At 67.2% G+C, this 110,338-nt stretch carries 109 protein-coding genes and 2 pseudogenes; 49 read left to right on the forward strand and 62 right to left on the reverse strand.

What is annotated here, in order from left to right; all coding sequences use genetic code 11:
* Positions 1-306: pseudogene (locus tag BLQ77_RS09965) on the forward strand (transposase); the annotation flags it as partial.
* Between the two features lie 460 nt (positions 307-766).
* On the opposite strand, the gene BLQ77_RS09970 reads toward BLQ77_RS09965, so the two are convergent.
* Positions 767-3,049 (reverse strand): adenosylcobalamin-dependent ribonucleoside-diphosphate reductase, encoded by a 2,283-nt coding sequence (locus BLQ77_RS09970; RefSeq protein ID WP_089958477.1) that lies wholly within the window; start codon positions 3,047-3,049, stop codon positions 767-769.
* A gap of 134 nt (positions 3,050-3,183) precedes the next feature.
* Between BLQ77_RS09970 and BLQ77_RS09975 the strand changes: the two genes are divergently transcribed.
* Positions 3,184-3,615: a DUF1489 family protein gene (locus BLQ77_RS09975; RefSeq protein WP_089958481.1), complete on the forward strand. Its 432-nt coding sequence runs from the start codon at positions 3,184-3,186 to the stop codon at positions 3,613-3,615.
* 6 nt (positions 3,616-3,621) lie between these two features.
* Here the strand turns inward: BLQ77_RS09975 and BLQ77_RS09980 are convergent, their stop codons facing one another.
* The 10 genes from BLQ77_RS09980 to BLQ77_RS10025 all read right to left on the reverse strand — a co-directional run bounded on the left by BLQ77_RS09980 (position 3,622) and on the right by BLQ77_RS10025 (position 15,661).
* The gene (locus BLQ77_RS09980) at positions 3,622-4,119 is read right to left on the reverse strand and encodes a YdcF family protein (RefSeq protein ID WP_089958483.1); all 498 of its coding nucleotides are present in this window, start codon (positions 4,117-4,119) and stop codon (positions 3,622-3,624) included.
* Between the two features lie 99 nt (positions 4,120-4,218).
* Positions 4,219-5,298: a BMP family ABC transporter substrate-binding protein gene (locus BLQ77_RS09985; RefSeq protein ID WP_008883310.1), complete on the reverse strand. Its 1,080-nt coding sequence runs from the start codon at positions 5,296-5,298 to the stop codon at positions 4,219-4,221.
* Positions 5,295-6,068, reverse strand: coding sequence for an ion transporter (locus BLQ77_RS09990; RefSeq protein WP_242661681.1), 774 nt, complete (start codon positions 6,066-6,068; stop codon positions 5,295-5,297). The genes BLQ77_RS09985 and BLQ77_RS09990 overlap by 4 nt, the downstream gene beginning before the upstream one ends.
* 24 nt (positions 6,069-6,092) lie before the next feature.
* Positions 6,093-7,001, reverse strand: a complete 909-nt coding sequence (locus tag BLQ77_RS09995) for an ABC transporter permease (RefSeq protein ID WP_089958487.1) — start codon at positions 6,999-7,001, stop codon at positions 6,093-6,095.
* Positions 7,001-8,086, reverse strand: a complete 1,086-nt coding sequence (locus BLQ77_RS10000; protein WP_008883426.1) for an ABC transporter permease — start codon at positions 8,084-8,086, stop codon at positions 7,001-7,003. The genes BLQ77_RS09995 and BLQ77_RS10000 overlap by 1 nt, the downstream gene beginning before the upstream one ends.
* A 150-nt stretch (positions 8,087-8,236) precedes the next feature.
* A complete protein-coding gene (locus BLQ77_RS10005; protein ID WP_089958490.1) occupies positions 8,237-9,760 on the reverse strand; it encodes an ABC transporter ATP-binding protein in 1,524 nt (507 codons plus the stop codon).
* Positions 9,727-10,677, reverse strand: a complete 951-nt coding sequence (xdhC, locus tag BLQ77_RS10010) for a xanthine dehydrogenase accessory protein XdhC (RefSeq protein WP_089958495.1) — start codon at positions 10,675-10,677, stop codon at positions 9,727-9,729. The genes BLQ77_RS10005 and xdhC overlap by 34 nt, the downstream gene beginning before the upstream one ends.
* Positions 10,667-13,126: a xanthine dehydrogenase molybdopterin binding subunit gene (locus BLQ77_RS10015; protein WP_089958497.1), complete on the reverse strand. Its 2,460-nt coding sequence runs from the start codon at positions 13,124-13,126 to the stop codon at positions 10,667-10,669. The genes xdhC and BLQ77_RS10015 overlap by 11 nt, the downstream gene beginning before the upstream one ends.
* Positions 13,123-14,505 (reverse strand): xanthine dehydrogenase small subunit, encoded by a 1,383-nt coding sequence (gene xdhA / locus BLQ77_RS10020; RefSeq protein WP_089958500.1) that lies wholly within the window; start codon positions 14,503-14,505, stop codon positions 13,123-13,125. The genes BLQ77_RS10015 and xdhA overlap by 4 nt, the downstream gene beginning before the upstream one ends.
* Before the next feature lie 202 nt (positions 14,506-14,707).
* A complete protein-coding gene (locus BLQ77_RS10025; RefSeq protein ID WP_131822006.1) occupies positions 14,708-15,661 on the reverse strand; it encodes an alpha/beta hydrolase in 954 nt (317 codons plus the stop codon).
* A gap of 264 nt (positions 15,662-15,925) precedes the next feature.
* On the opposite strand from BLQ77_RS10025, the gene dnaE reads away from it, so the two are divergent.
* Entirely contained in the window at positions 15,926-19,450 is a 3,525-nt protein-coding gene (gene dnaE / locus BLQ77_RS10030; RefSeq protein ID WP_089958507.1) for a DNA polymerase III subunit alpha, read from the forward strand.
* A gap of 33 nt (positions 19,451-19,483) precedes the next feature.
* On the opposite strand, the gene BLQ77_RS10035 is transcribed toward dnaE, so the two are convergent.
* Complete coding sequence (locus BLQ77_RS10035; protein WP_008883122.1) at positions 19,484-19,690, reverse strand: SlyX family protein; 207 nt, start codon at positions 19,688-19,690, stop codon at positions 19,484-19,486.
* Positions 19,691-19,980: 290 nt separating this feature from the next.
* On the opposite strand from BLQ77_RS10035, the gene hisS reads away from it, so the two are divergent.
* The 4 genes from hisS (at position 19,981) to BLQ77_RS10055 (ending at position 24,311) form a co-directional block, all read left to right on the forward strand.
* Positions 19,981-21,453, forward strand: coding sequence for a histidine--tRNA ligase (gene hisS / locus BLQ77_RS10040; RefSeq protein WP_089958509.1), 1,473 nt, complete (start codon positions 19,981-19,983; stop codon positions 21,451-21,453).
* Positions 21,444-22,532: an ATP phosphoribosyltransferase regulatory subunit gene (locus BLQ77_RS10045; protein WP_008883096.1), complete on the forward strand. Its 1,089-nt coding sequence runs from the start codon at positions 21,444-21,446 to the stop codon at positions 22,530-22,532. Before hisS ends, BLQ77_RS10045 begins: the two co-directional genes overlap by 10 nt.
* Complete coding sequence (gene hisG / locus BLQ77_RS10050; RefSeq protein ID WP_089958511.1) at positions 22,529-23,221, forward strand: ATP phosphoribosyltransferase; 693 nt, start codon at positions 22,529-22,531, stop codon at positions 23,219-23,221. The genes BLQ77_RS10045 and hisG overlap by 4 nt, the downstream gene beginning before the upstream one ends.
* 160 nt (positions 23,222-23,381) lie before the next feature.
* On the forward strand, positions 23,382-24,311 hold the full coding sequence (locus tag BLQ77_RS10055) for an L-lactate dehydrogenase (RefSeq protein WP_089958513.1): 930 nt from the start codon (positions 23,382-23,384) through the stop codon (positions 24,309-24,311).
* 48 nt (positions 24,312-24,359) lie between these two features.
* Here BLQ77_RS10055 and BLQ77_RS10060 read toward each other — a convergent pair whose 3' ends face one another.
* Entirely contained in the window at positions 24,360-24,584 is a 225-nt protein-coding gene (locus BLQ77_RS10060; RefSeq protein WP_008883050.1) for a YdcH family protein, read from the reverse strand.
* A 157-nt stretch (positions 24,585-24,741) separates the two neighbouring features.
* On the opposite strand from BLQ77_RS10060, the gene BLQ77_RS10065 reads away from it, so the two are divergent.
* Positions 24,742-25,152 carry an Hsp20 family protein gene (locus BLQ77_RS10065; RefSeq protein WP_040383615.1) on the forward strand — a complete coding sequence of 137 codons (411 nt, stop codon included), beginning with the start codon at positions 24,742-24,744 and terminating at the stop codon, positions 25,150-25,152.
* Between the two features lie 3 nt (positions 25,153-25,155).
* Positions 25,156-25,383, forward strand: a complete 228-nt coding sequence (locus tag BLQ77_RS10070) for a DUF1150 family protein (RefSeq protein WP_008883521.1) — start codon at positions 25,156-25,158, stop codon at positions 25,381-25,383.
* Between the two features lie 71 nt (positions 25,384-25,454).
* Here the strand turns inward: BLQ77_RS10070 and ribD are convergent, their stop codons facing one another.
* From ribD to BLQ77_RS10125, 11 genes are all read right to left on the reverse strand, one after another.
* Complete coding sequence (ribD, locus tag BLQ77_RS10075; RefSeq protein WP_311135899.1) at positions 25,455-26,546, reverse strand: bifunctional diaminohydroxyphosphoribosylaminopyrimidine deaminase/5-amino-6-(5-phosphoribosylamino)uracil reductase RibD; 1,092 nt, start codon at positions 26,544-26,546, stop codon at positions 25,455-25,457.
* A complete protein-coding gene (gene nrdR, locus BLQ77_RS10080) occupies positions 26,543-27,013 on the reverse strand; it encodes a transcriptional regulator NrdR (protein ID WP_008883217.1) in 471 nt (156 codons plus the stop codon). Before nrdR ends, ribD begins: the two co-directional genes overlap by 4 nt.
* Positions 27,014-27,178: 165 nt before the next feature.
* On the reverse strand, positions 27,179-27,598 hold the full coding sequence (locus BLQ77_RS10085; RefSeq protein ID WP_089958517.1) for a secondary thiamine-phosphate synthase enzyme YjbQ: 420 nt from the start codon (positions 27,596-27,598) through the stop codon (positions 27,179-27,181).
* Positions 27,599-27,654: 56 nt separating this feature from the next.
* Positions 27,655-27,906, reverse strand: a complete 252-nt coding sequence (locus tag BLQ77_RS10090; RefSeq protein ID WP_008883357.1) for a hypothetical protein — start codon at positions 27,904-27,906, stop codon at positions 27,655-27,657.
* A 102-nt stretch (positions 27,907-28,008) separates the two neighbouring features.
* Complete coding sequence (locus tag BLQ77_RS10095; RefSeq protein WP_089958520.1) at positions 28,009-28,509, reverse strand: hypothetical protein; 501 nt, start codon at positions 28,507-28,509, stop codon at positions 28,009-28,011.
* A gap of 24 nt (positions 28,510-28,533) precedes the next feature.
* The gene (locus BLQ77_RS10100) at positions 28,534-28,920 is read right to left on the reverse strand and encodes a hypothetical protein (RefSeq protein ID WP_089958521.1); all 387 of its coding nucleotides are present in this window, start codon (positions 28,918-28,920) and stop codon (positions 28,534-28,536) included.
* A gap of 164 nt (positions 28,921-29,084) precedes the next feature.
* On the reverse strand, positions 29,085-29,372 hold the full coding sequence (locus BLQ77_RS10105; RefSeq protein ID WP_008883408.1) for an HlyU family transcriptional regulator: 288 nt from the start codon (positions 29,370-29,372) through the stop codon (positions 29,085-29,087).
* 3 nt (positions 29,373-29,375) lie between these two features.
* Positions 29,376-31,385 (reverse strand): RNA polymerase sigma factor RpoD, encoded by a 2,010-nt coding sequence (gene rpoD / locus BLQ77_RS10110; protein ID WP_089958524.1) that lies wholly within the window; start codon positions 31,383-31,385, stop codon positions 29,376-29,378.
* A 142-nt stretch (positions 31,386-31,527) separates the two neighbouring features.
* Positions 31,528-33,480 (reverse strand): DNA primase, encoded by a 1,953-nt coding sequence (gene dnaG / locus BLQ77_RS10115; RefSeq protein ID WP_089958525.1) that lies wholly within the window; start codon positions 33,478-33,480, stop codon positions 31,528-31,530.
* Positions 33,481-33,606: 126 nt separating this feature from the next.
* The gene (locus tag BLQ77_RS10120; RefSeq protein ID WP_008883432.1) at positions 33,607-33,894 is read right to left on the reverse strand and encodes a hypothetical protein; all 288 of its coding nucleotides are present in this window, start codon (positions 33,892-33,894) and stop codon (positions 33,607-33,609) included.
* 87 nt (positions 33,895-33,981) lie between these two features.
* Positions 33,982-35,418 (reverse strand): Glu/Leu/Phe/Val family dehydrogenase, encoded by a 1,437-nt coding sequence (locus BLQ77_RS10125; RefSeq protein ID WP_008882992.1) that lies wholly within the window; start codon positions 35,416-35,418, stop codon positions 33,982-33,984.
* Between the two features lie 342 nt (positions 35,419-35,760).
* Between BLQ77_RS10125 and BLQ77_RS10130 the strand changes: the two genes are divergently transcribed.
* The 3 genes from BLQ77_RS10130 to BLQ77_RS10140 are packed head-to-tail and all read left to right on the forward strand — an operon-like array spanning position 35,761 to position 38,477.
* The gene (locus tag BLQ77_RS10130; protein ID WP_089958528.1) at positions 35,761-37,200 is read left to right on the forward strand and encodes a TadE/TadG family type IV pilus assembly protein; all 1,440 of its coding nucleotides are present in this window, start codon (positions 35,761-35,763) and stop codon (positions 37,198-37,200) included.
* A complete protein-coding gene (locus BLQ77_RS10135; protein WP_089958530.1) occupies positions 37,197-37,733 on the forward strand; it encodes a TadE/TadG family type IV pilus assembly protein in 537 nt (178 codons plus the stop codon). The genes BLQ77_RS10130 and BLQ77_RS10135 overlap by 4 nt, the downstream gene beginning before the upstream one ends.
* 15 nt (positions 37,734-37,748) lie before the next feature.
* Positions 37,749-38,477, forward strand: a complete 729-nt coding sequence (locus BLQ77_RS10140) for a TadE/TadG family type IV pilus assembly protein (RefSeq protein WP_089958533.1) — start codon at positions 37,749-37,751, stop codon at positions 38,475-38,477.
* Between the two features lie 83 nt (positions 38,478-38,560).
* Here BLQ77_RS10140 and BLQ77_RS10145 read toward each other — a convergent pair whose 3' ends face one another.
* Positions 38,561-39,055 carry a hypothetical protein gene (locus tag BLQ77_RS10145; RefSeq protein ID WP_089958534.1) on the reverse strand — a complete coding sequence of 165 codons (495 nt, stop codon included), beginning with the start codon at positions 39,053-39,055 and terminating at the stop codon, positions 38,561-38,563.
* A gap of 19 nt (positions 39,056-39,074) precedes the next feature.
* Positions 39,075-39,908: a prephenate dehydratase gene (locus BLQ77_RS10150; RefSeq protein ID WP_008883049.1), complete on the reverse strand. Its 834-nt coding sequence runs from the start codon at positions 39,906-39,908 to the stop codon at positions 39,075-39,077.
* Positions 39,909-40,046: 138 nt separating this feature from the next.
* Here BLQ77_RS10150 and BLQ77_RS10155 point away from each other — a divergent pair, with 138 nt between their 5' ends.
* From BLQ77_RS10155 to BLQ77_RS10175, 5 genes are all read left to right on the forward strand, one after another.
* Positions 40,047-40,559: a c-type cytochrome gene (locus tag BLQ77_RS10155; RefSeq protein WP_008882938.1), complete on the forward strand. Its 513-nt coding sequence runs from the start codon at positions 40,047-40,049 to the stop codon at positions 40,557-40,559.
* Positions 40,560-40,754: 195 nt separating this feature from the next.
* On the forward strand, positions 40,755-42,644 hold the full coding sequence (locus BLQ77_RS10160) for an extracellular solute-binding protein (RefSeq protein WP_089958538.1): 1,890 nt from the start codon (positions 40,755-40,757) through the stop codon (positions 42,642-42,644).
* 6 nt (positions 42,645-42,650) lie between these two features.
* Positions 42,651-43,736, forward strand: a complete 1,086-nt coding sequence (locus BLQ77_RS10165) for a microcin C ABC transporter permease YejB (RefSeq protein ID WP_089958540.1) — start codon at positions 42,651-42,653, stop codon at positions 43,734-43,736.
* A 3-nt stretch (positions 43,737-43,739) separates the two neighbouring features.
* Positions 43,740-44,960, forward strand: coding sequence for an ABC transporter permease (locus BLQ77_RS10170; RefSeq protein ID WP_242661682.1), 1,221 nt, complete (start codon positions 43,740-43,742; stop codon positions 44,958-44,960).
* Positions 44,957-46,549 (forward strand): ABC transporter ATP-binding protein, encoded by a 1,593-nt coding sequence (locus BLQ77_RS10175; RefSeq protein ID WP_089958542.1) that lies wholly within the window; start codon positions 44,957-44,959, stop codon positions 46,547-46,549. Before BLQ77_RS10170 ends, BLQ77_RS10175 begins: the two co-directional genes overlap by 4 nt.
* On the opposite strand, the gene BLQ77_RS10180 is transcribed toward BLQ77_RS10175, so the two are convergent.
* The gene (locus tag BLQ77_RS10180; protein ID WP_089958545.1) at positions 46,504-47,400 is read right to left on the reverse strand and encodes an EamA family transporter; all 897 of its coding nucleotides are present in this window, start codon (positions 47,398-47,400) and stop codon (positions 46,504-46,506) included. The genes BLQ77_RS10175 and BLQ77_RS10180 overlap by 46 nt on opposite strands.
* Positions 47,401-47,495: 95 nt before the next feature.
* On the opposite strand from BLQ77_RS10180, the gene BLQ77_RS10185 reads away from it, so the two are divergent.
* On the forward strand, positions 47,496-47,999 hold the full coding sequence (locus tag BLQ77_RS10185) for a MarR family winged helix-turn-helix transcriptional regulator (protein ID WP_089958547.1): 504 nt from the start codon (positions 47,496-47,498) through the stop codon (positions 47,997-47,999).
* Here BLQ77_RS10185 and hemN read toward each other — a convergent pair.
* The gene (hemN, locus tag BLQ77_RS10190; RefSeq protein WP_089958549.1) at positions 47,988-49,343 is read right to left on the reverse strand and encodes an oxygen-independent coproporphyrinogen III oxidase; all 1,356 of its coding nucleotides are present in this window, start codon (positions 49,341-49,343) and stop codon (positions 47,988-47,990) included. The genes BLQ77_RS10185 and hemN overlap by 12 nt on opposite strands.
* A gap of 104 nt (positions 49,344-49,447) precedes the next feature.
* Between hemN and fnrL the strand changes: the two genes are divergently transcribed.
* The gene (fnrL, locus tag BLQ77_RS10195; RefSeq protein ID WP_089958551.1) at positions 49,448-50,194 is read left to right on the forward strand and encodes a transcriptional regulator FnrL; all 747 of its coding nucleotides are present in this window, start codon (positions 49,448-49,450) and stop codon (positions 50,192-50,194) included.
* A gap of 54 nt (positions 50,195-50,248) precedes the next feature.
* Here fnrL and BLQ77_RS10200 read toward each other — a convergent pair whose 3' ends face one another.
* A complete protein-coding gene (locus tag BLQ77_RS10200; protein ID WP_089958554.1) occupies positions 50,249-50,596 on the reverse strand; it encodes a DUF1428 domain-containing protein in 348 nt (115 codons plus the stop codon).
* A gap of 59 nt (positions 50,597-50,655) precedes the next feature.
* Between BLQ77_RS10200 and BLQ77_RS10205 the strand changes: the two genes are divergently transcribed.
* The gene (locus BLQ77_RS10205; protein ID WP_040383618.1) at positions 50,656-51,114 is read left to right on the forward strand and encodes a MarR family winged helix-turn-helix transcriptional regulator; all 459 of its coding nucleotides are present in this window, start codon (positions 50,656-50,658) and stop codon (positions 51,112-51,114) included.
* A gap of 96 nt (positions 51,115-51,210) precedes the next feature.
* Here BLQ77_RS10205 and BLQ77_RS10210 read toward each other — a convergent pair whose 3' ends face one another.
* Entirely contained in the window at positions 51,211-52,050 is an 840-nt protein-coding gene (locus tag BLQ77_RS10210) for a universal stress protein (protein WP_089958555.1), read from the reverse strand.
* Between the two features lie 204 nt (positions 52,051-52,254).
* Between BLQ77_RS10210 and ccoN the strand changes: the two genes are divergently transcribed.
* From ccoN to ccoS, 9 genes are all read left to right on the forward strand, one after another.
* On the forward strand, positions 52,255-53,868 hold the full coding sequence (ccoN, locus tag BLQ77_RS10215) for a cytochrome-c oxidase, cbb3-type subunit I (RefSeq protein ID WP_008883133.1): 1,614 nt from the start codon (positions 52,255-52,257) through the stop codon (positions 53,866-53,868).
* 15 nt (positions 53,869-53,883) lie between these two features.
* Positions 53,884-54,612, forward strand: a complete 729-nt coding sequence (gene ccoO / locus BLQ77_RS10220) for a cytochrome-c oxidase, cbb3-type subunit II (protein ID WP_008883059.1) — start codon at positions 53,884-53,886, stop codon at positions 54,610-54,612.
* Between the two features lie 10 nt (positions 54,613-54,622).
* On the forward strand, positions 54,623-54,799 hold the full coding sequence (locus BLQ77_RS10225; protein WP_089958558.1) for a cbb3-type cytochrome c oxidase subunit 3: 177 nt from the start codon (positions 54,623-54,625) through the stop codon (positions 54,797-54,799).
* A gap of 11 nt (positions 54,800-54,810) precedes the next feature.
* A complete protein-coding gene (ccoP, locus tag BLQ77_RS10230; RefSeq protein ID WP_008883502.1) occupies positions 54,811-55,701 on the forward strand; it encodes a cytochrome-c oxidase, cbb3-type subunit III in 891 nt (296 codons plus the stop codon).
* Positions 55,702-56,184: 483 nt separating this feature from the next.
* Positions 56,185-57,072: a LysR family transcriptional regulator gene (locus BLQ77_RS10235; RefSeq protein WP_008882966.1), complete on the forward strand. Its 888-nt coding sequence runs from the start codon at positions 56,185-56,187 to the stop codon at positions 57,070-57,072.
* An 83-nt stretch (positions 57,073-57,155) separates the two neighbouring features.
* The gene (ccoG, locus tag BLQ77_RS10240; protein ID WP_089958561.1) at positions 57,156-58,589 is read left to right on the forward strand and encodes a cytochrome c oxidase accessory protein CcoG; all 1,434 of its coding nucleotides are present in this window, start codon (positions 57,156-57,158) and stop codon (positions 58,587-58,589) included.
* Positions 58,590-58,592: 3 nt separating this feature from the next.
* Entirely contained in the window at positions 58,593-59,054 is a 462-nt protein-coding gene (locus BLQ77_RS10245; protein WP_089958564.1) for a FixH family protein, read from the forward strand.
* Positions 59,055-59,058: 4 nt separating this feature from the next.
* A complete protein-coding gene (locus tag BLQ77_RS10250) occupies positions 59,059-61,245 on the forward strand; it encodes a heavy metal translocating P-type ATPase (RefSeq protein ID WP_089958566.1) in 2,187 nt (728 codons plus the stop codon).
* Between the two features lie 31 nt (positions 61,246-61,276).
* The gene (gene ccoS, locus BLQ77_RS10255; protein ID WP_008883140.1) at positions 61,277-61,438 is read left to right on the forward strand and encodes a cbb3-type cytochrome oxidase assembly protein CcoS; all 162 of its coding nucleotides are present in this window, start codon (positions 61,277-61,279) and stop codon (positions 61,436-61,438) included.
* A 93-nt stretch (positions 61,439-61,531) separates the two neighbouring features.
* Here the strand turns inward: ccoS and ald are convergent, their stop codons facing one another.
* Positions 61,532-62,680 (reverse strand): alanine dehydrogenase, encoded by a 1,149-nt coding sequence (gene ald, locus BLQ77_RS10260; RefSeq protein ID WP_089958569.1) that lies wholly within the window; start codon positions 62,678-62,680, stop codon positions 61,532-61,534.
* A 135-nt stretch (positions 62,681-62,815) separates the two neighbouring features.
* On the opposite strand from ald, the gene BLQ77_RS10265 reads away from it, so the two are divergent.
* Both BLQ77_RS10265 and BLQ77_RS29950 read left to right on the forward strand, forming a co-directional pair.
* Positions 62,816-63,274 (forward strand): Lrp/AsnC family transcriptional regulator, encoded by a 459-nt coding sequence (locus BLQ77_RS10265; protein ID WP_089958571.1) that lies wholly within the window; start codon positions 62,816-62,818, stop codon positions 63,272-63,274.
* Positions 63,275-63,398: 124 nt separating this feature from the next.
* Positions 63,399-63,659: pseudogene (locus BLQ77_RS29950) on the forward strand (choline dehydrogenase); the annotation flags it as partial.
* On the opposite strand, the gene BLQ77_RS10275 reads toward BLQ77_RS29950, so the two are convergent.
* Positions 63,660-64,547, reverse strand: coding sequence for a cation diffusion facilitator family transporter (locus BLQ77_RS10275; protein ID WP_008883301.1), 888 nt, complete (start codon positions 64,545-64,547; stop codon positions 63,660-63,662).
* A gap of 134 nt (positions 64,548-64,681) precedes the next feature.
* On the reverse strand, positions 64,682-65,104 hold the full coding sequence (gene mscL, locus BLQ77_RS10280; protein WP_008882941.1) for a large conductance mechanosensitive channel protein MscL: 423 nt from the start codon (positions 65,102-65,104) through the stop codon (positions 64,682-64,684).
* 150 nt (positions 65,105-65,254) lie between these two features.
* Between mscL and BLQ77_RS10285 the strand changes: the two genes are divergently transcribed.
* Entirely contained in the window at positions 65,255-65,953 is a 699-nt protein-coding gene (locus BLQ77_RS10285; protein ID WP_089958574.1) for a glutathione S-transferase family protein, read from the forward strand.
* Positions 65,954-66,013: 60 nt separating this feature from the next.
* On the opposite strand, the gene BLQ77_RS10290 is transcribed toward BLQ77_RS10285, so the two are convergent.
* The gene (locus BLQ77_RS10290; protein WP_008883190.1) at positions 66,014-66,463 is read right to left on the reverse strand and encodes a YtoQ family protein; all 450 of its coding nucleotides are present in this window, start codon (positions 66,461-66,463) and stop codon (positions 66,014-66,016) included.
* A 260-nt stretch (positions 66,464-66,723) separates the two neighbouring features.
* Here BLQ77_RS10290 and BLQ77_RS10295 point away from each other — a divergent pair, with 260 nt between their 5' ends.
* Genes BLQ77_RS10295 through BLQ77_RS10320 form a run of 6 tightly spaced genes read left to right on the forward strand, consistent with a single transcriptional unit; the run spans position 66,724 to position 73,254 of the window.
* Positions 66,724-67,770, forward strand: coding sequence for a rod shape-determining protein (locus tag BLQ77_RS10295; protein WP_008883291.1), 1,047 nt, complete (start codon positions 66,724-66,726; stop codon positions 67,768-67,770).
* Between the two features lie 45 nt (positions 67,771-67,815).
* Complete coding sequence (gene mreC, locus BLQ77_RS10300) at positions 67,816-68,730, forward strand: rod shape-determining protein MreC (protein WP_089958576.1); 915 nt, start codon at positions 67,816-67,818, stop codon at positions 68,728-68,730.
* The gene (locus tag BLQ77_RS10305; RefSeq protein WP_008883162.1) at positions 68,723-69,262 is read left to right on the forward strand and encodes a hypothetical protein; all 540 of its coding nucleotides are present in this window, start codon (positions 68,723-68,725) and stop codon (positions 69,260-69,262) included. The genes mreC and BLQ77_RS10305 overlap by 8 nt, the downstream gene beginning before the upstream one ends.
* Positions 69,259-71,184, forward strand: coding sequence for a penicillin-binding protein 2 (gene mrdA / locus BLQ77_RS10310; protein WP_089958579.1), 1,926 nt, complete (start codon positions 69,259-69,261; stop codon positions 71,182-71,184). The genes BLQ77_RS10305 and mrdA overlap by 4 nt, the downstream gene beginning before the upstream one ends.
* On the forward strand, positions 71,181-72,320 hold the full coding sequence (gene rodA, locus BLQ77_RS10315; RefSeq protein ID WP_089958581.1) for a rod shape-determining protein RodA: 1,140 nt from the start codon (positions 71,181-71,183) through the stop codon (positions 72,318-72,320). The genes mrdA and rodA overlap by 4 nt, the downstream gene beginning before the upstream one ends.
* 1 nt (position 72,321) lies before the next feature.
* Complete coding sequence (locus tag BLQ77_RS10320; protein WP_089958584.1) at positions 72,322-73,254, forward strand: 2-hydroxyacid dehydrogenase; 933 nt, start codon at positions 72,322-72,324, stop codon at positions 73,252-73,254.
* 21 nt (positions 73,255-73,275) lie between these two features.
* Here BLQ77_RS10320 and BLQ77_RS10325 read toward each other — a convergent pair whose 3' ends face one another.
* From BLQ77_RS10325 to ccrA, 6 genes are all read right to left on the reverse strand, one after another.
* Positions 73,276-73,671, reverse strand: coding sequence for a PaaI family thioesterase (locus BLQ77_RS10325; RefSeq protein ID WP_089958586.1), 396 nt, complete (start codon positions 73,669-73,671; stop codon positions 73,276-73,278).
* On the reverse strand, positions 73,668-75,209 hold the full coding sequence (locus tag BLQ77_RS10330; protein WP_089958589.1) for an ATP-dependent DNA helicase: 1,542 nt from the start codon (positions 75,207-75,209) through the stop codon (positions 73,668-73,670). Before BLQ77_RS10330 ends, BLQ77_RS10325 begins: the two co-directional genes overlap by 4 nt.
* A 301-nt stretch (positions 75,210-75,510) precedes the next feature.
* Positions 75,511-76,488, reverse strand: a complete 978-nt coding sequence (locus BLQ77_RS10335; protein ID WP_089958592.1) for a murein L,D-transpeptidase catalytic domain family protein — start codon at positions 76,486-76,488, stop codon at positions 75,511-75,513.
* A 206-nt stretch (positions 76,489-76,694) separates the two neighbouring features.
* Complete coding sequence (locus BLQ77_RS10340; RefSeq protein ID WP_089958594.1) at positions 76,695-77,330, reverse strand: acyl-homoserine-lactone synthase; 636 nt, start codon at positions 77,328-77,330, stop codon at positions 76,695-76,697.
* A 168-nt stretch (positions 77,331-77,498) separates the two neighbouring features.
* Positions 77,499-78,227 (reverse strand): helix-turn-helix transcriptional regulator, encoded by a 729-nt coding sequence (locus tag BLQ77_RS10345; protein ID WP_089958597.1) that lies wholly within the window; start codon positions 78,225-78,227, stop codon positions 77,499-77,501.
* A 364-nt stretch (positions 78,228-78,591) separates the two neighbouring features.
* On the reverse strand, positions 78,592-79,878 hold the full coding sequence (ccrA, locus tag BLQ77_RS10355; protein WP_089959089.1) for a crotonyl-CoA carboxylase/reductase: 1,287 nt from the start codon (positions 79,876-79,878) through the stop codon (positions 78,592-78,594).
* A gap of 439 nt (positions 79,879-80,317) precedes the next feature.
* Between ccrA and BLQ77_RS10360 the strand changes: the two genes are divergently transcribed.
* The 3 genes from BLQ77_RS10360 (at position 80,318) to deoD (ending at position 83,589) form a co-directional block, all read left to right on the forward strand.
* On the forward strand, positions 80,318-82,315 hold the full coding sequence (locus tag BLQ77_RS10360; RefSeq protein WP_089958602.1) for an ethylmalonyl-CoA mutase: 1,998 nt from the start codon (positions 80,318-80,320) through the stop codon (positions 82,313-82,315).
* Positions 82,316-82,570: 255 nt separating this feature from the next.
* Positions 82,571-82,882 carry an H-NS histone family protein gene (locus tag BLQ77_RS10365; protein ID WP_089958604.1) on the forward strand — a complete coding sequence of 104 codons (312 nt, stop codon included), beginning with the start codon at positions 82,571-82,573 and terminating at the stop codon, positions 82,880-82,882.
* Complete coding sequence (deoD, locus tag BLQ77_RS10370; RefSeq protein WP_008883455.1) at positions 82,882-83,589, forward strand: purine-nucleoside phosphorylase; 708 nt, start codon at positions 82,882-82,884, stop codon at positions 83,587-83,589. Before BLQ77_RS10365 ends, deoD begins: the two co-directional genes overlap by 1 nt.
* Positions 83,590-83,705: 116 nt before the next feature.
* Here deoD and BLQ77_RS10375 read toward each other — a convergent pair whose 3' ends face one another.
* The 21 genes from BLQ77_RS10375 to BLQ77_RS10470 form a co-directional block, all read right to left on the reverse strand.
* Entirely contained in the window at positions 83,706-84,551 is an 846-nt protein-coding gene (locus tag BLQ77_RS10375; protein ID WP_089958607.1) for an urea carboxylase-associated family protein, read from the reverse strand.
* Between the two features lie 72 nt (positions 84,552-84,623).
* Positions 84,624-85,310 (reverse strand): ABC transporter ATP-binding protein, encoded by a 687-nt coding sequence (locus BLQ77_RS10380; RefSeq protein WP_089958610.1) that lies wholly within the window; start codon positions 85,308-85,310, stop codon positions 84,624-84,626.
* Positions 85,307-86,056, reverse strand: coding sequence for an ABC transporter ATP-binding protein (locus BLQ77_RS10385; protein WP_089958613.1), 750 nt, complete (start codon positions 86,054-86,056; stop codon positions 85,307-85,309). The genes BLQ77_RS10380 and BLQ77_RS10385 overlap by 4 nt, the downstream gene beginning before the upstream one ends.
* Positions 86,049-87,029: a branched-chain amino acid ABC transporter permease gene (locus tag BLQ77_RS10390; RefSeq protein ID WP_089958615.1), complete on the reverse strand. Its 981-nt coding sequence runs from the start codon at positions 87,027-87,029 to the stop codon at positions 86,049-86,051. The genes BLQ77_RS10385 and BLQ77_RS10390 overlap by 8 nt, the downstream gene beginning before the upstream one ends.
* Complete coding sequence (locus BLQ77_RS10395) at positions 87,026-87,946, reverse strand: branched-chain amino acid ABC transporter permease (RefSeq protein WP_089958618.1); 921 nt, start codon at positions 87,944-87,946, stop codon at positions 87,026-87,028. The genes BLQ77_RS10390 and BLQ77_RS10395 overlap by 4 nt, the downstream gene beginning before the upstream one ends.
* Before the next feature lie 49 nt (positions 87,947-87,995).
* Entirely contained in the window at positions 87,996-89,132 is a 1,137-nt protein-coding gene (locus BLQ77_RS10400; protein WP_207545834.1) for an ABC transporter substrate-binding protein, read from the reverse strand.
* Between the two features lie 185 nt (positions 89,133-89,317).
* Positions 89,318-90,526: a type III PLP-dependent enzyme gene (locus BLQ77_RS10405; protein ID WP_089959096.1), complete on the reverse strand. Its 1,209-nt coding sequence runs from the start codon at positions 90,524-90,526 to the stop codon at positions 89,318-89,320.
* A gap of 212 nt (positions 90,527-90,738) precedes the next feature.
* Positions 90,739-90,936, reverse strand: a complete 198-nt coding sequence (locus tag BLQ77_RS10410; protein ID WP_089958621.1) for a hypothetical protein — start codon at positions 90,934-90,936, stop codon at positions 90,739-90,741.
* Between the two features lie 72 nt (positions 90,937-91,008).
* Positions 91,009-91,167: a hypothetical protein gene (locus tag BLQ77_RS28730; RefSeq protein WP_008883465.1), complete on the reverse strand. Its 159-nt coding sequence runs from the start codon at positions 91,165-91,167 to the stop codon at positions 91,009-91,011.
* A 219-nt stretch (positions 91,168-91,386) separates the two neighbouring features.
* Positions 91,387-92,166, reverse strand: a complete 780-nt coding sequence (locus BLQ77_RS10415; protein ID WP_008883535.1) for a succinate dehydrogenase iron-sulfur subunit — start codon at positions 92,164-92,166, stop codon at positions 91,387-91,389.
* A gap of 9 nt (positions 92,167-92,175) precedes the next feature.
* Positions 92,176-92,484, reverse strand: a complete 309-nt coding sequence (locus tag BLQ77_RS10420) for a hypothetical protein (protein ID WP_008883004.1) — start codon at positions 92,482-92,484, stop codon at positions 92,176-92,178.
* Positions 92,485-92,494: 10 nt separating this feature from the next.
* A complete protein-coding gene (locus BLQ77_RS10425) occupies positions 92,495-92,818 on the reverse strand; it encodes a hypothetical protein (RefSeq protein WP_089958624.1) in 324 nt (107 codons plus the stop codon).
* On the reverse strand, positions 92,806-93,363 hold the full coding sequence (locus BLQ77_RS10430; RefSeq protein ID WP_089958628.1) for a hypothetical protein: 558 nt from the start codon (positions 93,361-93,363) through the stop codon (positions 92,806-92,808). Before BLQ77_RS10430 ends, BLQ77_RS10425 begins: the two co-directional genes overlap by 13 nt.
* Positions 93,363-95,168, reverse strand: a complete 1,806-nt coding sequence (sdhA, locus tag BLQ77_RS10435; protein WP_008883099.1) for a succinate dehydrogenase flavoprotein subunit — start codon at positions 95,166-95,168, stop codon at positions 93,363-93,365. The genes BLQ77_RS10430 and sdhA overlap by 1 nt, the downstream gene beginning before the upstream one ends.
* 18 nt (positions 95,169-95,186) lie before the next feature.
* On the reverse strand, positions 95,187-95,558 hold the full coding sequence (locus tag BLQ77_RS10440; protein ID WP_008883512.1) for a succinate dehydrogenase, hydrophobic membrane anchor protein: 372 nt from the start codon (positions 95,556-95,558) through the stop codon (positions 95,187-95,189).
* 13 nt (positions 95,559-95,571) lie between these two features.
* Positions 95,572-95,967 carry a succinate dehydrogenase, cytochrome b556 subunit gene (gene sdhC / locus BLQ77_RS10445; RefSeq protein WP_008883312.1) on the reverse strand — a complete coding sequence of 132 codons (396 nt, stop codon included), beginning with the start codon at positions 95,965-95,967 and terminating at the stop codon, positions 95,572-95,574.
* A gap of 231 nt (positions 95,968-96,198) precedes the next feature.
* Complete coding sequence (locus tag BLQ77_RS10450; RefSeq protein ID WP_040383622.1) at positions 96,199-96,402, reverse strand: hypothetical protein; 204 nt, start codon at positions 96,400-96,402, stop codon at positions 96,199-96,201.
* A gap of 125 nt (positions 96,403-96,527) precedes the next feature.
* Positions 96,528-97,559, reverse strand: a complete 1,032-nt coding sequence (locus BLQ77_RS10455) for a MaoC family dehydratase (RefSeq protein ID WP_089958631.1) — start codon at positions 97,557-97,559, stop codon at positions 96,528-96,530.
* Positions 97,559-97,762, reverse strand: coding sequence for a DUF1737 domain-containing protein (locus BLQ77_RS10460; protein ID WP_089958635.1), 204 nt, complete (start codon positions 97,760-97,762; stop codon positions 97,559-97,561). The genes BLQ77_RS10455 and BLQ77_RS10460 overlap by 1 nt, the downstream gene beginning before the upstream one ends.
* A 16-nt stretch (positions 97,763-97,778) precedes the next feature.
* Positions 97,779-98,324 carry an NnrU family protein gene (locus tag BLQ77_RS10465; RefSeq protein ID WP_089958639.1) on the reverse strand — a complete coding sequence of 182 codons (546 nt, stop codon included), beginning with the start codon at positions 98,322-98,324 and terminating at the stop codon, positions 97,779-97,781.
* Between the two features lie 42 nt (positions 98,325-98,366).
* The gene (locus BLQ77_RS10470) at positions 98,367-99,218 is read right to left on the reverse strand and encodes an HpcH/HpaI aldolase/citrate lyase family protein (protein ID WP_089958643.1); all 852 of its coding nucleotides are present in this window, start codon (positions 99,216-99,218) and stop codon (positions 98,367-98,369) included.
* A 299-nt stretch (positions 99,219-99,517) separates the two neighbouring features.
* On the opposite strand from BLQ77_RS10470, the gene BLQ77_RS10475 reads away from it, so the two are divergent.
* On the forward strand, positions 99,518-99,835 hold the full coding sequence (locus BLQ77_RS10475; protein ID WP_089958647.1) for a hypothetical protein: 318 nt from the start codon (positions 99,518-99,520) through the stop codon (positions 99,833-99,835).
* A 272-nt stretch (positions 99,836-100,107) separates the two neighbouring features.
* The gene (mdh, locus tag BLQ77_RS10480) at positions 100,108-101,070 is read left to right on the forward strand and encodes a malate dehydrogenase (RefSeq protein ID WP_008883250.1); all 963 of its coding nucleotides are present in this window, start codon (positions 100,108-100,110) and stop codon (positions 101,068-101,070) included.
* Positions 101,071-101,090: 20 nt separating this feature from the next.
* On the opposite strand, the gene BLQ77_RS10485 is transcribed toward mdh, so the two are convergent.
* Positions 101,091-102,143 (reverse strand): glycosyltransferase family 2 protein, encoded by a 1,053-nt coding sequence (locus BLQ77_RS10485; RefSeq protein WP_089958650.1) that lies wholly within the window; start codon positions 102,141-102,143, stop codon positions 101,091-101,093.
* A gap of 276 nt (positions 102,144-102,419) precedes the next feature.
* Between BLQ77_RS10485 and sucC the strand changes: the two genes are divergently transcribed.
* The 6 genes from sucC (at position 102,420) to BLQ77_RS10515 (ending at position 110,333) form a co-directional block, all read left to right on the forward strand.
* The gene (gene sucC / locus BLQ77_RS10490; RefSeq protein ID WP_008883498.1) at positions 102,420-103,613 is read left to right on the forward strand and encodes an ADP-forming succinate--CoA ligase subunit beta; all 1,194 of its coding nucleotides are present in this window, start codon (positions 102,420-102,422) and stop codon (positions 103,611-103,613) included.
* 87 nt (positions 103,614-103,700) lie between these two features.
* Positions 103,701-104,051: a hypothetical protein gene (locus BLQ77_RS10495; protein ID WP_008883103.1), complete on the forward strand. Its 351-nt coding sequence runs from the start codon at positions 103,701-103,703 to the stop codon at positions 104,049-104,051.
* 145 nt (positions 104,052-104,196) lie between these two features.
* The gene (sucD, locus tag BLQ77_RS10500; RefSeq protein WP_089958654.1) at positions 104,197-105,081 is read left to right on the forward strand and encodes a succinate--CoA ligase subunit alpha; all 885 of its coding nucleotides are present in this window, start codon (positions 104,197-104,199) and stop codon (positions 105,079-105,081) included.
* A 170-nt stretch (positions 105,082-105,251) separates the two neighbouring features.
* Positions 105,252-108,224, forward strand: coding sequence for a 2-oxoglutarate dehydrogenase E1 component (locus BLQ77_RS10505; protein WP_089958657.1), 2,973 nt, complete (start codon positions 105,252-105,254; stop codon positions 108,222-108,224).
* A gap of 4 nt (positions 108,225-108,228) precedes the next feature.
* Positions 108,229-109,737, forward strand: a complete 1,509-nt coding sequence (gene odhB, locus BLQ77_RS10510) for a 2-oxoglutarate dehydrogenase complex dihydrolipoyllysine-residue succinyltransferase (RefSeq protein ID WP_089958660.1) — start codon at positions 108,229-108,231, stop codon at positions 109,735-109,737.
* Positions 109,737-110,333 (forward strand): hypothetical protein, encoded by a 597-nt coding sequence (locus BLQ77_RS10515; RefSeq protein ID WP_089958662.1) that lies wholly within the window; start codon positions 109,737-109,739, stop codon positions 110,331-110,333. Before odhB ends, BLQ77_RS10515 begins: the two co-directional genes overlap by 1 nt.
* Positions 110,334-110,338 lie beyond the last annotated feature (5 nt).

Genomic DNA, 110,338 nt, shown 5'->3' on the forward strand with positions numbered 1-110,338 from the left:
GCGGCGCTCACGCCGTTATTCCACCCCGCAGGAACGCCAAGCCGTGGAAGGTGATCAACAGCTGGCGCGGCCGCCCGAAACGAGGCCCTGCGCGCCGCGAAATACCTCGGCCGGGCCCTCTGGCGACGATGGAGCGGATACCACCGCAGGAGCCGCGTCGAGACCAAGATGCATTGTGTGAAACTGCTGGGCCAGCGGCTCATGGCACGGGACTTCGACCGACAGGTCGCCGAGCTCCAAGTCCGCATCGTCGTCCTGAACGGCTACACCGCGCTCGGCATACCCGTCACGGAAGCAGTAGGATAAGTCCGTCCGGGGAAAGGGGAACCTCGGCGTTCAGCCGATTTGTGCAACAGAGCCGACCAGCAGCATGCCGTTTGGCAAACGCAGCGAATGGCCGCTCGCCGCCCATTCCGTTGAAAAACTCTTTGCTGCATTTGCAAATTTCGGAAATGTGGGAAGCGATTCCTCGACGAGCTGATTGCACCCCGTGATGCTGCTAGAATCTGAATAATTCGGAATATTGTTCTACCAAATTTGACCTCAAAGCGCTGCATGAGAGTTTTTCAACACAATCCGGCCCTCGCGTCGATACTCTCCGGCCTCTCAAGTCGAGCCCTTTCGCCGTTCGCCACTCCCCACCACATACGCAAACGGCCTCGGATTGCTCCGAGGCCGTTTTTTTCATCTTCTCAGCCAAAATGACCCTTTGAGCCGTTTAGGTCATGTCGTGTGACACACCACAACAACTTCAGCCCAACGCTCCTCACCCGCACTTCGAATGGCCGCAGGAGGAGCAGGTCATGCAGCCTTCGACCATCATCATCGAGTACTGGCCGCAGGACGGGCAGGCCTTGCCGCGGGGGGCGTCGAGGCCGACGACCTTGGCCTGCGGGTCGGATTTCAGGCCCTTGCCCTCGCCCTCGAGGAAGCCGATCGAGACCATGTGGCGCTCGATCACGCCGCCGATGGCCGCGAGGATGGAGGGGATGTACTTGCCCTGAACCCAGGCGCCGCCGCGCGGATCGAACACCGCCTTCAGCTCCTCGACCACGAAACTCACGTCGCCGCCGCGTCGGAACACCGCCGAGATCATCCGGGTCAGCGCCACCGTCCAGGCGTAGTGCTCCATGTTCTTCGAGTTGATGAACACCTCGAACGGCCTCCGGTGGCCGCCAACGATGATGTCGTTGATCGTCAGGTAGATCGCGTGCTCGCTGTCCGGCCACTTCAGCTTGTAGGTCGCCCCCTCGAGCGCCTGTGGGCGGTCGAGCGGCTCGGACATGTAGATCACGTCGCCGCCCGCGGCCTCCTCGGCCAGTTCCGGGGTGTCGGCGGGCGTCTTCTCGGCGCTCTCCGAGACCGACAGGACCGAGCCCGTCACGTCGTTCGGGCGGTAGGTGGTGCAGCCCTTGCAGCCGGTCTCGTAGGCCTGCATGTAGACGTCCTTGAATGCTTCGAAGGAGATGTCCTCGGGGCAGTTGATCGTCTTCGAGATCGAGCTGTCGATCCACTTCTGCGCCGCCGCCTGCATGCGCACGTGGGCCTGAGGATCGAGGGTCTGTGCGTTGACGAAATACTCCGGCAGCTCGGCATCGCCCTTCAGGTCGCGCCACATCTGCACGGCGTAGTCCACGACCTCCTCCTCGGTACGGGTGCCGTCCTTCTGCAGCACCTTGCGGGTGTAGGCATAGGCGAAGACCGGCTCGATCCCCGAGGACACGTTGCCCGCGTAGAGCGAGATCGTCCCCGTGGGCGCGATAGAGGTCAGCAGCGCGTTGCGGATGCCATGCTCGCGGATGGCGTCACGGACGTCGTCATCCATGTTGAGCATGTTGCCCGTGGCGAGGTACTTCTCGGCGTCGAAGAGCGGGAAGGCGCCCTTCTCCTTCGCCAGCTCCACCGAAGCGAGATAGGAGGCGCGGGCGATGAGCCGCAGCCAGGCCTCGGTCTGTGCCGCCGCCTCCTTAGAGCCGTAGCGCAGCCCCTTCATCAGCAGCGCATCCGCAAGCCCGGTGACCCCGAGCCCGATGCGGCGCTTGTTCTGCGCCTCCTCGAGCTGTTGCGGCAGCGGGAAGCGCGAGGCGTCGACGACGTTGTCCATCATCCGCACCGCGGTGGCCACGAGCGCCTCGAGCTCGGCCTCGTCAAGATGCGCTTCCGCCTCGAAGGGCTGCTTCACCAGCCGCGCGAGGTTGATCGACCCCAGCAGGCAGGCCCCGTAGGGCGGCAGCGGCTGCTCGCCACAGGGGTTGGTGGCGGCGATCTGCTCGACGTAGGAGAGGTTGTTGGCCTTGTTGATGCGGTCGATGAAGATCACGCCCGGCTCGGCGTAATCGTAGGTCGCCCGCATGATCCGGTTCCACAGGTCCCCCGCCTTGACGGTCCGGTAGACCTTGTCGCCGTAGACCAGCTCCCACGACCCGTCCGCCTTGACCGCCTCCATGAAGGCGTCGGTCACCAGCACGCTGAGGTTGAACATGCGCAGCCGCGCCGAATCCGCCTTGGCGCCGATGAACTGCTCGATGTCCGGGTGGTCGCAACGCATGGTGGCCATCATCGCGCCGCGGCGCGAGCCCGCCGACATGATGGTGCGGCACATGGCATCCCAGACATCCATGAACGACAGCGGCCCCGAGGCATCGGCCGCGACACCCGCGACCGGCGCGCCCTTGGGCCGGATGGTCGAGAAATCGTAGCCGATCCCCCCGCCCTGCTGCATGGTCAGCGCGGCCTCCTTCAGCATGTCGAAGATCCCCGCCATGCTGTCGGGGATCGTGCCCATGACGAAGCAGTTGAACAGCGTCACCGACCGCGCCGTGCCGGCCCCGGCGGTGATCCGCCCGGCGGGCAGGTATTTGAAGTCCTCGAGCGCCTCGTAGAACCGCTGTTCCCAGCCCTCGGCGTCGGTCTCGACCGAGGCGAGCGAGCGCGCGATGCGGCGCCAGCTGTCCTCGACGGTGACGTCGATGGGGGACCCGTCCGCTTCCTTGAAGCGGTACTTCATGTCCCAGATCTGTTCGGCGATGGGGGCGGCGAAACGGCTCATGGCAGCGTGAATCCTCTTTGGCAGACGTGCCTGATAGCAGCCACCATCTTAGCACGTAAAGTCACGATTCCTACCAAAGCTTGAAACCGCTCCGTGACAGAATACAATATGGTGTGCACCTCCCGGAGGACTCTGTGGATAAATTCACCCATCTCATCAAGCTCAGCGTCGGAACCGACAGCGTCGAGAGCCTGAGCGCCTGGCAGGACAGCGGCGCCGCCCAGACCACGGACGGCCTGCCCTGCCACGTCACCCGGATGTGGCCGAAGCGCGAGGCCGAGATTCTCGCCGGCGGCAGCATCTACTGGGTCTTCCAGGGCCTGGTGCAATGCCGGCAGCCGATCCTGCGGCTCGACCGGGTGACCGGCTCGGACGGCATCGAACGCTGCGCCATCGTGCTGCAACCGGGGCTGATCCGCGTCGCCCCTGCCCCGCGCCGCCCGTTCCAAGGCTGGCGCTACCTCGCGCCGTCCGACGCGCCGCCGGATCTGTCGAAGACCCGCCAGCGCGAGCAGGAACTGCCGCCGGAACTGGCTGGCGCTCTGGCCGAGATCGGTGTGCTCTGAACCGCCTCAGCGGCCCCTGCCGCGCAGTGCGTACCAACCGTAGGCCACCACCTCGCGCGCCGCGGCGCGCAGCTGGCCCGCGGGATCGGCGCCCCTGAACGACGGCGCCGCCCCTCGCGCCACCAGCCCGGCCCGGCGCGCCACCAGCAGCGCCCGCGGCAGGTGATAGCGCTCGCTCACCACCACCACCTCGCGCACCGCAAGCCGCTCGAGGATGGGCAGTGCGAAGCGGATGTTCTCTTCGGTAGTGGTCGAGCGCGCCTCGCGGTACAGGTCGCGCGCCGGCACCCCGGCCTGCCCGCAGATCTCCACGATCAGCGCCGCCTCCGCCGGCGGATGCACGCCGACCCCGCCGCAGCCCACCACCGCGCGCACCGCGCCCGCGTGCCAGAGCCGCGCGCCCTCCAGCGCCCGGCGCCGCAGCGTCGGGGACGCCTCGCCTCCCGGCCAGACCGCCGCCCCCAGCACCAGCGCCACCGGCAGGTCCTCGCGTCCGCTCTTCATCTTGCCAGATAAACTCCCGCCGGAGGCATCCTGCCCCCTCCACATGAAAACACCGCCGGAGCATGGGCCCCGGCGGTGCAAGCCATCCGGCGATCCCGATCAGTTCGGGATGTCGCCGGTCACGCCCTCGACGTAGAAGTCCATGCCGGCGAGCGTGCCGTCATCCGCGACCTCGCCCTCGGCAAGCCAAGCCGAGCCGTCCTGCTTGTTGATCGGGCCGGTGAAGGGGTGATACGCGCCCGACGCGATGTCCTCCTTCATCTTGGTGACTGTCGCCAGCGCGTCCTCGGGGATCGGGCCGGTGAACTCGCCGATGCCGACCATGCCGTCACCGATGCCCTGCCAGGTGTTGTGGCTGGTCCAGGTACCGTCGATGACCGCCTGCACCCGGTCGATGTAATAGGGCGCCCATTCGTCGATGATCGACGAGAGCCGCGGTTCGGGCTTGTACTCGGCCATGTCGGCGGCCTGGCCGAAGCCGTAGGCACCTGCCTTCTCGAGCACCGCCAGCGGCGCGGTCGAGTCGGTGTGGGCAAGCACCACGTCCGCGCCCTGGTCGAGCAGCGCCTGCGTCGCGTCCGCTTCCTTGGCCGGGTCGAACCAGGTGTTGAGCCAGACCACCGCGATCTCGACGTCGGGGTTGGCCTTGGCGGCGTGCAGGTAGGACGAGTTGATGCCGCGGATCACTTCCGGGATCGGGAAGGAGCCGATGTAGCCGATCTTGTTGGTCTTGGTCATCGCTCCGGCGAGGTAGCCGGTGATGGCGCGGCCCTCGTAGAAGCGCGCGGAATAGGCCGAGACATTGTCGGCGGTCTTGTAGCCGGTGGCGTGCTCGAACTTCACGTCCGGGAACTTGGCCGCGACGTTGATGGTCGGATCCATGTAGCCGAAGGAGGTGGTGAAGATCAGGTCCGCGCCCGACAGCGCCATCTGGGTCAGCACGCGCTCGGCGTCGGCGCCCTCGGGCACGCTCTCCTGCTCGATCACCTCGACCGCGTCGCCGAAATGCTCCTTCATCTTCATCGCCGCCTCGTGGTGGTGCTGCGACCAGCCGCCGTCGTTCACCGGCCCGACGTAGACGAAGCCGACCTTCGGCGTGTCCTGGGCAAGGGCGGCGCCACCGGCCAGGGCGAGGCCCAGCGCGGCGGAAGTGGCGAGAAGCGTTCTGCGTTTGATCATTCCTGGTCTCCCATGGGTTTCTTGGTCATGTTGTCGGGCCCGTCGGCGCCGTCACCCTCCGGGTGCGCCTTGAGCCTGAGAAGTTGCGAGGTGATGATGCCCGCCGGAATGGCGACGATCCCCACCCCGATCAGGACGGTCAGACCGGTGAAGATCCGCCCGCCGGTGGTGATCGGATAGACGTCGCCGTACCCGACCGTGCTCAGCGTCGCGAGCGCCCACCACATGGACTGCGGCACCGAGCCGAACTTGTCCGGCTGCGCCACGTGTTCGAAGAAATGGATGCCCACCGAGGCGATGAACAGCACCAGAACCGCCACCGCGGTGAACAGGATCAGTTCGTCCCGCGAGGCCTCGAGCGCCAGCTCCAGCCGCCGCGACGCCCGTCGCAGCCGCAGGAGCTTCAGCAGCCGGAAGGCCCGCATCAGCCGCAGCACGCGCAGGCTCTGGGTGTGCGGCTGCAACAGCAGCAGCCCCGGCAGCACCGCCAGCAGGTCGACGATGCCCCAGAAGCTGATCGCGTAGCGCCAGCGCGACGGCGCCGCCCAGAGCCGCAGCAGGTACTCCGCCGCGAAGCCCCAGAGCAGCAGGAACTCGGCCACGGTCATCATGTGCCGCACCACCTGCGGCAGCCACTCCGCGCCCTCGAGCAGGATGATCAGCGCCGAGATGAAGATGAGCCCGTGGAAGGCCCATGCGATCCGCGCGCCGTAGCGCGGGTCCTGCCCGTCCAGCGCCGCGCGCATCCGCTCCCTGCTCACTCCGAACACCGTTCCTCCCCCACCGAGCGCTCATCAGGAGGCCGCGTGGAACGGCCTGCCCAGCGATCCGGGCGCCCCATGACTACCACGGGCGGAGATGATCACCAGCACGATGATGGTGATGAGGTAAGGCGACATCGACAGCAGCTCGACCGGCACCGTGGTGCCCGCCGCCTGCAGGTTGAGCTGGATCACCGTCACCCCGCCGAAGAGGTAGGCGCCGATCAGCACACCGAGCGGCCGCCAGCTTGCGAAGACCACGATGGCAAGCGCGATCCAGCCGGCGCCGGCGGTCATGCCCTCGGTCCATTGCGGCACCCGCACGAGGCTCACGTAGGCGCCGCCAAGGCCCGCGCAGGCGCCGCCGAAAGCGATCGCCGCCATCCGCACCCGTACCACCTTGTAGCCGAGCGCGTGGGCGCTCTCGTGGTCCTCGCCCACCGCGCGCAGGATCAGCCCGGCCCGGGTGAACTTGAGGAACGCCCAGACCGCGACCACGAGCGCGAGGCTCAGGTAGACGACGAAGTCATGCGAGAACAGCATCCGACCCGCCACCGGGATGTCGCCCAGCAGCGGAATGTCGAGCTTGGGCAGGCTCGGCGCCCGCTGGCCCTCGTAGTTCGAGCCGATCAGCGCCGACAGCCCCAGCCCCACCAGCGTGAGCCCGAGGCCCGTCGCCACCTGGTTCGACAGCAGGTACTGCGTCAGGATGCCGAAGCTCAGCGACAGCACCGCCGAGGCCACCGCCGCGCCGAGAAAGCCCAGCGTCGGCGACCCGGTGGTGACGGCGATGGCAAAACCCATGACCGCGCCGGTGATCATCATACCCTCGACGCCGAGGTTCAGCACCCCGGCCTTTTCGGTCACCAGCTCGCCGATGGCGGCCAGCAGGATCGGCGTGGCCGAGACCATGATCGAGACGACAAGCAGCACTGGATCCATCAGGCCACCTCCTTGCGCGCGAAACGGACGCGGTAGTTCGTGAAGACGTCGGTGGCCAGCAGGAAGAACAGCAGCATCCCCTGGAACAGCTGGATCGACGCGCCCGGCAACCCGAGCATGAGCTGCGCCAGCTCGCCGCCGATGTAGGTCAGCGCCATCAGCAGCCCCGCGGCAAGGATGCCAAAGGGGTTCAGCCGCCCGAGGAAGGCCACGATGATCGCCGTGAAGCCGTAGCCCGAGCCGAAGTCGATGCTGATCTGGCCCGCGGGCCCGGTGACCTCGAAAAGCCCCGCCATGCCGGCGAGCGCCCCCGAGATGCCGAGGCAGAGGAAGACGATGCGCGCGGGGCTCACGCCCGAGAACCGCGCCGCCCGCGGCGCCTCGCCGGTGAGCCGCACGTTGAAGCCCTGAATGTGCCGAGCCATCAGCACGTAGGCGCCGATCACCGCGACGAAGGCCACGAGCACGCCCCAGTGCATGCCGGTGTTGGCGACGAGCTCGTCGTTGAACACCGCAGGCCACTGCTTGAAGTTCCGCGAGCCGGGAAAGCCCTGCCCCTCGGGATTGCGCAGCCAGCCCGACGAGGCCGACGCGAGGATGTTCTCGGCCACGTAGACCAGCATCAGCGAGACGAGGATCTCGTTGGTGCCGAACTTCGTCTTGAGCACCGCCGGGATCATCCCCCAGAGCCAGCCGCCGAGCGCACCCGCCACCACCATGAGCGGGAACAGCAACACGCTGTCGGAAGGGTAGAAGGCCAGCCCCACCGCGGCACCGGTGACGGCGCCCATGATGTACTGCCCCTCGGCCCCGATGTTCCAGATCCCGGCCCGGAAGCCGATGGACAGCCCGATGGCAATCAGGATCAGGGGCCCCGCCTTCACCAGCAGCTGCGGGCGTGAGTAGCCGGCGAACTGAGGATGGAAAAGCGGGTCCCAGAAGATCGTGCGGATGGCCTCGAGCGGCGGCTTGCCGAGCGCCGCGAACATGATGCCGCCGACGATCATCGTCAGCACCACTGCGAGGATCGGCGTCAGCCCGGTCCAGAGCCGCGACGGCTGCGGGCGTCGTTCCAGTCGGATCATCGCGCGCCCCTCCCCGCCCCGAATGCACCGGCGGAACGGAAACCTTCCGGCGTTGCGCCGTCACGGACAGGGGACAGCCGGCCGGCCCCTTCGTCGCTCATCGTCCAGACAGCCCCCATGCCACCCTCTTCGCTCCGCACCGCGGCCATCTCAGCCATCGACATGCGCCACCTCCATGTCATGGGCGCCGCCCATCATCAGGCCGATCTTCTCGACGTCGAGCTCACTCACCGGCCGGGTCGGCGACAGCCGCCCCTCGTTCAGCGCGCCGAAGCGGTCCGAGATCTCCATCAGCTCGTCGAGATCCTGGCTGATGCAGATGATCGCCGCCCCCTGCCCCGCGAGGTCCAGCAGCGCCTGCCGGATGGCGGCGGCGGCGGCGGCATCGACGCCCCATGTGGGCTGGTTGACCACGAAGACCTCGGGCGCCTGCAGGATCTCGCGGCCCACCACGTATTTCTGCAGGTTGCCGCCCGAGAGCGCCCGCGCCGCCACGCCCGGCCCCGGCGTGCGCACGTCGAACCGCGCGATCACTTCCTCGGCGAAGCCCTTCGCCTTGCCCCAGTCGATGAATCCGTTGCGCACCAGCCCCTTGCGGCGGGCACCGGTCAGCACGGCGTTCTCGGTCAGGCTCATGTTGGGCGCAGCGGCATGGCCGAGCCGCTCTTCCGGCCCCGACAGCAGCCCGGCATCGCGGCGGCGGATCGGGCCCGCGCGGCTGATGTCCGCGCCGCGGAACCAGATCGAACCCTTCGGCGCCAGCCGCTCGCCCGAGAGCGCCGCCAGCAGCTCGTCCTGCCCGTTGCCCGCCACCCCGCCGATGCCCAGCACCTCGCCGCTGCGCACCTCGAGCGAGATCTCCCGCAGCGGCGTGCCAAAGGCCCCGGGCGCCGGCAGCGAGAGCTTGTCGCAGCGCAGCAGCACCTCGCCCTTCTCGGTCGCGCGGGCCTCGGGCGTGGCAAAGCTCGAGCCCACCATCATCTCGGCCATCTGCCGCGCGGTCACCTCGCGCGGGGTGCAGGTGCCGACGTTCTTGCCCAGCCGCAGGATCGTGGCCTCGTCGCAGAGCGTGCGGATCTCTTCCAGCTTGTGCGAGATGTAGAGGATCGAGGTGCCCTCGGCCTTCAGCTTCATCAGCGTCTGGAACAGGATCTCGACCTCCTGCGGCGTCAGCACCGAGGTCGGCTCGTCCATGATCAGCAGCCGCGGGTTCTGCAGCAGGCAACGGATGATCTCGACCCGCTGCCGTTCCCCCGCCGACAGCGTGCCCACGATGCGCGACGGATCGAGCGGCAGCCCGTAGGTCTCGGACACCTCGCGGATCTGGCGCGCGAGATCGCGCATCGGCGGCGGCGTCTCCATGCCCAGCGCCACGTTCTCGGCCACGTCGAGCGCGTCGAAGAGCGAGAAATGCTGGAACACCATCGCCACGCCCGAAAGCCGCGCGTCCGAAGGCTTGCCCGGCGCATAGGCCGCGCCGTCGAGCAGCATCTCGCCGCGGTCGGGCTTCACGAGGCCGAAGATCATCTTGACCAGCGTCGACTTGCCGGCGCCGTTCTCGCCCAGCAGCGCGTGAATCTCGCCCTTGCCGATGTCGAAGGAAACGTCGTCATTGGCCACGACGCCGGGATAGGCCTTGGTCAGGCCCCGGATGCTGAGAAGTGTGTCTGACACGCCTGCCTGTCCCCTGTCTTTTCCCCGAGTAGCTGCGCCGCGACCCCGATGGCAATGGCCTGCGGATCGCGGCCAAAGGCTTTGTGCCCGATCGGACAGCATATGCGCGCAATCTGTGCATCCGCATGCCCCAGCGCCGCCAGACGCGACCGGAAGCGCGCCCACTTGGTCTCGGACCCGATGAGCCCCGCGAAGCGGAAGCCATGGCCAAGCAGCGCATGGCAGAGCCCGAGATCGAGCTCGTGGCTGTAGGTGAGCACGAGGTGCCACGCCTCCTGCGGCGCATGCGGCACCAGCCGCACGGGCTCTGCCGCGGGCAGCACCGTGACACCCTCGGGCACCTCAGCCGGGAAGCGCGCGGGCCCGGTGTCGACCCAGGTCAACGCCAGCCCCGGCAGCGGCGCCAGCACCCTCACGAGCGCCCGGCCCACATGGCCCGCGCCCCAGATCCAGAGCTCGCGGTCGGGCGCCGCCACCGGCTCGACCATCCAGCCCTGCAGGAACTGCGCCTCCGGCCGCTCGCCCCGGGCCCGCGCCCGGTCGAGCAGCCGCTTCACCGCCAGCGGCATCTCTCCCGGCCCGCGCGCCACCACGTCCTGCCCGTCAAGCGCATCGACCGCCGCGGCATCGTAGATCTCGGTGAACAGGGTGACCGACCCGCCGCAGCACTGCCCCAGCGACGGCCCCAGCGGGTGGCGGCTCGGCCCCTCGCGCGTCAGCGCCGCCTCGGACGCGGTGAGCTCCAGCGCCCCGCCTCCGATGGTGCCCGACTGGCAGGTCCGGCCGTCCTCGGACCAGACCAGCATCGACGTGCCGACCTCTCGCGGGGCCGAGCCTGCGACCTCGGCCACGACGACGCGCGCCACCCGGCCGTGCCGGGCGACGGCCGCGCGCAGGGCAACGACGTCAAACCCCATCCTGCACCTTCCGGATCGCCATCAGCAGCCGCTCGGGCGTCGCCGGCGCATCGAGCTCGGGATAGGCCTCGCCGCAGGCGGCGACCGCGTCCGAGAGCGCGAGGAAGGCCGAGATCCCCAGCATGAACGGCGGCTCGCCCACCGCCTTGGAGCGGTAGATCGTCTCCTCGGCGTTGCGCCCGTCCCAGAGCGCCACGTTGAAGACCTCGGGCCGGTCGGAACAGGCGGGGATCTTGTAGGTCGAGGGCGCGTGGGTGCGCAGCCGCCCCTTGTCGTCCCAGACCAGCTCCTCGGTGGTCAGCCAGCCCGCGCCCTGCACGTAGCCGCCCTCGATCTGGCCGATGTCGAGCGCCGGGTTCAGCGAGGCGCCGCAATCGTGGAGGATGTCGGTGCGCAGGATGCGATATTCGCCGGTCAGCGTGTCGAGCACCACCTCGGTGCAGGCGGCCCCATAGGCGAAATAGAAGAAAGGCCGCCCCTGCCCGCGGATGCGGTCCCAGTCGACCTTGGGCGTCTTGTAGAACCCGGTGGCCGACAGGCTGACGCGCCCCTCGTAGCAGAGCTTGGCCGCGTCCTCGAAGCTGAGCCGCTCGTCGCCCACCTGCACGGCGCCGTCGGCAAAGACCACCTCCGAAGGTTTCGCCTGGTAGAGCCCGGCCAGGTGCTCGGCCATGCGCCCGCGCAGCGTGTCGCAGGCGGCCTGCACCGCCATGCCGTTGAGGTCCGACCCGGACGAGGCCGCGGTGGCCGAGGTGTTGGGCACCTTGGCGGTGTCGGTGGCGGTGATGCGCACCCGCTCGAGCGGGATGCCGAACCGCGCCGCCGCCACCTGCGCCACCTTCTGGAACAGCCCTTGCCCCATCTCGGTGCCGCCATGGTTCAGCGCCACCGAACCGTCCTGGTAGACATGTACCAGCGCCCCCGCCTGGTTGAGATGGGTGAGCGTGAAGGAGATCCCGAACTTCACCGGCGTCAGCGCGAGGCCGCGCTTCAGCAGAGGCGTCTCGGCGTTCCACGCCGCCACCGCCTCGCGCCGCGCCGCGTAATCGCAGCTCTCTGCCAGCCGGTCGGTCAGCGCCCCGAGGATGAAATCCTCCACCGGCTGACCGTAATGGGTGCTCTGCACCCCCGCGGGCGCCACCGGGGGATCGCCCGGCACCACCGCATCCTCTGCCCCGCGCGAGGTCAGATCCTCGTCCGCGGCAGCCCCCTTCCAGTGGCCGGAAATATCCTCGGGGGGACGCGCCGCAGGCGCGCGGGGGGCAGACAGCCCCCCGTCCGGCCCCTCCGCGGGCCCGTCACCCGCCATGTCGGCGTAGTAGTTCACCCGTCGCACCTCGAGCGGATCGCGGCCCAGCGCATGGGCCACATGATCGAGCACCCGCTCGATCCCCAGCATCCCCTGGGGGCCGCCGAAGCCGCGATAGGCCGTCGCGCTCTGGGTGTTGGTCCTGAGCCTGTGGCTCTCGACCCGCAAGCTGGGGACGTCATAGGCGTTGTCCGAATGCAGCATCGCCCGGTCCGCCACCGGCAGCGACAGGTCCTGCGCCCAGCCGCAGCGGGTGTAATGCACGAAATCCACCGCCAGCAGCCGCCCGGTCTCGTCGAAGCCCGCCTCGTAGGTGATGCGGAAATCGTGGCGCTTGCCGGTGATCGTCATGTCGTCGTCGCGGTCGTAGCGCATCTTGGCCGGCCGTCCGGTCGCGTCCGCCGCCACCGCACAGGCCACCGCCAGCGCGTTGCCCTGGCTTTCCTTGCCACCGAAGCCGCCACCCATGCGCCGGGTCTCGACCCGCACCGCGTGCATGGGCTTGTGCAGCGCGTGGGCCACCTTGTGCTGGATCTCGGTCGGGTGCTGGGTCGAGCTGTGCACCAGCAGGTCGCCGTTCTCCTGCGGGAAGACCAGCGCCGCCTGTCCCTCGAGGTAGAAATGCTCCTGCCCGCCCATCTCGAGCGTGCCGGTCACCACATGCGGCGCCGTCTCCATCGCCCGGGCGGCGTCGCCCTTCTCCCAGATCCGGGGGCCTTCCTCGAAACGCGCATCCGCCGCCATCGCCTCGTCGACGGTGAACACCGGATCGCGCTCCTGGTAGCGGATCACCGCCTTGCGCACCGCCTTGCGCGCGGCCAGATGCGAGGTCGCGGCGACAAGGAACACCGGCTGGCCCACGTAATGCACCGTGCCGCCAGAGAGCATCGGCTCGTCGCCCAGCGAGGGCGAGCAGTCGCAGTCCGAGGGCAGGTCCTTCGCCTCCCAGACCCGCACCACCCCCGGCGCCCGGCGCACCTCGGAAAGGTCGATCTCCGAGATCCGCCCCGCGGCGATCTCCGACAGGCCGAAGGCAAGGTGCAGGCAGCCCGGCGGCACCGGGATGTCGTCGATGTAGCGCGCGCGGCCCGTGACATGCAGCGGCGCCGCGTCATGCGGCAGGGGTTTCGCGACGCTCATGCCCGCACCCTCCGCACGTCGGTGGCCGCGCCCAGATCCTCGAGCAGGTAGCGCGTCAGCATGTTGCGCGCCGCCGCCATCCGGTATTCCGACGACGCCCGCATGTCCGACATCGGCGCGAAATCCTCTTCCCACGCCTCCCATGCCGCGACCACCGCCTGGTCGGTCCACGGCTTGCCGGTCAGCGCCGCCTCGACCGCCGCGGCGCGCTTGGGGGTGCCCGCCATGCCGCCGAAGGCGATGCGCGCCTTCGCGACCCGGCCCTCGTCGATCCGCACCGAGAAGGCGCCGCAGACCGCCGAGATGTCCTGATCGAAGCGTTTCGACAGCTTGTAGACCCGCAGCCGGTCGTCCTGCCGGGGGATGGTGACGCCTTCGACGAACTCGCCCGGGTAGCGGTCCTGCTTGCCGTATTCGAGGAAGAAGTTCTCGAGCGCCATCTCGCGCCGCGTGTCGCGGTAACGCAGGTGCAGCCGCGCGCCCAGCGCGATCAGCGGCGGCGGGTTGTCCCCGATCGGCGAGCCGTTGGCGATGTTGCCGCCGATGGTCGCCGCCGCCCGCACCTGCGCCGAGCCGTAGCGGCGCAGCATCTCGGCGTAGCTCGGGAAATGGTCGCGCATCAGGTCGAGCACCCGGTCCATCGTGACGCCGGCGCCGATGCGGATTTCGTCCCCGGTGACCTCGATCTCCTGCAGGTCGCGGCAGCGGTTGAGGAAGATCACCTCGGGCAGCTCGCGCAGCTGCTTGGTGACCCAGAGTCCCACGTCCGTCGCCCCCGCGACCAGCGTCGCCGAGGGGTGCCGGGCAGCCAGCTCGGCCAGTTCGTCGGCGGTCTCGGGGGCGTGCGCCGTCATGTCGGTCGAGGACAGCTTGCCCGCCACGTCCGGCAGCGCGCCCTCGTCCATCCACGCGGGCACCGGCTCGGAGGCCGCGGCCTCGGCGGCGCGCACGATGGGCGCGTAGCCGGTGCAGCGGCAGAGATTGCCCGCCAGCGCATCGTCATAGCCGCTGTCGCCGGTCGTGTGGGCCCTGGCCATCGAGACCACGAAGCCCGGCGTGCAGAAGCCGCATTGCGAGCCGTGGTATTCGACCATCGCCTGCTGCACCGGGTGCAGGCTGCCGTCGGGCCCGGCGAGGCCTTCCACCGTGCGCAGCGCCTTGCCGTGCAGCTGCGGCAGGAAGAGGATGCAGGCGTTGACCGCGCGCACGCCCTGCCCGTCGGTCACCATGACGGTGCAGGCGCCGCAGTCGCCCTCGTTGCAGCCTTCCTTGGTGCCGGTCAGCCCGCGCTCTTCGCGCAGCCAGTCGAGTGCGGTCCGCGTGGACGACACCCCGCGCAGATCCACTCTTTCCCCGTTCAGAAGAAAGGAGATGTCCATGTGTAATGACCCGCCGCCTTACCCTTGTCCGGTTCTTGCGCGCCCCCGATGCGGCGTAGAAGGCGCGCGGACTTTCCCTGTTTCCTGCCAAGGCTAGGGGCGTGCTCGACGGCTTTGCAAGAGGAAAATGCCTATCGGACAGGCACACGCCCGGTTTCCGGTCGAGAAGCAGGCAGAGCCGGTCGGCGCCGCCCTGGACGGCCTATCGGGACGCGTCCGCTTCGGGCTCGGCCGCGACGAAGGCCGTGATCTCGGCAATCGCGGGCGCCATGGCGATGATGCCGTTGTGGTCGCCCTCGTCGAAGATCGCCGCCCGCGCCGCCGGCCAGACCCCGGGCAGCGCCTCGACCTCGGAGACCGGCGCGGCGTAGTCGTCGCGGGCATGGACGACGAGGCAGGCCTCGCGCCGGTGCTCCGCCATCGGCCGCCACGGAGTCTCGAGCGCATAGGGCGCGCCCGCGCGGTTCACCTCCTGCACGAAGGCGTCGAGGCAGCGGCCGCCGATGCCGTACTGGGTGCCGCCGTAGCGCACCAGCCGTGCCACCTCGAGCGGGGCCGAGACCAGCACCACCCGCGCGCAACCGAGCCCGCCATCGAGCGCGAAGAGCAGTCCGCTGGCGCCGACGCAATGGGCGATGACCGCATCGTAGGGCCCCTGCTCCTGCGCGGCGCGGGTGATCGCCGCGACGATCCCGGCCATCGAGCAATGGCCCCGCCCCAGCTTCAGGTGGCCGGGAAGGATCAGCGCATCGACCTCGGCACCGTCCTGCCGCAGCGCGCGGATCAGGCGGGCGAACTGCCGGACGTGCCCTTCATGGCCATGGACCAGCAGCACCCGGCGCGCGACGGTCTCGCCGTACGCCGCGTGGCGCAGGATCCCGGTATCCCCGCCCAGTGGCTTGAACTGCGCAATTCCGCGCGCCTCGATCCGCGCGGTATCGACCCATGTCCCGACCGCGAGGTAGCGCCGCGCGAGCAGCCGCGCCGTGAGCCCGGGGGCCACGGTCGCCGCACCCTGCAGGACCGCGCGACGGGCGCTCCTCAGCCACGGCACGAGGCGCGCACGCAGCGGCACGAGCGGAGCCGGCGACGAGACCGTTCCGGCACGCGCCTTCGCCAGCGCCAGGCGCGCGAACTGGAGATCCGGCGTTTTCATGTGCTTGGTCATAATGTCATTGGCCACGCCGGCCCCGGCGGGTTGATCGGAAGGATTTTCTTGCGGCGCGCCGGGCTTCGCACCACATGGGCTCGGCAGTCCTTATGCTCCGCAAACCAGAGCAAAATTAGGGCAGGATCGGTCGACAATTGAAATTCCCCTGTTGCCGCCCGCCAGCATGTCTCAACCAAGGCGCGACCGACCCGCACCGCCGCCCCGGATCGGGGCTTCCGCCCGGAGCGGGCGGCGCCTAATGTGGGCCGCATGGCCGATCCCCGATTCATCCATCTCCGCGTTCACACCGAATACTCCCTGCTCGAAGGCGCCGTCCGGCTGAAGAAGCTGCCCGGCCTCTGCGAGGCCATGGAGATGCCAGCCGTCGCCGTGACGGACACCAACAACCTGTTCTCGGCGCTGGAATTTTCCGTGACCGCGAGCGGTGCCGGCGTGCAGCCCATCATCGGCTGCCAGGTCGACCTGCGCTATCTCAACTCCGCCCCGGGCGAGCGCCCGAAGCCGCCCGCACCGGTGGTGCTTCTGGCGCAGAACGAGCGCGGGTACGAGAACCTGATGAAGCTCAACTCGCGGCTCTACATGCGCCATGACGGCGAGTTCCCGCATGTGCTGCTGGACGAGCTCGAAACCCTGTCCGACGGGCTGATCTGCCTCTCCGGCGGCCCCGACGGGCCGGTGGGCCGGCTCCTGCGCGAGAACCACCGTGCCGCCGCGCAGGTCCTGCTGACGCGGCTGCACCAGATCTTCGGCGACAGGCTCTACGTCGAGCTGCAGCGCCACCCCGGCGAGGACGGCCTGCCCGAGGCCGAGCGGCTGTCGGAGCGCGGCCACGTGGAGATGGCCTACGAGATGGGCCTGCCGCTGGTCGCCACCAACGACGTCTACTTCCCCAAGCCCGCGATGTACGAGGCCCATGACGCAATGATCTGCATCGCCGAGGGCGCCTATGTCGACCAGCAGCAGCCGCGCCGCCGGCTGACCCCGCAGCATTACCTGAAGACGCCGCAGGAGATGGTCACGCTCTTTGCCGACCTTCCCGAGGCCATCGAGAACACCGTCGAGATCGCCCGCCGCTGCGCCTTCATGGCCTATCGGCGCGACCCGATCCTGCCGAAATTCGCCGACGACGAGGTCGCCGAACTGCGCCGCATGGCGAACGAGGGCCTGCAACGCCGGCTCGCGGTGATCCCGCACGCGGTGACCGTCGAGCAATACCAGGAACGGCTCGATTTCGAGCTCGGCATCATCGAGGGCATGGGCTTCCCCGGCTACTTCCTGATCGTGGCCGACTTCATCCAGTGGGCCAAGGACCACGACATCCCCGTCGGCCCGGGCCGGGGCTCGGGTGCAGGCTCGCTGGTGGCCTACGCGCTGACCATCACCGACCTCGACCCGCTGCGCTATTCGCTGCTGTTCGAACGCTTCCTGAACCCCGAACGGGTCTCGATGCCCGACTTCGACATCGACTTCTGCATGGACCGCCGCGAAGAGGTGATCCGTTACGTTCAGGAGAAATACGGCCACGACAAGGTGGCGCAGATCATCACCTTCGGCGCGCTGCTGTCGAAGATGGCGGTGCGCGACGTCGGCCGGGTGCTGCAGATGCCCTACGGCCAGGTCGACCGCCTGTCCAAGATGATCCCGGTCGAGGGCGTGAAGCCGGTCTCGATCGAGAAGGCGCTGCAGGACGAACCGCGCCTGCGCGAGGAAGCCCGGAACGAGGAGGTCGTCGACCGCCTGCTCACCTACGGCCAGCAGATCGAGGGGCTGCTGCGCTCGGCCGGCACCCACGCCGCCGGCGTGGTGATCGCCGACCGCCCCACCGACGAGCTGGTGCCGCTCTACCAGGATCCGCGCTCCGAGATGCCGGCGACCCAGTTCAACATGAAATGGGTGGAACAGGCCGGCCTCGTGAAGTTCGACTTCCTCGGCCTGAAGACGCTGACCGTGATCCAGAACGCGGTGAACCTGATCCTCAAGGGCGGGCGCCCGATCCACGTCGCCGCCGACGGCACCCAGCTCTACGAGCCGGCCGAGGGTGGCGAGAACCAGATGAACCTCATCCCGCTGGATGACGAACGGACCTACAGGCTCTACGCCGACGCCAAGACGGTCGCGGTGTTCCAGGTGGAGAGCTCGGGCATGATGGATGCGCTCAAGCGCATGAAGCCCACCTGCATCGAGGACATCGTCGCGCTCGTGGCGCTCTACCGCCCCGGCCCGATGGAGAACATCCCGGTCTATTGCGAGGTCAAGAACGGCCTGCGCGAGATCACCTCGGTGCACCCCTCCATCGACCACATCCTTGCCGAGACGCAGGGCATCATCGTCTACCAGGAACAGGTGATGCAGATCGCGCAGGTCATGGCGGGCTACTCGCTCGGCGGCGCCGACCTGCTGCGCCGCGCCATGGGCAAGAAGATCAAGGAGGCGATGGACGCCGAGCGTCCCAAGTTCGAGAAGGGCGCCGCCGAGAACGGCGTCGACAAGAAGAAGGCCACCGAGGTCTTCGACCTTCTCGAGAAATTCGCCAACTACGGCTTCAACAAGTCCCACGCCGCCGCCTACGCGGTGGTGAGCTACCAGACCGCCTGGCTCAAGGCGAACCACCCGGTGGAGTTCATGGCAGGCGTCATGAACTGCGATATCCACCTGACCGACAAGCTCGCCACCTATTTCTACGAGGCCAAGAAGGGGCTGAAGCTCGATTACGTCCCGCCCTGCGTGAACCGCAGCCAGGCCACCTTCGACGTGGACAAGGGCAAGCTGGTCTACGCGCTCGGCGCGCTCAAGAACGTCGGCCTTGACGCGATGCGGCTGGTGGTCGAGGGGCGGCGCTCGGTGCCCGAGGATCCGAAGAGCCCCGACAAGCCCTTCGTCAACGTCTTCGACTTCGCCCGCCGGGTGGACCTCAAGCGCGTCGGCAAGCGGCCGCTCGAGATGCTGGCCCGCGCCGGATGCTTCGACCAGCTCGACCGCAACCGCCGCCGGATCTTCGAATCGCTCGACGCGCTGGTCGCCTACTCGGCCGCGGTGCACGAGCAGAAGCACTCGGCACAGGTGTCGCTCTTCGGCGAGGCCGGCGACGATCTGCCCGAGCCGCGGCTCTCGCCGGTTCCGGACTGGCTGCCCGCCGAGCGCCTTTCGGAAGAGTTCAAGGCCATCGGCTTCTACCTCTCCGGCCACCCGCTCGACGACTACATGCCCGCGCTGAAACGGCGCGACGTGATGCTGCTGGACGATGCCGAGAACAAGGCGCGCGGCGGCACCTGCCTCGTGAAGCTCGCGGGCGTGGTCGCCGGCCGGCAGGAGCGCAAGTCGGCCAAGGGCAACCGCTTCGCCTTTGCCCAGCTCTCGGATCCGTCGGGCGCCTACGAGGTGACGATCTTCTCGGACACGCTGGAGAAATCGCGCGACCTGCTCGAGACCGGTTCCAAGGTCGTCGTGACGGTCGAGGCGACGATGGAATCCGACCAGCTCAAGCTGCTCGCGCGCAGCTTCGGCCCGGTCGAGACCGTGGTGGCAGATGCCGGCGCCTCGGGGCTCCGGATCTTCATCGAGGACCCGGGCACGGTGGCGCAGGTCGCCTCGGTGCTGAGCCGCGCCGCCGAGCAGATGCCCAAGGCCGGGCGCGGCCCGGTGCGGCTGTGCCTTTCGGCGGCGGGTCTGCCGGGCGAGGTCGAGATGGACCTGCGGCAGGAATTCCCGGTGACGCCCGAGATCAAGGGCGCGGTGAAATCCCTCGACGGGGTGCTGGCGGTCGAGGACTTCTGACCCTCCGCCCGCGCCCCGGCCCGAACCCCTGCCTCAGTAATGCGGCGGGCGCTCGTCGCCCATGACGACGCCGCCGGTGCCCTCGCTCTGGCGCTCGGCCTCGCGGAGCAGCAGCATCTCGACCCGCCGGGTCAGCAGCGCGATCTCGCGGTCCTGCCGGGCGACGGTGTCCGAAAGGTCGTCGAGCGTCCGTTCGAGATGGGCGATGCGTTCTTCGAAGGGGGCGGTCTCACTGGGCATGGTCTCGGGCTCCTTTTGGCCGCGTGATAGGCGCCGCCGCGCGGGATGGAAAGGCCGCCGGGGTCGGCGGACCGCGGCCGGGCGACCTCCCCCGCGACGCTCGCCACAGGAAACCCGGGCCGGCGGTGGCGCTCCCCCTGTCTTCCTCTGGCCCCAAATATCCCCGCCGGAGGCATCCGGCACAAGCCTTCGCCGCGGCATATGGCCGTTGCGCGCGCCGCCCGTCGCTTGCCCCCGCACGCGCAAGCGGCTAAGGGAGGCGCGCAATCTGCACGAGCCCGGAGCCCGGCATGGCCAAAGAGAAGAAAGCCCCCCGTCCCAAGGCGCAGACGCCGAAGGGATTCCGCGACTACTTCGGTTCCGAAGTGACCGAGCGTGCCGAGATGCTGCACGCCATCGCCGGGGTGTATCATCGCTACGGCTTCGAGGCGCTGGAATCGAGCGCGGTCGAGACCGTCGAGGCGCTCGGCAAGTTCCTTCCCGACGTCGACCGTCCGAACGAGGGCGTCTTCGCCTGGCAGGACGAGGACGAGTCGTGGATGGCGCTGCGCTACGACCTGACCGCGCCGCTGGCGCGGGTCTACGCCCAGCACCGCAACGATCTTCCCCTGCCCTACCGGCGCTATGCCATGGGTCCCGTCTGGCGCAACGAGAAGCCCGGCCCCGGCCGCTTCCGCCAGTTCTACCAGTGCGATGCGGATACCGTTGGCGCGGCCAGCGTCGCGGCGGATGCCGAGATCTGCGCCATGCTGTCGGACACGCTGGAAGTGGTCGGCATCCCGCGCGGCGACTACCTGGTGCGGGTCAACAACCGCAAGGTCCTGAACGGCGTGCTCGAGGCCATGGGTCTCGACGACAACGCGCAGCGCGACGCGGTGCTGCGCACAATCGACAAGTTCGACAAGGTCGGCGAGTCCGGCGTCCGCGAGCTGCTCGGCAAGGGCCGGCTCGACGCCTCGGGCGCCTATATCGACGGCGTGGGCCTGTCGGACGCGCAGGCGGATCCGGTGCTGGCCTTCCTGACCTCCAAGGGCGCCGACGCCGGCGCCACCGTGGCGAACCTGCGCGCGGCGATCGGCAGCAGCCAGATCGGCGCCGAGGGCGTGGACGAGCTTGAGGAAATCGGCGCGCTGCTCGCCGCTCAGGGCTACGGCTCGGACCGCATCGAGATCGACCCCTCGGTGGTACGCGGCCTCGGCTACTACACCGGCCCGGTCTTCGAGGCCGAGCTCACCTTCGAGATCCTCGACGAGAAGGGCCGCAAGCGCCAGTTCGGCTCGGTCGCGGGCGGCGGGCGCTACGACGACCTCGTCAAGCGCTTTACCGGTCAGGCGGTGCCTGCGACCGGCGTCTCCATCGGCGTCGACCGGCTGCTGGCCGCGCTGCGCGAGAAGGGCCGCATCGGCTCGACCGCGCAGGGCCCCGTGGTGGTCACCGTCATGGACCGCGAGCGCATGGCCGACTACCAGGCCATGGTGTCCGAGCTGCGCAACGCCGGCATCCGGGCCGAGGTCTACCTCGGCAACCACAAGAACCTCGGCAATCAGCTCAAGTACGCGGACAAGCGCAACTCGCCCGTGGCCGTCATCGAGGGCGGCGACGAGAAGGCGCGCGGCGTGCTGCAGATCAAAGACCTGGTCCTTGGCGCCAGGCTCGCCCAGAACGCCAGCCTCGAGGAATGGAAGGAACGGCCCTCGCAATACGAGGTGCCGCGCGCCGAGATGGTGGCCAAGGTCAGAGAGATCCTCGAGCAATGGGCGTGACCATCGCAGAGCAGCGCGCCGAGGCCGTCCGGCTGCGCGCGCGCTTCTTGGAGGCCGGGGCGCAGAACGTCGACTGCGCCATCCTCCAGCCCGCCGAGACCCTGCTCGACCTCTACGGCGAGGACATCCGCGCCCGCGCCTACGTGACCCACGACCCGTCGCGGGGCGAGGTCATGCTGCGCCCGGACTTCACCATCCCCGTCGTGCAGATGCACATGGAAAGCGGCGCCGCGCCCTCGCGCTACACCTATTGCGGCGAGGTCTTCCGGCGGCAGGAAGAACACCCCGAGCGCGCCTCCGAGTATTTCCAGGTGGGCTACGAGCTCTTCGCAGACGACGATCCCGCCCGCGCCGATGCCGAGGTCTTCGCGCTCTTCGCCGAGACCCTCGCGCCGCACGGGCTGCGCGCGGTGACCGGCGACATCGGCATCCTCGCCTCGGCGGTGCAGGCGCTGCAGATCTCCGAACGCCGCCGCGCCGCGCTGATGCGCCACATCTGGCGCCCGCGCAGGTTCCGGGCGCTGCTCGACCGCTACTCCGGTCGCAGCCCGGTGCCGCCCTCGCGCAAGGCGCTGCTCGAAGCCGCCGATCCCATGGCCTCGGCCGGGCCGATGATTGGCCTGCGCTCCGAGGAAGAGATCGCCGCCCGCATCGCCGCGCTGCGCGAGGATGCCGCCGAGGGCCCGCTCTGCCGCAGCCAGGTCCAGCTCATCGACTCGCTGCTCGCCGTGCGCGAGACCTGCAGCTTCGCGCTCGAGCAGCTGCATGACATCGCCGTCGACCTGCCCGGCATGCTGCCCGCGGTCGAGCTTTTCGAACGCCGCTGCGAGGCGCTGGCCGCGCGCGGCGTCGACGTCGCGGCGCTGGAGTTCGAGGCAAGCTACGGCCGGACCTCGATGGAGTATTACGACGGGTTCGTGTTCGGCTTCCTGCCGGCGCAGCGGCCCGACCTGCCGCCGGTCGCCACCGGCGGGCGATATGACGCGCTGACCGCGCGTCTGGGCCAGGGCCGCGCCGCCCCCGCCGTGGGCGGGGTGATCCGGCCCGGACTTCTGCTGCAACTCGGGAGCCGGGCATGAGCATCAAGCTGGGCGTGCCGTCCAAGGGGCGGCTGATGGAAAAGACCTTCGACTGGTTCGGTGCCCGCGGCGTGCGGCTGACCCGTACCGGGTCCGAGCGCGAGTATTCCGGCGCGGTGGACGGCGTCGAGGGTGTCGACCTCGTACTGCTCTCGGCGGGTGAGATCCCGCGCGAGCTGGCTGCAGGCCGCATCCACCTTGGCGTGACCGGCACCGACCTGATCCGCGAGAAGCTGGTGCAGTGGGACCAGAAGGTCGAGCCGCTGGCCGAACTCGGTTTCGGCCAGGCGGACCTGATCGTCGCGGTGCCGGCCTGCTGGACCGACGTGAACACCCTCGACGACCTCGACGCCGCCGCCGCCGCCTTCCGCGAACGTCACGGCTTCCGCATGCGCATCGCCACCAAATACCACCGGCTGATCCGCGAGTACCTGCGGCGCGGCGGGGTGGCCGATTACCAGCTCGTCGACAGCCAGGGCGCGACCGAGGGCACGGTGAAGAACCTCACGGCCGAGGCTGTCGCCGACATCACCTCGACCGGCGAGACGCTGCGCGCGAACCACCTCAAGGTGCTTGAGGAAGAGCCGGTGCTGCGCAGCCAGGCCACGCTGTTCCGCAGCCGGGCCCCGCGCCTGAACGAGGCCGATCGTCTGGCGCTGCGCACGCTCTCGGCCAAGCTGCACGTCTGACCCCCCAGCCCCGGTTCCGGTCGCCGAACGGGCAGCCCGCGGTCTCTGCAGCGGGTTGAGCCATTCTTTCCTGTTTCCCCGCGCCCTGCCGTGCAAGTCTCGGCTCGAGAGGGCATTTCGGGTCCTCCCGAAATGCGCAGGCGGCACAGGAGGACAGCTCATGAAGGTCGGAATCGTCGGAGCAGGCATGGTGGGCTCGGCCGCGGGCTACGCACTGGCGCTTCGTGGCGGCGCCAGCCACGTGGTGCTGGTCGATCGCAGCGCGGCACTGGCCGCAGCGCAGGCCGAGGACATCGCCCACGCGGTGCCCTTCGCCCACCCCTGCCGGGTCGAGGCGGGAGACTACGCCGCGCTCGAGGGCGCGGGCCTGGTCATCCTCGCCGCGGGGGTCGCGCAAAAGCCGGGCGAAAGCCGCCTGAGCCTTCTGTCGCGCAATGCCGAGGTCTTTGCGCAGGTGATCGAAGGCGTGCAGAAGGCCGCGCCGGATGCAATGCTGCTGGTCGCCTCGAACCCGGTGGACGTGATGACCGAAATCGCGCTCCGCGCTTCGGGGTTGCCCGCCGCGCGGGTGATCGGCTCGGGCACCATCCTCGATACGGCGCGGTTCCGCAGCCTGATCGCCGGTCATCTCGGCATCGCTCCGCAGTCGGTCCACGCCTACGTGCTGGGAGAACACGGCGATTCCGAGGTGCTGGCGTGGGCCTCGGCCCGCGCCGGATCGGAGCCCGTCGCGCGCTTCGCCGCGCAGGTGGGCGCGGCCCTGACCGACGAGGTTCGGGCCCGCATCGACGAAGGCGTGCGCCGCGCCGCCTACCGCATCATCGAGGGCAAGGGAGCCACGTGGTACGGCATCGGCGCCGGGCTCGCGCGGATCGTGCAGGCGGTGCGCGACGACCAGCGCGCGGTGCTGTCGGTGTCCATCGTCACGCCCGGGGTCGAAGGCGTCTCGGACGTGGCGCTGAGCCTACCGCGCGTGGTGGGCCGGGATGGCGTGGTGGCCACGCTGATGCCCGAGCTCGCGGCGGACGAGGCCGCCGCCCTGAAACGCTCGGCGGAGCTGCTCAAGGAGACCGCGTCGCAGCTTGTCTGAGGCGCGCCGGACAGGCGCCGCTGACACGCGAACGCGGGCCGCTCAGACTCAGGCGATGATGTCGGGGGTCAGACGATCCTCGATCAGCGCGATCTTGTCCTTGAGGAAAAGCTTCTTCTTCTTGAGACGTTGCAGCGTCAGCTGATCGGCCACGCCGCGCTCGTGAAGGGCTCGGATCGCTTCATCGAGATCGCGGTGTTCGCGCTTGAAGACCTCCAGCTCCACACGCAACACGTCCTCGGTTTTCATCGAGATGTCTTGCGGTGCGTCCATGCTGGCAAACTCCTTGCGGTGCAGGGGTTTAGAATAGCAACCTTCTCCCCCTTGGCAAAGCCCTTGCGCACAATCCGGCGCGTTCCCATATTCATTTGGCAAGGGTTGCCGAAGCGCGGGACCCGGCGGACGGTCGCTTTCTGCAAAGGACGTGTCGATGAGTAAACTGACCTTGGGATCTTATCCCCACATGCTCGGCTTTGAGCAACTCGAGCGGCTGCTCGAGCGAACCGCCAAGTCGAGCGAAGGCTACCCGCCGTTCAATATCGAGCAGACCTCCGATTTTTCCTATCGCATCACGCTTGCCGTGGCCGGATTCTCGGAAGAGGACCTCGCGATCACCGTCGAGGACCGTCAGCTCGTGATCCGTGGCCGGCAACGCGAAGATGGGGCCCAGCGCATCTTTTTGCATCGGGGCATTGCCGCACGGCAATTCCAGCGCAGTTTCGTCTTGGCCGATGGTGTCGAGGTGGGTGAGGCTGTGATGGAGAACGGTCTGCTGCACGTGGACCTCACGCTCTCCCGTCCCGAGACGGTCGTTCAGACAATCCAGATCAAGAAGGGGTAAGCCATGAATACCAGGTTCGACTTCAGACTTCCGGGTGAAGACCGCATCGTCTACGTGCGCCCCGTGGCTGCCCAGGATCTCCCAGAAGAGATGCAGAGCCAGCTCGGCGGGCTCGAGACGCTCTACGCGGTGCACAATTCCGACGGTGAACGGCTGGCGCTGGTCAAGGACCGCAAGCTTGCCTTCATCCTCGCCCGCCAGAACGACCTGGCACCGGTGACGGTGCACTGACGCTTTCGCGTCGCGGTGGCCCGGGTGCCGCCGCGACGCCAAGCCCTGTCCCCCCGACATTTCGCGAATGATCAGGCGCGCCGCCAGCGGTGCATGACGTCCGGGCCCACGGCGCGGACCTCATCCAGAACGAAGCGCGGCGCCTCCGAAAGCCTGTCGACCCCCATCGCCCCGATGCCCGGCCGCCCCTCGGCGCCAAGCGCGAGGCCGGCGGTGAAGCCCACCAGCTCGTCCACCAGATCCGCCGACAGCAGCGACGCGGCAAGCTGCCCGCCGCCTTCGCAGAACACCCGGGTCAGGCCCTGCTCTCCCAGTTCCCGCAGCAGCCCGTGCGGATCGACGCGCCCGGCGCGGATCTCGCAGGGGATCAGCTTGGCACCGCAGCTCTGCCACGCCTTGCGCGTCGCGGGGGCGGCGTCGGAGCCATGCGCCAGCCACACCGGAACCTGCCGCGCGGTGCTGGCGAGCTTGCTCATCAGCGGCACGTCGATCAGGCGCGAGACCACCACGCGGACCGGCTGGCGCACCTCGCCCCAGCCGCGCACGGTCAGAGCGGGGTCGTCGGAACGTGCGGTGCCCGCGCCCACCATCACCGCGTCATGCGCTGCGCGCAGGCCATGGACGACGCGACGCGCCTCGGGCCCGGTGATCCACTGGCTCTCGCCGGTGGCGGTGGCGATGCGGCCGTCGAAACTGTTGGCAAGCTTGAGGGTGACCAGCGGCCGCCCCTCCCCCACCTTCAGGAAGAACCCGGCATGATCGCGGGCGGCCTCTTCTGCCAGTACACCGGTGGTGACCTCGATGCCGTGGCGGCGCAGGTGCTCGAACCCCTTGCCCGAGACCCGCGGGTCGCTGTCAGCGAGGGGCGCCACGACCCGTGCGACCCCGGCCTTGACCAGCGCCTCGGCGCAGGGCGGGGTCTTGCCGTGATGGGCGCAGGGTTCCAGCGTCACGTAGACGGTGGCGCCGCGGGCCGCAGCCCCGGCCTGTGCCAGCGCCTGCGGCTCGGCATGGGGGCGTCCGCCCGGCGCGGTCGCGCCGCGTCCGATCACCCGGCCGTCCTTGACGATGACGCAGCCCACCGCGGGGTTCGGCCAGCATTGGCCCATGCGCCTGCGACCCAGCCGGAGGGCATGGGCCATGTGCCGGATGTCCTGTGTCACTTATCTGCCTGGGCAGCCTCGGGGCGCAGTTCACTGACGAACTTGTCGAAGTCGTCGGCGGCCTGGAAATTCTTGTAGACGCTGGCGAAGCGGACGTAGGCCACGGTGTCGATCCGGGCCAGGGTCTCCATCACGATCTCGCCGATTTGCTTGGAGGCGATGTCGGTCTCGCCGAGGCTCTCAAGGCGCCGCACGATGCCCGAGATCATCTGGTCGATGCGTTCGGGCTCTATCGGCCGCTTCTGCAGCGCGATGCGGATCGAGCGTTCGAGCTTGCCGCGGTCGAAATCCTCGCGTCGTCCGTTCGACTTGATCACCACGAGATCGCGCAGCTGCACGCGCTCGTAGGTGGTGAACCGGCCACCGCAGGCCGGGCAGAAACGGCGGCGACGGATCGAGACATGCTCTTCCGCGGGCCGGGAATCTTTCACTTGCGTATCGATGTGTCCGCAAAACGGGCAGCGCATCGCCGTCCCCCTCACTTGATCTTTCTGCCACGGTCGTGGGTTGGCCCCACTTATCCACAGCCACTATAGGGGAGCTGCCAAACATTGGGTAGAGCAGAATTTCAGCAACAAGATCGTGAGAGAAAACAGCGGCGAAATCTGCCCGCGTTTTCTCCTGCGGTGGGTTCAGCCGCCCAGATGCGCGACGATCTGGCGGCGGTGCGGCGCCGCGCGGTGCTCGAAGAGATAGATCCCCTGCCACGTGCCAAGCGCGAGCTGCCCGTCGGTGACCGGGATCGAGAGGCTGACCGGAAGCAGCGCCGCCTTGATGTGGGCGGGCATGTCGTCGGGGCCTTCGTACGTGTGGGTGAGATAGCTCATCGCCGGGTGGTCAGAGGGTGGCACCAGCCGGTGGAAGAAGGCGGCGAGGTCGGTACGGACCTCCGGGTCGGCATTCTCCTGAATGACGAGCGACGCCGAGGTGTGCTTCACGAAGAGCGTCAGCAGCCCGATGTCGCGGCCGCAGCCGTGGACCCAGCGCGTGACGTCGCGGGTGATCTCGTAGAGCCCCGCACCGCGGGTCTGGACCGAGAAGCTTGTCTGCATCGCAATCCCTTTTGCCCCTGCCTAGCGCAGCGGGGCCGCGACGGGAAGCGCCGCGATCACGCCTCGGTCACCACGCACGCGACGCCCGGCATGTCGTTGGTGTCGTCGAACAGGATGGGCGAGCCGGAATCCGTCACCGCGGGCATCTGGCCGATCTCGCGCAGCGACTGACGACACTCCGCAAGCTCGTCCGGTGACACCTCGATCTTGATCACTTCGGCCTCCTCCGACATCATCGCCTCGGTGGCGGCGAAAGCGGCGACGGATGCGCAAGTGGCGACGACGGTCAGAACGATCAGGCGGGTCATGTGGCTCTCCTTTGGTTCGACAATGGAACGCGGCAAGACGCGAGAATGTTCCGTATTTCAGTGGATTTAGCCTGTCCGGAGCGGTTTGAGGGCAAACCCCGGTCAGTTGCAGGCGCCGCCCCAGCTCTGCGTCTCGGGGCACCAGAGCTCGCCCGCGGCGAGCTTGGCCTCGAAGAGCGGGTAGAAATCCGCCTCGGTCACCGAGCCCGCGTCGCAGGCCAGATCCGCCACCTCGCTGTCGCCCTCGGCCACGATGACACGCCCCTCGGTCACCGGCGCATCGCCCGTCGCGAGCCGGTCGACGGAGTAGGACACGAGGTAGTCGTGACTGCCGTTGTGGAAGGTCACCTCCTCCCACAGGTGGCGCCCGATGCCGTTCCACGGCGTCATCGCGACGCCGGTCACCGGGCGGGCCAGCAGCAGCTCGGCGGTGCCCTGCGCGGGCCCGAAGCGGTAGAGTGCGACCTCGCCCTGAAGGCAGATGTCGAGCGCCTTGGTGCCGCCGTTCAGCGTGCAGTGAAAGAGCGGCTCGCCCGAGCCGAAACAGCCGGCCTGCGCCATGGCGGGCAGCCCGATGAAAAGCGAGACAAGCAGAGGCTTCATGGCGAATGGTCCTTCCTGAACGGGTTACCAGCGGCAATTGCCGACATAGGAGCGTTCGGGCGCGCAGACCAGCTCCTGTCGCGGGAACATCACCCGCAGGCCGGTGTCGAACTCGGCCCCGAAGCCGCCGTTGCCCCAGCCCCAGCTGCCCGTCCCGGCCTCGTCGAGGAGGGAGTCGCAGCTCTGGCCGAGGTAGAGCACCTCGGTGCGCTTCGTCACCTCCGTGTCGGTCCCCCGCCCCCGGACCCGCGAGACCGGCGCCAGCGAGGTCAGTACGTAGCCGTCCGCGTTGCAGGTCAGCGCGTATTCGTGGCCCCCGGACGAGACATAGACCTGGTCCACCGGCTGCGCCCGCAGCGCGGTGGAAAGGAAACCGAGCGCGATGGCGACGACGGTCAGGATGATCCGCATGGCCGTTCCTCCGGGGACTGTCCCAAGGATGCCCAGGCCGGGGCGCCCGGCATAGTCCGGCATTCCCCACCCATGGGCGGCCATGCCGGCACCGACGGCGGCAAGGAAAAAGCCGCTCCCGGGCGGGAGCGGCACGGCCACTGATCGCATCATGGCGGTCGGGCTCAGCCGAAGAGCCGCGCGCCCTGTTCGTCGATCATTTGGCGGGCCTTGCGCAGCGAGGCCTCGACCGCATCGTCCCGCTCGCGCATGACGTCGGCGCGGATCAGGTGGTGGGTCTTGGTCTCGCCGTCGATCTCGGCCTCGATATGCGCCGAGATCCGGTACTGGCCGTCGGCCGAGATCGGATCGGGCGTGATCAGGAAGCCCTTGTACTCGACCGGATCGGCCTTGGGGCCCGTGTCGGCGGCGGCACCGCCGCCACCACCGAAGAGACGCTTCAGGAACGACATGGCTTACTGGTCCAAGAAGCTGCGCAGCTTGCGCGACCGCGACGGGTGCTTGAGCTTGCGAAGCGCCTTGGCCTCGATCTGACGGATCCGCTCGCGCGTCACCGAGAACTGCTGGCCGACCTCTTCCAGCGTGTGGTCGGTGTTCATCCCGATGCCGAAACGCATCCGCAGAACCCGCTCCTCGCGCGGGGTGAGCGACGACAGAACGCGGGTCGTGGTTTCCTTCAGGTTCTCCTGAATGGCGGAATCCAGCGGCAGGATCGCGTTCTTGTCCTCGATGAAGTCGCCGAGCTGGCTGTCTTCCTCGTCGCCGATGGGCGTCTCGAGCGAGATCGGCTCCTTGGCGATCTTCATCACCTTGCGGACCTTCTCGAGCGGCATCTGCAGCTTTTCTGCCAGCTCTTCCGGCGTCGGCTCGCGGCCGATCTCGTGCAGCATCTGGCGACCGGTGCGGACCAGCTTGTTGATGGTCTCGATCATGTGGACCGGGATCCGGATGGTGCGGGCCTGGTCCGCGATGGACCGGGTGATCGCCTGACGGATCCACCACGTGGCGTAGGTCGAGAACTTGTAGCCGCGGCGGTATTCGAACTTGTCGACCGCCTTCATCAGGCCGATGTTGCCTTCCTGGATGAGATCCAGGAACTGCAGGCCGCGGTTGGTGTACTTCTTGGCGATGGAGATCACGAGACGCAGGTTGGCCTCGACCATTTCCTTCTTGGCCTGCCGCGCTTCCTTCTCGCCCTTCTGCACCTGGTTCACGATGCGGCGGAATTCCGAGATGTCGAGACCGACGTACTGGCCGACCTGCGCCATGTCGGCGCGCAGCTCTTCGACCTTGTCGCTGAAGCGCTCGATGAACATCTGCCAGCCACGGCCGGACTTCTCGTTCATCCGCTCCATCCAGTTCGGATCGAGCTCGTTGCCACGGTACTCGTCCACGAACTCGCGACGGTTGATGCGGGCCTGGTCGGCGAGCTTCACCATGCTCGAGTCGATCGACATGATGCGGCGGTTGATGCCGTAGAGCTGGTCGATCAGCGCCTCGATACGGTTGTTGTGCAGGTGCAGGCCGTTCACGAGCTCGACGATCTCGGAGCGGAGCTTCTGGTAGAGCGCCTCGTCGCTCTGCGAGAAGGAGCCGTCCTCGTTCAGCGTCGCGCTGATCCGGGCGTCCTGCATCTCTGCCAGTTCCTCGTAGTCGCGCGAGATCCGCTCAAGCGTCTCGAGCACGCGCGGCTTCAGCGCGGTTTCCATCGCGGCGAGCGACATGTTGGCCTGCTCGTCGTCGTCCTCGTCGTCCTCGCGGGCGATAGGATTGCCGTCGGCATCGAGCTCGGGCTCGTCGCGGCGCGGCTTCTCGGAGCCGGAGACGGAGCCGGAGCCGGAGCCGGTGTCGACCACGGTGCCCTCGAGGTCGCCCTCCTCGTCCATCTGGTTGCCGAAGGTGGTCTCGAGGTCGATCACGTCGCGCAGCAGGATCTCTTCCTCGAGAAGTTCCTGGTGCCAGATGGTGATGGCCTGGAAGGTCAGCGGGCTCTCGCAGAGGCCAGCGATCATCGTGTTGCGGCCGGCCTCGATGCGCTTGGCGATGGCGATCTCGCCCTCGCGCGAGAGCAGCTCGACCGAGCCCATCTCGCGCAGGTACATGCGCACCGGGTCGTCGGTGCGATCAAGCTTCTCGTTCTGCCCCGAAGAGAGCGCGACGTCACGACCACGCGAGGCGTCGACCAGTTCGGTCGAGCCTTTGTTGTCCTTGTCGTCGTCGGACTCGCCCTCTTCGTCATCCTCGGTGACCTGGATGCCCATTTCCGAGAGCATCGACATCACGTCCTCGATCTGGTCGGACGAGACCTGATCGGGCGGGAGGACCTGGTTGAGCTGGTCGTAGGTGATGTAGCCACGCTCGCGCGCCTCGGCGATCATCTTCTTGACCGCCGCCTGGCTCATGTCGAGGCTGTGGCCATCGTCCTGAGAGTCGGGCTTGGCGTCGTCGTTGTCTTTGGCTGCCATGAAATGCTCCGTCAGAGGGAGGCGGCCCAGAGGGCCGGCGGTCGCGCGGGTGTTGTGATTCGTTGCCGCGAATCATGGGGGGAATCAACTGATTCGGCCACCCGTTGCCACCTGTTTTCTCCAGTTTCCCGTAAATGCACAGCTAGTTCCCGTGCTTGGAAAAGCGAATCTGTTGCATGAGCGCCGCGGCACGCTCCATCTCCTCCTTGTCGAGCTCCACGCCATTGGGGGCGATATGGAACTCAGTTCTGTCCTCGGCGCTTCCGCGTTGCACCCTGTCGTATGTCTCGTTTGCCAGCTTCAGCCGTTCGGTCACCACCTCGTCGGCCAATTCATGCATATCGGCCTCCGCCTCGTGGATTTCAAGACTGCGTCCGGCGGCGGCCTCGATCCGGTCGAGGTAGTCGATGATGGTCATGCGGGCAAATTCGGGATCCTGGCGGCGCAGGCACGGCACGATCATCAGATGGCGCGCTGCGAGAAAAGATTCAAGGGCTTCGGGGCCTATGGCGTCGGCGACCATGTCCCGGACACGCTCGGGCTCTGCATCCATGCAGCGCAGCAGCGCGTTGCGCAGCATGGCGTGGTCCGCGTCAGCACAGGCCATCGCCTCGATCCGGTGCTCGAACTCGGTGAGGAACGACGGGTAGGACAGCAGCACCGCGAGGATCACCGCCTCGCGCAGCCGGGTCTCGCCCGCCTCGCCCACCGACACCAGCAGCGAAGAGCGCACGCTGGCGCTTGGCGGCGCCGGTGCGTTCCACGCCCGCTTCGCCGCGCCCTTGCCGCTGCCGCCGCGGGGCTGGCGCTGCGCACGGAAGAGCTGCCAGCGCAGGTCCTTGATCTCGTCGCCGTAGTGGCGGCGCAGGCCCTGATCCTGCACGGTCTTGATCACCTCGCGCAGCCGCGCATCCAGCGCCGCCTTGCGTTCGGGGCTGTCGAAGGATTTGCCCTCGGTCTCGCGCCGCCAGAGCAGCTGCACCATCGGCATCGCCTGCTCGAGCACCCGCGCCACGGCGGCGGGCCCCTCGGCGCGCAGCAGGTCGTCGGGGTCCTTGCCCTCGGGCATCAGCGCGAAACGCAGCGACTTGCCCGCCTGCAGAAGCGGCAGCGCAAGGTCGATGACGCGGTAGGCGGCGCGCAGGCCCGCCTTGTCGCCGTCGAGCGCCACGATGGGCTCGTCCGAGATCCGCCACAGCAGCTGCAGCTGGGTCTCGGTCACCGCGGTGCCGAGCGGCGCCACCGAGGCGCCGAACCCGGCCTCGGAAAGCGCGATGACATCCATGTAGCCCTCGGCCACGATCAGCGGCTGGCCCTTGCCCGCCGCCTCGCGCGCCGGCGCGTGGTTGTAGAGGTTGCGGCCCTTGTCGAAGAGCTCGGTCTCGGGCGAGTTCAGGTATTTCGCGTTGTCTTTGGGATCCATGGCGCGGCCGCCAAAGGCGATGGCCCGGCCCCGCCCGTCTCGGATCGGGAACATGATGCGGTTGCGGAAGACGTCATAGGGCGCCCGGCCCCGGTCCGACGGCTTGGCGAGCCCCGCGCCCAGGATCAGCTCCTCGGCCACGCCCTGCCCGCGCAGGTGATCCCAGAGGTTCTGCCAGCCCTCGGGCGCGAAGCCGAGCTCGAAGCGGTCGCGCACCGACTCGTCGAGCCCGCGCCGGTCGAGATAGGCGCGCGCCGCCGTGGCGCCGCCGCTGCGCAGCTGCATCCGGAACCAGCGCACCGCCTGCTCCATCACCTCGGAGAGCTGGCTGCGCCGGTCGGCCTGCTTCGCCGCCTGCGGATCGCGGGCGGGCATCGGCATCCCGGCCTCGCGGGCGAGGATCTCGACCGCCTCCATGAACTCGACGTTTTCGCTCTCGCGGATGAAGGAGATGGCGTCGCCCTTCGCCTGGCAGCCGAAGCAGTAGTAGAATCCCTTGCGGTCATCGACGTGGAACGAGGCCGACTTTTCCTGGTGGAACGGGCACGGCGCCCACATGTCGCCCTTGGCCTGGTTGGACTTGCGGTTGTCCCACATGACCTTGCGCCCCACGACCTGTGACAGGCTCGTGCGGTTGCGCAGTTCGTCGAGGAAACCGGGGGGCAGACTCATGCGCCAAATATCCGCGAGGCCGCGCCCCGAGTCCAGAAGGTCTCTTGCGAACTCTGCAAAGGCGCTGCGCGGCGCCGGCGGTCGGGACCGCCTCCGGGGGGCGGTCCCGCCATGTCGGTCACGCCGTCACTTGGCAGCGAGGCACTGCGCCTTCCAGGCGGTGCCCAGCGCATCGGTGAGCTGGTCCTCGGGCAGGTCGTAGATCCAGTCCGAGAGCATGTCGCCGGCGGTGTGGTCGAGCTTTTCGCGCAGCATCCGGCGCGCCTGTTCCTTGGGCGCACCGGCCTTGCGGGCGGCGACGGCCTCCATCACCACGGCGGCGCTCTTGGTGCACTGCGCTTCCTTCGCGGCGTCCTGCGCGGCCAGGGGGCCTGCCGCAAGACCCAGGGCCAGAACCAGTCCGGTCAGACGCATGGGCGTTGCTCCTGTATTGGGCTGCGTGTTTTCCCTGACCTAGCCGCCCCCGGCACGGATGTCACGCCATGCCGGGGGCTGTCGGGATCACAAGCCCTTGGCCCGGTACGACCGCGCCACCCGGTCGATCGCCACGATGAACCCTGCGGTGCGCAGGTCGGTGACGTCGTCGCGCCCGTGCCAGACCTCGCGCATCGACTGGTAGGCGATGCGCATGGTGTCATCGAGCCCCGAGCGGACGAGCTCGAGCTCGTCCGCGCCGCGCAGGTACTTCTCCTTGAAGCTCGGCGTCAGGCTCCAGGCATCTCCCAGCATGAGGTCGAGCCGCTGCAGCTCGTCGACCACGAGCTGGTGCCGCGCCTCTTCCTGCCGTCGCTGCATCCGGCCGAAGCGGATGTGGCTGAGGTTCTTGACCCACTCGAAGTAGCTGACCGTGACGCCGCCCGCGTTGGCATAGAGGTCGGGGATGATGACCTTGCCACGCGTCCGCAGGATGTCGTCCGCGCCCGCCGTGATCGGGCCGTTGGCGGCCTCTAGGATCAGCTTGGCCTGGATGTCGTGGGCGTTGGAGAGGTTGATCACCCCCTCGAGCGCGGCGGGGATGAGGATGTCGCATTCCGCCGCCAGCACCGCCGCACCGTCCGCGACGCTGTTGGCGTCGGGATAGCCGGTGATGCCGCCGTGGCGCACCAGCCATTCGTGCACCCGCCCGACGTCGAGCCCCTTGGGATCGTAGAGCGCGCCGTCGCGCTCGATGATGCCGGTGATCAGCGCGCCATCCTCTTCCGACAGGAACCGCGCCGCGTGGTAGCCCACGTTGCCGAGCCCCTGCACGATCACCCGCTTGCCGTCGAGCCCGCCCGAAAGCTCGGCCTTCGCCACGTCCTCGGGGTGGCGGAAGAACTCGCGCAGCGCGTATTGCACGCCGCGCCCGGTGGCCTCGACCCGCCCGGCGATGCCGCCCGCGTTGAGCGGCTTGCCGGTGACGCAGGCGCGGGCGTTGATGTCGGTGGTGTTCATGCGGGCGAACTGATCGGCGATCCACGCCATCTCGCGCTCGCCGGTGCCCATGTCGGGGGCCGGCACGTTCTGGCTGGGGTTGATCAGGTCGCGCTTGATGAGCTCGTAGGCGAAACGCCGGGTGATGAGCTCGAGCTCGTGCTCGTCGTACTCGCGCGGGTCGATGCAGAGCCCGCCCTTGGAGCCGCCGAACGGCGCCTCGACCAGCGCGCACTTGTAGGTCATCAGCGCGGCCAGCGCCTCGACCTCGTCCTGGTCGACTGCCGCCGAGTAGCGGATGCCGCCCTTGACCGGCTCCATATGCTCGGAATGCACGGCGCGGTAGCCGGTGAAGGTGTGGATCTGGCCGCGCAGACGCACCCCGAACCGCACGGTGTAGGTGGCGTTGCAGACCCGGATCTTCTGTTCGAGACCGGGCGGCAGATCCATCAGCGCCGCGGCGCGGTTGAACATCAGATCGACGCTCTGCCGGAACGTCGGTTCGTTGAGCGGGGCTGCGCACATGGTCTCTCTCCTCCTACCATGGCGGACCGGCCTGCCCTCTTCGGGGCGATGTGCCGGGCCTTTCGCGTTAACCCTAGACCGGCAGATTCCATGGCGAAATCCCTTTTTCGCCAGATTTGCCCGGATAGAAAAAGGCTTCGTTAGGAATACCGCCCCCAATTGTCCCCCGGCGCGAAACAGAGCAGCCCGGAACGCCAGCTTTGTCCCACATAACTTACTGACGTTTAATAATTTTCCGTCAAATCCGCCCTAATCTGGCCATCTTGGATCGGCATATCATGCCCATCGCAACGTGTATCGGTGGGGATTTCCGGGCGCACCCCCGGGAAGGAAGGAATCGGGATGAGACGAGAACGTTCTGCATTCTGGAGCGGCAGCTTCCCGCGGCCCGCCACCAGCGCCACCGCGCTGGCGACCCGTGCCCGCCGCTTCGCCGGGGACGAGAGCGGCAGCATGACCTACATGGCGGTCGTGCTGTCGATGATGATGATGATCTTCGGCGGCCTCGGCATCGACATGATCTATGCCGAGCTGCAGCGCACCAAGGTCCAGAACACGCTCGACCGCGCTGTTCTGGCCGCCGCCGACCTCGACAACGAGCTCGAGGCGCAGGGCGTGGTCGAGGACTACATGGACAAGATGGCGCTCGCCGATGCGCTGATCTCGGTCGACGTGGACGAGGGGTTGAACTACCGCACCGTCGTCGCCGAGGGCTACAAGACCATGCCATCGAACTTCATGCAGGTTCTGGGCGTCGACAACCTGCAGGCCTACGGGCTCGCCGAGGCGACCGAGCGCATCAACAAGGTCGAGGTCTCGCTCGTGCTCGATATCTCGGGCTCGATGGACGACAACGACAAGCTTGCGAACATGCAGGACGCGGCGGGCACGTTCATCGACACCCTGCTCGCGGAGGGCAACGAGGACCTCGTGTCGATCTCGCTGGTGCCCTACTCCGAGCAGGTCAACGCCGGTCCCGAGATCCTGAGCTATCTCAGCGTGAACTGGAAGCACGGCTATTCGCACTGCATCGAGATGCCGAACAGCGTCTTCGGATCGGCTGCGCTCGATTTCTCACGCACCTACGAGCAGATGCAGCACTACCAGTGGAACTACGACGGCTACAACAACACGCTGAGCGACACGGTCTGCCCGCGCTACGGCTACGAGCGGATCCAGGCCTGGAGCCATGACGCGAGCGCGCTGAAGGCGCAGGTCAACCAGCTTCAGCCGCGGGCCGGCACCTCGATCTTCATGGGCATGAAGTGGGGCACCGCGCTGCTCGACCCGTCGACCCGCCCCATCGCCAGCGGCATGATCGCGCGCGGCTCGGTGGACCAGGTGTTCGAGGGCCGCCCGGTGGCCTATGACGACACCGACGTGCTCAAGACCGTGGTGCTGATGACCGATGGCCAGCACGACCGCTCCTACCGGATCCAGGACTGGGCCTACAATTCCGAGTCCGAATACGCGCACTGGAACCGCTACAACCTCTGGTATTACCTGAGCCGCTACGTGAACTCCTACGAGCGCAGCAGTTTCTACTACCGGAAGTACGACGCCGACCTCGGCGACGCGCTGCTCGGCAGCATCTGCAACGCCGCCAAGGCGCAGGGCATCATCATCTGGTCCGTCGGCTTCGAGGTCGAGGACCACGGCGCGGACGTGATGGAAAGCTGCGCCTCCTCCCCCGCGCATTTCTTCCGGGTGGAAGGGGTCGAGATCACCGAGGCCTTCTCGACCATCGCCCACACGCTCAACCAGCTGAGGCTCACCCAATGATCGGTTTCCTCAAGAACGCCCTGCGTCGCTTCCGCGACGACGACGAGGGCTCGGCGGTCATTCCCTTCGCCCTCTGGACCCCGCTCATGGTCGGCATGGCCCTGTCGGCCATCGAGATGGGCGCCCTCACCGTCCGCCAGACCGCGCTCGAACGCGCGCTCGACCAGACCGTCCGCGAGGTCAAGCTCGGGACCGGTGTCAGCTACTCGCACGAGGAACTGAAGCTGAAGATCTGCGACCAGGCGCCCGTGCTCGGCAGCTGCGAGGAGATGCTGCATCTCGAGATGATCGGTCTCGACATGCGCGACTGGGAACCGCCCTCGTCGCAGGCGGATTGCGTCGACACCGCGATGGACGTGACGCCGCAGCGCAGCTTCGTGCACGGCAAGCAGCACGAGACCATGCTGCTGCGCGCCTGCTACAGGTACAAGCCGATCAGCCCGACCTCGTATCTGGCCGGCAGCCTCAAGAAGGACACGCAGGGCTATACCGCGCTGGTGTCCACCTCGGCCTTTGTCCACGAACCGCTGTGACGGGAGGGACCTGACATGACGCTCTCAGCCATCAAGACCCGCCTGCACCGGTTCCGCACCGAGACCGACGGCTACGCCACGCTCGAAGTGGCGATCATGATCCCGATTCTCTTCGTGCTCTTCGGCGCGGCCTGGGTCTATTTCGACGTGTTCCGCCAACAGACGGTGAACCAGAAGGCCAACTACGCCATCGGCGACATGGTCTCGCGCGAGACCGAGGTGCTCGAGGACGAGTATTTCGACAACACCTTCAAGTTGCTCGGCGTGCTGACCCGCAACCCGGTCCTGCCGTACGAGCTTACCGGGCTCTTCCCCGCCGACCTGCGCATCACGGTGGTGTCCTACAAGGAGGCGAACGACAAGTTCGACGTCGAGTGGTCAGTGGCGCGTGGCGACTACCCCGCGCTCGAGACGCAGGACCTCAACAACTACACCGAGCGCCTGCCGAACATCGCGAATGGCGCCGAGCTGATCCTCGTGGAGACGTGGGAGGACTACAATCCGGTGTTCCGCGTCGGGCTCGCCCCGCTCGAGATCCGCACCTACAGCTTCACCCACCCACGCTACGCGCCGCAGGTGCTCTATGCAGGGGCGATGGGCGAAAACAACGGCTGGGGCAACGGCGACCAGGACGCGCCGGGCAGCTCGCTCTGCACCAACAACGCCGAAAACGCCACGGATTGCACCAACGAGGATGGCTCGAACAACGTGGAGCCGAACGGCAAGTCGAAGAGCAAGGGCTGAGGCCCGACGCCCCGGGAAAGCAAAACTGGGAAATCAAAAACCGGCAAAGCAAAGCGGCCGCGCAGTTCAGCGCGGCCCTTTCGTCATTCCGGCAGGCCCATCCCGTCTCGGCGGGCGACCAGCATCGCCAGCGCATCGGCCATCGGCTTGGTGTCGCGCCCGGCGGTGACCCCGCCGACGGCAACGCGGCGCCCCATGCGCCACCAGAGCCCCGGCTGCCACGCCCGGGCGCCGGGCTCCTTGAGCTGCACGAGGAAGCCGTTCGAGGGTTTCATCGCGAACATCGAGCGGTCGACCTTGGCGATGTCCTCGATCCGCGCCAGCACCGTGCCGGTGCTGTCCATCAGCGCGTCCTCGGTCAGCCAGAGTTCGCGCCCGGTCGAGCGCCACATCATCTGCGCCATCCACAGCGCGCCCACGCCCATCACCAGCAGGAAGCCCTGCCACGCAAGCTCGGCCGGCGGCTCGGCCACCAGCAGCCAGAGCAGCAGCAGCCCGAGAACCGCCAAGGTCCCGACGCCGACGACACGGCGCGCGCCGGTTGCGCTGACCCGCGCGATGATCCTGCTTTCGTCCATTCCTGCCCCTCCGCGGGCGTCAGTCCCGTCGCGGATCGCGCGGGTAGACGCCCAGTATCTCAAGCTTTTCGGTGAAGTAATCGAGCTCTTCCAGCGCGCGCTGCACCGGTGCGTCATCCGGGTGGCCCTCGATGTCGGCGTAGAACTGCGTCGCCGTGAACGAGCCGCCGACCATGTAGCTTTCCAGCTTGGTCATGTTGACACCGTTGGTGGCAAACCCGCCCATCGCCTTGTAGAGCGCCGCCGGGATGTTGCGGACCTGGAAGATGAAGGTCGTCATCATGCCGTGTTCGCCGCGTCGGCTGAGATCGGGCTCCTCACCCATGATGAGGAATCGCGTTGTGTTGTGCGCGTGGTCCTCGATGTGCCGTGCGAGGATATTGAGCCCGTAGGTCTCTGCGGCGAGATCCGACGCCAGCACCCCCACCTCGCGCTGCTGCATCCGCGACAGCTCGGCCGCGGCACCCGCGCTGTCGGCGGCCGCCTCGCCCTTGATGCCGTATTTCGCAAGAAAGCTCGCCGCCTGCGGGATCAGCACCAGGTGCGCCCGCACCTTGCGCAGATCCTCGAGCGCCACGCCGGGCAGCGCCATCAGGCTGATGTGCACCCGCACGAAGGCCTCGTCCACGATGCGCAGACCGCTCGCCGGCAGCAGCCGGTGGATGTCGGCGACGCGCCCGTAGGTGGTGTTCTCGACCGGCAGCATCGCCAGCTGGGCCTCACCCGAGCGCACTGCCTCGATGACCTGCTCGAAGGTGTTGCAGGGAAGTGCCTCCATGTCCGGACGCGCGTCGCGGCAGGCTTCGTGCGAATAGGCACCCAGTTCCCCCTGGAAAGCGATGCGGTTGGTCATTGGCAATTCCATTCATTATTTTGGGCGACAACGGGGTATGCGCGTTTGGTCGCGGCTTCTATACCTTGCCAGAAAGCATTGGAAGCCGTAGAAATCCGGGCGACGGAGTTCGAGGGATATCAGGGGGAAACGGCTTACATGCTGGACACCATGACGATTACCAAGGCGGTCGGCGGCGGTTGCGGAGCACTGCTGGTCTACCTTCTGGGCAGCTGGGTCGGGGACGGCCTCTACAGCATGGGCGGCGGCCACGGCGAAGAGCACGCGGCGGCCTATGTCATCGAGGTCGAGGAATCCGGCGGCGGCGGCGAAGAACCAGAAATGGACTTCGAGACGCTGATGGCGTCTGCCGACGCGGGTGCAGGCGAGAAGGTGTTCGGCAAGTGCCGCGCCTGCCACAAGGTCGACGGCTCGAACGCCACCGGCCCGCATCTCGACGGCGTCGTGGGTCGCGACATCGACTCGGTTTCCGGCTTCAACTACTCGGGTGCGCTCGAGCAGGTCGGCGACGTGTGGACGCCCGAGAACCTGTTCCACTTCCTCGAGAATCCCAAGGGCGCCGCGCCGGGCACGGCCATGAGCTTTGCCGGCCTGAAAAAGCCCCAGGACCGGGTGAACCTGATCGCCTATCTGGACAGCCTCGGCGGCTGACCGCCGTTGGGGACCAGAGTGCAGGGCCGCGGGCAACCGTGGCCCTTTTCGATTCCGGCGGCGGCCATATCTCTGAGGATCGCGGGGCGCTCACGTAAACTCTAGCAAACTTCGCTTGAATGTGTCGCCCGCGCGACCTTAGCTTAAGGCACCAGGCGAAAAGAGCCACCAGAGCCGCCACACAGGGGAGACCTCATGATCCGGACGACGACGTGCGCCGCCACATCCCGACCTGCCCGCTTCCTCGGATCAGCGTTCCTCGCTCTCAGTCTCGCCCTCGCCTCTCCCGGCCTTGCGCAGGACGGCGACAGCATCATCACCTCGCACGGGGTCTCGTCCTTCGGCGAGCTCAAGTACCCCGCCGGCTTCACCCATTTCGACTACGTGAACCCGGATGCGCCCAAGGGCGGCGAGATGTCGACCTGGGCCTTCGGCACCTTCGACAGCCTCACCCCCTACATCCTCAAGGGCAACGCCGCGGCCCTGTCCTCGGTGTTCTACGACAGCCTGCTGACCGGCACGCTGGACGAGCCCGACGCCATGTACGGCCTGCTGGCCGAAAGCGTCGAGTACCCCGAGAACCGCGAGTGGATCATCTTCCACATGCGCCCCGAGGCCACCTTCCGCGACGGCTCGCCGGTCACCGCGGAAGATGTCGTTTTCTCGTTCAACGTGCTGGTGGAAAAGGGTTTGCCGGCACTGCGGGTGCAGTTCAACGACATCCAGAAGGCCGAGGCGCTCGACGAGCACACGGTGAAGTTCACCTTCAACCCGGACGGGCCGCTGCGCGAGCTGCTGATGACGGCGGGCGGTCTGCCCGTGTTTTCAAAGGCCTATTACGAGTCCCGTGACTTTGCCGAGAGCAGCCTCGAGCCGCCGATGGGCTCGGGCGCCTACGAGCTGCTGTCGGTCAAACCGGGCCGCTCGGTGGCCTACAAGCGCCGCGACGACTACTGGGCAAAGGATCTTCCGGTGAATGTCGGCAAGAACAATTTCGACATTCTGCGCATCGAGTACTTCGCCGACTACAGCACCGCCTTCGAGGCTTTCAAAGGCGGTGCCTACACTTACCGCGAGGAATACCAGTCGCGCATCTGGGCCACGAGTTACAATTTTCCTGCAATCGAGGAAGGCACCGTGAAGGTCGAGACCCTGTCCGACGGCCGCCCCGCCGGAACCCAGGGCTTCTGGTTCAACCTGCGCCGTGACAAGTTCCAGGACCCGCGCGTCCGCGAGGCCATCGGCATGGCCTTCAACTTCCAATGGTCAAACGAGAGCCTGTTCTACGGCCTCTACGACCGCACCGACAGCTTCTGGGAAAACTCCGAGACCCTGCAGGCCAGCGGCATGCCCTCCGAGGCCGAGCTCGAGCTGCTCGAGCCGATCCGCGAGTTCATTCCCGAGACCGTGTTCACCGAAGAGGCCTTCGTGCCCGCGGAATCGAGCCCGACCGAGCTTGCCGACCGCCGCTCGCTGCGCAGCGCCGGGCGGCTGCTGTCCGACGCCGGCTGGGAGGTCGGCGACGACGGCTACCGCTACAAGGACGGCAAGCGCCTGACCGTCGAGGTGCTGAACGACAGCCCCTCCTTCGACCGGATCATCAATCCCTACATCGAGAACCTGAAGCGGCTCGGGATCGAGGCAAGCGCCAACCGCGTCGACGCCGCCGAGGCGCAGGAGCGCGAGAAGAACTTCGAGTACGACGTGGTGACGCAACGCTTCGCCATGAGCCAGACGCCGGGCGACGAGCTGCGCTCGATCTTCGGCTCGGACACCGCCGAGGTGCCCGGATCCGCCAATATCGCGGGCCTCAGCAACGAGGGCGTCGACACGCTGATCGACAAGATCGCCAATGCCAAGAGCCGCGAGGAACTGACCACCGCCGTGCACGCGCTCGACCGGGTGCTTCGCGCCATGCACATCTGGGTGCCGCAATGGTACAAGGGCGTGCACCACATCGCCTTCATCGACGTCTATGACCGTCCCTACACCGACACCCCGCCGCCCTACGGGCTCGGCGAGATGTCGATCTGGTGGTGGGACGAGGAGAAGGCCGAAGCCCTCCGCGCCAAGGGAGCGCTGTAAGCCTCCATGGGCGCCTATATCCTAAGACGACTGCTGCTCATCATTCCCACGCTGCTGGGGATCATGGTCATCAACTTCGCACTCGTGCAATTCGTGCCCGGCGGGCCGATCGAGCAGATCATTGCCCAGGTCCAGGGCCAGGGCGACGTGTTCGAGGGCTTCGCGGGCGGCGGCGGCGAGGCCGCCTCGGGCAGCGGTGGCGGCAGCGACCAGTATGCCGGTGCGCGCGGCCTGCCGCCCGACTTCATCGCGGAGCTCGAGCGCGAGTTCGGCTTCGACAAGCCGCCGCTGGAACGCTTCCTCAACATGCTCTGGAACTACATGCGGCTCGACTTCGGCGAGAGCTACTTCCGCTCGATCAGCGTCATCGACCTGGTGATGGAGAAGATGCCGGTGTCGATCTCGCTCGGGCTGTGGTCGACGCTGATCGCCTATGTGATCTCGATCCCGCTCGGCATCCGCAAGGCGGTCAAGGACGGCTCCGCCTTCGACACCTGGACCAGCGGCGCCATCATCGTGGCCTATGCGATCCCGGGCTTCCTCTTCGCCATCCTGCTGCTGGTGCTCTTCGCCGGTGGCTCCTACTGGCAGATCTTCCCGCTCAGGGGGCTGACCTCTGACAACTGGGCGCAGCTGTCCTGGCCGATGAAGATCGCCGACTACTTCTGGCACATCGCCCTGCCCGTCCTCGCCTCGACCATCTCGGCCTTCGCGACGCTGACGCTGCTCACCAAGAACAGCTTCCTCGACGAGATCAAGAAGCACTACGTGATGACCGCCCGCGCCAAGGGCCTGACCGAGGCCCGCGTCCTCTATGGCCACATCTTCCGCAACGCCATGCTGATCGTCATCGCGGGCTTCCCGGCGGTGTTCATCGGCGTGTTCTTCTCGGGGAGCCTGATCATCGAGACCATCTTCTCGCTCGACGGGCTGGGACGGCTCGGCTTCGAGGCGGCGGTGGCGCGCGATTACCCGGTGATCTTCGGGACGCTCTTCATCTTCGGCCTGATCGGGCTCGTGGTCGGGATCATCTCGGACCTGATGTACGTGCTGGTCGATCCGCGCATCGACTTCGAAAAGCGGGAGGGCTGAGCGATGAGCTACGAACCCGATCCCGCCCGGAGCGATGACGGGCGCGAGATGCCCGCAGTCCCCCGCCCCCAGCCCGAACCGGGCGTCGCGGTGGTGCCGCAGCCGAAACCCGGCCGCTTCGCCCTGTCGCCGCTGAACCGGCGGCGCTGGCGCAACTTCCGCCGCAACGGCAGGGCCTACTGGTCGCTGGTGATCTTCACCGTGCTCTTCACCCTGTCGCTGTTCGCCGAGTTCATCGCCAACGACAAGCCGATCCTCGTCAACTACCGCGGCGAGTACCGGATGCCGATCTTCTCGTTCTACCCGGAAACCGCCTATGGCGGCGACTTCCGCACCGAGGCGGTCTACCGCGACCCCGAGGTTCAGTGCCTCGTGAAGACCGGCGGGCTCGAGGAGTGTTTCGACGACCCCGAAGGCCTGATCGAGGCGGTGGACGCGGGCGAAGAGCTCGGCGGCGACTTCCAGAAGGGCTGGATGATCTGGCCGCCGATCCCCTACAGCTTCAACACCCCCGTTGACCGTCCCGGCGCGGCGCCGCTGCCGCCCAACGGCCAGAACTGGCTGGGCACCGACGACACCAAGCGCGACGTGGCGGCGCGGGTGCTCTACGGCTTCCGCCTGTCGATCCTCTTCACCCTGATCGTTACCGTCTGCGCCTCGCTCATCGGCATCGTGGCAGGCGCCCTGCAGGGCTATTTCGGCGGCTGGCTCGACCTCATCTTCCAGCGCGTGATCGAGATCTGGTCGGCCACGCCCGCGCTCTACGTGATCATCATCCTCTTCGCGATTCTCGGCCGAAGTTTCTGGCTTCTGGTGATCCTCACCGTGGCCTTCGGCTGGACAGCGCTGGTGGGCGTGGTGCGGGCCGAGTTCCTGCGCGCCCGGAACCTCGAATACGTGCGCGCCGCCAAGGCACTGGGGGTGGGCAACGTGACTATCATGTTCCGCCACATGCTGCCCAACGCCATGGTGGCGACGCTGACCATGTTGCCCTTCATCGTGACCGGCACGATCTCGACGCTGGCCGGCCTCGACTTCCTCGGTTTCGGCCTGCCCTCCTCGGCGCCGTCGCTGGGCGAGCTCACGCTGCAGGCCAAGCAGAACCTGCAGGCGCCATGGCTGGCCTTTACCGCCTTCACCGTCTTCGCGCTGATGCTCTCCCTGCTGGTCTTCATCTTCGAAGGCGTGCGCGATGCCTTCGACCCGAGGAAGACCTTCTCATGACCACGATTCTCGAGGTGAAGAACCTTGCGGTGACCTTCCGCCAGGACGGCAAGGACACCCGCGCGGTCAAGGGCGTCTCCTTCGATCTGAAAAAGGGCGAGACGGTGGCGCTGGTGGGCGAATCCGGCTCGGGCAAGTCGGTGACCGCGCTGTCCACGGTGTCGCTGCTGGGCGACGCCGCGCGGGTCGAGGGCTCGGTCACCTACAAGGGGCAGGAGATGATCGGCGCCCCGGACACGCTGCTGCGCAAGGTGCGCGGCAACGACATCAGCTTCATCTTCCAGGAGCCGATGACCTCGCTCAACCCGCTGCACACGCTGGAAAAGCAGCTGGGCGAAAGCATCGCGCTGCACCAGGGCCTCGTCGGTGACGCGGCGCGGGCGCGGATCATCGACCTGCTCAACAAGGTGGGCATCCGCGACCCCGAGAGCCGGCTCTCGGCCTATCCGCACCAGCTTTCGGGCGGGCAGCGGCAGCGGGTGATGATCGCAATGGCGCTTGCCAACGGCCCCGACCTGCTGATCGCCGACGAGCCGACCACCGCACTCGACGTGACGATCCAGGCACAGATCCTCGAGCTTCTCGCCGAGCTCAAGGAGGCCGAGGACATGAGCCTGCTCTTCATCACCCACGACCTCAACATCGTGCGCAAGTTCGCCGACCGGGTCTGCGTGATGAAGAACGGCGAGATCGTCGAGCACGGCCGCACCGCCGAGATCTTCGGCAACCCGCAGCACCCCTACACGAGGATGCTGATCTCGGCCGAAAGCACCGGTCGCCCCGACCCGGTCCAGCCTGGCGCCGAAGAGATCGCGCGGGTCGACAACCTCAAGATCTGGTTCCCGATCCACAAGGGCTTTCTCAAGAAGACCGTCGGCTACGTGAAGGCGGTGAACGACGCGAGCTTCGCCGTCCGCGCCGGCGAGACCGTGGGCATCGTGGGCGAATCCGGCTCTGGCAAGACGACGCTGGCGCTTGCGGTCATGCGGCTGATCCACTCCGAGGGCGGCATCACCTATCGCGGGCAGGACGTGCGCGGCTGGTCGACGCGGCAGCTGCGGCGGCTGCGCTCGGAGATGCAGATCGTCTTCCAGGACCCGTTCGGGTCGCTCTCGCCCCGGATGACCTGCGAACAGATCATCGCCGAGGGGCTGGGGGTGCACGGCTCGCCCGACGGCAAGCCCACCTCCGAGGCGGTGGAAGAGGTGATGCGCGAGGTCGGGCTCGACCCCGCCACCAAGCACCGCTACCCACACGAGTTCTCGGGCGGCCAGCGCCAGCGCATCGCCATCGCGCGGGCCATGGTGCTGCGGCCCCGGCTGGTGGTGCTCGACGAGCCGACCTCGGCGCTCGACATGACGGTGCAGGTGCAGATCGTCGACCTGCTGCGCGACCTGCAGCGGAAGTACGACCTCGCCTACCTGTTCATCTCGCACGACCTCAAGGTGGTGCGGGCGATGAGCCACAAGATCATCGTGATGAAGCAGGGCGACGTGGTCGAGATGGGCGAGGCCGAGCAGGTCTTTGCCCGGCCCGAGTCCGATTACACCCGCAGGCTCTTCGCCGCCGCCTTCGACCTCGCGGGCTGAGCCGCGGCCCGCGCCGCCTGCTGGCCGAGCCAGACCGAGGCCAGCACCGTCACCGCACCGAGGCTCTGCAGCGGCGACAGCGCCTGCCCAAGCACCAGCCAGCCCAGCAGCACCGCCGAGAGCGGGCTGAGGAAACCCAGCCCCGAGACCGCCGCCGGCCCGAGCCGGGCGATGCCGCGGAAGAAGGCCCAGTAGGTCGCCGCCCCGCCGACAAGGCCCAGCCACGCCAGCGCGCCGAGGGTGGCGGGCGTCAGCTGCGGCAGGCGCGGGTCAACCAGCAGCGCCACCGGCAGCAGCAAAAGGCCGCCGGCGGTGAGCTGCCACGCGGCGAAGCTCAGCGGCGGCACCGGCGGCTGCCAGCGACGACTGAGCACCGTCCCTGCCGCCATCGACACAGCCCCCACCAGCGCCGCACCGACCCCCAGCGCGTCGAGCTGCGCCCCGGGCCCGAGGATGAGCAGCGCCACCCCGGCGAGCCCCGCCAGCGCCGCCACCACCGATTGCCAGCGCATCGCGGTCCCGAGCCAGAGCCGTGCCAGAACCAGCACGATCAGCGGCTGCATCGCGCCCAGCGTCGCCGCCACCCCGCCCGGCAGGCGATAGGCCGCGACGAAGAGCGCCGCCCAGAAGATTGCGAAGTTCAGCGCCCCCAGCACCGCCACCCGCCCGAGCCAGGCGCGCGGTGGCAGCTGCCGCGTCAGCACCAGCAGCAGCAGGCCCGCGGGCAGCGCGCGCAGGGCAGCCACCATCAGCGGCGGTGCGCCGGGCAGGAACTCGGTGCTCACGATGTAGGTGGTGCCCCAGACGACGGGCGCGGTGGCGGTCAGGGCGATGTCGGTCAGGCGGGACATGGCGCAGCCTTTATCTTGATGTCGAGATCACTATCTTGATATCAAGATAAATAGTCAAATCTTGACGTCAAGATGTTTTCCCGCAATGTGGCGCCATGGATGATGTCGACCGCATTCTCGCCCAGTGGCACGACGCGCGCCCGGACCTCGACGTGACGCCCATGGGACTGATCGGCAGGCTCGCGCGGCTGCGCAAGCGGTTGGAACAGGAACACGAGAGGGTGTTCGCCGCCCACGGGCTCAGCGCCGCGGGCTTCGACGTGCTGGCCACCCTGCGCCGCGCCGGACCGCCGCACGCGCTCGAGGTCAAGGCGCTGCTCGCCTCGACCATGGTGACCTCGGGCACGATGACCAACCGGCTCGACCGGCTCGAGAAGGCGGGGCTGGTGGAGCGGCGGCCGAACCCCTCGGACGGGCGCGGCTTTGTGGTCGCGCTGACGCCGCTGGGGCACCGGACCATCGACGCCGCGGTCACCGATCACGTGGCGAACCAGCACCGGCTGGTGGCCACGCTCGACGCGGGCGACCGCAGGGCGCTGGACGCCCTGCTCGGCAAATGGCTGGCCGGGTTCGAACGCGAGGACGGCTCAGATCGCTGAGCTGTGCCCGGCCTTCGACAGGTCGTAGGCGTCGAAGCAGCGCGCCACCATGCGGGTGAGCGGGCGCACCTCGGAGGGCAGGAAGAGCCCGTCCTCGGTGATCTGCACGAGCCCCTCGAAGATCTGGCTGGTGCGCCGGAACATTTCGGCCAGAACCGAGGCGTCGGCACCGAAGTCCCGGACCAGCTCGGCCTTGTCGATGCGGAAGTCGCACATCAGCATCTCGATCATCCGCGCCCGCAGCCGGTCCTCGCCCCGGAAGGCGTGGCCGCGGCTGGTGGCGAAGCGCCCCTCGCGGATCGCCGCCGTATAGGCACCGGTGGCCGGGGCGTTCTGGGCGTAGCCCTGCGGGAATCTCGAGATCGACGACGCCCCGAGCCCGATCAGCACCTCGGAGGTGTCGTCGGTATAGCCCTGGAAATTGCGCCGCAGTTTGCCGGTCTTCTGCGCAATGGCGAGCCCGTCGTCCGGCGCCCCGAAATGGTCGATGCCGATCTCGGCGTAGCCGTCCCAGACAAAGAGCCTGCGGGCGGTGTCGAAGAGGTCGAGCCGCTCTTCCGGCGTCGGCAGCGCGTCCGAGGGAATCATCTGCTGACGCTTGGCCATCCACGGCACGTGGGCATAGCCGTAAAGCGCCACCCGGTCGGGGGCGAAGGACAGAAGCTTCTGCACCGTCTCGGTGATCCGCGCCCGGCTCTGGTGCGGCAGCCCGTAGAGGATGTCGGCATTGAGGCTCGCGACGCCGCGCTCGCGGATCATCTCCACGGCGGCGCGGGTCACGTCATAGCCCTGCGGCCGGCCGATGGTCTGCTGGATCTGCTCGTCGAAATCCTGCACCCCGATCGAGGCGCGGTTCATGCCGCCGGCGGCCAGCACGTCGAGCCGCTCACCGTCGATCTCGTTGGGATCGATCTCGACCGAGAACTCGGCGTGATCGGTAAACTCCGCGACGTCGCGCACCTTGTCGACCAGCCGCTTCATCAGGTCCGGCGTCAGCAGCGTGGGCGTCCCCCCGCCCCAGTGCAGCCGCGACAGCTTCACCCCGCGCGGCAGCCGCGCCTTCAGCATCTCGAGCTCGGAAACCAGCGTATCGACATAGGCCTGGACCGGCGACAGCGTCGAGGTGCCCTGCGTCCGACAGGCGCAGAACCAGCACAACCTGCGACAGAAAGGCACGTGCAGGTAGAGTGAAACCGTGCCATTTTCCGGGATCGCCTCGATCCAGGACTCGAAATCGCCCGCGCCAACCGCTTGAGAAAAATGCGGTGCCGTCGGGTAGCTCGTGTAACGAGGGACCTTTGCATCGAAAAGGCCGAGGCGGGAGAGTTGTGTTCGCGTTTTCATGCGCCTACACTTAGGATTGCGCGCGAGGCCAAACTTTGACCCAGATCAAGACGGCCCGGATTGGCACCTCGATCCGGGAGGCCGTTAACAGGACTGTGAAACCAATGCTGAATGAACGCAGCCTCTCTATCCCTGTGGATTGTACGGAATGCCCGATCCGCCACCGTGCCGTGTGCGCGCGGTGCGAGTCGGACGAGTTGGAGCGGCTGGAAGAGATCAAGTACTACCGCAAGTTCGAAGCGGGGCAGACGGTGATCTGGTCCGGCGACCGGATGGATTTCGTGGGCTCGGTGGTCTCGGGGATCGCGACGCTGACCCAGACCATGGAGGACGGCCGCACCCAGATGGTGGGCCTGCTGCTGCCCAGCGACTTCGTCGGGCGTCCGGGCCGGGCCAATGCCGCCTATGACGTGGTGGCGACCACCGATCTCGTGATGTGCTGCTTCCGCAAGGCGCCGTTCGAGGAACAGATGCGGCAGACCCCGCACATCGCCCAGCGCCTGCTCGAGATGACGCTCGACGAGCTCGACGCCGCGCGGGAATGGATGCTGGTGCTCGGCCGCAAGACCGCACGCGAGAAAATCGCCTCGCTGCTGTCGATCATCGCGCGCCGCGATGCCTCGATCAACATGCGCAACGTCACCGGCAGCATCGTCTTCGACCTGCCGCTTACCCGCGAGGCCATGGCCGATTACCTCGGGCTGACGCTCGAGACGGTGAGCCGCCAGATCTCGGCGCTGCGCAAGGACGGGGTAATCTCGCTCGAGGGCAAGCGCCACGTGACGGTGCCCGACATGCAGCGCCTGCTCGACGAGGCGGGCGACGATTCCGACGGGGGCGTCTTCGCCTGACGCCCCTGCCCTGCGGACCCGGCCGTGACCGCACGACCGGGGAGCAGGCATCGGTCACGCTTCGAAAAGCGTCTCGAAATTGCCGAAGATCATGCGCTTGCCGTCGAAGGGCATATCCATCTCGCGCCAGCGCGGATCGGTTTCCATCGACGCCCAGCAGGCATCGGCGGTCGCCTTGTCCGGCCAGAGGATCCATGAGAACACCACCGCCTCTCCGTCCTCGCGCTTTACCGCCATGGGAAACGAGGTAATTTCGCCGTCCGGCACATCGGCCTCCCAGCACTCGCGCATCGCCGTGGCGCCATACTCCTTGAACAGTGGCCAGCTCTTCTGCGCGGACGCGAGGTAGGCGTCCTTGTTCTTGCCGGGCACCGGGGTGAGGAAACCGGATACATAGGACATTTCTGATATCTCCCTGTTGCACCTTTGCAGGTTACAGGAGATACTATGTTGATATCAACATGAATGAGACGATGGACCCCGAACTGCCGATCGAGACCACGCTGGAGGTGCGTGACCGCTGTCTGTGCCTGCGCGTCCAGCGCGCTGCCCGCAACCTCGCCCGCCGCTTCGACACGGCGCTGAAACCCTTCGGACTGACCAACGGGCAATTCTCGATCCTGATGTCGCTCAACCGGCCCGAGCCGCCGCGGATCTCGGACCTCGCCCCCTTCCTCGCCATGGACCGCACCACGCTCACCGCCGCCTTCAAGGTGCTCGAGCGGCGCGGGCTGGTGGACAGCCTCGCCGACCCGTCAGACCGCCGCAACCGGCGGCTGCGGCTCAGCGACGACGGCCGGGCGCTGCTGAAACGCGCGGTACCGGTCTGGCGGCAGGAGCACGACGCACTCGACGCGGCGCTCGCCCCCGCCGACCTCGCGGCGCTGCGGATGGCGCTGGCGGGTCTCGCCGAAACCTGAGGCGGGCCCGAAGGCCCGCCTCGCGGCACTCCTGCCGCCTCACTGTCCCGGTTTCCGGCCGCGGTCGTTGCCGCAGCCGTGTCGTTCGTCAGCCCGTCAATGCGCGAGGAAGACCGGAACCTCGGCCTGTTCGAGCATGTTGCGGGTGGCCCCGCCAAGAATCGCCTCGCGGAAGCGCGAGTGCCCGTAGGCGCCCATCACCACCATGTCGGCGTTGACGTCCAGCACATGGCGGCGCAGCACGTCGGAGACGCGGGGCATGGTCTTGGACAGCACGTCGATCTCGGGCTTCACGCCGTGGCGGGCGAGAAACTGCGACAGCGCGCCGCCCGGGTCCGAGCGGTTCGGGCCATGCTGCGGCGGGTCGATCACCACCACATGGACGTGCTCGGCGCTCTGCAGCAGCGGCATCGCCGCCCGGACCGAGCGCAGCGCCTCGTTGCTCTCGTTCCAGCCGATCACAACCCGCGACGGCGCGGTTCCGGCGGGCGAGGTATCAGGCACCACCAGCACCGGGGTCTGGCCCTCGAAGAGCGCGCCCTCGGTCACCGGCTCGAGCTCCACTCCGCGCTCCTTGCCATAGGGTTTCGGCATCACGACGAGGTCGGCAAAGCGCGCCCGGCCGGCCACGTGGCGGCCGATGTCCGCAAGCTGCGCGACGCCTTCCTCAACGGCCCAGCGCACGCTGGTCTGGCCGAGGATCCCGCGCACCACGCCGGCGAGCTGCGCCGCATCGGCGGTGGCGCGGCTGATGGTTTCCTGCAGGATCATGGCGTTGGCGCCGGCGTAGTAATAACCCGTCTGGGTTCGGTCGACGCCGAAGCAGAGCACGTCGAGATGCGCGTCCCAGGCTGAGGCAACGGCGGCGGCGTGGTCGATCGTCGACTGGGCAAGCGCCTCGTCGGTGACCACTGTCAGTATCGTTTTGTAGCCCATGTCTGATCTCCTCAGGGTTTATCTCTCCGACATTCGGCAGTCTATGCTTGCGCGAATGGACGCACTTTGACCATGGTCAATGGCAGTTCATCAAAGCCTTGATACAGATCAAAGAGCGGAGGGGCGCGAGACCTCATTAACCGCTCAGTCTATAAACCGCTCGCGCGGCAGTCGAATCGTGCGGGTCAGACGAAGGGACGAACAATGATCAACTATATCAAGCTGATCGTGCTTGGCGTGGTCGCGGTCTTCGCGCTGGTCGCTGCCAACTACGCACGAGATGCAGCTTACATGGTTCACGCCATCATCATATTCCTGGTGACAGCCGGACTGTTCCTGTGGACCCTCCGCAGCACCGACGAGCCCGTGCCCGCCAAGGTGCTCGAGACCTCCTACATGGACGGGGTCGTCAGGGCCGGCGTGATCGCAACCGCGTTCTGGGGTGTCGTCGGTTTCGCGGCCGGCACCTTCATCGCAGCGCAGCTCGCCTTTCCGGTGCTGAACTTCGACTGGGCACAGGGCTACATGAACTTCGGCCGCCTGCGGCCGCTCCACACCTCGGCGGTGATCTTCGCCTTCGGGGGCAACGCCCTGATCGCTACGTCCTTCTACGTCGTCCAGCGCACCTCGGCCGCGCGCCTCTGGGGCGGCAACGCCGCGTGGTTCGTGTTCTGGGGCTACAACCTCTTCATCGTCCTCGCCGCGACCGGCTACCTCCTGGGTGGTACCCAGTCGAAGGAATACGCCGAACCGGAGTGGCACGTCGACCTGTGGCTGACCATCGTCTGGCTGGTTTACCTCGCGGTCTTCGTCGGCACGATCGTGAAGCGCAAGGAACCCCACATCTACGTGGCCAACTGGTTCTACCTGAGCTTCATCATCACCGTCGCCCTGCTGCACGTGTTCAACAACCTGAGCATTCCCGTGTCGATCTGGGGCTCCAAGTCGGTGCAGGTTTTCTCGGGCGTGCAGGACGCCATGACGCAATGGTGGTACGGCCACAACGCCGTGGGCTTCTTCCTCACCGCGGGCTTCCTGGGCATGATGTACTACTTCGTGCCGAAGCAGGCCGAGCGCCCGGTGTTCTCCTACAAGCTGTCGATCGTGCACTTCTGGGCGCTGATTTTCATCTACATCTGGGCCGGTCCGCACCACCTGCACTACACCGCCCTGCCTGACTGGGCCTCGACCCTCGGCATGGTGTTCTCGATCATCCTGTGGATGCCCAGCTGGGGCGGCATGATCAACGGCCTGATGACGCTCTCGGGCGCCTGGGACAAGCTGCGCACCGACCCCATCATGCGGATGCTGGTGATCTCGGTCGGCTTCTACGGCATGTCCACCTTCGAAGGCCCGATGATGTCGATCCGCGCGGTCAACTCGCTGTCGCACTACACCGACTGGACCATCGGCCACGTGCACTCGGGTGCACTCGGCTGGAACGGCATGATCACCTTCGGCGCGCTCTACTTCCTGACGCCGAAACTGTGGAACCGTGAGCGGATCTACTCGCTCAGCCTCGTCAGCTGGCACTTCTGGCTCGCCACCATCGGCATCGTTCTCTACGCCGCCTCGATGTGGGTGACCGGAATCATGGAAGGCCTGATGTGGCGCGAGGTCGACGCCAACGGCTTCCTCGTCAACAGCTTCGCCGACACCGTGTCCGCCAAGTTCCCGATGTACGTGGTCCGCGCCCTCGGCGGTGGCCTCTACATCACCGGTGCGATCATCATGTGCTACAACCTCTGGATGACCGTGAAGCGTTCGCCGGCTCTCGAAGCCAGCGCCGCTGCGGCTCATGCCACGCCGGCCGAATAAGGGAGGGCCGAGATCATGAGCATTCTCGACAAACACGGTATCCTCGAAAAGAACGTCACGCTGCTGGCCATCTTCGCCTTCCTCGTGGTGACCATCGGGGGCCTCGTCCAGATCGTGCCGCTCTTCTACCTCGAGAACACCATCGAGGACGTCGAAGGCATGCGCCCCTACACGCCGCTCGAGCTGGCGGGGCGCGACGTCTACATCCGCGAGGGCTGCTACGTCTGCCACAGCCAGATGATCCGCCCGATGCGCGACGAGGTCGAACGCTACGGCCACTACAGCCTCGCGGCGGAATCGCAGTACGACCACCCGTTCCAGTGGGGCTCCAAGCGGACGGGGCCCGATCTCGCCCGCGTTGGCGGCCGCTACTCGGACGAGTGGCACGTCGACCACCTGAGCAACCCGCAGTCGGTGGTGCCCGAGTCGGTCATGCCCAAGTACGGCTTCCTCCAGGCCAAGCTGATCGACGGCGAGCACATCCAGGACCTGATGTCGACGCACCGTCTGGTGGGCGTGCCCTACACCGAGGAGATGATCGAGAACGGCCGCGTGGACTTCCTGTCCCAGGCCAACCCCGACAGCGACTACGACGGGCTGCTCGAGCGCTACGGCGAGGCGGTCAACGTGCGCAACTTCGACGGCGAACCGGGGATCTCGGAACTCGATGCGCTGGTCGCCTACCTGCAGATGCTGGGCACGCTGGTCGACTTCTCGACCTTCGAACCCGACGCAAGCCGCTGAGGAGACTGTGATGGGACACGAAACCTACAACGCGCTTCGGCACTTCGCGGACAGCTGGGGTCTGCTGGCCATGTTCGTCTTCTTCATCGGCGTGATCGTCTGGGCCCTGCGCCCGGGCAGCCGGAAGACGCACCAGGACGCCGCAACCGTCCTGTTTCGCAATGAAGACAAGCCGGCCCAGGACTGAGGACACGGGACATGAGTGACAACAACGAAAAGCGAGACGATCTCGACTACGAGACGACGGGCCATTCCTGGGACGGCATCGAGGAATACAACAAGCCGCTTCCCAAGTGGTGGCTGATGATCTTCTACGCCTGCATCGTCTGGGGCATCGGCTATACCATCGCCTACCCCGCATGGCCGGGCGTGAAGACGGCGACCGCCGGCCTTCTGGGCTGGTCGACCCGCGCCAACGTGGAACAGGACATCCAGAACCACGAGGCCTCGCTGGCCCCGATCAACGAGCGGCTGGCCTCAGTCGAACTGACCGCGATCGCCGACGATCCCGAGCTCAACACCTACGCGCAGAACGCCGGCGCCGCGGTGTTCCGCACCTGGTGCGCCCAGTGCCACGGCTCGGGCGCGGCTGGCGCCACCGGCTATCCCAACCTGCTGGACGACGACTGGCTCTGGGGCGGCACCATGGAGGACATCCATTACACCGTGTCACACGGCATCCGGAACGAACAGGACGCCGATGCCCGCTACTCGGAGATGCCCGCCTTCGGTCGTGACGAGCTTCTCAGCCGCGAGGAGATCGCGCAGGTGGCGAACTTCGTGATGACCCTGTCGGGAGAAACCCCGCCCTCGCCCGATCTGGTCGAGGCCGGCGCCGAGGTCTTCGACTTCAACTGCTCGTCCTGCCACGGCGAGGACGGCACCGGCGACCGCTTCCAGGGCGCGCCGAACCTGACCGACGCGATCTGGCTCTACGGCGGCGACTACGACACGATCCACGAAACCGTGTTCAACGCCCGCTTCGGCGTCATGCCCCCGATGGGCGGCGCCGATCTGAACGAAGCCGAAATCCGGGCCGTGGCGACCTATGTCCACGGGCTCGGCGGCGGGGAAGCTTCGGAAGAGTAGACCCGTCAGACAGAACACCTTCGGGCCGCAAGGCCCGGAGGCCGGCGCCGGTGCCCCATCCTGTTCGCGCGTTTCCAGGGGCACCGGCGTTCTTATTTGAGGCTCTCGCAAGAGCCACGCCCAAGAGGCGGCTCAGGGTATGTCGCGGACGCGCCCCGGATCAAGGGCTCCCTGCGAAAACATGGGCACCAAATTCACCTTTTCCCGACCCTGCCGGCGGAAGTACCGCTTACGCCGACCCGCGATGGCGCACTCGCCCATAAGGCGAAGGTTGATGTCGCGGGGCCCAGCTTTCACGCTCCGAGGCCGCAGTTCCGGCCCATCGTGCGTTGCCAGTGTCCAAGCGACTGGCGGTCATGAAAGTTCTCGCGTATATTCCCAGCATTGCTCTACTCCGGCGGTCTGTTTTATCACCGCTCATTTTGACCAAGCGACTTGTTCACGCGAGTCAGTAATTTTAATTATATGTAAGACGAGGTTACATTGGACTGGTCTACCCTGCCCCCACTTTCGGCGCTTAGAGCCTTTTCCGCCTACGCTGATCGTAAGTCCGTCACCGACGCAGGCCGCGCACTGAACGTCAGCCACGCCGCAATAAGCCAGCAGATCCGCAACCTCGAAACCCATCTGGGTGTCAGTCTGCTTGACCGTACCGGACGCCGGATGCGTCTCACCACCGAGGGCGAGCGCCTCGCGGGGGCCCTGTCAGAGGGCTTCGGCATGATGGTCCATATGGTGGAGGAACTGACAGGTCGCGATGCCGACCGGCCGCTGGAAATCTCGGCCACGCCCGGTTTCGCGGCCACGTGGCTGATGCCGCGCCTGCCCGAGTTCCGCGCCGATCATCCCGAGATCAGCCTGACCATCGACCCCTCGGCCAACATCCGGACCCTGTCCCCCGGTGGGCTCGACGTGGCAATCCGCTACGGCGACGGCGCGTGGCACGGGCTCGACAGCCAGCTTCTGGTGCGTTCGCCCATCGTCGTGGTCGCAGCCTCGTCGCTGGTGGGAGATGTCGAGATCAGGGACGCCGCCGACCTGAGGACCTTCCCGTGGTTGCAGGAGTTTGGCACCAACGAGGCCACCGACTGGCTGACCGAGCACGGCGTCGACCACGACCGCAGCCGCGGCATGACCGCCCTGCCCGGCAACCTGATGATCGAGGCCGCCCGGCAGGGTCAGGGCATCGCCATCACCGCGCGGCTCTTCGTCGAACCCGACGTGCAGGCCGGCCGCCTGCGGCTGCTCTTCGAGGACAGCCGGGACAAGGGCTACTGGCTGGTCACGCGACCCGGAATCGCCCGTCCGCCCCTGCGACACTTCGTATCGTGGCTGCGCAGAGAGGCTGCGAAAGCTTCATCGAAGATGTAATATTTGATGCATATCAAGGCTGAGGGGACAACCCGGCGCGAGAAGGGCCTCCGACAGGCAAAATCACTCCGGAGCGATTCACCGTGGCTGATACCAATCAAACCGCCCCCTCTCTCTACGAAGCACGGGAGCCGATCTTCCCGAGGCGGGTGAGCGGGAAGTTCCGCAACCTGAAATGGTGGCTCATGGCGGTGATGCTGGGCATCTACTACATCACCCCATGGCTGCGCTGGGACCGCGGGCCGGAGCTTCCCGACCAGGCCGTGCTGCTCGACCTCGCCGGTCGCCGGTTCTTCTTCTTCTTCATCGAGATATGGCCGCACGAGTTCTACTTCGTGGCGGGGCTTCTGGTGATGGCCGGGCTCGGGCTCTTCCTCTTCACCTCGGCGCTCGGCCGGGTGTGGTGCGGCTACGCCTGCCCGCAGACGGTCTGGACCGACCTCTTCATCCTCGTCGAGCGCTGGATCGAGGGCGACCGCAACGCCCGCCTGCGGCTGCACCGGCAGAAGAAGTGGGACGTCCGGAAGCTGCGGCTCCGGGTCACCAAGTGGCTGGTCTGGTTCCTGATCGCACTGGCCACCGGCGGCGCGTGGATCTTCTACTTCACCGACGCGCCGACGCTGGCGGTCGACCTGGTGACCGGGCAGGCCCACCCGGTGGCCTACACCACCATGCTGGTCCTCACCGGCACCACCTTCGCCTTCGGCGGCTTCGCACGCGAGCAGATCTGCATCTATGCCTGCCCGTGGCCGCGCATCCAGGCCGCGATGATGGACGAGGACACCCTGACCGTCGGCTACCGCGACTGGCGCGGCGAGCCCCGCGGCAAGCACCGCAAGGGCCCCGGCGCCGAGGCGCTCGGCGACTGCATCGACTGCCACGCCTGCGTCAACGTCTGCCCCATGGGCATCGACATCCGCGACGGCCAGCAGCTGGCCTGCATCACCTGCGCGCTCTGCATCGACGCCTGCGACGACGTCATGGAGAAGATCGGCAAGCCGCGCGGCCTGATCGACTACCTCGCACTCTCGGACGAGACCCGCGAACGCGCCGGCGCACAGCCCCGCGCCGTGTGGAAGCACGTGTTCCGGCCCCGGGTCATCCTCTATACCGCGCTCTGGTCGCTGGTGGGCGTCGGCCTGGTCTTCGCCCTGCTGCTGCGTCCCGACGTCGAGATGACCGTGGCCCCGGTGCGCAACCCGACCTTCGTGGTCCTGTCCGACGGCTCGATCCGCAACACCTATGACGTGCGCCTGCGCAACAAGCACGGCGAGGACCGCCCCTATGCGCTTGCGGTCGAGGACAACGCCAACCTCGTCATCACGCTCGAGGGAGAAGACGATCTGGTGGTCGACGTGCCCGCCAACGAGACGTATCTTCAGCGTGTCTACGTGACCGCCCCGGGCGGCACGCCCGAGGCACAGGCCGAGCGCACAGAGTTCGTGCTGCGGCTCGAGGACACCACCACCGGCCACGTGGCCGAGAAGGAAACGGTCTTCAACGGACGGGACAACTGACGGATGACCAATCAATTCAAGCTCACCGGCTGGCACGTTCTGGCCATCTTCGTCGGTGCCTTCGGCATCATCATCGGGGTCAACGTCGCGCTGGCGTGGAACGCGGTGAAGACCTTCCCGGGCCTGCAGGTCGACAACTCCTACATCGCCAGCCAGACCTTCGACGTCCGCCGCGAGGCGCAGGAGGCGCTTGGCTGGGCCGTCGAGACCAGCCACGACGACGGCCTGCTCGAGCTCGCCATCACCGACGCCAAGGGCTACCCCGTCCAGCCCGCGCATCTCGAGGCCAAGGTCGGCCGCACCACCACCGAGCGTGATGACCACACCCCCGACTTCCGCTTCGACGGCCGCGCCTTCGTGGCCGAGGACGCGCTGGCGCCGGGCTACTGGAACATCTGGCTGACCGCACAGGCGCAGGACGGCACCGCCTTCGAACAGCGCCTGGAACTCTACGTCGGGGAATGACCTCATGACCGCCGCGATGCGCCCGCAGGTCTCGGCCTGCCCCGCCTGCTCCGCCGCCCCCGCCGCCGAGGCCCTCGCCGCCCGCGCCGAGCCGCAGAACGCCCACGTGATGCTGTCGCTGCCGACCATCCACTGCGCCAACTGCATCCGCACGGTCGAAGAGGTCCTGAACGCGGCGCCGGGGGTGCGCTCGGCCCGCGTCAACCTGACCATGAAGCGCGTCGCCATCGATGCTGACAACGGGCTCACGGCCGAGGATTTCATCCCGCTGGTCGAGAGCGCGGGTTACGAGGTGCACGAGCTCGACAGCGGCGCACTGTCCGCGACCCAGACCGACCGCGCCGGGCGCGACCTGCTGATGCGGCTCGCGGTGGCGGGCTTCGCGATGATGAACGTCATGCTGCTGTCGATCTCTGTTTGGTCCGGGGCCGAGGGCCCGACCCGCGATATGTTCCACTGGATCTCGGCCGCGATCACCCTGCCGACCATTGCCTTCTCCGGCCAGATCTTCTTCCGCAACGCGTGGACGGCGCTGCGGGCCGGGCGGCTCAACATGGACGTGCCGATCTCGCTGGCGATCCTGCTGGCCGTGGTGACCTCGCTCTGGGAGACCTCGCTCTCGGGCGAGCACGCCTATTTCGACGCCGCCATCGCGCTGACCTTCTTCCTGCTCACCGGCCGCTATCTCGACCACCGCACCCGCTCCATCGCCCGCTCCGCCGCCGAGGAGCTGGCGGCGCTCGAGGTGCCGCGGGCGTGGCGCCTGACCGCGGAGGGCGAGGAACAGATCGCGGTCTCCGAGCTTGCGGTGGGCGACCTGCTGCGGGTGCGCCCCGGCGGGCGGATGCCGGTCGATGGCGAGATCACCGATGGCCAGTCCGAGCTCGACCGCTCGCTGTTGACCGGCGAGACCCGCCCGGTCTATGCCGCCCCCGGCACAAGCGTGAGCGCGGGCGAGGTCAACCTGACCGGCCCCTTGGTGATCCGCGCCACCGCGGTCGGGCGCGAGACCTCGCTGCACCGCATGGCGGATCTGGTCGCTGTGGCCGAAGCGGGCCGCGCCAACTACACGCCGCTCGCCGACAAGGCCGCCAGGCTCTACGCGCCGGGGGTGCACATCCTCTCCGCGCTCGCCTTCGCCGGCTGGTATCTCTGGACCTTCGACTTCCGCGTCGCGCTCAACATCGCGGCGGCGGTGCTCATCATCACCTGCCCCTGCGCGCTGGGGCTCGCCGTGCCCGCCGTCACCACCGCCGCCTCGGGCAGGCTGTTCCGCAAGGGGCTGCTGATCAAGGACGGCACCGCGCTCGAACGGCTGGCCGGGGTCGACACAGTGGTCTTTGACAAGACCGGCACGCTGACCTCGGGCACCCCCGAGGTGACCAACACCGGCGATTTCACCCGCAACGACCTCGAGATTGCGCTGGCACTGGCCGAGGGCTCGGCCCACCCGCTGTCGCAGTCGCTGACCGCAGAGCTGCGCGGCATGGGCATCCCGCCCGCCGAGCTGACCGGGATCACCGAGCTGCCGGGCCACGGCACCGAGGCGCTCTGGCGCGGGCAGACCGTGCGACTCGGGCGCTCGGCATGGGTCGGGGGCGGCCAGAGCGACGTCACCTCGACCTGGCTCCGCGTCGGCGAGGGCCCGGCGCAGGTCTTCACCTTCGCCGACACCCTGCGCGACGGGGCCGAAGAGGCGGTGCGTGACCTGCTCGAGAGCGGCAAGCGCGTGATCCTGATGTCCGGCGACACCCCCCGCGCGGTCGAGACGCTGGCCGCCCGGCTGGGTATCCCGCAGTGGATCGCCGAGGCGCTGCCGCAGGACAAGGCGGCCCGGGTGCGGGCGCTGTCGGACGAGGGTCACAAGGTGCTGATGGTGGGCGACGGGCTCAACGACACCGCGGCGCTGGCCGCGGCGCATGTGTCGATCTCGCCCGCCTCGGCGCTGGACGCGGCGCGGGTGGCCTCGGACATCGTGCTGCTCGGCCGCTCGCTCGCCCCCCTGCCCGGCGCGCTCGGTACCGCCCGGCGCGCGACCAGGCGCATCCGCGAGAACTTTGCCATCGCCTCGTGGTACAACCTCATCGCGGTGCCGCTGGCGATCGCGGGGCTGTGTTCGCCGCTGATTGCCGCATTGGCGATGTCGGCCTCGTCGATTACGGTGTCGCTCAACGCGCTGCGGCTGAAATGAGCCCGCGGCGCGCTTCCCGGAGGCTCACCCCATGAACATCCTGCTCTACCTGATCCCGATCTCGCTGTTTCTCGGCGGGATGGGGCTTCTGTTCTTCGTCATCACCGTGCGTACCAGGCAGTACGATGACCCCGAGGGCAACGCCGCGCGCATCCTCTCGGGCCAGTACGACGACAAGCCCAAGCAGGACTGACGCCGGACGAGCGCGTTTGCGTTTCCCCGGAGAAATCCTTGCCGGAGGCCTCCCGGCGCCGCCCGCTGCGACGCCGGAATTCCCCGGTTCGGATCAGACGGCCCGGCTCAGCCCGGCCTGGTCACTCCCTTCCAGAGCGGCCTCGGGGGTGATCGCCTCGCGGCCCAGCGCCTCGCCCACGGCGGCGTTGGTGAGCTGCCCCGCGTGAACGTTGAGACCGGCCAGCAGGTGGCGGTCCTCGGCGCAGGCGGCGCGCCAGCCCTTGTTGGCGAGCGCGATGACGAAGGGCAGCGTGGCGTTGCCCAGCGCGATGGTCGAGGTGCGCGGCACGGCGCCGGGCATGTTCGCGACGCAGTAGTGCTGGATGCCGTCGACCTCGTAGATCGGGTCGTCATGGGTGGTCGCCCGCGAGGTCTCGAAGCAGCCGCCCTGATCGATGGCCACGTCCACCAGCACCGCGCCATGCTTCATACCCCCGAGCATCGCGCGGCTCACCACCTTCGGCGCGGCGGCGCCGGGGATCAGCACCGCGCCGATCACCATGTCCGCCTCGGCCAGCAGCTCGGTCAGCGCACCCTCGGTCGAGTAGCGGTTGCGGAACGTGCCGCCGAACACGTCGTCGAGGTAGCGCAGCCGCGGCAGCGACCGGTCGAGCACGCTGACCTCGGCGCCCATGCCCGCGGCGACCCGCGCCGCGTGGGTGCCGACAGTGCCCCCGCCGATCACCACGACCCGGGCCGGGCCGACGCCGGGCACACCGCCCAGAAGCACGCCGCGCCCGCCATTCGCCTTCTGCAGCGTCCACGCCCCCATCTGCGGCGCGAGGCGTCCCGCGACCTCGGACATCGGCGCCAGAAGCGGCAGCCCGCCGCGGTCATCGGTCACCGTCTCGTAGGCGATGCAGGTGGCCCCGGAGGCGAGCAGGTCCTCGGTCTGCTCGGGATCGGGCGCGAGGTGGAGATAGGTGAAGAGGATCTGCCCCTCGCGCAGCATCGCCCGCTCGGCCGGCTGTGGCTCCTTCACCTTCACGATCATGTCGGCCTCGGCAAAGACCTCGGGGGCGCTGCCGACGATGCGGGCGCCCGCCGCGACGTAGTCCGCGTCCTCGAAGCCGGCGCCGAGACCGGCGCCCTGCTGGATCAGGACGGTGTGTCCGCTCGCGACCGCTTCGCGGGCGGCGTTGGGGGTCAGGCCGACGCGGTATTCCTGCGCCTTGACCTCTGCGGGGCATCCAAGTTTCATCTGCGACTCCTCCCTGTCGATTATATTTGAATCCTGCCAAGCGTGGCTTGCAATTTCCGCGCGGATTTGGTGCGTTGCGCGGCGCCCTCCGCGTAGAAGCTTCGACAAACGGCCCCTTTCACGAAAGAAATCACCATGGATCTGGACGACACCGACCGCCGCATCCTGCGCGTCCTTCAGAAACAGGGCCGCATGTCCAACGCAGACCTGTCGGATCAGGTTCATCTCTCGCCCTCCGCCTGCCACCGCCGGGTACAGCGGCTCGAGACCGAGGGCTTCATCCGCGGCTACGTGGCGCTGCTCGATGCGCGCAAGATGAACATGCCCACCACGGTCTTCGTCGAGATCACCCTGAGCGCGCAGGCCGACGAGGTGCTGGAAGCCTTCGAGAAAGCGGTCTCGCGCATTCCCGACGTGCTGGAATGTCACCTGATGGCCGGCACCGCCGACTACATCCTCAAGGTCGTAGCCGAAGACACCGAGGACTTCGCCCGCATCCACCGCCAGTACCTGACCCGCCTGCCCGGCGTCGCGCAGATGCAGTCGAGCTTCGCCCTGCGCACGGTGTTCAAGACCACCGCCCTGCCCGTCTGAGGGCACCCCGGCACGCACAGGCTGCAACCAAATGACGCCACGACCATCGCCGGCTGCGGCACCCACAATTGTTTGACATATCAAATGTCCGACAAGTGAGCGGCGATGCGGAAGGGGAGGGCCAATGTCCCGGGATCACGTCATCGCCGGAGCAAGCCGCGCGGGTTGCGTGCTGGCCAAGCGTCTGGCCGAGGCGGGGCGCCGCGGGCTGTTGCTCGAGGCCGGCGGTCGCGACAACGACCACTGGAACCACATCCCGATGGGCTACCTCTACTCCATCAACAACCCGCGCACTGCCGAAGAATCCGGGCTGAACGGGCGCTCGCTGATCGGCAAGGTGCCGGGCGGATATCGGCGTATCAGCGAATGGACGAAAGGCCGCGGCTCAGAGCACCACGATGCCGCTGTGCTTGGCCTTGTGCTCGGGCTCGACGTGGATGATCACGCGGCTGCCCTCGAAGGCCTTGTGCAGCGCCCCCTCGACCCGGTCGCAGATGTCGTGGGCGGCGTCCACGGTCATGTCGCCGGGCACCACGAGGTGGAACTCGACGAAGACCGCACTGCCGGCGCGGCGCGAGCGCAGGTCGTGGGCCTCGACGGCGCCCTCGGCATTGGCCGAGATCAGCGCACGCATCTGCTCCAGCTCTTCCTCGGGGGCGGAGACGTCCATCAGCCCGCCGACCGAGCCGCGCACCACCTGCCAGCCCGACCACAGGATGTTGAGCGCCACCAGCGCGGCCAGCGCCGGGTCGAGCCACGCCCAGCCGGTGAGCACCGCGGCCACCACGCCCGCCGTGACCCCGATGGACGAAACCACATCGGTCAGCAGGTGCCTGCCGTCGGCCTCGAGCGCGGGAGAGTGCATGCGCCGCCCGGTGCGGATCAGCTTCCAGCACCAGGCCGCGTTGATCAGGCTCGCGACGCAGTTGATCCCGAGCCCGAGCCAGGGCGCCTCGATGATGCGTGGGTCCTGCCACGCCGACCAGGCCTCGCGCAGGATCAGGATCGCCGCGACGACGATCAGAACGCCCTCGAGCACGGCGCTGAAATACTCGGCCTTGTGATGGCCGAACGGATGGCGGGAATCGGCGGGCTGAGCGGCGATGCGCAGCGCCACCACCGCGGCCAGCGCCGTCGCGACGTTGACGATGCTCTCGAGCGCGTCGGACAAAAGCGCGACGGAGCCGGTCAGCCACCAAGCGATGGTCTTGATCGCGAGAACAGCGAGGCCCACGGCAACACTGCCGCAGGCGATTTTCAGGACCTGGCTCATGGTCGCCCTCTTTGCGTGTGCGCGCCTGATAGCGAAGCGTCCCGCATCGCGCAACCGACCACCGCCATGCCGCGCGCGCATGGCTTTCAGGGGCTTCAGGATGCCGCCTATCCCCGCCCGCACGCCGGTTCGGCCTAGCGCTTCAGCGAGTCGCGGATCTCGATCAGGATGTCGAGTTCCGAGGGGCCGGTCTTCACTTCGGGCGCCACCTCGTCAGGCTTCTCGGCCGCCGATTTCACCCGGTTGACGGTCTTCACCAGCATGAAGACGACGAAGGCGATGATGAAGAAGTTGATCACGGCGGTGAGGAAGGCACCGTAGGCAAAGACCGTGGCCCCGGCCTCGCGCGCGGCCTCGAGGCTGGCATAGCTGCCGTCTCCGTAGACCCAGAACAGGTTGGTGAAATCGATGCCGCCGGTGAAGAGACCGACGATGGGATTGATCATGTCGTTGACCAGCGATTGCACGATGGCGGTGAAGGCGGCGCCGATGATGATGCCGACCGCCATGTCCATGACGTTGCCCTTGGCGATGAAATCCTTGAATTCCTGAATCACTTTTGTGTTCCTTGCTGTCCTCGGCTGCGTCGCAGCGATTGATCGCCCGGTCCTCTGCGGGCAAGGCTTGGGGAAACACTGGCATAGCCGGGCCCGCGCGGAAACGGCAAACCGCCCGCCTCTGGTCCGGCGCATTTGCAGGAGCGCAGAATGACCACTCTTTCCGATTTCCCGATCACCGCCCGCTGGCCCGCGACCCATCCCGACCGCATCCAGCTCTATGCCTTCCCGACCCCCAACGGGGTCAAGGTGTCGATCGCGCTCGAGGAAATGGGCCTGCCCTACGAGGCTCACAAGGTGCCGCTGGGCGACGCGTTCGTGAAGAGCGCCGAGTTCACCTCGCTCAACCCCAACGGCAAGATCCCCGCGATCATCGACCCCGACGGCCCCGATGGCAGCCCCGTCGGCATCTTCGAGAGCGGCGCCATCCTGATCTATCTGGCCGACAAGACCGGACGCTTCATCGGCAGCACGCCCGCGGCGCGTTACGAGGTGCTGCAGTGGCTGATGTTCCAGATGGGCGGCATCGGGCCGATGTTCGGGCAGCTCGGCTTCTTCTGGAAATTCGCGGGCTCCGAGATCGAGGATCCCCGCCCGCGCGAGCGCTACGTCTCCGAGGCGCGCCGCCTGCTCGGCGTGGTCGAGCGGCAGCTCGAAGGGCGAGAGTGGATCGCCGGCGACTACTCCATCGCCGACATGGCCATCGCGCCCTGGCTCAACGCGCTCGGGTTCTACGGCGCGACGGACGTGGTGGGCTGGCCGGAGCTGCCGAACTGCCGGGCCTACGTGGAACGGTTCCTAGAACGGCCCGCGGTAAAGATCGGCATGGTCACCCCGCCGCGGGACTGAGCGCGGCTTGCGTGACGCACGGCCCCCGCTACTCAAGGGGACCTGCGTCGTTTGAAGAACTCAGCCCGGCAGGGTGCCGGTGAGCACGTAGCGGAAGATCTCGACCACCTCCTCCGGCTCGCGGGCGACCGCGAGCGCGGCGGCGTCGACCTCCTTGAGCGCGTGGTCATGCTCGGGCGGCTGCAGGATGATCAGCGACTTGCCGAGAGCCGCGGCATAGCCCGCGTCGAAGGCGGCGTTCCACTGCTTGTACTTGTCGCCGAAGCGCACCACCACGACGTCCGCGTCGGCGATGCCCTTGCGGGTTCGGATCGCGTTCATCTGGGCGCCCTTGCGGTCGTGCCAGAACTTGCTCTCCTCGGCGCCGAGGATCGTCACCCCGCAATCGTCGCTCGCGGCATGATCGGTCACCGGTGACGAAAACGTGACGTCGAGCCCCTGCGCGCCCTCGATGATCCGGTCGCGCCAGTCGCTGTGGATTTCCCCCGACAGATAGACGTTCAGCCCCATGTCCTCATTCCCTCCTTATGCGGTGTCCGACCTGTTCCTGACATATGCTGGCTTGGGCGCAAGACAAACCCGCGCCCCTTGCCGGGCCCCTCGGGAAAGGTGACCTGCCGGTTTCCGGGCAGGCGCTCCGGCTGCGGCGGTTTCACGCCGAATTGCAGCGCCCAGCCCCTTTCGCCAACGGACAAGCGGTCCTATAAGACCTCCGGCTTGGACTCGGGCAGAGTCGCGGGCCAAATTTAGTATTCGGGGCAGGGCACAGAATGTTTGGACTGGATAGACTCATGGGCGCCTTTTCGGCGGACATGGCAATCGACCTCGGGACCGCGAACACGCTGGTCTACGTCAAGGGACGCGGGATTGTCCTGTCCGAGCCTTCAGTGGTCGCCTACCACATCAAGGACGGGGTGAAGAAAGTGCTCGCCGTGGGCGAGGACGCCAAGCTGATGCTGGGCCGGACACCCGGCTCGATCGAGGCCATCCGGCCGATGCGCGAGGGCGTGATCGCCGACTTCGACACCGCCGAAGAGATGATCAAGCACTTCATCCGCAAGGTGCACAGGCGCTCGACCTTCTCGAAGCCCAAGATCATCGTCTGCGTGCCGCACGGCGCCACCCCGGTCGAGAAGCGCGCCATCCGCCAGTCGGTGCTGAGCGCAGGAGCCCGCAAGGCCGGCCTCATCGCCGAGCCCATCGCGGCGGCCATCGGGGCCGGCATGCCGATCACCGATCCGACCGGCAACATGGTCGTGGACATCGGCGGCGGCACCACCGAGGTGGCCGTTCTGTCGCTGGGTGACATCGTCTACGCCCGCTCGATCCGCGTCGGCGGCGATCGCATGGACGAGGCCATCGTCAACTATCTGCGCCGCCAGCAGAACCTGCTCGTGGGCGAATCCACCGCCGAGCGCATCAAGACCTCCATCGGCACCGCCCGCATGCCCGACGACGGGCGCGGTTCGTCGATGCAGATCCGCGGCCGCGACCTGCTGAACGGCGTACCGAAGGAAACCGAGATCAGCCAGGCGCAGGTCGCCGAGGCACTGGCCGAGCCGGTGCAGCAGATCTGCGAGGCGGTGATGACCGCGCTCGAAGCCACCCCGCCGGATCTTGCCGCAGACATCGTCGACCGGGGCGTCATGCTCACCGGTGGCGGCGCGCTGCTGGGCGATCTCGACCTGGCCCTGCGCGAGCAGACCGGTCTTGCCGTCTCGATCGCGGACGAGAGCCTCAACTGCGTGGCGCTCGGCACCGGCAAGGCGCTCGAGTACGAGAAGCAGCTGCGCCACGCCATCGACTACGACTCCTGACACGCGTTGAATGATCGCGGCCCCAAGCCTGTTATAAGGGGTTGAATGGCGAAGCACGGAACCAATTCCGAGGACTATTCCCGCCCGCTGAAGCGTCTGCTTCTGGCGGTACTGGTCCTGTGCCTCTTCGGGCTCTTCCTGTTCTGGCGGATCGACAGTCCGCGGGTGGAGCGTTTCCGCGCGCAGGTGATCGACGCCGTGCTGCCCGGCTTCGACTGGGCCATGGCGCCGGTCACGGGTACGGTGAACATCCTGCGGGATTTCCAGAGCTACCAGCGCATCCACGAGCAGAACCAGGAACTGCGCCGCGAGCTGCGCCAGATGACCGCCTGGAAAGAGGCCGCCCTGCAGCTCGAGCAGGAGAACGCGCGCCTGCGCGATCTCAACAACGTGCGCCTTGATCCCCGGCTCACCTACATCACCGGCGTGGTGCTGGCCGACAGTGGCTCACCCTTCCGCCAGTCGGTGCTGATCAACGTGGGATCGCGCGACGGCATCGTCGACGGCTGGGCGACCATGGACGGCATCGGCCTCGTCGGGCGGGTCTCGGGGGTCGGCGCCAACACCAGCCGGGTGATCCTGCTTACCGACACCACCAGCCGCATTCCCGCGGTGATCCAGCCTTCGGGACAGCGCGCGCTGGTGACCGGTGACAACTCCGCCGCGCCGCCCATCGACTTCCTCGAGGATCCCGACCAGGTGCGCCCCGGCGACCGCATCGTGACCAGCGGCGACGGCGAGGTCTTCCCGCCGGGGCTGCTGATCGGACAGGTGGCCGAGGATCCGGGCGGCCGACTGCGGGTCCGGCTTGCCGCCGACTACGAGCGGCTCGAGTTCCTGCGCGTCCTGCGCGACCACGGCGCCCGGCGCGTGAGCTCGCCCTCGGCGCTGATCCTGCCCGAGCTGCCGCCGGGCACGGGCAGCAACACCGCGCAGGCACCGGAGCAGCCCGATGGCTGAATCCCGCCCCGCCCGCATCTGGATCATGCGTGCGGCCTTTGTCGGACTGTCGCTTCTGGTGATGTTCTATCACCTGCTGCCGCTCGACCTGCTACCGCCGCGCTATGCCGGGCCCGACCTTCTGGTGGCGCTCTGCTTCGCATGGGCGCTACGCCGTCCCGACTACGTGCCCGCACTTTCGGTCGCGGCGGTGATGCTGCTCGCGGACATCCTCTTCCAGCGCCCGCCGGGGCTCTGGTCGGCGCTGGTGCTGATGGCGACCGAGTTCCTCAAGTCGCGCGACCGGCGCGACCGCGAGAGCACCTTCGTCATGGAGTGGATCGCTGTCGCGACGGTGCTCGCAGTCATCACGATTGTGTTTCGCCTTGCCCTCGGGCTCTTGATCGTTCCGGCCGGACCGTCTTTCCTGTCGCTGATGCGCTTCGCGATGACCGTGATCTGCTACCCGCTGGTGGTGATGGTCTCGCAGTACCTGCTCGGGGTCCGACGCCTTGCCCCGGGCGATTTCGACCACGCCGGGAGGAGCCTGTGAGACGCACGCCCCGCGATACCGCCGAGAGCAGCCGCAAGATCACCCGACGCGGGCTCATGCTGGGCGCCGCCCAGGTGGCCTTTGCCGGCACGCTGGCGATGCGCATGCGCTACATGCAGGTGGAGCAGGCTGACGAGTTCCGCCTGCTGGCCGAAGAGAACCGCATCAACATCCACCTGATTCCGCCGTCGCGCGGCCGCATCTTCGACCGCAACGGCCGGGTGATCGCCGAGAACGAGAACACCTACCGCATCACCATGCGGCGCGAGGATGCCGGTGACATCGACGACGTCATCCGCCGCCTCTCGGTGCTGGTCGAACTCGACCCGGCCGAGGTCAAGCGCGCCATCGAGGAGATGCGGACCTCACCGCCGTTCCTGCAGGTGACCGTCGCCGACCGCGTGAGCTGGGAGTCGATCAGCCGCGTCGCGGTGAACGCCCCCGCCCTGCCCGGCGTCACACCCGAGGTAGGCCTGAGCCGCGTCTACCCGCAGCACGAGAACTTCGCCCACGTGGTGGGCTACGTGGGCCCGGTCTCCGAGCGCGATCTCGCCCGCTACGAGGACCCCGAGCCGGTGCTGCGCATCCCGCGCTTCCAGATCGGCAAGGTCGGCATCGAGGCGAAGTTCGAGGAGCAGCTCCGCGGCAAGGCCGGTGCCAAGCGCGTCGAGGTCAACGCCGTCGGCCGCGTCATGCGCGAGCTCGACCGGCGCGAGGGCGCGACCGGTGCCGACATGCAGCTTACCGTCGACAGCGACCTGCAGGATTACATCAAGGCGCGCCTCGGCGAGGAAAGCGCCTCGGCGGTGGTGATCGACGTCGAGAACGGCGACGTGCTGGCCATCGCCTCGGCCCCCTCCTACGACCCGAACAAGTTCGTCCGCGGCATCTCGGTCGCCGACTACAACGTGCTGCGCGAGAACAACCACCGGCCGCTGGCCTCGAAGACCGTGCAGGACGCCTACCCGCCCGGCTCGACCTTCAAGCTGGTGACCGCGCTGGCGGGCCTCGAGGCCGGGGTCATCGGGCCCGACGACACGGTCTACTGCCCCGGTCATATGGAGATCGGTTCGCGGCGCTTCCACTGCTGGAAGCGCTCTGGTCACGGCCGGGTCAACCTCGAGAACAGCCTCCGCGACAGTTGCGACGTGTTCTACTACGACCTCGCGCTGAAGGTGGGCATCGAGAAGATCGCCGACATGGGCCGCAGGCTCGGGCTCGGCACCGCGCCGGACGTGCCGATGTCGGCGGTTACCGACGGGCTGATTCCCGACAAGGACTGGAAGCGGCGCGAGCGCGGCGCCGAGTGGCGCATCGGCGACACGGTGAACGCCTCGATCGGACAGGGCTACGTGCTGACCTCGCCGCTGCAGCAGGCGGTGATGGTGGCGCGGGTTGCCACGGGGCGCGCCATCGAGCCGCGGCTGGTGCGCAGCGTCGGCGGCGTCGAGACGCCGTCGCGGGGCGGCGGCACGCTGGACATCGACCCGACGCATCTCAAGTACATCCGCAAGGGCATGTTCTCGGTGATGAACAGCCGCCGGGGCACCGCCTACCGGTCGCGCATCGCTCTCGACCACATGCTGATGGCGGGCAAGACCGGCACCAGCCAGGTGCTGAACCGCGTCGTGAACAGCAAGGAAGTGCCGTGGGAGCATCGCGACCACGCGCTCTTCGTGAACTTCGCGCCCTATGACGCGCCGCGCATCGCGGTCTCGGTGGTCGTCGAGCACGGTGGCGGCGGGTCCTCGACCGCGGCGCCCATCGCGCGCGACATCACCCTGCAGGCGCTCTTCGGCGGCACCCCGCCGCTCGACGCCTACCCTTCCTCGGACCGCGGCCGCATCGAGGCGCAGCAACAGGAGATCGAACGGATCCGCCGCGAACGGGCCGCCGCCGCCGCCGCGGGGAGCCGGGCATGAGCTATCTCGAATACACGGTCAAGACGGTCCCGACCGGGTGGCGCAAGGTGCTCTACCTGAACTGGCCGCTGGTGATCCTGCTGACAGCGGTCGCCTGCGTCGGCTTCCTGATGCTCTACTCGGTCGCGGGCGGCTCCATCGAACGCTGGGCCGAGCCGCAGATGGAACGCTACGCGCTTGGCCTTGCGGCGATGTTCCTCGTGGCGATGGTGCCGATCTGGCTCTGGCGCAACCTCTCGGCGCTGATCTACATGCTGGCGCTGGCGCTGCTGGTGGGGGTGGAACTCTTCGGCACCGTCGGCATGGGTGCGCAACGCTGGATCGACATCGGCTTCATGCAGCTGCAGCCGTCCGAGCTGATGAAGATCGCGCTGGTGATGGTGCTGGCGGCCTATTACGACTGGCTGCCGATGAAACGGGTGTCGCACCCGATCTGGGTGCTGGCGCCGATCCTGCTGATCCTGCTGCCGACCGGGCTGACGCTGATCCAGCCCGACCTCGGCACCGCGCTCCTGCTGCTGATCGCGGGCGCGCTGATGATGTTCCTCGCGGGCGTGCACTGGCTCTACTTCGCCGTGGTGGCCGCCGGAGGCGTGGGCGCGGTCTACACCGTCTTCCTGTCGCGCGGCACCAGCTGGCAACTGCTGCAGGACTACCAGTTCCGCCGCATCGACACCTTCCTCGACCCCTCGACCGATCCGCTGGGCGCCGGCTACCACATCACCCAGGCCAAGATCGCCATGGGCTCGGGCGGCTGGACCGGGCGCGGCTTCATGCAGGGCACCCAGTCCCGGCTGAACTTCCTGCCCGAGAAGCATACCGACTTCATCTTCAACACGCTGGCCGAGGAATTCGGCTTCGTCGGCGGCATCTCCCTTCTCATCCTCTACGTGCTCGTCCTCGTGTTCTGCATCATCGCCGCCATGCAGAACCGCGACCGCTATTCCTCGCTGCTGACGCTGGGCATCGGCCTGACTTTCTTCCTGTTCTTTGCCGTGAACATGTCGATGGTCATGGGCCTCGCCCCGGTGGTCGGCGTGCCGCTGCCGCTGGTGAGCTACGGTGGCTCGGCAATGATGGTGCTGATGATCGCCTTCGGAATGGTCCAGAGCGCACAGATCCACAGGCCCCGCTGACATGACGAACATTCTCTTTGCCGCCGGCCCCGACCGCTGGGCCGTCTACGAGGCGCCGCTGCGCGCTGCGCTCGACGGCTTCGGCCTCGACTACGCGCTGAGGTGCGAGGCGGAACCGGAAACCGTTGACTACATCGTCTATGCGCCGGATTCCGAGGTCCGGGACTTCACCCCCTACACCCGCCTCAAGGCGGTGCTGAACCTCTGGGCCGGGGTCGAGCGGATCACCGGGAACAAGACCCTGACCGTGCCTCTCGCGCGCATGGTCGACGAGGAAGGCCTGACACAGGGCATGCTGGAATACGTCACCGGGCATGTGCTGCGGCACCACCTCGGGATGGATCGCTACATCATGAACCCCGACCATCGCTGGGACCCGGTGGTGCCGCCGCTCGCCTCCGAGCGGCCGGTGACGGTGCTGGGGCTCGGCACGCTGGGCACCGCCTGCGCGGGTGCGCTTGCCGGGCTCGGCTTCCCGGTCTCGGGCTGGTCGCGCACCCCGCGCGAGGTCGAGGGCATCACCTGCCACCACGGCCCGGACGGCCTGACGAAGGCGCTGGCGGGGGCCGAGATCCTCGTGCTGCTGCTGCCGGACACGCCCGCGACGCAGGACCTGATGAACAGGGAGACGCTGGCGCTCCTGCCCCGCGGCGCCTGCATCGTGAACCCCGGGCGCGGCCCGCTGATCGACGACGCGGCGCTGGTCGAGGCGCTCGACCAGGGCCAGGTCGGGCACGCGACGCTCGACGTCTTCCGCAGGGAGCCGCTGCCGCAGGATCATCCGTTCTGGGCGCATCCCGGCGTGACGATCACGCCCCACGTGGCCGCCGACACCCGCGTGCCCAGCGCCTCCCGCGTCATCGCCGAGAACATCCGGCGGGGCGAGGCCGGCGAGCCCCTCCTCCACCTGGTGGACCGCGCGGCGGGCTACTGAACCCGCACCACGGTCGCGACCTCAGCTGCGGCGGTGACGGAAGACCCCGGTGCCCTTGGCCACGAGCTGCCCGGTGTCGTCGGTGATCTCGCCCTCGGCAAAGAAGGTGGTCCTGCCGCCGCCGGTCTTGCGGGCCTCGCAGATCAGCTTCGTGCCCTTCGCCTGACCGATGTACTGGACGTTGAGCGACAGCGTCAGCCCCATGCGCCGCTCCGCGGCATCGCCGGACCAGAGCCCGCACAGACCCATGGTCGAGTCGAGCAGCGTCGCGATCGCGCCGCCATGCGGGATGCCCTGCCGGTTCTCGAGAAACGGACGGATGGGCATCTCGTAGCGGGCATAGTCTTCGCGCCACGCGACCAGCTCGTAGCCGAGGTGCTGCGCGAAGGGGCTGGGGGGATCGGTGATGTCGTTCATGCCGGGCCTGTCTCTGCCTCTTCCTGTTCCAGCGTCAGCGCCACCGCGGGCGCCTTTAGATCATCGGTGCCGAGCGGCCCCGTGGGCCGCGCCAGCCGGTTGCGCACCACCCAGTAAAGCCGGTCCGACGCCCGGGTGATCGCCACGTAGGCGAGCCGCTTCCACAGCGGCTGCCCGGCCTCGACCCGGCCCATGCGCGCCGCGGCAAAGAGATCCGGCGCGAACACCTGCACGTTCTCCCATTGCGACCCCTGCGCCTTGTGGATGGTCACCGCCGCCCCGTGCAGGAAGGCCGCGCCCATGCGGGCCGCGTAGGGGATGAAGGGCTCTTCCTCGTCGGGCTTCTCGATCTTCACGATCGAGGCCGCCGAGACCTGCGGATCGGGCGCGCCCATCACGTGCAACCGCGAGAAACCAGGCTTGCGGCCCGGTCCGAGGTAGATCACCTGCGCACCCTTGATGAGCCCGCGCGCCTCGAGGTCCAGCCGCTTCTTGCGGTGTTTCAGCGGCAGCTCGATGCCGTCGCAGATCAGCGGCTCGCCGGGCAGAAGCTCGGTCTCCGGCGCGCCATGCACGGCGCGGAAGGCATTGATCAGACGGATCCGCGTGGCATTGCGCCAGACCAGCACCGGCGAGCGCGCCATCAGGTCGACCTCGACCCGGCCCGCCCAGACCACGCGGTCATCCTGCGCCGCCTTCTCCTCGACCATGCGCTCGAAATGGTGGAACTCGAGCGAGGGATCGGCCAGCGCATGGGCGAGATCGAGGATCGGGTTGTCGGCCTGCTGCCGGTGGATGCGGTGCAGCTCGAGCTTGCGCTCCTCGGGCACCTCGTCGAAGACCATCTTGCCGGACTGGTTCACCGGCGCGAGCTGCGCCGGATCGCCGAACAGCACGAGGTTGGGGAAAATCTCCTGCAGGTCCTCGAACTGGCGGTCGTCGAGCATCGAGGCCTCGTCGACGAAGCCGATGTCCAGCGGCTCCTCGCGGCGCTTCCAGCCGGTGATGAAATCGCTGCCCCTGAGCCCCGCCGCCGCCAGCGCCGCCGGCACCGACTTGTGGCCCTGGAAGGCGGCATAGGCGCGGTCGAGCGCGTCCTCGGTCAGCGCCTCGATCTCGGGCTTCTCGGCCTGGTCTGTGAGCCATTCGGCGATGCGCTCGTATTCGGGATCGTAGACCGGCGTATAGATGATGCGGTGAATGGTGGTCGCGGGCACGCCGCGCATCCGCAACACGCTCGCCGCCTTGTTGGTGGGCGCCAGCACAGCGAAGCTGCGCTTCTCGCGACGCTTGCGGCTCTCGAAATCGCCCGACACAAGCTCGGCCCCCGCGGCCTCGACCGCCTTGCAGAGCTCGGAGAGCAGCAGCGTCTTGCCCGAGCCCGCCTTGCCCATGACCGCCATCACCCGGGCCGCGCCGTCCTTGGCGGGCAGCACCACGCCGTCGTCGAGATCGACGCCGGCACCGCGCAGCATCTCCGCCACGCGGTCCCAGGCCTCGGCCTGGTCGTCGGAGAATGTCAGCGCGGGAAGATCCATGCGGCGGACCCTACTGTCCCGCGCCGGAAGACGCCAGAGAGCACGGCGCCCGCACCTTCATCTTGCCCGATAAACTCCGGGGGAGTCCGCGGAAAGCGGACGGGGGCAGCGCCCCCTCTTCCCTCACGGGTACCGCGACCGCAGGTGGTCAATCCTCGCTGCAGGCAAGGCATCGCCGCACGACCTGCCCCCGCACGAGACAACGACACCAACCGAAGACCGCTCCGAACCCACCTCCCACCCCCATCACAGGACGGAAAACCGCAGCAGCGTCCCGGCCACGGCCCCACCCCGCCAGAACTTATTTGCAGATCGGCAACGCCCGCTGCGGCTGCTCCGGCAGCGAGTCCCGCCAGCTGTCGATCACCGGCTGCAGCGTCCGCTTCGACCAGAATTTCGGGGCTCCGATGGCCTGAAGACAGGCGGCGTTCCAGTAGAGCCCCGCGCGCGACGGCGCGGTCCCGGCCTTCACCGCATTGGCGACCGCATCGACATCGCGGCCTTCGGGATAGATGTAGAGCGTCGTCGGGTTGCCCTCTACCTGCGCGAGGATGTCCCGCGAGACGGCGGGCGACCACGTGGTGCAGCCGTTGCTGCGGCCACCGGTGTAGTTCACGAGGCTCCCGTAGGGCACGTAGCCTTCCTCGTCCGCGTGCGGGTTCCGCGGGTCCCTGAAACGGCACTGCCATTTGACGAAGACCGCCGGGTGCCCTCCGATGGCCCGCTCCCGCGCGTTCGCCGTATCGCCCTTGCCGTCGAACAGCAGGAAGGTGCGGTAGAGCGGTGTGCGCTTGCCGGACTGGCTGTAGTAACCCTTGAAGGACGTTCGGGTCTCGGCGGTCAGGTAGGGCCCGCCCATGGTCAGCTTCGACCCCTCGGCATTGCTGAAATTCCTGGCGCATTGCCGGCCGTTGGAGAAATCCGCCCGCTGCAGCTTGCGTCCGTTGCCATAGCCCGACGACACCGCGCGAAACGACCGCGAAGGCTCGCAGATGACGTAGAACCGCCGCCCGGGATCGCCGTTCGGCGCCGTGCTCGGCCGCGTCGCGTCCATGGCGAGGTAGCAGGGGTTGCGCACCTCGCCGCTGGCCCGGTTCTTCAGGTAGAGCTCGCGGGCCCTCTGCAGGACGACGGGGGCGATCTGGCCCTCGCCGAGCCCCACATGCGCCTGAAGCCAGGACGGGATGCCCCCGCCCTCCGACGCCGCCCGGGCCGGGAAGGGCGCCGAGAGGGCCAGAAGGACGGCAAGGGCCATGGTGAGACGGAGTGCATTCAGCATCGGGGAAATCTCCTGCCAGACGATCCTCGATACATGCATAGCACAACTAGCTCGACGCAGATGCAACCTGTGGATTATTTCCTCGGGACTGGTGGGATTTCGGCATCGCCTCTGGCAGGGCAACGCTCATGCGACGGGCCGCGCGATCGGCCCCTCGTGAGGCGGACACCCGCGCGCGCCGCGAAGCGCCCCCTGCCCCGCGGTCCTCAGGCGGCCACCGGCACCCGGACCTCGCCCGCCCCGAAGGCGGCTTCGAACCAGCCGCGCGACATGGCGGCGGAGATGCCGGCGCTGGAGGAGACCCGCGCATGCGCCCCGGCGCTGAATTCCCAGAGGCCGACCGAGACGCGCTCGCGGCCCTCGCCCTGGCTGCCCAGCACCTCGGGCGAGGCGCCGATGCGCTTGTAGATCCGCACCATGCGGGCGTCGAACACCCCGACGTAATGCGCGACGCCGAAGGCCTGCATGACCTCGCCGCCCGCCAGCATCAGGGCGGCAGCGGCGCCCGGACCGGTCTCGCGCGAGAGACAGAAGCGGGTGCATTCCCAGATCAGCGGGCTCTCGATCCGGACGCCGCCGGTGAGATGCAGGAAATGGTCGTTCACCATGCAGCGCCCCACCGTGGGCAGCAGCCGCATCGAGCCGCCGTGACGGCCGTCCGGGCGCTCCCAGATCACGTAGAGCGGGTTCATTCCGTCATATTCGTCGCGCTCCTCACCCTGTGCGTCGACCGCAACGTCCCAGCCGAGCCGGGTGCGGAACTGGTCCGCGCGATCGGTGAACATGCTGCGCTTGAGCAGCGGGAACGCGTCGAGCTGGTCTGCGTAGATGTAGCGGATCATGGCGTCTTCTCCCTCGCAAAGTCCGATGGGAAGAAGCTGCGCAGACAGGGTTAAGGACCCGACATCGCCATGCGCGGTGCGCTCAGATATGGTTAACGGATGGGCCGGACACGCCTCCCGGCCGGCGGGCCGGAGCCCGCCCCGAACCTGCGCCCCTGACGGGCCGCGTCAGACGACGATGAGCCCACGGGACAGTGCCCGCGCCACCGCATGGGTGGTGTTCATCGCGCCCAGCTTGAAGCGGGCGCTTTCGATGTAGACCCGCAGCGTGTGCTCCGAGATGCTCAGCGTCTCGGCCACCTGCGCGCGGCTGTAGCCGACCGCAAGAAGGGTCATTGCCTCGATCTCGCGAGGGCTGAGCGGCTGGGCGGGTTCGGGCCGGCGTCCCGGCTCGAGCTCCAGCGCCTTCTGGTTGAAGTAATGCGCGATGAGGATCATGTCCCTGCGAGTGAGCGCGGTGAACTCTGCCCAGGCCTCGTCATCGCAGCTGTGGTTGACGGTGAAGAGCGCGAACTGGCCGTTCGGCCCCCGGATCGGAATGGAATAGCCCTGGTTTCCGACGCCATGGGCAATGGCATCCCACTGAAAGGCCCGCGCCGCCTTGGACGACCAGTCGAGCCGTTTCCAGTCGACGGGGTGAAACCGTTGAAAACACCCCTGAATGACCGGATCTATTCGAAGGTACCCCTTTTCGAGGTAGCGCTCGACCCAGACCGGATCGTAGGTGCCGCAGCCATATTGTTCACCATTGGCACTGACCCAGTGATAGACGAGGTGGTCCACCTTGAACCGGTCACGCAACGCCTCGGCTACGGATTGAAGATCCTCGCGCCGCTCGGCCAGCTCAAGCTGTTCCAGAAACCCTCCCGTTACGGGAATCCCCTCCGCAGATCCCAATGCCCGCCCCCTCGGCACCAGACGCGATTTCGACCTGGGCGACGAGTTGCGCCTCGTCGAGTTGTTCGGCCAATGCGTCGAGCGCATTCGCGCGCGCAAAGGATTTCAGGTCTGTCAGTACGTCTATGATCCAATCATGTCGCATGGTCAGCCTTCCCCGCAGAGTCTTAACAAAAGATTAACATAACTATAGCACCCCCTATTACCGCCTGAAAATTCGCGCATTCCAACTCCCCAGAAATGGTGAGGCGCCGATTTCGAAGCCCCTGACCGCATTGGACCTGCAGGCCCCCGCAAACGAAACGCCCGCGAACCGTCGACACGATTCGCGGGCGCGTATTGCGGTTGCGGGCTCAATGCCGGGTTAACCCCGGGCCGCTAGTGCCTCTTCGAAGGTGCGCAGCCCGGTCTTGGGCGACTGCACCAGAACGGCCATGTTGCCGGGTTTGTGCTCGTTCTTGCGCATCTTGACGTGGGCGTCGGGGATCTGCTCCCAGCCGAAGACCTCGGACATGCAGGGATCCAGCCGCCGCTCGATCATCAGGCGGTTGGCCGAGGCAGCCTGCTTGAGGTGGGCGAAGTGCGAGCCCTGCAGGCGCTTCTGGTGCATCCACATGTAGCGGACGTCGAAGGTGCAGTTGAAGCCGGTGGTGCCGGCGCAGATCACCACCATGCCGCCCTTCTTGCAGACCAGCGTCGAGACCGGGAAGGTCGCCTCGCCCGGGTGCTCGAAGACCATGTCGACGCTCACGCCCTTGCCGGTGATCTCCCAGATCGCCTTGCCGAACTTGCGCGCCTCCTTGAGCCACTCGTTATATTCCGGCGTGTTGACCGTGGGCAGCTGCCCCCAGCACTTGAAGTCCTTGCGGTTGATGACGCCCTTGGCACCGAGCCCGAGAACGAAGTCGCGCTTGTCTTCCTCCGAGATCACTCCGATGGCATTGGCGCCGGCGGTGTTGATCAGCTGGATCGCATAGGAGCCGAGGCCGCCCGAGGCGCCCCAGACCAGGACGTTCTGGCCCGGCTTGAGTTCGTGCGGATGGTGCCCGAAGAGCATCCGGTAGGCGGTGGCCAGCGTCAGCGTGTAACAGGCGCTCTCTTCCCAGGTCAGGTGCTTGGGACGCGGCATAAGCTGCTGCGCCTGCACACGGGTGAACTGGCTGAATGAGCCGTCGCCGGTCTCGTAGCCCCAGATCCGCTGCGTGGGCGAGAACATCGGGTCGCCGCCGTTGCACTCCTCGTCGTCACCGTTGTCCTGGTTGCAGTGAATGACGACCTCGTCGCCGACCTTCCACTGGCTGACCTTGTCTCCGACCGCCCAGACGATGCCCGAGGCGTCGGAGCCCGCGATGTGGAAGTCCTGATTGTGGACATCGAAGGGCGAGATCGGAATGCCGAGACCGGCCCAGACACCGTTATAGTTGACGCCCGCCGCCATGACGAGAACCAGCACTTCGTGGCTGTCGATCTGCCAGGTGTCGACGACTTCCTTCTGGAACGACTGGTCGGGCTCACCATGACGCTCGCGCCGGATCGCCCACGCGTACATCTTCTTCGGCACGTAGCCGAGGGGCGGCATCTCGCCGATCTCGTAGAGGTCTTTCTCCGGTGCCTCGTAGGGCGCGATCCCGGTTTGCGTGTCCAGAGCCATCGGGTCCTCCTTCCATTTGGCCGGCACCATGCCGGCCGGCCATGTTTCCCTTCACTCCAAGCCCGCGCCGCAGTGCAGAATCGACGGGCTTTGAACAGATGAGATAGCGGTGGCCGCGCAACAATGCAACAACGACCAAGGTGCATTTTGTAATTTTATGACCGAGCAAACGCAGAAACTTCCAGCAGCCTCACCAGGCGCCCGGTGAGGAAGCAGCCTTCGCAGCGCTCTCAGACGCTTTAGAGTAGCCTATTTGCGGCAAAATCCGCTATTTTCGCGAGATGCGGCGCTTCAAATGCAGGGTTTCGCTGAAGGGTTGCTCGCACAGGCAGAACCGCGCCGCAGCGCGGCGAATTGACGAGACATAATATTTCGAATATTCACCCACGGACGCAACAACCTTGCCAGCAAGATTCTGGTCAGCTCCACGGAGACCGACATGACGGACGTTCAGAAAGACCGCCAGCCGAGTGACGCCCCCCGCCAGGCAGACCGGCCGTGGCTGATCCGGACCTATGCCGGACACTCGACGGCCAAAGCCTCGAATGCGCTCTACCGCAACAACCTCGCCAAGGGGCAGACCGGGCTCTCGGTCGCCTTCGATCTGCCGACCCAGACCGGCTACGACAGCGACCACGTGCTGAGCCGGGGCGAGGTCGGCAAGGTTGGCGTGCCCGTCTGCCATCTGGGCGACATGCGCACGCTCTTCGACCAGATCCCGCTGGAGCAGATGAACACCTCGATGACGATCAACGCCACGGCGCCGTGGCTGCTGTCGCTCTATATCGCGGTGGCCGAGGAGCAGGGCGCGGACGTCTCTAAGCTGCAAGGCACCGTGCAGAACGACCTCATCAAGGAATACCTGTCGCGCGGCACCTACATCTGTCCGCCCAAGCCCTCGCTGAAGATGATCGGGGACGTGGCCGAATACTGCTACACCAACGTTCCCAAGTGGAACCCGATGAACGTCTGCTCCTACCACCTGCAAGAGGCCGGCGCGACGCCCGAGCAGGAACTGGCCTTTGCGCTCGCCACCGCCATCGCGGTTCTCGACGAGCTCAAGCCGCGCGTCGCCCCCGAGGATTTCCCGGCGCTCTGCGGCCGGATCTCGTTCTTCGTCAACGCGGGCATCCGCTTCGTCACCGAGATGTGCAAGATGCGTGCCTTCGTGATGCTCTGGGACGAGATCCTCGAGACGCGCTACGGCGTGCAGGACCCGAAGTTCCGCCGCTTCCGCTACGGCGTGCAGGTGAACTCGCTGGGCCTCACCGAGCAGCAACCCGAAAACAACGTCTACCGCATCCTGATCGAGATACTCGCGGTAACGCTCTCCAAGAACGCCCGCGCCCGCGCCGTGCAGCTGCCGGCGTGGAACGAGGCGCTCGGCCTGCCCCGCCCGTGGGACCAGCAATGGTCGATGCGGATGCAGCAGATCCTCGCCTACGAGACCGATCTGCTGGAATACGGCGATCTCTTCGACGGCAACCCGGCGGTCGAGACCAAGGTCGCGGCGCTGGCCGACGGGGCACGTGCCGAGCTTTCCAACATCGGGGCCATGGGCGGCGCGATCGAGGCCATCGACTACATGAAGGGCCGGCTCGTCGACGCCAATGCCGAGCGGCTGAACCGCATCGAGCGCAACGAGACCATCGTCGTGGGCGTCAACAAGTGGACCGAGGGCGAGGCCTCGCCGCTGGTGGGCGAGGACGGCGGCATCATGGTCGTCGACCCGGCCGTCGAGCAGGAGCAGATCGCGCGGCTCAACGCCTGGCGGGCAGAACGCGACGACGCGGCCGTCGCCGCGGCACTGGCCGAGCTTCGTGCGGCGGCAAAGGAGGGGCGCAACGTCATGCCTGCCTCGATCGCCGCGGCCAAGGCCGGCGTCACCACCGGGGAATGGGCCCAGCAGATGCGCGTCGTCCACGGCGAATACCGGGGCCCCACCGGCGTCTCGCGATCGGTCAGCAACAAGACCGAGGGGCTCGACGACATCCGCGACGCCGTCGATGCGGTCAGCGACCGTCTCGGACGCCGCCTGCGTTTCCTTGTGGGCAAGCCCGGGCTCGACGGCCATTCCAACGGCGCCGAGCAGATCGCCTTCCGCGCCCGCGATTGCGGAATGGAGATCGATTACGAGGGCATTCGCCTGACGCCTGAACAAATCGTCGAGGCAGCAAAGAACGGTGCCCACGTGGTCGGGCTTTCGATCCTGTCCGGCAGCCATATTCCCCTCGTCGAGGACCTGATGGAAAGAATGCGGGCCGAGGGGCTTGGCAATGTGCCGGTCGTGGTCGGCGGAATCATCCCCGACGAGGACGCCCGGAGGCTGCGTGCAATGGGCGTGGCGAAGGTCTACACCCCCAAGGATTTCGTCCTGAACACCATCATGATGGATATTGTGGCTCTGGTCGATTCCAAGGCTGTTGCAGCGGAATAGACAAAATGGCGCTTTTGTCTCGGAATGCGTGGCGATTCCTCTACCTGAGCGGGCATCGCAAAATTTCGACATGACGTAAAAGTGAAATAAGTCTTAATTTCGGACGCGCCCATAAATAGAACTGGCAATTCCCCGCTCACCTCAACGGTGAGCGGATTGCATATTTTTTGACAAATCTTTGCGATGACACAAATCTGGATCTTGAGCTTACATTTCAGATGGGGAAGTAAGCTCTCCACGAAAATGGAGAAACGCATGGACATTGATCTGGACACCCTGTCGAAAGACCAGCTGAAACAGCTCAAGGCAGACGTCGAGAAAGCCCTGAAAACGATTGATGCACGCCGCAAGGCGGACGCAAAGCGCGCGGTTGAACAAGCCGCCAAGGAATACGGTTTCTCGCTCGAGGAAATCCTCACCGCCGCCGGACCGAAAGGCTCGAAAGGCGCACCGAAATACGCCAATCCCGCTGATCCGGACCAGACCTGGACCGGTCGTGGACGCAAACCCAACTGGGTGGTGGCCGCACTCGAGTCCGGCAAGTCTCTGGACGATCTGGCAATCTGATGACAGTTCATATCGGCGCGCAGCCGGGCCAGATCGCTGAAACGGTCCTGATGCCCGGGGATCCCCTGCGGGCCGAATGGGCTGCCAACACCTTCCTCGACAATCCCGTCTGCGTGAACCGCGTTCGCGGGATGCTCGGATTCACGGGCACCTGGCAAGGGCACCCGGTCACGATCCACGGATCGGGCATGGGGATGCCGAGCCTGTCGATCTACGCCAACGAGCTGATCCGCGAGTACGGGGCCAAGACCCTCATCCGGATCGGCTCGGCCGGCGCCATGCAGGACAAGGTGAAATTGCGTGACGTCATCCTCGCGATGACCGCCTCGTCCCTGTCCACGCCGTCCGTCGGCATATTCCGCGAACTCAATTTCGCACCCTGTGCGGATTTCGAATTGCTGAATGCTGCAGTCGCATCGGCGAAAGCAATGGGCGCAATATATCACGTGGGCGGAATATATTCCGCGGACGTTTTCTATGACGAGCGTCCCGATCTCAATGAGATCATGACGCGTCATGGAATTCTGGGCGTCGAAATGGAAGCGGCGGAGCTCTACAACCTCGCCGCGCGGCACGGGGTCCGGGCGCTGGCGGTGCTGACCGTCTCCGACCACCTCCTGCGCCACGAGGCACTGCCCTCCGAGGACCGCCAGAGCTCGTTCGGCGACATGGTGCAGATCGCACTCGAGGCGGCCTTCGCCGGCTGATCGCGGGGCCATCTCGGGCCGCCCATCGAACGTCACGAACGGACTACACGAAAAACACGGCGTCGCTTTCCACGGACTCCCTCGCGGGAGGCAACGCGGATGGCGATGCCCCTCTCCTAGCGGCCGTGGCTGCGGTCGTAGCCGTTTCGTGCGGGCTGTTGCCAGTCGCCGAGCGCGCCCGCCGCGGGGGTGAGGATCTCGACCTTCAGCGGATGGCAGACGGCGGTGTCCGAGCTGTGCTCGGATGAGCAGTCTCCGCCCGGGCAAGCGCTCAGCGCGCCCAAGAGGTCGATCTCGGCGAAGAACGTCAGGCTGTCGCCGGGACGCACCGGGCTCGCCTTCATGAAGTACTGGCCGGTGTCGCGGGTGAAGCCGGTGCACATGAAGACGTTCAGCACGTCATGCACATGCGCCTCGGCCTCGCGCAGCGGCAGGCCGGTGGCGTCGGCAAGGGCGCGGGTCAGGTTCGAGTGGCAGCAATGGTGGTACTGCGTGCCGGAAAGCAGGTTGCCGGTGTAGGGGTCGCAGCGGGTGCCGATCACGTCGTGGACCGAGCCGCCAAAGGCGTCGATGCCGTACCAGTCCAGCGTGTCGTCCACGATGGTCGCCATCGGGCGCAGGTGCGGGAAGGCCGACCAGAGCCGCTCGCCGGTCGTCACGTGGGTGCCGTGCAGGGCGCGGGTCTTGCCGGAGTAGAACCGCTCCGAGAGATCGGCAGCGTTCCACAGGTTGAGGTCACCCACCTGCGGGCCGTCGACGCTCACGATGCGAAAGAACTGCCCGGCGGCCACGCGAAAGGAGCAGGCGTCGCGGGGTGCGGCGATGACCGTTTCGACCAGCTCCGCCCCGGCCAGCCCCTGCGTGTAGAGCCCGAGGTCGGGCTGCGGCAGGCTGTCGTTCGGATAGCAGATCACCGGCGCGATGGCGCGGCGGGTCTCGGCGTCGGGTGGAGCGATTGTCATGGCGGGTCTCCCTTCTGTGGCGCGTCCCGGACTGAAGCGCAATGGCCGGCCACGCGCAAGGACGCGCGGGGCTCAGATCCCCAGATGACGTTCGGTCGTCTCGTGGGAGAGCGCCGCCATCTCGCCACTCCAGACGCTGCGCCCGCGCTCGAGGATCACCGCCCGGTCGCAGGCGATACGCAGCTCCTTCAGCGACTTGTCGATCACCAGCATTGCCATGCCGCTCTCGCGCTTGAGCGTGTTGATCGCGGCCCGGATCTCGGCCCGAACGGTGGGGGCGAGCCCCTCGGTGGCCTCGTCGAGGATCAGCAGCCGAGGGTTCGTCATCAGCGCCCGACCGATGGCCAGCATCTGCTGCTCGCCGCCCGACAGGGACGCGGCGCGCTGGGTCCGGCGCTCGCCCAGCCGGGGAAAGAGCGCCGCCACGCGGCCCATGTCCCAATGCCCGGACCGGGCCGCCGCCAAGAGGTTCTCGGCCACGGTGAGGTCGCGGAAGCAGCGCCGCCCCTCGGGCACCAGCCCGATGCCCAGCCGCGCCGCCCGGTGGCTCGGCAGCCGCGACAGGTCCTGCCCGTCGAAGACCAGCGTGCCCTGCGCCGGCATCATCCGGCAGATGCAGCGCACCGTGGTGCTCTTGCCCATGCCGTTGCGGCCGAGCATGGCCAGCGCCTCGCCCTCTGCGATCTCGAGGTCCACGCCGAACAGCGCCTGGCTGGCGCCGTAGGAGGCCGTGAGCTGCGTCACGGACAGCAGGGTCATGCGCCGTCTCCGAGGTAGGCGTCGCGCACCAGCGGGTCGCGGCGGATTTCGTCCACGGTGCCGGTGGCGATCACCCGTCCGTAGACCAGCACGCTGATCCGGTCGGCAAGCGCGAAGACCGCGTCCATGTCGTGCTCGACCAGCAGGATCGGCGCCTGCTGCCGCAGCCCGTCGAGGAAAACGGTCAGCCGCTGCGAGCCCTCCTGCCCCAGCCCGGCCATGGGCTCGTCCATGACGAAGGCGCGCGGGCGCAGGGTCAGGGCGACCGCCACCTCGAGCTGCCGGCGCTGGCCGTGGCTGAGCTCTGCGGTGCGCAGCGCGGCGAGATCGGCCAGCCCCACCGCCTCGAGCGCGGCCTCGGCAGTGGCACGCAGGTCGCGGTCCTTCGACACCCGCGACAGGAAGCGCCAGGGCCGGCCGCTGGCGCCGAGCGCCCCCAGCAGAACGTTCTGGAGCACCGTGTCCTGCATCGCCAGCGCCGAGATCTGGAAGGTCCGCGCCAGCCCGCGCGCCGCGCGCGCCTGCGTGGTCTCGGCGGTGACATCCTGCCCGAGCAGTTCCACCCGCCCCTCGTCCGGCGTCAGCGCACCGCAGATCTGGGCGATCAGGGTGGATTTGCCCGCACCGTTCGGCCCGATGATGGCGTGGATCTCGCCCGGCCTCAGGTCGAGCGTGATGCCGTCGCTGGCCTGCAGCGCGCCGTAGGCCTTGCGCAGCCCATGAGTGGCCAGCACCGGCTCAGTCATGCCGCGCCCTTCCCGCCAGAACGCCGACGAGGCCGCCCTTGCCGAAGAGCACCACCAGCAGCAGGAACAGGCCGAGAAAGATCTGCCAGTACTCGCTCACCCCACCCAGAAGGTGCTCGAGCAGCACGTAGAACCCCGCCCCCGCCACCGGCCCGAACAGCCGTGCCACGCCACCGATGATGACGAAGACCATGATCTCGCCCGACATCTGCCAGCTCAGCATGGTGGGCGACACGAAGCGGTTGAGGTCCGCGAAGAGCGCCCCGGCAAGCCCGGTGATGGCGCCCGAGATCACCAGCGCGACAAGCTGCAGCCGCACCGGGTCGAGCCCCACCGCCCGCACCCGCTCGGGCACCTGCCGGGCCGCGTTGAGCGCCAGGCCGAAGGGCGAGCGCATCAGCCGCGCGTGCAGGACCAGCACGAGGCACAACAGCCCGAAGCAGAGCCCGTAGAACTGGATTGGGTCCAGCGTGTTCAGCCCCGGGAAGCCGTTGCGGACGTAGATCGAGAGCCCGTCCTCGCCGCCATAGGCGGGCCAGGAGATGGCGAAGAAATACATCATCTGCCCGAAGGCCAGCGTGATCATGATGAAATAGACGCCCGAGGTACGCAGGCTCAGAAGTCCAATGAGCAGCGCCGCCAGCCCCGAGGCCAGCACCGCCACCAGCCAGATCACCGGCATCGACTTGGTGCCGGCGATCTCGAAGGGCCATTCCATCAGCGGCGTGTAGTTCTGCGCGTGGCTCGCGAGGATGCCCATGGCGTAGCCGCCGATGCCGAAGAACACCGCGTGGCCGAGGCTCACCAGCCCGCCCATGCCGAGCGCGATGTTCAGCCCCACCGCCGCCAGCGCGAAGATCACCGCACGGGTGGCCAGCGTGATGGTGAAGGGCGCGTCCGCCCAGAGCGCCCAGCCGGGCACTGCCACGAGCGCCAGCAGCAGGGCGGCGTTGACCAGCCCCTCGCGGCTCATGCCCGGCCTCCGAACAGGCCGGTCGGCCGCCAGACCAGCACCGCCGCCATCAGCACGTAGATCGCCATGGACGCAAAGGCCGAGCCCGCGGTCGCAGCACTCGCCGGGTCGATGAATAGCCTGAAAAGTTCGGGCAACAGCACGCCGCCCAGCGTGTCGGTAAGCCCGACCAGCAGCGCGCCGATGAGCGCGCCCCGGATCGAGCCGATGCCACCGATCACGATGACCACGAAGGCAAGGATCAGCACCGGCTCGCCCATGCCCACCTGCACCGACTGGATGGCGCCGACGAGCGCCCCTGCGAGCCCGGCCAGCCCCGCGCCGAGCGCGAAAACCAGGGTGTAGAGCTTCGAGATGTCGACACCCAGCGCCGCGATCATCTCGCGGTCGTTCTCGCCCGCGCGGATGCGGATGCCGAGCCGCGTGCGGCTGTTGAGCCACCAGAGCCCCAGCGCCACGGCGATGCCGATCACGATCAGCGCGAGGCGGTAGAGCGGATAGGCGATGCCGCCGGGCAGCGTCACCGTGCCCGAGAGCGCGTCCGGCACGTCGAGGTAGAGCGGGAAGGAGCCGAAGACCCAGCGCGTGCCCTCGGAGAAGATCAGGATCAGCGCGAAGGTCGCGAGCACCTGGTCAAGGTGGTCCCGGGCGTAGAGCCTGCGGATCACCAGCGTCTCGACCAGCGCACCCGCGGCGGCGGCGGCGGCCAGCGCCGCGACCAGCGCCAGCAGGAACGACCCGGTGAGCCCCGCCACGGTCGCGGCGGCGAAGGCGCCCACCATGTAGAGCGCCCCGTGGGCGAGGTTGATGAGCCCCATGACGCCGAAGATCAGCGTCAGCCCGGCGGCCATCAGGAACAGCATCACGCCGGACTGCAGGCCGTTCAGGACCTGTTCTGCAAGCAGGATCGGGGACATCTCAGGCCTTTGCCGTGTCGGGGGCCCGCCTCGGCGGGCCCCCGCAGGATCACTTCATCGAGCACTCTTCGACATAGGCGCTCGAGCGGTCCTCGAGCGCGGTGGCGACGATCTTGTTGGTGAAGACGTCGCCTTCCTGGATGACCTCGCGGATGTAGATGTCCTGGATCGGGTGCTGGTTGGTGTCGAAGGAGAATTCGCCGCGCACGCTGTCGAAGGCGGCCTCCTTCAGCGCCGCGCGGAAGGCTTCGGCGTCCGAAGGCTCGGCCTTGTCCAGCGCCGAGAGCAGCAGGTTCGCGGTGTCGTACCCATAGGCCGCATAGAGCGACGGCAGGCGGCCGTAGGCCTCCTCGAAGCCGCTGACAAAGGCCGCGTTAGCCTCGTTGTCGAGATCCTTGGACCAGTTCGAGCCGTTCTTCACCCCGAGCGCCGCGTCGCCCACGGCCTGAAGGATGTTCTGGTCGAACGAGAACGCCGGGCCCATCACCGGCAGGTCGACGCCACTGTCGGCAAACTGCTTGAGGAACGAGATCCCCATGCCGCCGGGCAGGAAGAAGAAGATGCTGTCGGCGCCCGAGGCGCGGATCTGCGCGATCTCGGAGGCGTAGTCGGTCTGGCCGAGCTTGGTGTAGACCTCGCCCGCCAGCTCGCCGCCGTAGAAGCGCTTGAAGCCGTTGAGGCTGTCCTGCCCAGCCGGGTAGTTCGGCGCCATGATGAAGGGCTTGGTGAAGCCCTCGGACTTGGCATAGGCACCGGCGGCCTCGTGCAGGTTGTCGTTCTGATAGCTGACCGCGAAGTAGTTCGGATTGCAGCCCTTGCCCGCCAGCTGCGCCGGCGCGGCGTTGGTCGAGAGGTAGAACTTGCCCTGCGCGGTGGCGGCGGGCACCACGGCCATGGCAAGGTTCGACCACACGATGCCGGTCAGGATGTCGACCTTCTCGGACTGGATCATCTTGTCGGCGATCTGCACCGCCACGTCGGGCTTCTGCTGGTCGTCCTCGACGATCACCTCGACGTCGTCGCGCCCGGCCTTCTGCATCGCCAGCAGAAAGCCGTCACGGGTGTCGATGCCGAGGCTGGCACCGCCGCCGGACAGCGTGGTGATCATGCCGACCTTCACCTCGGCCTGTGCGCTCGCGGCAAGTGCCGCCAGGCTCGCGGCGGCGAGCAGCGTTCTGATGGACATTGCGAAACTCCCTGTTCTCGTTCCCCCTGCCGGATCTCCGCCCGGCGTGCCGCGCAAGGGTTAACGGAAATGCGAGCGATGTCCATGCAGGACCTTTCCCATGCCATGCCCCGCCGCAGGGGCGCCACAAAAAAGGCCGGGCGCAAAGGCCCGGCCCTGTCCGTGAGGGTTGGACGGTCGGTGTCTCAGATCGCGACCACGTCGAGCGGCGGGAAGCCGTTGAAGCCGACCGAGGCATAGGTCGAGGTGTAGGCGCCGCAGTTGCGGATCACGATGCGGTCGCCGGCGCGCAGCCCCAGCGGCAGCTCGACCGGGCGCTTCTCGTAGAGCACGTCGGCGCTGTCGCAGGACGGCCCCGCGAGGATGCAGGCGCCGGTGTCCTCGTGATCCCGGTCGGTGAGGAACTGGTAGCGGATCGCCTCTTCGATGGTCTCGGCAAGGCCCGAGAACTTGCCGATGTCGAGGTAGACCCAGCGGTGCAGGTCGTTGTCGGACTTCTTCGAGACCAGCAGCACCTCGGCGGCAATGGCGCCCGCCTCGGCCACGAGGCCACGGCCGGGCTCGGCCATCACCTCGGGAACGTCGCCGAAGCGCTCGTGCACAAGGGTCATGACGTCTGCCGCGTAGCAGGCCGGCGCGTCGATCGCCTCGCCGTAGAAGGCCGGGAAACCGCCGCCGATGTTGAGCAGCGACATCTCATGGCCGGCGTCGCGGGCGGCGTGCCAGATGGCTGCGACCTGGTCGAGCACCGGCGCCCACATCTGGGCGCGGCGGGTCTGCGAGCCCACGTGGAACGACAGGCCCACCGGCGCGAGGCCGAGCTGACGCGCCACGGTGAAGAGGTGCAGGACCTTGTCGCGCGAGCAGCCGAACTTGCGGGTGAGCGGCCAGTCGGCCTCGGTGTTCTCGACGATCACGCGGATGTAGACGCGCGCGCCGGGCGCGTGCTCGGCGATCTTCTCGAGCTCCTGCTCGGCGTCCGCGGCAAAGAGGGTCACACCTTGGGCATGGGCCCAGGCGACGTCTGACACCTTCTTGACGGTGTTGCCGAAGGAGATCCGGTCGGCCGTGGCACCGGCAGCGAGGCACATGGCGATCTCGGTGCGCGAGGCGGCGTCGAAGTTCGAGCCGAGGCGGGTGAGCGTGCGCAGGATCTCGGGCGCCGGGTTCGCCTTGACCGCGTAGTGGATGCGGGCACGGCCGAGCCCCTGCGCCAGCGCGGCGTAGTGGCGCGCCACCGTCTGGGTGTCGATCACCAGCGTCGGGCGCTCGAACCGGTGCGCACGCACGTAGGCCTCGGCGCGGCTGAGCGAGCGCTCCGGTGCGGTCTCCGGGTCGGGGGCGGCAAAGACAGGGGTTTGACGGGCAGCGAGCCCGGTCACGTATGCGTTCATGGTCATCTCCAATCAGACCCGGCCATTCCGGTTTCCCGGCGCAGACCGCTCAGTTCCAAGGGAGACGTTACCGTCGCTACGTAACCGCGTGGGAAGGATCCCCACCTCGACAGAGGCGCGTGCGTTGGCGTCTATGAACGCGCATATGGCGCCGGAGTACCACGCAATCAAGATCGTTTCGGGGCGGTTCGGAGAATTTTCGCGCGACGGCCTCAGCCGTGTTCGCGCAGGCACAGTTGCGGCGGCTCGCCGCGCTTGCCTTCGGTCTCGGCCCCGCAATGGATGCAGGTCCAGCGCGAGACATCGCCCTGGCGGTATTCCCGCCAGCGGCAGAGCCTGCGGTCCCGGTGTTTCCTGTTGTAGAGCAGCAGGATCACGAACGCGACGACGAGGCCGACGGCAAAGATCATTGCCGGCCTCGGGAAATCGGTCGCTGTGTCATGGGATCAGCCGGCAGGGCGGATGCTCCGCCCCGGACGCCCTCAGGCGGCCTGGTAGTAGGCGCAGGTGCCGGGCTCTTCGTCCGCATCGCGGGCGGTGTCGTGCACGAGAACGGGTTCGGGCTGGTAGTAGGCATAGGCCTGTTCGAGAATGGCAAGCGCCTCGGCGGCGTCGATTTGCGATTTGGTCTGCTCTTGCATCGGGTGGTCCTTCGGTATCGGTCCGTCTTTCCCCCCTCGGACGTCTAGATAGCCTTTGCTGCAGCGCAGCACACCCCCCGATGCTGCAACAGGGCTTTGCAGCTCCTGCATGGTTCCGCAGGGTCATCGCCCCCCCACCCCGCTGGCAGGACACTTTCGAAACGCAAGACGCCGCGCTTGCGGAAAGCGCGGCGTCGAGATGTCGTTGGACGGTCCGTCTCAGACGTGCCGGTTCAGCATCATGCGCTTGATCTCGGCGATGGATTTCGCCGGGTTCAGACCTTTCGGGCAGGTCTTGGTGCAGTTCATGATGGTGTGGCAGCGGTAAAGCTTGAACGGGTCCTCGAGCGCGTCGAGACGCTCGCCCGTGGCCTCGTCGCGGCTGTCGATGATCCAGCGGTAGGCGTGAAGCAGCGCAGCCGGGCCGAGATAGCGGTCGGAGTTCCACCAGTAGCTCGGGCACGAGGTCGAGCACGAAGCGCACATCACGCACTCATAGAGACCGTCGAGCTTCTTGCGGTCCTCGATGGACTGCTTCCACTCCTTCTCGGGACGGTTGGTCTTGGTCTCGAGCCACGGCATGATCGAGGCGTGCTGCGCGTAGAAATGCGTCAGGTCGGGGATCAGGTCCTTGACCACGGGCATGTGCGGCAGCGGGTAGATCTTCACGTCGCCCTTGATCTCGTCGAGACCGTAGATGCAGGCGAGCGTGTTGATGCCGTCGATGTTCATCGCGCAGGAGCCGCAGATGCCTTCACGGCAGGAGCGGCGGAAGGTCAGCGTCGGGTCGATCTCGTTCTTGATCTTGATAAGCGCGTCCAGAACCATCGGGCCGCACTTGTCCATGTCGAGGAAATAGGTATCGACGCGCGGGTTCTCGCCGTCCTCCGGGTTCCAGCGATAGATCTTGAAGGCCCGGACGTTGGTCGCGCCCTGTGGCTTGGGCCAGGTCTTGCCGGTCCGGATCTTCGAGTTCTTGGGGAGTGTGAATTGAACCATGTCGCTCTCCTATCGGATGAGGGCCGGCAGCCCCTCGGCCGCCAGGCAGGTTAGTGTCTCGGGCTTCGAGACGATCTCTCGGACGATCTGCACGGTGCTTTCCGTCGGACCGGTCACGCTGTCCGCCGCAAGCGCGTAGATCTGCGTCGCGGTGGCATTGTTGATGATGCAGTCGAGGGCCGGCTGCACCGGAACGCCCGGGAATTGCTCGACCACGATCTTGGACGTGGTCGACCGGGCCGCGGAGCGCGCAATCTCGTCCTGGCTTTCCGCGGAGCAGGCGGCAAGGAAGAGGATCGGTAGCAGAATCTTGCGCAAGAAACGTCTCCTAGTAGAGCAGCCAGTAGAACGGGCCACCACGCATGCAGTCGCGGGTGCCCCGCTTGTAGAGGATATCGGTCACGATATCGTCGGTCAGTTCGTTCTGGGCCAGGGCGCTGTTCATCGCCAGCGCCTCGATCTGGCCACGGCTCGCGAAGTCGAGCGTGCAGGCCACGGCCCGCTCGGTCGGCACCCCGGGCGCCATGCGCGCCAGCACCGGCGCCACCGCCTGCGCCGCGGTCTCGCGGGCGAGGGAGTTCTCCTCGACCGGGGACAGCAGCGAGCAGCCGGACACCGCCAGCACCAGGAGGACGCCGCTCAGCCTTTGCATAGCAGCCTTCCCCGGTACATGCCGCGCACGCCCGAAGGGCAGGACGCGCTTGCCTGGAACGGAACCGCCCCGGCCGGGACCGCTCCGCGTTTCACCGTCGCCGGCAGGCTCCGCATCGCGGGTTGCGCAATGATCGGGCCCGCGACGCCCGCGTCACCTTCGAGCCGGCGCAGGTAGGCCGCCGAGTCCAACGGATCGAGAGCCTTGCCCAGATCCGCCGGGGTCGCTGCCGGGTAGACCTGGTTCCCGTAGGACCGGGCCGGCATCGGGGTGAGCGGGGGCCGGCCCACCGCGTCGAACATGCAGGCATTGATCTGCCCCGCAAGCTCGGGCGGCGTCGACCGGCTGGCAAGCACGACGTAGGAATTGGCGGTCACGCCATTCGCCGAGCGGTATTTCTGCGCGATGGCAAGCGGCTGGGTCGCCCCCTCCAGCCCCGCACATTGCCAGATCGCTGCCCTCTGCGCCTGGAACCGAGCCTGGGCTTCCGGGCTCGGCCCGAAGGCTGCAAGAGTGAGAATGGCAGCGAAAAGCACGGGCTTCATCAGAACGTCCGGGCTTTCGGTGCGATCTTGGCCAGGCTGATGCCGCCCTCGGCTTCGGTGGTCAGCGGATCGACAACCACCGGGCGCTGGCTCAGCGTCACCGTGTTGCCCTCGACGCGGCTGATGGTGTGGACCCGCCAGTTCTCGTCGTCGCGGTTCGGATAGTCCTCATGGGCGTGCGCCCCGCGGCTCTCCTTGCGCGCCTCGGCGCCGACGATGGTCGCGAGCGCGTTGGGCATGAGGTTGGTGAGTTCCAGCGATTCCATCAGGTCCGAGTTCCAGATCAGCGTCCGGTCAGTGACCTTGAGATCGCCCATCTTGCCGGCGATCGCGGTCATCTTCTCGACACCCTCCTTGAGGGTCTTGTCGGTCCGGAACACCGCCGCGTCGGCCTGCATGGTGCGCTGCATTTCGAGGCGCAGCTCGGCGGTCGGCGTATCGCCGTCCGCGTTGCGGATGCTGTCGAAGCGGTCGAAGGCCTTGTCCACCGAGACCTGGTTCAGCGCGTGCTTGGACGCGGCGCGGTCGACCACCTCGCCGGCGCGGATCGCGGCAGCGCGGCCGAAGACCACGAGGTCGATCAGCGAGTTGGACCCGAGACGGTTGGCACCGTGCACCGAGGCGCAGCCCGCCTCGCCCACGGCCATCAGGCCCGGAACGACGGCATTCGGGTTGTCCGCGGTCGGGTTCAGAACCTCGCCCCAGTAGTTGGTCGGAATGCCGCCCATGTTGTAGTGCACGGTCGGCAGCACCGGGATCGGCTCCTTGGTCACGTCGACGCCGGCGAAGATCTTCGCCGATTCCGAGATGCCCGGAAGCCGCTCGGCCAGCGCCTCGGCCGGCAGGTGAGACAGGTTCAGGTGGATGTGGTCGCCATGTTCGCCCACACCGCGGCCTTCGCGGATCTCCATGGTCATCGAGCGCGAGACGTAGTCACGCGGCGCGAGGTCCTTGTAGGTCGGTGCGTAGCGCTCCATGAAACGCTCGCCCTCGGAGTTGGTGAGGTAACCGCCCTCGCCCCGTGCGCCCTCGGTGATGAGGCAGCCCGAGCCGTAGATGCCGGTGGGGTGGAACTGCACGAATTCCATGTCCTGCAGCGCGAGGCCCGCACGGGCCACCATGCCGCCGCCGTCGCCGGTGCAGGTGTGCGCCGAGGTGGCCGAGAAGTAGGCCCGGCCGTAGCCGCCGGTGGCCAGAACGACCATCTTGGCGTTGAAGATGTGGAAGGTGCCGTCGTCGAGCTTCCAGCAGACCACGCCCTGGCAGACGCCGTCATCGCTCATGATGAGGTCGATGGCGAAGTACTCGATGTAGAACTCGGCGTTGTTCTTCAGCGACTGGCCGTAGAGCGTGTGCAGGATGGCGTGGCCGGTACGGTCGGCCGCGGCGCAGGTGCGCTGCACGGGCGGGCCTTCACCGAACTCGGTGGTGTGGCCGCCGAAGGGCCGCTGGTAGATCTTGCCTTCCTCGGTGCGCGAGAACGGCACGCCGTAGTGCTCGAGCTCGTAGACCGCGGCGGGAGCCGAACGCGCGAGGTATTCCATCGCGTCGGTATCGCCGAGCCAGTCCGAGCCCTTGACGGTGTCGTACATGTGCCACTGCCAGTTGTCGGGGCCCATGTTGGACAGCGACGCGGCGATGCCGCCCTGTGCGGCGACGGTGTGCGAGCGGGTCGGGAAGACCTTGGTCACGCAGGCGGTGCGCAGGCCCTGCTCCGCCATGCCCAGCGTGGCGCGCAGGCCGGCGCCGCCGGCCCCCACGACCACGACGTCATAGGTATGCGTCTCGTATTCGTATGCAGCCATTTTCCTGGTCTTCCTGTCTCAGAGCGCGATCTTGACGAGCGCGAAAAGCCCGCAGGCGATCATGACGTAGCTGAAGGCGACGTAGGCCATGATCAGAACCTTGCGGGTGGTGCCGGCGGTGTAATCCTCGATCATCACACGCCCACCCTTGTGGAAGTGCATCATGCCGACGATCAGCACGAGCGCGGTGAGGATCGCGGGGAAGGGCCGCGACATGGTGGCCAGCGCCGCGTCGTAGCCGGAGCCGAGCGCGTTGCCGAAGATGAAGATCCAGGCCGGCATCATGAAGGCCAGCGCGACCGAGGACACGATCATGAACCAGTGATGCTCTGCGCCGGTGTGGGCCGAGCCCTTGCCAACGGCGCGCTTGCGGTCGGTGATGTAACGCATCGTGACGTCCCCCTCAGAGCCAGATGATGATCACGGTCAGGATCGTCAGCACGACCGACCCGTAAACGCAGATCCAGCCGAGTTTTTCGGCGGTTTCGATGTCAAGCCCCTTGCCCGCGTCGAAGACGAGGTGACGGAGGCCGCCGAGGTAATGGTACCAGATCGCCCAGAGCGAGCCGAACATGATCAGGTCGCCGACGAAGGAGGTGATCCACCATTCGGCGGTTTCGAAGTATTCGGGTCCCGCGGCGAGCGCGAGAAGCCACCAGATCAGCAGGAGCACCGCGACCATCATCGCGTTGCCGGTGATCCTGATCATCACAGAGGTCACTGCGGTGAGCTGGAGGCGGTAGTATTGAACGAACATGAAGGGGGAGAGCGGGCGCTCGATCCGTTTCGCTTCGGCCATGGCTAGTCCTTTCGGTTCCCTTGTGCTCGGGTTCTAGCGGGTTTTCTCCCCCTCTGTCACCAGACTGCACGCGCAGCGAGCGCGTTTTTTGCCCGCTTTTGGAAAAAATAGGCAGGATATGTGATCACACCCAAAAAGCTGTGATCACATTCTCGACGCTAACATTCTGCGTCGCGGAAAACCGGGCGGGGACTTGATTCTGTGCAGGCCCGCACGGTGCGGACCCAGGGCTCACTCGGGGAAACCCAGCCGCTTGAGCGCGAGGGCGCCCATGCTGCGGCGGGCGGGATCCGCCGAGTTCAGATCCCGGTGAATGCGGGACACGAGCCCGCTGAACTTGCGGCGCTTGACCAACGCGTCGATGGCTTCGGGGATCTTGCTCGCCGGCATCGCCAGAACGTCGCTCGTGCCGCTTGGGAGCGGAGTGCCAGACATCGGGGAACCTCTTCTGCAAAAAGGACGATTCTCTTTCACCACTTCGATTGTATTCTCTTTCACCACTTCGATTGTAAAGATCGGGAAACACTAACGCTAAGATTTAGTAAATGTTCCCCCGCAGCTTATTGCGGCATGAGCGCCCAGTAATCGAGATCGAGCAGAACCTCGGGCAGATACTTGCCGTCCTCGCCCCGAAGCGTGAAGGACTCCCCGCCCTTGGTGGCCACCAGCCGCAGCCGGATCGCGCCCACGCCCGGCGCCGGCGTGTCGGCTTTGTCGAGCACTTCGGTCCAGGCCTTGACGGTATCGCCCGAGAAGCACGGGTTGGCGTGGGCGCCGCCGTTCAGCCCCACGATCATCTGCGCGTTGGCAAGCCCGTTGAAGCTCAGGGCGCGGGCCATCGAGATCACGTGACCGCCGTAGATCAGGCGCTGGCCGTCGGGCCGGAAGGTGGCGTCGAAATGCACCTTGGCGGTGTTCTGCCAGAGCCGCGTCGCCATCATGTGCTCGGCCTCCTCGATGGTGACGCCGTCGACGTGGTCGATGGTCTCGCCCGGCTCGTAATCGCCCCAACGGTGCGGCTCCCCCGCGAGGGTGAAATCGTAGGCCGAGAAATCCAGGCCCTCGGGGATCACCAGATCCTCGGGCGCCAGCACCGACTTCAGCTCCGGCATCACCGTCTCGGGCGCCGGAGCGTCGAGATCCTTCTTCCGCACCATCACCCAGCGGCAATACTCCATCACGGTCTCGCCGTTCTGATTGGTGCCGGTGGTGCGCACGTAGACCACCCCGGTCTTGCCGTTCGAGTTCTGCTTGAGCCCGATCACCTCGGAGGAGGATCGCAGCGTGTCACCGGCATAGACGGGTTTCAGCCAGCGCCCCTCGGCATAGCCGAGGTTTGCCACCGCGTTCAGCGACACGTCCGGCACGGTCTTGCCGAAGACCACGTGGAACGCCGCCAGATCGTCGAGCGGCGAGGCCGGCAGACCGCAGGCCCGGGCGAATTCGTCCGAGGAATAAAGAGCATGCCGCGCCGGGTAGAGCGCATGATAGAGCGCCCGCTCCCCGCCCGAGACGGTGCGCGGCACGGCGTGCTCGATCACCTGGCCGATGCTGTAATCCTCGAAGAACCTGCCCGGGTTGGTCTTGGCCATCAGAGCTCTCCCAGCTTGAGGTCGGGGGTGTAGTCGCCCTCAGCCTCCTTCACCACGGCCTGACCGCAGCGCATCACACCATTGGCGGCGTCGAAGGCGTAGGTGGGCTGACCGTAGAGCTCCCAACCCTTGTTCAGCGCCGATGTCACCTTGTGACAGAAGGCGGAAGTGTCGTCCTCGGAGAGAAAGCGGTAGATCTTCATTCTTTGCTCCAACAGGTTAGCCGAAGGTCGGGTAGCCGAGCCAGGTGTGGATGTAGCCGATCACGAAGAGCAGCAGCACGCTGATCGCCGCGAACATCGCGTCCTTGCCGATGCTGCCCTTCGCGGGCGGGGTCCAGCCGGGCTCGGTCCGGTTGATGACCATGATCTCGACGATGGCCCAGAGGCCCAGCCCGCCGAACAGCACGAAGGAGGGCACGTCGCCGTTCACCAGCAGGTGCGCCACCGCCCAGAGCAGGAAGCCCGTCAGCATCGGGTGACGCATCTTGTAGAAGAGCGCGCCCTTCTTCGGGCCCGGCGAGGTGAAATAGAGCGCCGCCAGCATCAGCAGGTTGTTGATCCCGACCGTCGCCGGATGCCGCCCCCAGAAGAAGGCGCCGTCCGCCATGCGGTAACCGAAGATCATCAGCAGGACCGACACCAGCAGGGCGAGCGCGATCGCCCCCTTGCCCTTGTCGCCCATCGCCGCCCGCTGCGCCGGGGCGAGTCGCTTGAACAGGTGCGCGGCCCACCACAGGGCGACGCCGAGAATGAGAAGGACCATGGGTGTCTCCTTTGGTCTTACCTAATTCCCGGCACAGTGCGATTATTCTGTCATGGCAGCAATGGCATCCGCTTTCGCGAGGATGCTTTGCGCGGTGGCCACGTGCAGGTTCTCGACGATCTTGCCATCGACGACCGCAACCCCCTGCCCCGCCTTCCCGGCGGCCTCGAAGGCCTCGATCTGGCGCTTGGCAAGGTCGATCTCGGCCTCGGTCGGGGCGAAGGCGTCGTTGGCGATCGCGACCTGCGCGGGGTGGATCAGGGTCTTGCCGTCGAAGCCCATGTCGCGGCCCTGGTCGCATTCCGCCTTGAGTCCCTCGTCGTCCTTGAAGGCGTTGTAGACGCCGTCGACGATGACGCAGCCCGTGGCCTTGGCGGCCAGCAGGCAGAGCCCGAGCGAGCTCTGCATCGGCAGCCGGTCGGCGCGGAAGCGCGAGTTCAGTTCCTTGGCGAGGTCGTTGGTGCCCATGACCATGCCCCAGAGCTGCTCGTGCGCGCCGATGGCGGCGGCGTTGAGGATGCCGCGCGGCGTTTCCATCATCGCCCAGAGCGGCTTGTCGGTGAGTTTCGCGAGCGCGTCGAGCTGTTCGGGGCTCTCGACCTTGGGCAGCAGGATGGCATCGCAATCCATGTCGTTGGCGGCGACCGCATCGTCCTTGCCCCAGCGGGTGTCGAGCCCGTTGATCCGCACGATCTTCGTGCGCTTGCCGAAACCGCCCTGGCGCAGCGCCGCGGCGAGGGTCTCGCGCGCGGCCTCCTTTTCTCCGGGCGACACCGCGTCCTCGAGATCGAAGATGATCGCATCGACCGGAAGCGTCCGGGCCTTGTCCAGAGCACGGTCCTTGGAGCCCGGAATATAGAGCACCGAGCGGTAGGGGCGCATCGTGAGGTCCATGTTTCTCCTCCCTCTCGAAGAAATAATGTTGCGTGGTAGAGGCCAGTTTTTTGCGAAAAGTGCAAGAGACTTTGTGCCGCGACGCAGAAAAAAGCACCGCATTTGAGCTGTTGCGCCCTGGCAGGGGGTAACGCGCGGGTCCGTTAACCTTTCCTTGGACATTGTTCCGCAGGCTCGGAACAGGCGGCGGAAACGGTCCCCGCCGCGGGAGCGAAGCCAACCGAAGCCGAGGGCAAGACAGGCGCGGGACGCGGACAAAGAGCCGCTCGGCCCGGCGCCACAGCCGAAAGGGCAAAGCGATGAATGCGACGAAAGCAGTTACGACAGTCGTGGCGGCCGTGATCGCGGCGGTCTCCGCCGGAACGGCCCACGCTCAGAACCCCGCCTGCGCCCCGCGCGATCAGGTCGTCGAGAAGCTTGCCACGAAATACGGCGAGACCCGCCGGAGCATCGGGCTCGGCAGCAACAACGCGATGATGGAGGTGTTCGCCTCGGGCGAGACCGGCACCTGGACGATCACCGTGACCTCCGCCGCGGGCGTCACCTGTCTCGTCGCCAGCGGACAGGCGTTCGAAACCCTCGCCGAGGCGCTGCCGAAGCCGGAAAGCGACGCGTGACGCACGGCCGCACGATCCGTCCGAGAATCGAAGGTCTCGCGCCCGAGTGCCATTTTTGACGGCAATCACGGCCCCCTCACGTGGTGATTTACACACTCTGGGCGGGCGCGACCGTTCGTATGCTAACCTATCGTTTTCCTTGTCTTTAGCGCCATCATTTCAGAATCGCTCCGCGCCATGCGCCGCCCGGGCCTCCCGCAGCACCCTTGCACCTGTGCAGGCAAACCCTTACGCAAGCGGCGGAATTGTCAAATGGAGCGGAGATTAGATCCATGGCCAGACCCAAGATCGCCCTCATCGGCGCGGGACAGATCGGCGGCACGCTTGCGCACCTCGCAGCCCTGAAGGAACTGGGTGACGTCGTTCTCTTCGACATCGCCGAAGGCACCCCCGAGGGCAAGGCGCTCGACATCGCCGAGTCCGGCCCCTCGGAAGGCTTCGACGCCACGCTGAAGGGCACGCAAGACTACGCCGACATCGCCGGCGCCGACGTCTGCATCGTGACGGCCGGTGTGGCGCGCAAGCCCGGCATGAGCCGCGACGACCTGCTCGGCATCAACCTCAAGGTCATGAAATCCGTCGGTGAAGGCATCCGCGACAACGCTCCGGATGCCTTTGTCATCTGCATCACCAACCCGCTCGACGCGATGGTCTGGGCCCTGCAGAAGTTCTCGGGGCTGCCCGCGAACAAGGTCTGCGGCATGGCAGGCGTGCTCGACTCGGCCCGCTTCCGTCACTTCCTCGCGACCGAGTTCAACGTGTCGATGAAGGACGTCACCGCCTTCGTGCTCGGCGGCCACGGCGACACCATGGTGCCGTCGGTCCGTTACTCGACCGTCGCCGGCGTTCCGCTGCCGGACCTCGTCGAGATGGGCTGGACCACGCAAGAGAAGCTGGACGCCATCGTGCAGCGCACCCGTGACGGCGGCGCCGAGATCGTTGGCCTGCTGAAGACCGGCTCGGCCTTCTACGCGCCCGCAACCTCGGCCATCGAAATGGCGGAAGCCTATCTCAAGGACCAGAAGCGCGTCCTGCCCTGCGCCGCCTACTGCGACGGCGACCTCGGCGTGTCCGACATGTACGTGGGCGTGCCCACCGTGATCGGCGCCGGTGGCATCGAGAAGATCATGAACATCAAGCTCAACAAGGAAGAGCAAGAGATGTTCGACACCTCGGTGAAGGCCGTGAAGGGCCTCGTCGAGGCGTGCAAGGACATCGACAGCTCGCTCGCGTAAGACACCCGCCGGGGCGTGGTTCAGCGCCCCGGCACCCCCCGGATCAGTCCGGCAAGGTCCTCGGGACCGGTATAGCGCTTCGAGCCGCCAAACACCGGCGACTGCTCCAGCGTCCCCCCCTTCAGAAGCCGCTTGTAATGCTCCGAGCCATCCGCGTGCTGTCCCCGCTGCGCGATGTACTCGACCCCCTTGCGCCCGCGCGTGAGCGGGTAATGCAGGAAGGCGGCGATGCTCTCGGAACAGCGCAGCGCGGTGTCGGCCTTGTGCGGGCCGCCGGCAAACCGCATCCCCCGCTTCCAGCGCAGCAGTCCGAGCTTGGTGCAGTTGAGCGAACCGCTGAAGAGCTTGCGCGACACCTTCCGCCCGAGCCAGCCCGCATCGGCGTTCACCGGCCGGTCGAGCCCGAAGCGGTTGCGCACCACCCAGGTCGCGAGCGGCCCCGCCCCCTTGGGCTTGGGGTAGAACAGCCGGTGCCGCGCGCCGCCGTTGAAGATGACCGGCGGCGACGGGTGTTTGGCCAGCACCTTGGGCGTGACCGGGCGCATGATGTAGCCCTCGGGAAAGCCTGCAGGTGCATCGAAGAACGGGAAACACTCGGCGAGGCTGCGGCCGCTGCCATCGGGATAGACGTGCTCGGACAGCGGCAGGTCGCCATACATGTCGATCATCAGCGTGAGCACCACCTCGGCGCCTTCGGCATCGAGCTCGGAGAGGTACGACCCGATCTCGCGCCCCTGCATCCCCGGGTAGACGAAATGCTCGTCGAGATCCGGCACGAGACTCCAGCGGCCGGTGCACAGCGTGTCCATGATCTCGCCGCGCCACTCCGCCTTGTCGGTGCCGAAATGCGAGTCCGGCTTCGGATGGAACACCGTGACGTCGGGCTGGGCCGCGAGGAACTCGGAGGTGCCGTCGGTCGAACGGTCGTCGACGATGAGGAAGGTCGGGCGGCAGATCCGGCGGTAGTGGTCGAGGAAGTCGGCGAGGATGTTGACCTCGTTATGGGCCAGCGCGACCACCGGAAGCGCCGTTGAATCGTGCCGGTCCTCGCCGTATCTCACCAGTCTCTGCACGTCCCGGGCCTCCGTTCGTCGCGGTTTCCTCCTCGATACCGCGACCGGCCCGAGCTCACAATCGCCAACCGGACAGGCAGTTCGGCGTGATTCTGCCCGTCACGCGCTAACATCGGCGGGGTCCGCCGGTATTTGTGATCACAGCCCCAAAACGTGTGATCACAAAGCGAAAAAATTGCTCGCAATTCGCGGGGTCCGGCAATATTTCGACTGACGCAGGCCGATATGCATGGGTATACCGGCACCGAAATCGCAGCAAGACGGGAAGATTCTTTCATGAACATCCATGAATATCAGGCGAAGGCGCTTCTGCGCGACTATGGCTGCCCGGTCTCCGACGGCCGTATCGTGCTGACTGCCAACGACGCCAAGACCGCCGCGGGCGAGCTCGACGGGCCGCTCTGGGTGGTCAAGGCGCAGATCCACGCAGGTGGTCGCGGCAAGGGCTCCTTCAAGGAATCCGAGGCTGGCGAAAAGGGCGGCGTGCGCCTTGCCAAGTCGGTCGAAGAGGCCGCCGAGGAAGCCAACCGGATGCTCGGCCACACGCTGGTGACGCACCAGACCGGTCCGGCAGGCAAGCAGGTCAACCGCATCTACATCGAGGACGGCTCGGACATCACCTCCGAATTCTACCTCGCCCTGCTCGTCGACCGCGTCACCTCGCGCGTGTCCATCGTCTGCTCGACCGAGGGCGGCATGGACATCGAGGAAGTGGCAGCCTCGACCCCCGAGAAGATCCTGTCGTTCTCCATCGACCCCGCCGTCGGCTACCAGGGCTTCCACGGCCGTCGCGTCGCCTTCGCCCTCGGGCTGTCCGGCAAGCAGATCCGCCAGTGCACCAACCTCCTCTCGAACCTCTACCGGATGTTCGTCGAGAAGGACATGGAGATGCTCGAGATCAACCCGCTGATCGTCACCACCGACGGTGATCTCAAGTGCCTCGACTGCAAGGCCGGCTTCGACGGCAACGCGCTCTACCGCCACCCCGACATCGTCGGCCTGCGCGACGAGACCGAGGAAGACCCCAAGGAACTCGCCGCCTCGCAGCACGACCTGAACTACATCGCGCTCGACGGTGAGATCGGCTGCATGGTGAACGGCGCAGGCCTTGCCATGGCAACCATGGACATCATCAAGCTCTACGGTGCAGAGCCCGCCAACTTCCTTGACGTGGGCGGCGGCGCAACCAAGGAGAAGGTGACCGAAGCCTTCAAGATCATCACCTCGGACCCGAACGTGAAGGGCATCCTGGTGAACATCTTCGGTGGCATCATGCGCTGCGACGTGATCGCAGAGGGTGTGCTCGCCGCGGTGAAGGAAGTCGGTCTGCAGGTTCCGCTGGTCGTGCGTCTCGAAGGCACCAACGTGGATCTCGGCAAGGAGATCATCGCGAACTCCGGTCTGAACGTGATCGCCGCCGACAACCTCAGCGATGGCGCCGAGAAGATCGTGAAGGCCGTGAAGGGCTGATCCGGGTGCGGTCGATGCAGCATATCACCGACGGCGTGGAACGTTCCGCGCGCGTGGCGTGTTCCCCCCGCAAAGGAGGACTCCGTCATGTCGATCAAGCTGCCCGGCCGCAACACCCTGCCCACCGTCTCCGCGAAGCCGCTTCCGGCACGTCGCGACCGGCTTTTGCCGGTGGCCTATGCCGGCGGGATGCTCGCGATCGGAGCGGCTCTGCTGGTCGCCAAGCCGAAGTTCGGGCATGTTCCGCAGCCCAACCGCATGGGGGACGGACCGCGGCTCAGCCGCTGGCGCCGTGCCGCGCAGCGCGGTCGGGATGGCGTGCAGACCTTCGCGCCGGCCAACGTGACGGACTCCATCGGGCGTTCGCTCATGCTGGGGGGCGTTGCGCTCCTGCTGGCGCGGGCGCTGGACGAGATCGCGGGACGCGACGGGCAGTAACGGCCCCCCTTCCCTTCACCGAACAGAGCGGACAGCGCGCGCCCTTGGGCCGTGTGCTGTCTTTCCGTATCACCGGCCCGCGTCCCGCGGCGCCGTCTCAAAACGCGCGCCGCGCTTCCGCGGCCAACTAGGGAGAACGCCAACCATGGCAGTCCTCGTCGACGCAAATACCAAAGTCATCTGTCAGGGCTTCACCGGCTCGCAGGGCACCTTCCACTCCGAGCAGGCCATCGCCTACGGCACCAAGATGGTCGGCGGCGTGACCCCGGGCAAGGGTGGCCAAGACCACCTCGGCCTGCCCGTCTTCAACTCGGTCCACGAGGCCGTGCACGTGACCGGCGCCAATGCTTCGGTCATCTACGTGCCGCCGCCCTTCGCGGCCGACTCGATCCTCGAGGCCATCGACGCCGAGATCCCGCTGATCGTCTGCATCACCGAGGGCATCCCGGTTCTCGACATGATGAAGGTCAAGCGCGCCCTGATCGACAGCTCCTCGCGCCTGATCGGCCCGAACTGCCCGGGCGTCATCACCCCGGACGCCTGCAAGATCGGCATCATGCCCGGCCACATCCACAAGCGCGGCAAGGTGGGCGTCGTGTCCCGCTCGGGCACGCTGACCTATGAAGCCGTGAAGCAGACCACCGACCTCGGCCTCGGCCAGTCCTCGGCCGTCGGCATCGGCGGTGACCCGATCAAGGGCACCGAGCACATCGACGTGCTCGACATGTTCCTCGACGATCCGGAAACCGAAGCGATCATCATGATCGGCGAAATCGGCGGCTCCGCCGAGGAAGAGGCCGCGGCCTTCATCGCCGAGCAGAAGAAGAAGGGCCGCTGGAAGCCCATCGCAGGCTTCATCGCCGGCCGCACCGCCCCTCCGGGCCGCCGCATGGGCCACGCCGGCGCCATCGTCGCCGGTGGCAAGGGCGACGCGGAATCCAAGATCGAAGCCATGAAGTCCGCGGGCATCGTGGTTGCCGACAGCCCCGCCACCCTCGGCGAGGCCGTGATGGCCGCGATCAAGGGCTGAGCTATCTTCGTCCGCGGCGGGCAGTCCCGTCCGCCGCGGACACGAAATCGTTGATGGGCCGGGACTTGCCTTGCCCGCTGTGACACGGAAGAGGAGCATCACGAAAGGGACCCTGCCGACGAGGTCCCTTTCCTGCTGCTTCACCGATCGGTCAGAAAGGAAGACGCGCGATGACGGATCAAAGCCCCAACGACCAGTTCCACGCCTCCAGCTTCATGCAGGGGGCGAACGCGGAATATCTTGAACAGATGTACGCCCGCTACGCCAACGACCCGAATGCGGTCGACGAGGCGTGGGCCGAATTCTTCAAGGCTCTCGGCGACGACGAGACCAGCGTCAAGAAAGAGGCGCAGGGCGCCTCGTGGGATCGTGCCGACTGGCCGCCCGCTCCGCAGGATGATCTGACCGCCGCCCTCACCGGCGAGTGGCCGATGCCCGCGATGCCCGCCGAAGCCAAGGGCGCCGGCAAGAAGATCGCCGCCAAGGCCGCCGAAAAGGGCGTCTCGGTGACCGACGATCAGGTCAAGCGCGCCGTGCTCGACTCGATCCGCGCGCTGATGATCATCCGCGCGCACCGCATCCGCGGCCACCTTGCCGCCGATCTCGACCCGCTGGGCCTGCACGGCCGCGACGCGCACCCCGAGCTCGACCCCAAGGCCTACGGCTTCACCGAAGCCGACATGGACCGCCCGATCTTCATCGACAACGTGCTCGGCCTGCAGGTCGCGTCGCTGCGCGAGATCATGGGCGTGCTCAAGCGCACCTATTGCGGCACCTTCGCCCTCCAGTACATGCACATCTCGGACCCCGAGCAGTCGGCATGGCTCAAGGAGCGCATCGAGGGCTACGGCAAGGAGGTGAAGTTCACCCGCGAGGGACGCCGCGCCATCCTCAACAAGATGGTCGAGGCCGAGGGCTTCGAGAAGTTCCTCCATGTGAAGTACATGGGCACCAAGCGCTTCGGCCTCGACGGCGGTGAATCGCTGATCCCGGCCATGGAGCAGATCATCAAGCGCGGCGGCAGCCTCGGCATCAAGGAGATCGTCTTCGGGATGCCGCACCGTGGCCGCCTGTCGGTGCTCGCCAACGTGCTGCAAAAGCCCTACCGCGCGATCTTCAACGAATTCCAGGGCGGCTCGTTCAAGCCCGAGGACGTGGACGGCTCCGGCGACGTGAAATACCACCTCGGCGCCTCCTCGGACCGCGAGTTCGACGGCAACAAGGTGCACCTGTCGCTGACCGCCAACCCCTCGCACCTCGAGGCGGTGAACCCGGTGGTGCTCGGCAAGGTCCGCGCCAAGCAGGACCAGCTCAATGACGTCGAGCGCCGGCAGGTGCTTCCGATCCTGCTGCACGGCGACGCGGCCTTCGCGGGCCAGGGCGTCGTGGCCGAGTGCTTCGCGCTCTCCGGCCTGCGCGGCCACCGCACCGGCGGCACCATCCACATCGTGGTGAACAACCAGATCGGCTTCACCACCGCGCCGCACTTCTCGCGCTCGTCGCCCTACCCCACCGACAACGCTCTGGTGGTCGAGGCGCCGATCTTCCACGTCAACGGGGACGACCCCGAGGCCGTGGTCCACGCCGCCAAGGTCGCGACCGAGTTCCGCCAGAAGTTCGGCAAGGACGTGGTCATCGACATGTTCTGCTATCGTCGCTTCGGTCACAACGAAGGTGACGAGCCGATGTTCACCAACCCGGTGATGTACAAGCAGATCAAGAGCCACAAGACCACGCTCACGCTCTACACGGACCGTCTCGTCAAGGACGGCCTGATCCCCGAGGGCGAGATCGAGGACATGAAGGCGGCGTTCCAGGCCCACCTCAACGAAGAGTTCGAGGCCGGCAAGACCTACAAGCCGAACAAGGCAGACTGGCTCGACGGCCGCTGGTCGCATCTCGACGCGCAGAAGGAAGGCAACTACCAGCGCGGCGAAACGGCGATCAAGCCCGAGACCATGGCCGAGATCGGCAAGGGGCTGACCACCACGCCCGACGGCTTCCCGCTGCACAAGACCATCGGCCGCTTCCTCGACGCGCGGACCAAGATGTTCGAGACCGGCCAGGGCTTCGACTGGGCGACGGGCGAGGCACTTGCCTTCGGCTCGCTGCTGACCGAGGGCTACCCGGTGCGTCTCGCGGGCCAGGACTCGACCCGCGGCACCTTCTCGCAGCGCCACTCCGGCCTCGTGAACCAGGATGACGAAGAGCGCTACTACCCGCTCAACCACATCCGCGACGGTCAGGCCCGCTACGAGGTCATCGACTCGGCGCTGTCGGAATACGCGGTCTGCGGTTTCGAATACGGCTACTCGCTGGCCGAGCCCAATGCGCTGACGCTCTGGGAAGCCCAGTTCGGCGACTTCGCCAACGGCGCGCAGATCATGTTCGACCAGTTCATCTCTTCGGGTGAATCCAAGTGGCTGCGGATGTCGGGCCTCGTCTGCCTGCTGCCGCACGGCTACGAGGGCCAGGGGCCGGAGCACTCCTCTGCCCGCCTGGAGCGCTTCCTGCAGATGTGCGGTCAGGACAACTGGATCGTCGCCAACTGCTCGACCCCGGCGAACTACTTCCACATCCTGCGCCGGCAGTTGCATCGCAGCTACCGCAAGCCGCTCATCATGATGACGCCGAAGTCGCTTCTGCGTCACAAGCTGGCGGTCTCGACGGCGGCGGACTTCACCACCGGGTCGAGCTTCCACCGCGTCCTGTGGGACAGCGCGCAATCCGGCGAGAGCCAGACCCAGCTGAAGCCCGACGCCGAGATCAAGCGCGTGGTGATGTGCTCGGGCAAGGTCTACTACGACCTGCTGGAAGAGCGCGATGCGCGCGGGCTGGACGACGTCTACCTGCTGCGGGTCGAGCAGTTCTACCCGTTCCCGGCGCTGTCGCTGGTGAAGGAGCTGGAACGCTTCAAGGGCGCCGAGATGATCTGGTGCCAGGAAGAGCCCAAGAACCAGGGTGCCTGGACCTTCATCGAACCCAACATCGAATGGGTGCTGGGCCGCATCGACGCGACCCACCAGCGGCCGCGCTACGTCGGCCGCGCCACCTCGGCCTCGCCCGCGACGGGTCTGGCCAGCCAACACAAGGCACAACAAGAGGCGCTCGTGAACGAGGCGCTGACCATCGAAGGGAACTGACACAATGACGACCGAAGTGCGCGTCCCCACGCTCGGGGAATCCGTGACCGAGGCAACGGTGGCCACCTGGTTCAAGAAACCGGGCGACGCCGTGGCCGTGGACGAGATGCTGTGCGAGCTTGAGACCGACAAGGTGACCGTCGAGGTGCCCTCCCCCGTGGAAGGCGTCCTCGAGGACATCGTCGCGAAGGAAGGCGATACCGTGGGCGTGGACGCGCTGCTGGCCAATATCGCGCCCGCTGGCGAAGCCGGCTCGACCACCGTCGAAGAGCGCCCCTCGGCCGCCAAGCCCGCCGCCCCCTCGGGCGACGCGGCCCCGGTCGACGTGATGGTGCCGACGCTGGGTGAATCGGTGACCGAGGCCACCGTCTCGACCTGGTTCAAGAAGGTCGGCGACAGCGTCCAGCAGGACGAGATGCTCTGCGAGCTCGAGACCGACAAGGTCTCGGTCGAGGTTCCCGCGCCCGCCTCCGGCACGCTGACCGAGATCCTCGCCCCCGAGGGCTCGACCGTGGAAGCCGGCGGCAAGCTCGCCGTGCTCTCGAGCGGTTCCGGCGCCGCCGCCCCGGCCGCGGCCCCCGCCGCTGCCGCACCTGCCGCCTCCTCGGGCAGCAAGGACGCGGAAGACGCCCCCTCGGCCAAGAAGGCCATGGCGGAAGCCGGGCTCGACCCGAAATCCGTGCAGGGCACCGGCAAGGACGGCCGCGTCATGAAGGAAGACGTGACCGCCGCGATCGCCGCCGCCAAGTCCGCGCCCGCAGCGGCCAGCGCCCCGGCAGCGGCCCCCCGCGCGCCGAGCCCGGCCGAGGACGCCGCCCGCGAGGAGCGGGTCAAGATGACCCGCCTGCGCCAGACCATCGCGCGCCGCCTGAAGGACGCGCAGAACACCGCGGCCATGCTCACCACCTACAACGAGGTGGACATGACCGAGACCATGGCCCTGCGCAGCCAGTACAAGGAGCTGTTCGAGAAGAAGCACGGCGTGCGTCTCGGCTTCATGTCCTTCTTCACCAAGGCCTGCGTGCACGCGCTGAAGGAAGTCCCCGAGGTCAACGCCGAGATCGACGGCACCGACGTGGTCTACAAGAACTTCGTGCACATGGGCATCGCCGCCGGCACGCCCCAGGGCCTCGTGGTTCCGGTCATCCGCGACGTGGACAACAAGTCCTTCGCCGAGATCGAGGGCGAGATCGCCGAGAAGGGCAAGCGCGCCCGTGACGGCAAGCTCTCGATGGCCGAGATGCAGGGCGGCACCTTCACCATCTCCAACGGTGGTGTCTACGGCTCGCTGATGTCCTCGCCGATCCTGAACCCCCCGCAGTCGGGCATCCTCGGCATGCACAAGATTCAGGACCGTCCGATGGTCGTGAACGGCAAGATCGAGATCCGCCCGATGATGTACCTCGCGCTGAGCTACGATCACCGCATCGTCGACGGCAAGGGCGCCGTGACCTTCCTCGTCCGCGTCAAGGAAGCGCTCGAGGATCCGCGCCGCCTGCTGATGGATCTCTGATGATCCAAGACTACTCCAAACTCGGTTCCTCCGACTTCTCTGAGGCGTTCGGATTTGGGGCGGTAACCTTAATTGCAATTGGCTTCTACTACAGGAGCCAATTGCAACCATTCGCCGAAGTGTATGAGTTCGTGGAACGAATCCCTGCGTGGCTAGGCGCTGCATGCGCTGCCATCGCAGTATTTGTGTCTTACATTGCTGGTCGTTCAGTCGCCGCGTTGGGGAAACTGCTCGCCGAATACGGTGGCTTGGTCAGTCGTTTCGACGAAGAGATCGTTGCAAGAGTCTCACTTAGCCGGAACGAAAGCCTATGGCATTGCATGGCGATGGCGGAACGGCGCATAGGGTTTTTCCATGGCATGCTTGGAACGGCAGTTGCGATGCTGTTGCTTCTAGTATTTTCCGCGTTGGCCCCCCTGCTCACAAGCGCTGCCCCACTCAACGGCTGGCCGATGCACCTCTTTTCGTTCATCATATTGGCGCTTACCGTACTCTCCTGCAGGTTAGCCTCAGCACAAGAAGTTAGCAGGTTTCATCAGCTCTACGTCCGCTACTCCGACCTCGAAAAGTCAGATACCACCCATGGGCAAACATAGAGTGT

This window comes from Salipiger thiooxidans (assembly GCF_900102075.1).
In the GTDB taxonomy this organism is placed as follows: Bacteria; Pseudomonadota; Alphaproteobacteria; order Rhodobacterales; family Rhodobacteraceae; genus Salipiger; species Salipiger thiooxidans.

Coding starts and splice junctions, on each gene's coding strand:
- hisS (WP_089958509.1), top strand. CDS start 19,981: ATGGCCAAAGAGAAGAAAGCCCCCCGTCCCAAGGCGCAGACGCCGAAG.
- odhB (WP_089958660.1), top strand. CDS start 108,229: ATGACGACCGAAGTGCGCGTCCCCACGCTCGGGGAATCCGTGACCGAG.
- mreC (WP_089958576.1), top strand. CDS start 67,816: ATGGCGAAGCACGGAACCAATTCCGAGGACTATTCCCGCCCGCTGAAG.
- ald (WP_089958569.1), bottom strand. CDS start 62,680: ATGAAACTTGGATGCCCCGCAGAGGTCAAGGCGCAGGAATACCGCGTC.
- BLQ77_RS10450 (WP_040383622.1), bottom strand. CDS start 96,402: ATGTCTGGCACTCCGCTCCCAAGCGGCACGAGCGACGTTCTGGCGATG.
- BLQ77_RS10470 (WP_089958643.1), bottom strand. CDS start 99,218: ATGGACCTCACGATGCGCCCCTACCGCTCGGTGCTCTATATTCCGGGC.
- sucD (WP_089958654.1), top strand. CDS start 104,197: ATGGCAGTCCTCGTCGACGCAAATACCAAAGTCATCTGTCAGGGCTTC.
- BLQ77_RS10290 (WP_008883190.1), bottom strand. CDS start 66,463: ATGGGGCTGAACGTCTATCTGTCGGGGGAAATCCACAGCGACTGGCGC.
- BLQ77_RS10125 (WP_008882992.1), bottom strand. CDS start 35,418: ATGTGCGCAGCCCCGCTCAACGAACCGACGTTCCGGCAGAGCGTCGAT.
- BLQ77_RS10430 (WP_089958628.1), bottom strand. CDS start 93,363: ATGAAGCCCGTGCTTTTCGCTGCCATTCTCACTCTTGCAGCCTTCGGG.
- dnaE (WP_089958507.1), top strand. CDS start 15,926: ATGGCCGATCCCCGATTCATCCATCTCCGCGTTCACACCGAATACTCC.
- BLQ77_RS10335 (WP_089958592.1), bottom strand. CDS start 76,488: ATGCTGAATGCACTCCGTCTCACCATGGCCCTTGCCGTCCTTCTGGCC.
- BLQ77_RS10405 (WP_089959096.1), bottom strand. CDS start 90,526: ATGAACGCATACGTGACCGGGCTCGCTGCCCGTCAAACCCCTGTCTTT.
- BLQ77_RS10455 (WP_089958631.1), bottom strand. CDS start 97,559: ATGGCCAAGACCAACCCGGGCAGGTTCTTCGAGGATTACAGCATCGGC.
- sdhC (WP_008883312.1), bottom strand. CDS start 95,967: ATGGCCGAAGCGAAACGGATCGAGCGCCCGCTCTCCCCCTTCATGTTC.
- BLQ77_RS10025 (WP_131822006.1), bottom strand. CDS start 15,661: ATGAAAACGCCGGATCTCCAGTTCGCGCGCCTGGCGCTGGCGAAGGCG.
- BLQ77_RS10305 (WP_008883162.1), top strand. CDS start 68,723: ATGGCTGAATCCCGCCCCGCCCGCATCTGGATCATGCGTGCGGCCTTT.
- BLQ77_RS10205 (WP_040383618.1), top strand. CDS start 50,656: ATGAATGAGACGATGGACCCCGAACTGCCGATCGAGACCACGCTGGAG.
- BLQ77_RS10390 (WP_089958615.1), bottom strand. CDS start 87,029: ATGAGCCGCGAGGGGCTGGTCAACGCCGCCCTGCTGCTGGCGCTCGTG.
- BLQ77_RS10275 (WP_008883301.1), bottom strand. CDS start 64,547: ATGAGCCAGGTCCTGAAAATCGCCTGCGGCAGTGTTGCCGTGGGCCTC.
- xdhA (WP_089958500.1), bottom strand. CDS start 14,505: ATGGACATCTCCTTTCTTCTGAACGGGGAAAGAGTGGATCTGCGCGGG.
- BLQ77_RS10415 (WP_008883535.1), bottom strand. CDS start 92,166: ATGGTTCAATTCACACTCCCCAAGAACTCGAAGATCCGGACCGGCAAG.
- BLQ77_RS10180 (WP_089958545.1), bottom strand. CDS start 47,400: ATGTCCCGCCTGACCGACATCGCCCTGACCGCCACCGCGCCCGTCGTC.
- BLQ77_RS10320 (WP_089958584.1), top strand. CDS start 72,322: ATGACGAACATTCTCTTTGCCGCCGGCCCCGACCGCTGGGCCGTCTAC.
- BLQ77_RS10185 (WP_089958547.1), top strand. CDS start 47,496: ATGGATGATGTCGACCGCATTCTCGCCCAGTGGCACGACGCGCGCCCG.
- BLQ77_RS10505 (WP_089958657.1), top strand. CDS start 105,252: ATGACGGATCAAAGCCCCAACGACCAGTTCCACGCCTCCAGCTTCATG.
- BLQ77_RS10375 (WP_089958607.1), bottom strand. CDS start 84,551: ATGACAATCGCTCCACCCGACGCCGAGACCCGCCGCGCCATCGCGCCG.
- BLQ77_RS10250 (WP_089958566.1), top strand. CDS start 59,059: ATGACCGCCGCGATGCGCCCGCAGGTCTCGGCCTGCCCCGCCTGCTCC.
- BLQ77_RS10015 (WP_089958497.1), bottom strand. CDS start 13,126: ATGAGCGTCGCGAAACCCCTGCCGCATGACGCGGCGCCGCTGCATGTC.
- BLQ77_RS10395 (WP_089958618.1), bottom strand. CDS start 87,946: ATGTCCCCGATCCTGCTTGCAGAACAGGTCCTGAACGGCCTGCAGTCC.
- BLQ77_RS09980 (WP_089958483.1), bottom strand. CDS start 4,119: ATGAAGAGCGGACGCGAGGACCTGCCGGTGGCGCTGGTGCTGGGGGCG.
- BLQ77_RS10120 (WP_008883432.1), bottom strand. CDS start 33,894: ATGCGTCTGACCGGACTGGTTCTGGCCCTGGGTCTTGCGGCAGGCCCC.
- BLQ77_RS10060 (WP_008883050.1), bottom strand. CDS start 24,584: ATGGACGCACCGCAAGACATCTCGATGAAAACCGAGGACGTGTTGCGT.
- BLQ77_RS10460 (WP_089958635.1), bottom strand. CDS start 97,762: ATGAAGATCTACCGCTTTCTCTCCGAGGACGACACTTCCGCCTTCTGT.
- BLQ77_RS10135 (WP_089958530.1), top strand. CDS start 37,197: ATGATCGGTTTCCTCAAGAACGCCCTGCGTCGCTTCCGCGACGACGAC.
- BLQ77_RS10155 (WP_008882938.1), top strand. CDS start 40,047: ATGCTGGACACCATGACGATTACCAAGGCGGTCGGCGGCGGTTGCGGA.
- BLQ77_RS09985 (WP_008883310.1), bottom strand. CDS start 5,298: ATGATCAAACGCAGAACGCTTCTCGCCACTTCCGCCGCGCTGGGCCTC.
- BLQ77_RS10360 (WP_089958602.1), top strand. CDS start 80,318: ATGACGGACGTTCAGAAAGACCGCCAGCCGAGTGACGCCCCCCGCCAG.
- BLQ77_RS10130 (WP_089958528.1), top strand. CDS start 35,761: ATGAGACGAGAACGTTCTGCATTCTGGAGCGGCAGCTTCCCGCGGCCC.
- BLQ77_RS10515 (WP_089958662.1), top strand. CDS start 109,737: ATGATCCAAGACTACTCCAAACTCGGTTCCTCCGACTTCTCTGAGGCG.
- ccoO (WP_008883059.1), top strand. CDS start 53,884: ATGAGCATTCTCGACAAACACGGTATCCTCGAAAAGAACGTCACGCTG.
- BLQ77_RS10165 (WP_089958540.1), top strand. CDS start 42,651: ATGGGCGCCTATATCCTAAGACGACTGCTGCTCATCATTCCCACGCTG.
- xdhC (WP_089958495.1), bottom strand. CDS start 10,677: ATGGGGTTTGACGTCGTTGCCCTGCGCGCGGCCGTCGCCCGGCACGGC.
- BLQ77_RS10065 (WP_040383615.1), top strand. CDS start 24,742: ATGAGTAAACTGACCTTGGGATCTTATCCCCACATGCTCGGCTTTGAG.
- hisG (WP_089958511.1), top strand. CDS start 22,529: ATGAGCATCAAGCTGGGCGTGCCGTCCAAGGGGCGGCTGATGGAAAAG.
- BLQ77_RS10055 (WP_089958513.1), top strand. CDS start 23,382: ATGAAGGTCGGAATCGTCGGAGCAGGCATGGTGGGCTCGGCCGCGGGC.
- BLQ77_RS10475 (WP_089958647.1), top strand. CDS start 99,518: ATGAATGCGACGAAAGCAGTTACGACAGTCGTGGCGGCCGTGATCGCG.
- BLQ77_RS10090 (WP_008883357.1), bottom strand. CDS start 27,906: ATGACCCGCCTGATCGTTCTGACCGTCGTCGCCACTTGCGCATCCGTC.
- BLQ77_RS10140 (WP_089958533.1), top strand. CDS start 37,749: ATGACGCTCTCAGCCATCAAGACCCGCCTGCACCGGTTCCGCACCGAG.
- BLQ77_RS10175 (WP_089958542.1), top strand. CDS start 44,957: ATGACCACGATTCTCGAGGTGAAGAACCTTGCGGTGACCTTCCGCCAG.
- BLQ77_RS10330 (WP_089958589.1), bottom strand. CDS start 75,209: ATGGATCTTCCCGCGCTGACATTCTCCGACGACCAGGCCGAGGCCTGG.
- ccoN (WP_008883133.1), top strand. CDS start 52,255: ATGATCAACTATATCAAGCTGATCGTGCTTGGCGTGGTCGCGGTCTTC.
- nrdR (WP_008883217.1), bottom strand. CDS start 27,013: ATGCGCTGCCCGTTTTGCGGACACATCGATACGCAAGTGAAAGATTCC.
- BLQ77_RS10245 (WP_089958564.1), top strand. CDS start 58,593: ATGACCAATCAATTCAAGCTCACCGGCTGGCACGTTCTGGCCATCTTC.
- BLQ77_RS10440 (WP_008883512.1), bottom strand. CDS start 95,558: ATGCGTTACATCACCGACCGCAAGCGCGCCGTTGGCAAGGGCTCGGCC.
- BLQ77_RS10225 (WP_089958558.1), top strand. CDS start 54,623: ATGGGACACGAAACCTACAACGCGCTTCGGCACTTCGCGGACAGCTGG.
- ccoP (WP_008883502.1), top strand. CDS start 54,811: ATGAGTGACAACAACGAAAAGCGAGACGATCTCGACTACGAGACGACG.
- BLQ77_RS10285 (WP_089958574.1), top strand. CDS start 65,255: ATGACCACTCTTTCCGATTTCCCGATCACCGCCCGCTGGCCCGCGACC.
- BLQ77_RS09970 (WP_089958477.1), bottom strand. CDS start 3,049: ATGAGCCGTTTCGCCGCCCCCATCGCCGAACAGATCTGGGACATGAAG.
- sdhA (WP_008883099.1), bottom strand. CDS start 95,168: ATGGCTGCATACGAATACGAGACGCATACCTATGACGTCGTGGTCGTG.
- BLQ77_RS10145 (WP_089958534.1), bottom strand. CDS start 39,055: ATGGACGAAAGCAGGATCATCGCGCGGGTCAGCGCAACCGGCGCGCGC.
- BLQ77_RS10400 (WP_207545834.1), bottom strand. CDS start 89,132: ATGTCCATCAGAACGCTGCTCGCCGCCGCGAGCCTGGCGGCACTTGCC.
- BLQ77_RS09995 (WP_089958487.1), bottom strand. CDS start 7,001: ATGGATCCAGTGCTGCTTGTCGTCTCGATCATGGTCTCGGCCACGCCG.
- BLQ77_RS10410 (WP_089958621.1), bottom strand. CDS start 90,936: ATGATCTTTGCCGTCGGCCTCGTCGTCGCGTTCGTGATCCTGCTGCTC.
- BLQ77_RS10160 (WP_089958538.1), top strand. CDS start 40,755: ATGATCCGGACGACGACGTGCGCCGCCACATCCCGACCTGCCCGCTTC.
- rpoD (WP_089958524.1), bottom strand. CDS start 31,385: ATGGCAGCCAAAGACAACGACGACGCCAAGCCCGACTCTCAGGACGAT.
- BLQ77_RS10100 (WP_089958521.1), bottom strand. CDS start 28,920: ATGCGGATCATCCTGACCGTCGTCGCCATCGCGCTCGGTTTCCTTTCC.
- BLQ77_RS10425 (WP_089958624.1), bottom strand. CDS start 92,818: ATGCAAAGGCTGAGCGGCGTCCTCCTGGTGCTGGCGGTGTCCGGCTGC.
- BLQ77_RS10385 (WP_089958613.1), bottom strand. CDS start 86,056: ATGACTGAGCCGGTGCTGGCCACTCATGGGCTGCGCAAGGCCTACGGC.
- BLQ77_RS10070 (WP_008883521.1), top strand. CDS start 25,156: ATGAATACCAGGTTCGACTTCAGACTTCCGGGTGAAGACCGCATCGTC.
- BLQ77_RS10380 (WP_089958610.1), bottom strand. CDS start 85,310: ATGACCCTGCTGTCCGTGACGCAGCTCACGGCCTCCTACGGCGCCAGC.
- BLQ77_RS10210 (WP_089958555.1), bottom strand. CDS start 52,050: ATGGGCTACAAAACGATACTGACAGTGGTCACCGACGAGGCGCTTGCC.
- BLQ77_RS10045 (WP_008883096.1), top strand. CDS start 21,444: ATGGGCGTGACCATCGCAGAGCAGCGCGCCGAGGCCGTCCGGCTGCGC.
- BLQ77_RS10170 (WP_242661682.1), top strand. CDS start 43,740: ATGAGCTACGAACCCGATCCCGCCCGGAGCGATGACGGGCGCGAGATG.
- hemN (WP_089958549.1), bottom strand. CDS start 49,343: ATGAAAACGCGAACACAACTCTCCCGCCTCGGCCTTTTCGATGCAAAG.
- dnaG (WP_089958525.1), bottom strand. CDS start 33,480: ATGAGTCTGCCCCCCGGTTTCCTCGACGAACTGCGCAACCGCACGAGC.
- fnrL (WP_089958551.1), top strand. CDS start 49,448: ATGCTGAATGAACGCAGCCTCTCTATCCCTGTGGATTGTACGGAATGC.
- BLQ77_RS10105 (WP_008883408.1), bottom strand. CDS start 29,372: ATGTCGTTCCTGAAGCGTCTCTTCGGTGGTGGCGGCGGTGCCGCCGCC.
- BLQ77_RS10085 (WP_089958517.1), bottom strand. CDS start 27,598: ATGCAGACAAGCTTCTCGGTCCAGACCCGCGGTGCGGGGCTCTACGAG.
- ccoS (WP_008883140.1), top strand. CDS start 61,277: ATGAACATCCTGCTCTACCTGATCCCGATCTCGCTGTTTCTCGGCGGG.
- BLQ77_RS10295 (WP_008883291.1), top strand. CDS start 66,724: ATGTTTGGACTGGATAGACTCATGGGCGCCTTTTCGGCGGACATGGCA.
- BLQ77_RS10495 (WP_008883103.1), top strand. CDS start 103,701: ATGTCGATCAAGCTGCCCGGCCGCAACACCCTGCCCACCGTCTCCGCG.
- BLQ77_RS10150 (WP_008883049.1), bottom strand. CDS start 39,908: ATGACCAACCGCATCGCTTTCCAGGGGGAACTGGGTGCCTATTCGCAC.
- deoD (WP_008883455.1), top strand. CDS start 82,882: ATGACAGTTCATATCGGCGCGCAGCCGGGCCAGATCGCTGAAACGGTC.
- BLQ77_RS28730 (WP_008883465.1), bottom strand. CDS start 91,167: ATGCAAGAGCAGACCAAATCGCAAATCGACGCCGCCGAGGCGCTTGCC.
- BLQ77_RS10465 (WP_089958639.1), bottom strand. CDS start 98,324: ATGGTCCTTCTCATTCTCGGCGTCGCCCTGTGGTGGGCCGCGCACCTG.
- sucC (WP_008883498.1), top strand. CDS start 102,420: ATGAACATCCATGAATATCAGGCGAAGGCGCTTCTGCGCGACTATGGC.
- ccrA (WP_089959089.1), bottom strand. CDS start 79,878: ATGGCTCTGGACACGCAAACCGGGATCGCGCCCTACGAGGCACCGGAG.
- BLQ77_RS10000 (WP_008883426.1), bottom strand. CDS start 8,086: ATGATCCGACTGGAACGACGCCCGCAGCCGTCGCGGCTCTGGACCGGG.
- mdh (WP_008883250.1), top strand. CDS start 100,108: ATGGCCAGACCCAAGATCGCCCTCATCGGCGCGGGACAGATCGGCGGC.
- BLQ77_RS10095 (WP_089958520.1), bottom strand. CDS start 28,509: ATGAAGCCTCTGCTTGTCTCGCTTTTCATCGGGCTGCCCGCCATGGCG.
- rodA (WP_089958581.1), top strand. CDS start 71,181: ATGAGCTATCTCGAATACACGGTCAAGACGGTCCCGACCGGGTGGCGC.
- BLQ77_RS10265 (WP_089958571.1), top strand. CDS start 62,816: ATGGATCTGGACGACACCGACCGCCGCATCCTGCGCGTCCTTCAGAAA.
- BLQ77_RS10325 (WP_089958586.1), bottom strand. CDS start 73,671: ATGAACGACATCACCGATCCCCCCAGCCCCTTCGCGCAGCACCTCGGC.
- BLQ77_RS10200 (WP_089958554.1), bottom strand. CDS start 50,596: ATGTCCTATGTATCCGGTTTCCTCACCCCGGTGCCCGGCAAGAACAAG.
- BLQ77_RS10340 (WP_089958594.1), bottom strand. CDS start 77,330: ATGATCCGCTACATCTACGCAGACCAGCTCGACGCGTTCCCGCTGCTC.
- BLQ77_RS10365 (WP_089958604.1), top strand. CDS start 82,571: ATGGACATTGATCTGGACACCCTGTCGAAAGACCAGCTGAAACAGCTC.
- BLQ77_RS10035 (WP_008883122.1), bottom strand. CDS start 19,690: ATGCCCAGTGAGACCGCCCCCTTCGAAGAACGCATCGCCCATCTCGAA.